This is a genomic window from Salipiger sp. PrR007, from assembly GCF_010499845.1.
In the GTDB taxonomy this organism is placed as follows: Bacteria; Pseudomonadota; Alphaproteobacteria; order Rhodobacterales; family Rhodobacteraceae; genus Salipiger; species Salipiger pacificus_A.
The window spans coordinates 55,238-153,500 of sequence record NZ_JAAGOZ010000010.1; the positions used below are offsets into that span (position 1 = coordinate 55,238).

Consider the following 98,263-nt stretch of genomic DNA (forward strand, 5'->3'; position numbering starts at 1 on the left):
ATGCCACCGGGGATGCCAACCTCTCGCTGGTCTCGGGCATCGCCATGCGCGAGGGCGACCATGAGGGCAGGCTGCAGGCTGTTTCCGCCCCGATCCGGATCTCCGGCCTCGACCCGGACGTGCCGTTCGACCGGGAGGCGATCAAGGCCGCGGTCCGACGTTACAACGAGACCGGCGCGCATCCGATCACCCGTAGCGATGGCGGGATCTATACCCGGATCCCCGGCACCGGCGACATGTGGTGGATGATCATCGATCTTGCCCTGCGCGACCTCAGCTCGGGCAGCTTCACCTGGGCGGAGCAGCGCGCGCGGGAGATGGCGCATGATTACGTGGCAATGCTGCGCGCATATGTCCCGGGCTTCGAGCGGTGTTTCCTTGCCCAGTCCGGTCCGCAGATCGGCATCCGCGAGAGCCGGCATCCCGCGATCCGCTACGAGATGACTGCCCACGATCTGGCCAGCGGTCGGCAGCGGCCCGACAGCGTGGCGCGGGCGGCCTGGCCGGCGGAGCTGCACGGCGAGGCCGGCAAGCCGGTCTACCATTCGGTAGGCGGGCCGGGATACGCTTCGATCCCGCTGGACAGCCTCAGGGTGCGCGGCCTCGATAACCTCTTCGTTGCCGGCCGCGTCATCGGGGCCGATCCCGTTGCCTATGGATCCGTGCGCGTGATGGGAACGGCGTTCGCCACCGGCGAAGCGGCTGGCATCGCCGCCGCTTTGGGTGCCGAGGACGGGGAAACCGTGGGTGCGGAAGTTCGCCGGCTCGGGGGGCTCACCTGAGCAGCGAGGCGCGGCGCTTCGGAGCCGCTGTGCAGCTTTAGACCCGCCGCCCGCTGCTTGCGGGCGGGGGACGCCTGGCCGAACGCTAGGGGCGGATGCCTCCACGGGCCAGCTAATTCGACAAAAGTGGAAATAGATGTTGACCGCTCTGGTGGTAGGGGCGCATCTATTTCCATGGACATCGAAACAGCCTCCCGCCAACTGGATGCCATTGGCAATCCGACGCGCCTTCGCATCTACCGCGCCCTGGTCCGTGCGGGCGAGACCGGCGCGCCGGTCGGACAGATCCAGGAAACCCTTGGCCTTCCGGCTTCGACGCTGTCGCATCACCTCAGGAAACTTCTGGAGGTCGGCCTGATCCGGCAGGCGCGGAGCGGCACCACACTGCAATGCCATGCCGAGTATCCCGCGATGAAGGCGCTGGTCGCCTTCCTGGTCGACGAGTGCTGCGCGGACGACGCCAGCCAAGCCGGATGATCGCCCCACGGACACGCGTGGTTTCGGCACTCGGCGTGGTTCAGATCCTTGCCTGGGGAAGCAGCTATTACCTGATGGCCCCGCTGGCCGGAGCCATCGCGGCAGAGACTGGCTGGGGGCAGGCGCTGCTCTCGGTAGGCGTGTCCGCCGGCTTGTTGATGTCCGGTCTCGCTGCGCCGGCTGTGGGGCGCTGGATCGGGCGCAGCGGTGGGCGGATGACCCTTTGCGTCGGAATGACGCTGATCGCGGCGGGGCTGATCCTGCTCAGCCTCTCGTATGCGCTCTGGGCCTACCTCCTCTCCTGGTGCATCCTCGGCCTCGGAATGGCGACCGGGCTCTACGATGCCGCCTTCTCGGTGCTCGGGGCCGCCTACGGGCGAAACGCACGCTCCGCGATCACCCAGCTGACGCTGTGGGGCGGATTTGCAAGCACGGTCTGCTGGCCGCTTTCGGCATGGCTTGTCGAGAGTGTCGGGTGGCGATCGACCTGTCTTGTCTACGCGGCGCTCCATCTCTTTGGCACGCTCCCGCTCTGCTGGGTGGCTCTGCCGAGGGCCCGCGGGCCGCATGAGACGTCGGCGCGCACGCCGGTCCTGCCGGGCCGAACCTTCGATGCCCGGTTCCTGTGCATCGTTGTTGCCGGTGTCACGCTGACACTCCTGGCGACGATCTGGTCCATCCACATGGTGACGCTCCTGACGGCCGAAGGCTACACGCTTGCCGCCGCCATCACGGTCGGCACGCTCATCGGACCGTCACAAGTCGGTGCCCGTGTCCTGGAAATGATCGGGGGAGGTCGACATCACCCGATCTGGACCATGCTCGCGGCAACCACGCTCGTGCTCGCCGGGTTCATCGGATTGTCGCTCGGCGTGCCCGCGGCTGCAGCCCTTGTCGCCTACGGCGCCGGAAACGGCCTCTGGTCGATCGCACGCGGGGCGCTTCCGCTCGTCCTCTACGGTCCGGAGAACTATGCAACTCTGATGGGCCGCCTCGCGCGCCCGATGCTGCTGGCCGCCGCCGCCGCCCCTACGCTGGGCGCGCTGCTCATCGACAGGTTTGGAGCCGAAACGACGTTGGCGCTTCTGTCGATCGCCGCCGCGCTGCCACTGGTCATGGCGTTGTTGCTCTATGCCGACGTGATGCGGTCGAGAGGGATCCCCGGATCGGGCTGACTGCGTTCGGTGGAGGCCGAAGGAGATCCGAGTTGTGCTGTGCAGAAAACATGCAAGGGACCAGCCAAAGTCGCCAATTTTCGGAGGCTATCGGAGGGGGATTGATTCGAAGTTGCTATGAATAAAATCTTCCACTACCTTCGATAAAAATTCCAAGCCACCTGTGTTATTCAGCCTTTCAGAATTTTAATTGGCTACTTGCGTGTGCGCAGTTCCAGTAGAGGTAATTGATGAATCTTTCTGTCGGTAGGGTTGTTTCCGTCACAGGCTCCAGCAGCGGTGCCACATTGGAGCTTACCGGCCTGGAGAGAGCCGAAAGAACGTTCATAAAGAACTTGGGTGAGACGCCCTTGGGAAAAGAGGGCGATATCCTCGCCTACCATATTCGTGGCGAGACACAATTCATTTACAACCTTACCGACGGAACCTACTCCAGGCCGACAACGCGATTTCTTGACGGCGCATCCGCGCTGGCGCTCATGGCGGCCTTCCTCTTGGTGGGCCTGATGGTCAAGATTGCCATGGCCCTGGCCATATGTTCTATGGCATCTCTCCTGTTTCATTTCCTGTGCGAACGTCCGAACCACAGGAAAGCGCTTATTCGCGCCCAAGGACTCGCAGACGAATATAGGGACCATGTCGTGAGGTCGCGGGAAGACCGCAGCTTTCTTCCTGCCGCCTGAGGCGCACCGGAACGATTGGGGTGCTGTACGGGTCGAACCACCTGTCTTGGCGGCCAGCAGCGGCACGGCCTAAGTGCGCGGATCGCGCGCACGGCTCCCGGCCTATTGCACGAGCTTTGCTCCCACGATCGACCCTGTATTGCTGATGTGCGCGCGCATCTCCGCGGCCGCAGCGGCGCCGTCTCCCGCTTTTAGGGCGGCGAGGATGGCGTGGTGCTCGGCGATCGAGGCCTCCATGCGCGAGACTTCGGTGTTCGGGATCGGGACGCGCTGGCTTTCGGTCAGCACGTCGTGGATCGACCGGTAGAACATCCGCAGCATGCCATTGGGGCAGGCATCCGCGATCCGCGAGTGAAAGGCGAGGTCGGCTTCGACATGCGCCAGAAGATCGCCGTTGCGCCAGGCTATCTCGAAGGTGCGTGCGGCGTCGGCAAGCGCGTCAAGCCGCGCCCCGGTCATCGCCGGTGCCGCGAGACGGCACATCTCGCATTCGATGAGGAGCCGGGTCTCGAAGACCTCGGTGATCGTGTAGCGCGCGTCGTGACGCCAGTTCTGTCCGGCCTTCGGGGCTTGCGTCCGCTCGCCGCTGACGAATGTCCCGCGGGCCGGCAGGGTGCGGATGAGGCCGAGCGTTTCGAGCGTGAGCAGCGCTTCGCGCAGGGAGGCGCGGGAGACCCCGAGCTGCTCCGACAGGATCCGCTGCGAGGGAAGCTTGGCATCGGGGGGAAACTCGCCACTGCGGATCATCTCCTGGATCCGGCGTGTCACGACCTCGGTGACCGGCAGCTTTCCGTAGTCCTCTTCCATCGCTCCGTCCTCAAATTGAGCAGCCCCTGGCGCCACGGCTCGCGTGGCACCGAATTTACTGATTGCACACTTGCAAATATCTTGCCAGCGTGATCCTACCGGTAGGACTGGTCAGACCAGTTGGTCCGAGGTGCGCTTCGGGCCCCATAACAGCAGGGAGAATAAAAATGCTCAGGAAACTCATCGTACCGACGTGGGTCGTCGCCGCAGGCATCGCCGGCGCCGCGCAGGCCCAGGAGGCGCTCGAAGTCGGCGCGAACATCGGCAATGTGCCATGGGAATTTCAGGACGATACCGGCGCCTTCGTCGGTTTCGAGGTGGACCTTGCAAGCGCCGTGGCCGCGCAGCTCGGCCGCGAGGTGGAGATCGTCAATATTCCCTTCAACGGGCTGTTCTCGGCGGTGCAGTCGGGCCGGATCGACATGGCGATGTCATCGATCACCATCACCAACGAGCGTCTACAGTCGGTGAGCTTCGCGCAGCCCTACTATGACAGCGACCAGTCGCTGACCGTGGGTGCCGAGGGGCCCGCCTCGCTGGACGAGATGAAGGACAAGGTTGTCGGGGTGGACACGGGCGCGACCGGCGACATGTGGGCGACCGAGCATGCCGCGGACTACGGCTTTGCCGATATCCGCCGCTACGAGGGTCTGCAGCCGGCGATGCTCGATCTGACCGCGGGCCGGATCGACGGCTACATCTCGGACATCCCGGCGCTTCAGTACTACGTGAAGGACAAGCCGGCGCTGAAGGTCGTGCAGCGCATCGCCACCGGCGAGAAGTACTCCTTCATGTTCGCCAAGGACGCGGAGCTTGCCACCGAGGTCGACGGGATCCTTACCGGTCTGAAAGAGGATGGCACGCTGGCGGAGCTTCACGAGAAGTGGTTCGGCGCAGCGCCAGAGGCCGGGACCTCGACGGTGACCGTGCTCGACATGCCGACCGCCGAGTAATTGCGCGCGACCCGGGCGCGGAAGCGTCCGGGTCCCTGCAGGGGACCCCGATGGACTTGTTCGAAACCTTCTTCAATCTCGAGGTGCTGGCCCGCAGCTTTCCGATGCTGCTCAAGGGGCTCTGGCTCACGCTCGAGCTCGGCGCAGCGAGTATTCTCGCGGGGCTCGTGCTCGGCCTCGCGCTCTGCATGATGCGGCTCTACGCGATGCGTCCGGTGCAAATTCTCACGCGCATCTACATCAATGTGTTCCGGTCGATCCCGCTGCTGGTGCTGCTGATCATCGTCTATTACGCGCTTCCCTTCGTGGGCGTGCGGCTCTCGCCCTTTGCCTCGGCGCTGACCGCGCTGACCCTGGTCTCGGGCGCCTATACCGCCGAGATCTTCCGCTCCGGCATCGAGGCGATCCCCAAGGGTCAGTTCGAAGCCGCCGCGGCGCTGGGGTTGGGGCACCGGCAGACGATGGTCGACGTGATCCTGCCGCAGTCGATCCGCATGGTCATCCCGCCGCTCACCAACAATTTGATCAACGTGGTCAAGGACACTGCGCTGGCCTCGGTCGTGGCGATGCCTGACCTGCTGAAGCAGGCGACCCAGGCGCAGGCGCTCGCGGCCAACCCCAGTCCGCTGATCGGCGCCGCGGCGATGTACCTCGCCTTCCTGCTGCCGCTGGCCCTGCTCGTCTCGCAGCTCGAACGGCGGCTCAACCGGGGGAGGGTATGATGCCGGGATATATCAGCATCCGGAACCTGCAGAAGTACTACGGCCCCTATCACGCGCTGCGCGGCATCGACCTCGAGATCGCGCGCGGCGAGGTCGTCTGCGTGGTCGGCCCCTCGGGGTCAGGGAAATCGACCCTGATCCGCTGCATCAACCGGCTCGAGGCGTTCTCCGCCGACAGCGCCATCGAGGTCGACGGCGTGCCGGTGCTGCCCGGCGCCAATCTCGCCAAGGTGCGCGCCGAGGTCGGCATGGTCTTCCAGAGCTTCAACCTCTTTCCACATCTCACCGTGCGGCAGAACATCATGCTTGCGCCGCGCCGCGTGCGCGGGACCAGCAAGGCCGCCGCGGCGGCGCAGGCCGATCAGCTGCTGGCCCGGGTGGGGCTGGCGTCGCAGGCCGAGAAATACCCCAGTGGCCTTTCGGGCGGCCAGCAGCAGCGCGTGGCCATCGCGCGGGCGCTGGCAATGGAACCGGAGGTGCTGCTTTTCGACGAGCCCACCTCGGCACTCGATCCCGAGATGGTCGGCGAGGTGCTCGACGTGATGCGCGACCTCGCGCAGACCGGCGTGACCATGGTGGTGGTGACCCACGAGATGGGGTTTGCCCGGCAGGTCGCGGACCGGGTGATTTTCATGGACGGCGGCGAGGTGATCGAAAGCGCGCCGCCCGCGGAGTTCTTCTCTGCCCCGCGCGAGACGCGCACCCGAAACTTCCTGCACGCCGTGCTGGACCACTGAACAAGACACACCGAGAAAGACACAGGGACAGGCGATGTCAGATTATCAAGATCAGCTCGACATGGGCTTCGTGCGCGGCCAGTTTCCCGCGCTGGCCAAGGAGTGGGCGTTTTTCGACAACGCCGGCGGCTCGCAGACGCTGCAGGGGGCCATGGACCGGATCGTCGAGTTCCTCACCCACCGCGACGTGCAGATCGGCGGCAGCTACGAGATCTCGCAGCTTGCCGCAGAGGCGCTGATGGACGGGCGCCGGGCGGCGCAGACCTTTGTGAATGCCGCGCGGCCCGAGGAGATCGTCTTCGGCCCCTCGACCACGGCGCTTGTCCAGACCCTCGCGGCGGCCATGCGCAGCCAGTTCGCGCCCGGCGACGAGATCATCGTCACCCATGCCGACCACGAGTCCAACATCGGCCCCTGGGAGCGCCTGCGCGAGCTCGGCGTGGTGATCAAGGTCTGGCCCTTCGATACCGCGTCCATGCGCCTGCGGCTTGAGGACCTCGCGCCGCTTATGGGACCGCGCACCAAGCTGGTCTGCGTGCATCACGTCTCGAACATCCTCGGCCAGATCAATCCCGTGGCCGAGATCGCCGAGTTCGTCCACGCGCGCGGTGCCAAGATCTGCGTCGACGGCGTCGCTTACGCACCGCATCGGTCGATCGACGTGACCGGCTGGGACGTCGACTACTACATCTTCAGCCTTTACAAGTGTTACGGGCCGCACACCGCGATCATGTACGGGAAATACGAGCTTCTGGCCGAGCTGGACGGGCTTTATCATTACTTTTACGGCAAGGATAAAGTCCCCGGGAAGCTCGAGCCGGGGAACCCGAACTACGAGTTGGCCTATTCCACGACCGCGGTGGTCGCCTACATCCAGGAGCTCGGCCGCCGCGCCGGGTCAAAGGCCGAGGGGCGGGCGCTCTTCGAGGCCGGGTTCGAGGCCATCGCCCGCCAGGAAGAGGTGCTGACCAACCGGCTGCTGGCCTGGCTGCGCGCGCGCAACGACTGCCGGGTGATCGGCGACGCGACGAACGAGGGGAACCTGCGGGTGCCGACCATCGCCTTCCGGGTCGAGGGGCTGCCGTCGGGGGCGGTGGCCCGTGCGATGGACGATCACAAGGTCGCCATTCGCTTCGGGGATTTCCATTCGCGCCGCCTCGCGGAGCTTCTGGGCGAGGCTCACGACGAGGGCGTCGTGCGGGTTTCCATGGTGCATTACAACACTCTGGCCGAGCTCGAGCGGATGCTCTCGGCGCTGCCGGGTATCCTCGGCGGGGACGTCGCGGCATGAGTGGCCAGCGTCCCGACCTGGTGATCCGCGGCGGCACGATCGTGACCGCCGCCGACCGCTTCCGCGCCGATCTTGCGGTGACGGAGGGCAAGATCACCCAGATCGCCGCCCGTATCGAGGGCGGCGCCGAGGAGATCGATGCCACGGGTCTGCTGCTGCTGCCGGGCGGCATCGACGCCCATGTCCACCTCGCGCAGGAGCAGGGCGACGGCACCGTGATGGCCGACGATTTCGCCTCGGGCACGCGCGCGGCGGTGGCCGGTGGGAACACCATGGTGCTGCCCTTCGCGCTGCAGCGCCGCGGGCAGTCGTTGCGGCAGGCGGTGGCGGACTACCACGCGCTGGCCGAGGGCCAGTGCTGGTGCGACGTGTCCTTCCACATGATCATCACCGACCCGACGCCGCAGGTGCTCGGGCAGGAGCTGCCCGCGCTGGTGCGCGAGGGCTATACCTCCTTCAAGGTCTTCATGACCTATGACGACATGGTGCTGAACGACGCCGAGCTGCTCGAGGTCTTCGACGTCGCGCGGCGCGAGGGGGCACTGGTGATGGTCCACGCCGAGGGCCACGACGCGATCAAGTACATGACCCGCAAGCTCGAGCAGAGCGGCCGGACCGCGCCCTATTTCCACGCCGAGGCCCATGCCCAGATTGCCGAGCGCGAGGCGACGCACCGTGCCATAAGCCACGCCGAACTGGTCGACGTGCCCGTGGTGATCGTGCATGTCTCGGGCCGCGACCCGATGGAGCAGATCCAATGGGCCAAGCGGCGCGGGCTGAACGTCTTCGCCGAAACCTGCCCGCAGTACATCGCCCTGACCAAGGACGACCTCAAGGGGCTGAACATGGACTTCGAGGGGGCGAAATACGTCTGCTCGCCGCCGCCCCGGGATCACGACAGCCAGGAGGCGATTTGGCAGGGGCTGCGGGATGGCACCTTCGATCTCTTCTCCTCGGACCACTGCCCGTTCTACTTCGAGGATGCCGAGGGCAGGGGTAAGGACACGCCGCGTGCGCGCACCTCGTTCAAATGGGTGCCGAACGGGATTCCGGGTGTCGAGACGCGCCTGCCGATCCTCTTCTCCGAAGGCGTCTCGAAGGGCCGCATCAGCCTCGAGCGCTTCGTCGCCCTGACCTCCAGCAACCCCGCCAAGCTTTACGGCATGTATCCCCAGAAGGGCGCGCTGGTGATCGGGGCGGATGCCGACATCACGCTGTGGGATCCCGAGCGCCGTGCGGTGGTGCGCCAGGAACAGATGCACCACGGTGCGGATTACACGCCGTACGAGGGAATGGAGATCACCGGATGGCCGGTGCGCACCCTCCTGCGCGGGCGCACCGTCTACGCGGCGTCGGAGGGGATCGTGCAGGACGCCCGAGGCCAGTACCTCGCGCGCGAAAAGTCCCCACGCCGTCTTTGAGAAAGCCAAGGCCCGGAAACAGGTCAAGCCTTGTTTCCGGTCCTGGCCGGATGCCCCAGCTCGGCCATCGACAGCACGGGCGGCCCTTCGGAAGGACCCGCCCGCGGGGCCTTTGGCACCGCGGCGCCCTGCTATTGCACGCGGGTCCAGCTCTGCCGTCGGCAGAAGCCCAGAACGCAGCCATAGACCTCGAGCCGATCGCCGGTCAGTTCCATCTTCGAAGCGTAGGTCTTGTCGCGGTCGGGCGCCCAGATGCGGCCAGCCTCGTACTTCCCCGCGCCCCTGGGCTGCATGTCCCAGACGATCTGCCGCCCGATCGAGGCCGAGGGGATCGCCGCACCGTCCGCGTCGAAGGCGCGGCTCAGCGTGCCGCAGAGCATGCTGCCGCAGGGCGCCATGGTCACGAGGCCAAAATGGCCGTCATCGCCGGGCTGAGTTTTCCATGTCCCGAGGACGGGATCGGCGGCAAGGGCAGGGGCCGCGGTCAGTGCCAGCAGGACGGCAAGGCGCGCGAGGCGGGTCATCATGGGCTTTCTCCTTGGACGTCGGATCGGGTGCGTTCAGCTTTCCGACACGAAGAGATCGGTCAGCAGCGGCTCGGCGGGATCGACCGCATAGCGCGAGAAATCCGTGGTCCCCGCCTCGCGCAGAATCTCCTCGTCGATGAAGAAATTGCCGGTACAGGTCTGTGCCGCTCGGGTCAGAATGGCATGGGCAGCATCGGCGACGATCTGCGGGGTCCGGCAGTTCTGCGGCTGGACCGCGCCGCCCAGCATGGCGAGCGCCGCGGTGTCGATCACCGTGCGGGGCCAGAGGGCGTTGGCGGCGATGCCGAGCGGGCGGAACTCCTCGGCCCAGCCAAGCACGCAAAGGCTCATCCCCATCTTCGAGATCGTGTAGGCGACGTGGGGCCCGTACCATTTCGGGTCGAGAGACGGTGGCGGCGAGAGCGTCAGCACATGCGGGTTCGACGCCCGCTTCAGCGCCGGCAGGCAGGCGCGGGTGACCGCGAAGGTGCCGCGCATGTTGACCTGCATCATCAGGTCGAAGCGCTTCATCTCGGTGTCGGGGGTGGGCGTCAGCGAGATCGCGCTGGCATTGTTGACCACGATGTCGATGCCGCCGAAATGCGCCTCGGCCCTGCCCACCGCCTCGGCGACCGCCGCATCGTCGCGGATGTCGAGCTGTAGCGGCAGCGCGCGCCCGCCTGCTGCCTCGACCTCGGCCGCGGCGTCCTCGATGGTGCCGGGCAGGCGGGGATGCGGGGTGACGGTCTTGGCCGCCAACACCACGTTGGCGCCATCCCGCGCGGCGCGCAGCGCGATGGCCTTCCCGATGCCGCGACTGCCGCCGCTGATAAAGAGTGTCTTTCCGTCAAGATCGGCCATGACGTCCAGTCCTTTCCTGTCCTGTGCCGCCTCCGGGGCTCACGCCCCGGCAGGCGATTGGTTCAGAAGGCCGCTTCGTCGAGCGCCATGAGCGTCTCGCCGCCCGCCATGATCTGCGACAGCAGCGTGCCGGTCTGCGGCAGCATCTTTTCCATGAAAAAGCGCGCCGTCACCTGCTTGGCGGCGTAGAAGCCGTCAGCGTCGCCGGTCTCGCGGGCCTTGGTCATGGCGGTTTCGGCCATGCGCGCCCAGAGATAGCCCAAGGCGGTCAGCCCAAAGAGCCGCAGGTAATCCGTCGCCGCGGCACCAGCCTCGTCGGGGTTTGCAAGCCCCCGCTGGGCGACGGTGGCCGAGGCCGTCTGCAGCCGACCGAAGGCCTTGGCGAGCGGGCCGATGTAGGGCGCCATCTCGGGCACGTCCGCCTGCGCCGCGATATACTCCGAGACCGGGTGGAAGAACCGCCGCAGGTAGCGCCCGCCATTGGCCCCCAGTTTGCGTCCGACGAGATCGAGCGCCTGGATGCCGTTCGTGCCCTCGTAGATCTGCGTGATGCGCGCGTCGCGGACGTATTGCTCCATGCCGTGCTCGCGGATGTAGCCGTGCCCGCCGAGCACCTGCATCCCGAGGTTGGCGTTCTCGAACCCGAGATCGGTGAAGAGCGCCTTCACGATCGGGGTCATCAGTGCCACGAAATCCTCGGAGGCCTTGCGCACCTCGGGCTCGGGGTGGCGGTCCTGCTTGTCGAGCTCCTTGCCCACCCAGACCGCCATGGCCCGGCAGCCCTCGGTCGCGGCGCGTTGCAGAAGCAGCATCCGCCGCACGTCGGGATGCACGATGATCGGATCGGCGGGCTTGTCGGGCGCCTTGGTGCCGGTCAGCGAGCGGCCCTGTAGACGCTCGCGCGCATAGGCGACCGAGCCCTGGTAGGCGGCCTCGGCGACGCCCAGCCCCTGACCGCCCACGGCGAGGCGCTCGTTGTTCATCATGGTGAACATCGCCTGCAGGCCCTTGTGCGGCGCGCCGACCAGCCAGCCCTGCGCATCGTCGAAGTTCATCACGCAGGTCGACGAGGCCTTGATCCCCATCTTGTGCTCGATGCTGGCGCATTGGACGCCGTTGCGCTCGCCCGGGGCGCCTGTCGCGGTGGGCAGGAACTTCGGCACGAGGAAGAGGCTGATCCCGCGCGACCCCTTGGGCGCATCCGGCAGCCGCGCCAGCACGAGGTGGATGATGTTCTCGGTCAGGTCATGTTCGCCGGCCGAGATGAAGATCTTGGTGCCAGTGATGCGGTAGCTGCCATCCTCCTGCGGCAGCGCCTTGCTGCGCAGAAGCCCCAGGTCTGTGCCGCAATGCGGCTCGGTCAGGCACATGGTGCCGGACCATGTGCCGTCGACGAGCTTGGGCAGATAGGCCTGCTTGAGCTCCTCCGAGCCATGGCTGTGCAGCGCGAGGTAGGCACCGTGCGACAGGCCGGGATACATGCCGAACGACAGGTTGGCCGAACAGATCATCTCGGTCACCAGCACGTCGGCAGCAGCCGGCAGGCCCTGCCCGCCGTATTCCGGATCGCAGGTGATGGCCGTCCAGCCGCCTTCGCGGAACTGGCGGTAGGCCTCGGGGAACCCGGCGGGGGTGCGGACGACGCCGTTCTCGAGCCGGCAGCCTTCCTCGTCGCCGGAGCGGTTGATCGGGTGCAGAACCTCGGCGCAGATCTTGCCGGCCTCTTCGAGGATCGGGTCGATCAGGTCGGGGGTGAATTCCTCGAAGCCCGGCAACTCCGCCAGGTCGTCGCAGCCGAGCAGTTCGTGGTAGACAAAGCGCATGTCGCGCAGGGGGGGCGTGTAATTGGCCATCGTCGCGATGTCCCTTTCTCTGCGGCTCAGGGCCGGGGTTCAGTTCCGGAGCGGCTTGCCGGTCATCAGCATGGACTCGATCCGCTCGAGCGTACCGGGCCGCCGGACCAGCGCGAAGAATTGCTCCCGCTCGAGTTTCAGCAGGTCGCTGTCGGTGAGGTTGTCGATCGGATCGGTCTCTCCGCCCGACAGCACCTCGGCGAGCGCGCTGGCAACGACCTCGTCATAGGGCGTCGCCTTGCCCAGCTTGCGGAACTGTTGCACCGCCATCTCCATGGCGACGTGGCCCGATGGGCCGGGCAGCGTGTAGTCCCGCGTCTCGGGCGGCACGTAGTCTTCGGCCATCGCCAGCGCCCGGGCCTTGGCATCGGCCAGCAGCCGCGCACGGTTCATGGTGATCCCGTCCTCGGGGCGCAGGAACAGCAGCTCCTTGGCCTCGGCGGCGGATTTCGCCACCGTCGCGGTGCTGAGGATCTCGAAGACCTTCGAGGGTGCCGGCATCGGCCCCTTGGGCAGACGCCCGAAGCGCTGCCAGCGGTGCAGCATCTCGGTGCAGCCGCCCCAGCCGGGGATCAGCCCCACGCCAACCTCGACAAGCCCGATGTAGCTTTCCGCGTGGGCCTGCACCGCGCCACAATGCAACAGCACCTCGCAACCGCCACCAAGCGCCATGCCCGAAGGCGCGCCGACGACCGGGAAGGGGGCGCTCCGCATGTCCTGAAACACCTGCTGGCCAAGGGCCACGAGCCCCTCGATCTGGGGCCAGGCGGCGATATTGGCGGCGAAGAGCGCGAGGCCCAGGTTGGCGCCGACCGAGAAGTTCGTGCCCTCATTGTGGATCACCAGCGCCTTGTACTCGGCCTGCACCAGCTTCAGTGTCTTCGCCAGAAGCGCGAGGATCTGGTCGTCCATCGCATTCATTTTCGACGTGAACTCGAAGCACAGAACACCGTCTCCGATTTCCCAGACCGCGGCAGAGCCATTTTTAAGAACCGGTTTTGTCCCGCGCTTGATGTCCGAGAGCAGCAGCACGCCATCGGGGCGGGTCACAGGATGGTAGTCGCCGTCGAGGCCCAGCTGCTCGAGCCGTCCGTCCTCGACGCGGTAGAAGCTGCGGCCGCGGGCAAGCTCAAGGATCGGCGGAACCGGCGTGCCCTCGGCCTCGAGCCGCGCGACGAGCCAATCGGGGCCGATCTTGTCCATCAAGGCGAAGGGGCCATCCTTCCACGCGTACCCCAGGCACATCGCCTCGTCGATGTCGGCGATGCTGTCGGCCACTTCGCCGGCCAGCTCGGCGGCGTAGCGCAGGGTTGCGCCCATCACTTCGGCGGCATAGCGTCCCTCGGCGCTGTCATGCGCCATGAGCGCGCGGGGGTTGCGACCGGCCTCCTCCATCGCCTCCGATCTGGCTTTCCTGGCGACAGAGTAGTGGCCGCTCGAAAGGTCGACCGCCTCTTTCAGTTTCTGGCCGCCCTCTCGGTTCAGGCGGTAGAAACCGCCCTTGCCCTTGCGGCCGGTGTACCCCTCGGTGATCATTTTCTGCACGATCGGCAGGGGCCGGTTGGCGGCGTGGAAGGCGTCGGTCTGCGGCAGTGCGGCGGCAAGGCTCGCGTTCACATGCGGCATAAGGTCGAGCCCGACCAGATCGAGCAACCCGAAGACGCCGGTCTTGGGAATGCCGAAGGGCTTGCCGATCAGCGCGTCGGCCTGTTCGACCGGGATGCCGCGCTCCGACGCCTCGACCACCGCTTTTTGCAACCAGTAGATGCCGAGCCGGTTGGCGATGAAACTCGGCGTGTCCTTGGCCCGGACCACGGTCTTGCCAAGCCGCCGGTCGGCAAATTCGGTGATGAGCTCGGCCGCATCCGCGCGGGTCGTCGGCCCGGTGACCAGCTCCATGAGCCGCATGTAGCGGGGTGGGTTGAAGAAATGGGTGACGAGGAAATCCTGCGCGAAGCTCTCCGGCAGCCCGCCCAGCAGCGTCGCGAGCGGGATCGTCGAGGTGTTGGACGAGACGATGCTGCCGGGCTTCCGGGCCGCGTCGATCTTGCGGTAGAGGTCCTGCTTGATGTCGAGCCGTTCGATCACCGCCTCGATGATCCAGTCGGCCTCGGCGAGGCGCGCGAGGTCATCCTCGAGGTTGCCCGTTTCGACCAGACGCGCCGCCTTGCGCCCCATGAAGGGGGCAGGGTCGGCCTTCAACATCCGGGCCACGGCCCCTTCGGCCAGCGCGTTGCGGTTGGCCGCGCCCTCGGGCACGATGTCGAGCAGTAAAACCTTGGTCCCGGAGTTGGCCACATGGGCCGCGATCGCGGCTCCCATGACGCCCGCACCGATGACGGCGACTTTTTCGATGTTGGCCATCATGCGGCCTCCAGCACGGTGGCGATGCCCTGACCGCCGCCGATGCACTGCGTGGCCAGAGCGTAACGGCCTCCCTCGCGCTTCAGCAGGCTGGCCGCCTTGCCGACGATGCGCGCGCCGGTGGCGCCGAGCGGATGGCCGAGCGCGATGGCCCCGCCGTCGAGGTTGACCCGTGCCGGATCGAGGTCGAGATCGCGGATGCAGGCGATGGACTGGCTGGCAAAGGCTTCGTTCAGCTCGATCACGTCGAGATCGCCCGCCGAAATCGCCGCGCGCTCCAGCGCGGCGCGGGTGGCGGCCACCGGGCCGATCCCCATGATGTCGGGCGCGCAGCCTTTCACCGCAACGGATTTCACGTAGGCCAGAACCTGCAGCCCGGCCTTTTCGGCATAGGCATCCGAGCAGATCAGCACCGCTGCGCAGCCATCTGTCAGCGGGGAGGAGGTGCCCGCGGTCACCACGCCCTGCGCATCGAAGGCGGGCTTCAGCTCGGCAAGGCGCTCGAGCGTCGTCTCGGGGCGCAGGCAGCCATCGGTGTCCACGACGCCGCCGCGCCCGGCAATCGGCACGATTTCATCGGCAAAGCGGCCCTGCTGCAGCGCCGCAGCGGCCTTTTCCTGCGAGCGGAGCGCGAACTCTTCCTGCTCGGCGCGGGTGATCTGCCAGCGCCGGGCGACGTTCTCTGCGGTCTCGCCCATGCCCATGTAGGCCTCGGGGTGGGCGCGGGCGAAGTCGGGGTGGGGCATCGGGTTGAAGCCCATCATCGGCACTCGGCTCATGTTCTCGACACCTGCGCAGACAAAGGCCTCTCCGGCGCCCATGGCGATCGAGCCGGCCGCCACGTGGACCGAGGTCATCGAGGAGCCGCAGAAGCGGTTGATCGTCGCGGCACCCACCGATTGCGGCAGCCCGCTCATCAGCCCGACCAGCCGGGCGAGGTTCAGACCCTGCTCGCCCTCGGGGAAGGCGCAGCCGAGCAGCAGATCTTCGATTGCCTCGGGATCGACCCCCGAGCGTTCGACCAGCGCCCGGACCACCTGGGCGGCCAGATCGTCGGGCCGGACCTTGGCCAACGCGCCCTTGTGGGCCAGGGTGAAAGGCGAGCGCATGTAGCCCGCGACAACGACACGTGTCATCGGTAACTCTCCGGAGTTGCATTGGGAATATGGTGGGTCGGACCCTTGCGGGGTCCGGTCGGGGTCAGCGCTTCCGGGCCATGGTCCCGGCGGCGGCCTGTTCGTGACGCTCCAGCGCGTCCAGCGACATCTGCTCGATCTCGCGCAGCTCGCCAAGCGTCACGCGCAGCGTCTCGAGCTGTTCGTCCAGCTCTTGGATGCGCTGACGGACCTTGCCGAGCAAGGCATCGATCTGCTCGCGCTGCGTCGGATCGGCGTCGTAGAGATCGAGGTATTCCCGGATGTCCTTGAGGGTGAAGCCCAGGCGTTTCCCGCGCAGGATCAGGATCAGCCGACCGCGATCCCGGGAGGTGTAGATCCGATTTGTGCCGACCCTTTGCGGCAGCAGCAGCCCCTGTTCCTCGTAGAAGCGGATGGTGCGCGGCGTCACGCCAAGCTCCTTCGATAGGTCCGAGATCGAGAAGAGCTTGTCCATACGAGTCCTGTCGAAACAGAGGGTTAACCGAATGCGCCGGACGCAATCCGCGTTGACTTGTACCATCATGGCCCGGGCGATGAACAGGCCCTTCCGGGCATGTGAGGACGCTTACGCAGGTCATGACGCCGCCGTGCCCCCGGATCGTGCTGTTTCGGCTTGCGCGCCCTCGCTGTCTTGAAGCGCCTTCTTCGAGAGCTTGCCGACCGGGGTCTTCGGCAGGCTTTCGCAGATCTGGATCTGTTTGGGCATCTCGATGGGCGAGAGATACTCCTTGAGAAAGCCCTGGAGCTCTTCCTCTGCCGCGTCGAGCGGCGTCTTCAGCACCACGAAGGCTTTGGGCGCGCTGCCGCGATAGGCGTCGGCGACGCCGATCACTGCGGCCTCAGCCACCGCGGGGTGCTGGTAGAGCGCTTCTTCGATGGCCCGCGGGTAGACATTGTAGCCGCTGCAGAGGATCACGTCCTTGATCCGGTCAACGATGAAGTAGAACCCCTCCTCGTCGACGTAGCCGACATCGCCGGTCCGCAGCGCGCCGTCGATGAAGCTCGCGCGGGTCTCCTCGGGGCGGTTCCAGTAGCCTTGCATGACCTGCGGGCCGCGGATGCAGAGCTCACCCTTTTCGTGCGGGGCGCAAATCCGGGTCGGGTCGGCGAGATCGCGGATCTCGACCTGCGTCTTTGCCAGCGGCCTTCCGATCGAGCCGTCGCGCGCGCTGCCATCGAAGGGATTGCAGCAGACCACCGGCGAGCTTTCGGACAGGCCATAGCCCTCGCTGAGGCGGCAGCCACTCAGGGCCTCGAACCCGCGGCGCACCTCGCCGGGCAGCGGGGCGCCGCCCGAGATGCAGCAGCGCAGCGAGGAGAGATCCGCCAGGCGCTTCTCGAGCGCGTGGTTGATCGCGGTGTAGAGCGTCGGCACGCCGGGAAAGAGTGTCGGCCGCTGGCGCTCGATCACCTTGATCGTGCCCTCGATGTCGAAGCGCGGCACCAGGATGATCTCGGCGGCGATGCGCACGGCGAGGTTCATGGCGACGGTCATGCCGAAGACGTGGAACAGCGGCAGGACCGCCAGCACCCGCTCCTCGCCGATCCCGGGATCGGGCAGCCGCTCGAGGATCTGCTCGGCATTGGCGACGATATTGGCGTGGGTCAGCATCGCTCCCTTGGAGAGCCCGGTTGTCCCGCCAGTGTATTGCAAGGCGGCGAGATCGGTTTCGGGGCTGATCGGAGCGGGGGTGATAGCACCGTCGTTCCGGGTCAGCTGCCGGAAAGAGATGTGCCGGGCATCGGTGGGAACGCGGGCGAGTTCGCGGCGCTTCAGAAGCGGGAAGAGCAGCCTCTTGAGCGGGGGCAGCATCTCGGCCATCGGACAGATGACCAGCCGCTCCAGCGCGCCGTGCCCGAGCTGCGCCGCGACCTTGGGATAGATCGCCGCCAAATCCGTGGTGACCATGAGCGAGATGCCCGAGTCCTCGATCTGGTGCCGCAGCTCGCGAGGGGCGTAGAGCGGGTTGAAATTCACCACCGTGCCACCTGCCTTGAGCACCGCGAAATAGCAGATCACGAAGGCGGGCATGTTCGGCAGGCAAAGGCCTACACGTACGCCCTTGTTGACCCCCTGACCTGCAAAGCCCGCGGCCGCGCGGTCGACGAGGGCGCCGAGCTCCCGATAGCTGTAGCGGCGTCCGAGGAAATGCATGGCCGGGCGGTCACCGTGAAGGCGCACGGCGGTGTCGAGAAGATCGGACATGGTGCCGGACGGGGCGATGGGGTCCGCCGCGGCAGCCGCGGGCGCGTCTGTGGCCGGTCGGGGGGGCATCAGAGTGTCGGGCGCGATGTCATTCGGGCTCATGAGCGGGGCTCCGGGTACAGGGCGGCTGGTCCGGCGCTTGGGAAACGCAGGCTGCGGGACATGTTCCGGGAGTCCGGACATGGCTTTTTTGGACTGGCTGGCGGTCTTGGGGCCCCGCGCACCGCTTGCGACAGGCACGCGCGGGGCCCCGAGGCGGCTCAGAACCGGTAGGTCAGGCTGGCACTCAGGATATCGGCGTGGCCTTCATAGCTGCCCTTGAGAGTCCCGGCACCCGTTGTCTCCTTGATGTCGGCGTCGTCGAAGAAGATGTGGGTGTAGCCGAAGTTGATCGTCCGATCCGGTGCGAACTCGTAGCTATAGCCCAGCGATGCCCAGTAGCGGTCGGAATCCGGGATCCGGGCGGTCCGATTGTCGTTGGGCACGGGGCTCTGGTCGTAGGCGACGCCAAAGTGGATCGTGTGGTTCTCGCGCGGCTTGTAGTCTGCTCCCAGGGCGACGAACCAGGAGTCGTGCCAGTTCTCGTCGGTCACATCGTCGGGCCGGCCGTCATCGAACTTCACACGCAGCTCTTCGAAGGTCGACCAGTTGGTCCAGGACAGGTCGCCCATCACTGCCCATTGCGGGCTCAGCTCGTGGTAGGCCCCGATCGACAGGACATCCGGCATGGTGACCTCTGCCTCGGCATCGGAGCTTCGCAGCTGCGGCACCGCGGCGATAAAGGGATCCGGTACACCGGTGATCTTGGCGGTGCCCTCGAGCGTGTATTTCGCCTTGGATCGATAGCTCACGCCCACGCGGGTCGTCGGCGCGATCTCGTAAAGCATGCCCAGCGTGAAACCATATCCATAGCCGTCGCCGGTCAGCTCCGACATTCCGTCGCCAAGGCCGAGCGGCGAGAGATTGAGGGCTTTCGACAGTGTCGCGTCGGCATGACCGATCTGGATGCCGGCCCCAAGCGACAGCTGGTCGGTGGCCTGCCAGGCGATGCTCGGCGTCAGGACAATGTTCTGGATCTCGCTCTCGATGGCAAAGTAGCGGCCTTTCCAGTCGTCGTCATACTCGGTGGCGAGGCCGAAGGGCACGGTCAGCGAGAGCCCCGCCTTGATCGTGGGGGTGAGGTCGATGAGGCCGTAGAATGCCGGCACCAGTGCGCTCTCGCCCGCGTCCCCGCCGTTGTTGCCAGAATAGCTGAGCCCGGTTGTTCCCGCATCTCCCGAGAAGCGAATCTGCGGGGCGATGTAGTTCAAGTCGAGCTGGGCCCGAGTGCCCGGGATACGCATCATCCCTGCGGGGTTGGTGTAGATCGTGGACGGGTCCGCCGCCTTGGCGGTCGCGCCGGAAAAGGCCGTGCCCACGCCTTCGGCGCTCATCTCACGTAACTGAAAGCCAGCAGCAGTCGCCGCGCCCGTCATTGGCAAGAGCGCAACTACTGCTCCTGCCGCCACAATAGCGGAATGCTTTACGCATCCAGACATTGATCGCTCCTCCCTAAAACGATCGGATTTCTGAAATCCGTAGTCTTTGGTAGCGAGGCGTAACCAATACGTCAATAGATTTACGTAATGGGCAATCAAGCTCTGCCGTCTGAGTCCGGGGCGCGTGTTATCCCCGGCCCGGCTATAGTCGCGCAGGGACGGTGTCATCGGGAGGAGGAGCCTCGCACGGCGCGACCATCCACCCGTCAAGAACACCGATGTCGAGTCGCGTGGGCGCGAGGGGAGGCTGGCGAAAAAAATTCTGTCGACCGCGGGAGCGGCAGTGGACGGACGACCTCGACCTCTAGTCGGCGGAGGCTCCGATTCAAATTGACCAGAATTAACGCTGCGTCGCGACGGGTCTGTGACCTTTACACCGACCCGGGGAAGGTGCGACATATCGTCCATTCGAATTCTGGCCGACATACTGGGAGGTGGGTCGGTCACGAGGTGCCGCTTTGGGAGGGGCGGTCATCTCCAGCGATCCGGTCGCCTCTGGAGGAAAAGGGCGGCCGGATCAGCGCTTTTCGCCCTTTCTCGAGTGTTTCGCCCTTGTCGAATGACTGGCCGTGCCGGGGAGGATCGGCATCACCCCTGGCTGCGGTATGCGTGCAACACAAAACAGGTCTGCAAAGCTGACCGTTGTGCTGCAAAGCAGCATTATGTAGGTATGTCCTCAAGACGCAGCGATGCGTCGGCGAGTTTCCCGGGGTTTTCTCCTCCTCCCTGAACCCCGGAAATTGGCGGCGACCCTTCTCCTCCTCCCTTGGGTCGCCGCCGCACTCCCCCTCAAGATTTCACAGACACCCACTCGGACTCTTGCGCCATGTGCCGCGGCTTTTCGAACGCGCGGGGCAGGTGGCAGTTTCTTGCCGCTTCCGGCCCGCCGATTGGCGGATGCTTGCAATGTGCACGCTGTGGCGCAGTCTGATCCTGAATGGTTTCGGGAGAGTATGGCCATTATGCAAAGACCACGTTTTCAAGCTGGTACCAGGGTTCTTGTGCAGCCGGAAAAGAGACGGCCGCAGGAAATCGGACTGGTCACGGATGGACCGATGATCGTTTCAGGTGACCCCTTCTTCAAGGTCGAGACCAGCGAGATTGCGGCGTGGTACTCGGTCGAACACATTCGCCCCTACCTGAGAGTCGTCGAATAGTCGCGGGCACGAAGCGGCGTGCTCGGACATCGCCGCGCGCGACGGCTCGCCTTGTCCGCCTCGCTCAGGGTTCGCGGCGCCAGTAGCGTTGCCGTCTCGCGGAACTCAAAGGGGAGATTGCAGCCTGGTATCCAGCGTGAACCGGGTCTGCTGAACGTCGTCAAACAGCCCCTCCGCCTGAGTCGCGTCGATCACCAGATTCCAGCTGAAGCGGGACACGACCGATGGAATCAGGAAGCACCCGTGCTGGGCCAAGAGGTCGTTTCCGAATGTTTGCTGGTTGCGGCTCAGCGGTGCAGGGCTGATCCAATTCGGGTTGGGGATGTCGTCAGGGTAGACGACATGGATCTTGGCCGGCGTGAGGATGCGCGCCGAGGTGAGGAAATGCGGCGCGATGTCCAGTGCCTCGAACCCCTTGTGCACCGCCACCTCGAGGCAGGCGGTCGCGGGGTCCAGCGAGGCATAGATCGCCCGGACGCCCGAGGTGTTCCACCGGCCCCCGACCCGGAAGGCGCCCTCGCCGGTGAACCATGTCTCATAATGCTTCTTCTGGTCGATGCGCCAAAATCTGAATTCTCCGGTCCCGAGGGGCGGCGGCAGGGGCGTCATGTATAGACCCCGTACTCCATCCGGGTCAGGTATTCTTCAACGACCTCGGCTCCGGCAGAGGTTGCGACTAGGTCGATCGGACAGCGGCGCTCGAGGCCGATCGCCGGCTTGTTCATCCAGTCCACCGCGGCCGCTTCCGAGCCAAGGACCTCGATCGCCTTGCCGAAGATCTCGGCGAAGCGCCAGGCGCGACTGCTCTGCTCTCGGCTGAGCAACTCGTCCGCTCCCTTGGCCTTCATACGCTGCAGGGTTCGCACGGAAATCCCGACCGCGTTGTACAGGGCCGGGCCCTGGTCAAGGAATCCGACCGACGAAACGAGATGCAGCAGCGCTCCGGCCGGGAGCCCCTTCATCAGGACCTCATGCGCGTCGAGCGCGCTGTTGACCTTCGCGTCCATGGTCTTCTCGCCCCCAAGAAGATGGACGGCGCGGCCGATGTCGCTATCAAAGTGAATGGCTTGCATGTCATGACCCTCCATCGCGCCATATGTCGCAATATATACGACAGATGGCGCAGAATTCAAGATGGTGGCGGGGCGGCGGGAATGCCTCGAAAATGTGGGACAAAGCCCTTTGCCGAGTTCTTGCTTTGTGCTAGGAGGGGTCTCCGCCAGAAAATTCGGCGGTCACCCGGACAACCAGCGCCTGCCAGTGGACGACACGTCTCGCCCTGCTGGGCTTGCCATGTCCGGGCCACAAAAAGGGAGAACAGTCACATGGGTATTTTCAGCCGCGAACAAACCACCGCCATTGAGCGACTGCTGCAGCAGGGCGTGTCCGATTTCGACATTGCCCAGAAAGTCTGCCCCGCCGGAGAGGATCCGGAGCTGCTGCTCGAGGCCGTTTCCATGCATCGCGATCGGCACGAGAAGGCCACCTCGGCCTGAAGCCGGCAAACATCCCTATTTCAGAGCCCGCCGGAGCGTTGCTCCGGCGGGCTCTTTGTTTCCGGGCGGAGCATGAAGGTGTCGGGCTCGCGCAGTGCCGGAATGGAGCCCCGGATGCCCGCCGCCTGCCCATGCTCTCCGCATCACCTCAGCACACCAAGCACCGCAGGCTGATGTGTCGGTGAGGACGGTTGCACGGTGATAGCGCCGTCGAGAGACGAAGCACGTGCAACGGCGTCTGGATTCCTTCCGCCACGCACGCGAAAACAGACAGCGGCCCCCTAGGGGGCCGCGCGATGCCGTTCTCATGGGCGGGGAGGATTAGGCAGGCAGGATCGCCTCGGCCTCGATCTCAACGCGGTAGGGTCCGATCAGCTGAGCGACCTGCAGCAGGGTGTTGGCCGGGGGGTGATCAGCGAAGAAGCGCCCGTGCGCGACGGAGACCGCCTCGCAGTCCTCGGCATCGACCAGGTAAACCCGGGTGCGCACCACGTGTTCGGGTCCGGCACCATGGGCACGCAGGGCGGCGACGATCTTGTCGAGGATATAGGTCGTCTGCGCCCCGGCGTTGCCGGGCGCGACATTGTGAGAGTCTCCATGGGTCGCCGTGGTGCCGGACACGAGGATACGGTTGCCCACTTTCACCGCGCGGCAATAGCCGGCAATCGGCTCCCATTTCGAGCCGGTGAAGACCCGGGCGCGATCGGCAAGTGCAGCATCCGCCACGGCGGGATGGACCGGGGGGAGTTCGCTCAGGTGATGCGACAGGTCTCCGGAGGCGGTGAGGAAGGGCGGCTTGCGGTACTCGTCGCCGCAGTCGCCGGGCACCATGGTCATGCGCGCGAAGACCGCGCCGAGCTTCGCGTGATCCTCGGCGTCCAGTGAAAACCCGAACACCTGCAGGTTGTCGGCGCGGTGCTCGGCTTCGGTGATGCGGGCGCCGATGATCGTCGCGGCGACCGAGGGGGTGTCGAGCACCCAGCGCGAGGCGACGTTCGACAGCGACACGCCGTGTTTCTGGCCGATCTCATGCGCCGCCGCGAGCAATTCCTGAAAGATCTCCCAGCCCCCGGCCACGTCGATGAACCGCTTGTATTTCATCCGCGACCAATCGGGGATGTCGCGCGGTTCGGGCTTGCCCAGCCATTTCTCGGAGATGAAGCCGCCGCAGAGCGTGCCATAGGCCAGCAGCTTGACCCCCCAGCGCTTGCAGAGCGCGGTCAGGGCGCCGGCGGCACGGCGGTCAACCAGGGAGAAGCTCACTTGGTTCGAGACGATTTCGATGCCCTCGGCCAGCGCCACCTCGAGATGGGCGGCGTCGAAGTTGGTCACCCCTATGGCACCGATCAACCCCTCGGCGCGCAGCGCCTCGATTTCGCGCAGGGCATCGAGCCAGCGCGGATCCTCGAAGCTCCACCAGTGGAATTGCAGCAGGTCGATGCGCTTGGTGCGCAGCCGGTCAAGGCGATCCTGAATCCCGGCGCGGACGATCTCCGGCGTCATTGGACCGGGCTCGGGGCACCACTTGGTGAAAGCGGTGACGTGCGCCATGCCGGGACGTGAGGTCAGCTCTCCGGTGATCACCTCGGCCGAGCCGTAGTGGTCGGCCATGTCAAAGCTGTCAAACCCCGCCGCGGCATAGGCCTGAAGCCGGTCAGCGGCCTTCACAGGATCGAGCGTGCTGCCGTCCTTTTCGAGGTCGGCGACCTGCCACAGGCCGCAAACGAGGCGTGCGATGTTCAGGCCCGGCGCGAGATCGACGCGCGGCAGGGCAGGGGAGGCGCCGGCGGAAAGGCGGGTGTCAGGCATTTGTCTCGGTTCCTTCGGAAATCTTGGGGGCAGTGCGGGTCTTGCGCCGCCGCAGGGTGCCAGCCTCGCCGAGCAGGCCGCGCGGACGCAGCAGCAGCACGGCGCAGAGCGCGGCGCCGATCATGACGATCTGCAACGAGGCGGCGCGCGCTTGCTGCTCGGTGGGGAAGAGCGCGCTGACGGCCGAGCCGGAGACGGCCCAGATCGCCCAGACGAGAACAGCACCGAGGATCGCGCCGCGCATGTTGCCCGAACCGCCGACGATCAGCATGGTCCAGACCTGGAAGGTCAGGATCGGCAGGTAGTTGTCGGGGGCGATGAAGCCGATGAAATGGCCCTGCGCCGCGCCGCCGAGGCCCATGACGAAACCGCCGATGGCGAAGGCCTGGAGCCGGTAGGTCACCGGGTTCTTTCCCAGGGCGCGCGCCGCCGTTTCATCCTCGCGCAGCGCCCGCAGGACGCGGCCCCAGGGGGAGCGGACGAGATGCTCGAGCGCGAGGTAGCACAGCAGCACTGTGACGATCATCACCAGAAGGTTGGCGAGCGCGAAAAGGTCGGCATCGCCCTGCAGCGAGCCGAAGGGGCGGGGGATGAAGCCGACGCCGAAGGGGCCGCCGGTGAGCCCCTCGAGGTTCAGCAGCGCCAGCTGAATGACCACCGCGGCGCCGAATGTGGCGATGGCGAGATAATCCGAGCGCAGCCGCAAGGTCAGCGCACCGATGCCGAGGCACAGCAGCCCCGCGGCCAGCCCACCGCCGAGCCAGCCGACGACCATCGGAAGCTCGAAACCGCCGATGCGGCCGTCGATCGGCGGGGTGGTCAGGATTGCCGAGACATAGGCGCCCACGGCGACAAAACCCGCGACGCCGACGTTGAAGAGGCCCGTCTGGCCCCATTGAAGGTTCAGCCCGAGGCAGATGACCGCATAGGTCAGCGCCATGGTCAGGAAGAAGGCCGCGTAGGAGAGCAGGTCGATCATGCGGTGACCTTTCCGAAGATGCCCTGCGGGCGCAGCAGCAGGACTGCGACGAGGATGACGAAGGACACGGCCGCGCGCCATTCCGCGCCGATGAGTTGGACAGTCAGCGCCTCGGTCAGCCCGACGATCAACCCCGCCAGCATGGCGCCCGGAACCGAGCCGATGCCTCCGAGGATCGCCGCGGCGAAGAGCGGCAGAAGCAGGTCATGTCCCATGGTTGGCCGGATTTGCACCACCACGCCGGACATGATCCCTGCCACAGCGGCGAGCGCCGCGCCGAGCATCCAGACCATGCGGATCACCGCGCGGGTGTCGATGCCGACCAGCGCCGAGAGCTGCGGATCCTCCGAGACCGCGCGCATCGAGCGGCCCGCGGCGGTGCGGGTCAGCAACAGGTGCACGAGCACCACGAGCACCACCCCAAGTGCCACGACCAGCAACTGGTCGGGGGTGGCGCGCAGGCCGGGCAGGATCTCGCGGCTGATCTGCAGGGCGTTCGAAAAGTACTTCGGACTCGAGGTATAGGCGAACTCCAGCAGGTTGCGCAGCGCCAGCGCCGCGCCGAAGGAGGTCATCACGAGAATGATTGTCACCGCGCCCGAGCGGCGCAGCCGCCCGAAGAGCAGCCAGTCGACCGCAAGCGCCAGCGCGGCGGTCAACATTATCGACCCGGCCATGGCAATGGGCACCGACCAGCCGAAGCTGAACGGCCCCAGCGGGGTGCCCAGCCCGGGCAGCAGCGCCCCGAGCGCCCCGCTGACCGTCAGCGCGAGGTAGGCGCCCCAGCTCAACAGCTCGCCGTGCGCGAAATTCGCAAAGCGCAGGATCGCGTAGGTCAGGGTCACGCCGATGGCGCCGAGGCCGATGATCGCCCCGTTGACAAGCCCATCCATGATCGGCTGCAGCATCATGCCTGTGCCTCCTTCTGGTGACCGCCGAGATAGAGGTCCGCCACGATCGGGTCGTTGGCGAGCGCATCCGATGGCGCATCATGTGCCACTCGGCCTTCGACCAGAACCACGCCGCGGCTGGCGATCTCGAGCCCCGCCCGCACGTTCTGTTCCACCAGCAGGATGGTCGTGCCCTTGCCGTTGATTTCTCGCAGCCGGTCGAAGACCTCCGAGACCATCAGCGGCGACAGGCCCGCAGAGGGCTCGTCGAGGATCAGAACCTCGGGATCGATGATCAGCGCGCGTGCCACGGCCAGCATCTGCCGCTGCCCGCCCGAGAGGCCGCCCGCGCGGGTGCCGGGGCGACGGGCGAGGTCGGAGAAGGTGTCCATCATCGCGGAGATCCTCTCTGCGCGCTCTTGCTTTGGCAGGATTTGCGCGGCGAGTTGCAGGTTCTCGCGGATTGTCATCCGGGCGAAGATGTTCTCGGTCTGCGGCACAAAGGCCAGCCCATGCCGCAGGCGCAGATGGGCGGGCAAGGCAGAGATTTCCTCGCCTTTCAGGGTGACCGATCCGCCATGAACGGGCACCAGTCCGGCCACGGTCTTCACCAGTGTCGACTTGCCCGCGCCGTTGGGACCGAGCAGCACGACGAATTCGCCGTCCGCCACCGTCAGATCGACGCCTTTCAGGATCGACAGATCGGGCTGGTAGCCGGCCGCGAGACCGCGGACTCGCAATAGCTCGCTCATGCGGCATCCCCCAGATAGGCGCGCACCACCTCGGGATCGCGGATCACCGCGCCCGGGGCGCCCTGCGCCAGCTCGCGGCCAAGCGCCATGACCACGACGCGGGAACAGAGCCGCGCCACCATGTCCATGTTGTGCTCGATCAGCAGGATCGACACGCCCTGCGCGTTGAGGTCCACGATCCGCGCCATGATCTGCTCGAGCAGCGAGGGGTTTACCCCGGCGGCGGGCTCGTCGAGCAGGATCACCCTGGGGTCGGCCATGAGGATCCGCGCCAATTCCAGCAGCTTGCGCTGGCCGCCGGAGAGCACGCTTGCGGGTTGATCGACCAGATGGGTGAGCAACAGGAAATCGATGATGTGGCGGGCCTTCTCCAGTGCCCGCGCTTCATCCCGGCGCGAGGCACCGATGCGGAAGGCGGCGCCGAAGACGCTTTCGCCGCTCTGCTTCTGCGCGCCGCAAAGGACGTTTTCGAGCACGCTCATCCGCGGGAAGGGGCGGGGGATTTGAAAAGTCCGGCCCAGCCCGCGGCCGAGGCGCTTCTCGGCGCCCTCGGCGGTCACGTCGCTGCCCATGAGTTCGATCCGCCCGGCAGAGGGGGGCAGCGAGCCTGCGAGCATGTTGAACATCGTGGTCTTGCCCGCGCCGTTCGGCCCGATCAGGCCCAGCAGTTCGCCTGGGGCCAGCGAGAGGGACATGTCGTCTACCGCCTGGATTCCCTGGAACCTGCGGCAAAGGCCATGCGCCGAGAGGACCGCGCCTCGGGTCGTATCCATTCCAATTTCCCTGTGGCCGCCGAGACCGGCGTTGCGCTCGGCAGAATTGTATCTTTGATCAAAGATTATTGACACGGATCTAGGATGCAAGCCAAAAACGTTTGAACGGAGTGGCGAGGACAGATGAGCGACACCGAAACGGACCACATGACGGTTCCCGGTCTGGGCCGCGTGGGGCGCGCGTCGCTGCAGCAGCGCGTCTACGAGGAGCTGACCAAATCGCTGATCCACGGGGCCTTTGCCGCGGGGCAGGTGCTCCGCATGCAGGCCGTGGCCGACACCCTGGGCGTGTCGATCATGCCGGTGCGCGAGGCGCTTGGTCGGCTGGGGACGGAAGGCGCGCTCGAGGTCATGCCGAACCGCTCGACCCGGGTTCCGCTGATCACCGAGGCGCGACTCGACGATCTCTCGCGCGCCCGCTGCCTCATCGAGGGCGAGTTGGTGCGCCTTGCCGCGGCGCAGATTGCGCCCGAAACGATCGAGCTGCTGCGGCAGCAGACGCAGGCTTGCGAGGACGCGTTTGTTCGGCTCGCTCCCGAGCATGCCACCGAGACTTCTGTGCTGAACCATGAGTTCCACTTCACGATCTATCGCGCTGCCGGCTCTGACGTGCTGCTGCCCATCGTGCGCAGCCTTTGGATGCAGTCGGGACCCTTCGTCCGGGCCTCGGCGATCATCTACGGGCGCAACCCGTCGCTGACCGCGGTGCATCATCACTGGGCGCTGATCGCCGCGCTCGAGGCCGGAGATGCGGAGGCTGCCGTCGCCGCGCTGCATGCCGACATTACCCAATCTTTCGACCTGATCCGCGCTGACATGAAGAAGGCCCAAGATGACTGACGACAGCTTCGAACTCTGGGACCTGAAGGTCGAAGTGGTCGCCCCCGAAGGCGGTGCGATCTATTGCAATGCCAAGCCCGGCGACTGGTTCGAGCTTCGCGGAGAGATGCTGTACCTGCCGCCGGGGCAGGGGTTCTCGGTCTACTCGCTGGCGTCTGTCTTGCCGCTGCTCGCGGCAAAGCAGCGCCAGACCCACCCCAACGACTGGATGAGCACCGACGCCGAAGTGGCCTGCCCGGACCCCAACTGCTCGACCCGGCTGCGCATCACCCGCATCGGCAAGCGGCAGTTCAGCCATGCCGAGACCACCGCCGTTCCGCTGCCCAAGGAGAGATGACATGACCCTGCCGCGCACCACACTGGCCCCCGGCTACGAGATTTCGCGCGTGATCCGCGGCGGCTGGCAGCTGGCCGGTGGCCATGGCCAGATCGACCGTGCCGAGGCGGTGGAGGATCTGATCGCCGCCGCAGAGGCCGGCATCACCACCTTCGACTGCGCCGACATCTACACCGGTGTCGAGGCAATCATCGGCGCCTTCCGTGCCGAATATGCCAATCGGCATGGAGCCGAGGCGCTGTCGCGGATTCGCGTTCATACCAAATGCGTGCCCGATCTCGACAAGCTTGGCCGGCTGACCCGGCCCATGCTGCGCGAAACCGTGGCCCGCTCGGCGATGCGGCTCGGCGTGCAGAGCCTCGATCTCGTGCAATTCCACTGGTGGGACTATGCGCAGGGCGACTGGCTGCAGGCGGCGCATTGGCTCAAGGAATTCCAGGATGAGGGGCTGATCCAGCTTCTCTCCGGCACCAATTTCGACACCGATCACGTGGCAGCCATGTTCGATGCGGGCATTCGGCTGGCGACGCTGCAGACGCAATATTCTCTGCTCGATCGCCGCCCCGAGAAGCGGATGGCGGGGCTGGCGGCCGAGAAGGGGATGCAGTTCCTCTGCTACGGCACCGTTGCGGGCGGCTTCCTGTCCGACCGCTGGCTTGGCGAGCCCGATCCCGAAGGCGAGATGGAGAACCGCTCGCTGACCAAATACCACCTGATCATCCAGGACTTCGGCGGCTGGGACCTCTTCCAGAGCCTCTTGGAAACTCTGCGCACCATCGCCGACGCCCATGGCTGCGACGTGGCGACCGTGGCCTCTGCCGCGGTGCTGACCCGGCCGCAGGTCGCCGGCGTCATCGTCGGCGCGCGCAACCGCAGCCATCTCGCGGCGAACCTGAGGGTCGGTGAGGTCACGCTGACCGCCGCCGACATGGCCGCAATCGACGCCGTACTGGCGCAGGCCCGGCAGCTCGAGGGCGATGTCTACACGCTCGAGCGCGACCGCCACGGCCGCCACGGCTCGATCATGAAATACAACCTCAACAAAGAAGAGGCCTGAGCCTCCGATCCCAGCCCGAAACGGGCGCCTTCCAACAGGAGCATCCTGAAATGAAACATCTTCTTCTTGCCTCCGCTGCGGCCGCCGCCCTGGCGTCCGGGGCCATGGCCCAAGATTGCGAGGTCGAGGTCGGCATGGTCATGGAACTGACCGGCCCGGCTGGCGTCTACGGTCAGGCCGGGGCAAAGGCCGTGGACATGGCCTTCCGCGACATCAACGAGGCCGGCGGCGTGCTGGGCTGCAAGATCACCTCGGACACCCGCGACAGCCAGAGCCAGGGCAACGTCGCCGTCGACCAGGCGACGCAGCTCGTCAACATCGGCAAGGTGCCGGTGCTGATCGGCGGAATCATCTCTTCGGTCTCGATCCCGATCCTGACCTCGGTCACCGGGCCTGCGGGCGTGGTGCAAGTCTCGCCGGCCTCCTCCTCGCCGACGCTGACGCAGCTCGGCCAGGACGGCAAGACCGGCGGCTACTTCTTCCGCACCATAACCTCGGATGCACTGCAGGGCACCGCGGCGGCGCAATACGCCATCGACCAAGGTCTGAACAAGCTCGCCATCATCCACGTGAACAACGATTTCGGCGTCAACATGATGCGGGAGTTCAAGAAGGCCTATGAGGCCCTCGGCGGCGAGATCACCTCGGTCACGCCCTACAACGAGAAGCAGGCGAACTACTCCTCGGAAGCGACCGCGGCACTCAAGGGCGACCCCGAAAGCCTCTACCTGATCTCTTACCCGGTGGATGGCGCGACCATCGCGCGGGCATGGATTTCCTCCGGCGGGCCGCAAAGTTTCCTGCTGAACGACGGCATGAACTCGACGGACTTCATCAGCGCGGTCGGGGCGCAATACCTCGACGGCGCCTACGGCACCTCGTCGGGGACCTCCGAGACCGCGTCGACCACCTATTTCTACGACAATTTTGCCGAGTTCTCCGGCGGCATCGCGCCCGACGCGCCGGCGGCGGACCGCTCCTATGATGCCGGCGCCATCGTCGCGCTGGCCATCGCGCAGGCGGGCGAGGCCTCGGCCGACGCGATCCGCGACGCGATCCCGCAGGTCACGGGCACCGAGGGCGAGCCGATCTACGCCGGTCCCGAGGAGTTCAAGAAGGCGCTCGAGCTGATCAAGGCCGGCGAGAAGATCCGGTATGAAGGCGTGATCGGCCCGGTGGTCTTTGACGAGTATGGCGATATCACCGGCCCGTTCCGCCTGTGGAAGATCACCGATGGCGAGGTGGTGACCTCCGGCACGATGTCGCCGGAAGAGGTTGCGCAGGTGAAGTCCGCGATCAGCGAGTAAGCTACCGTCGATAAAGAGAAACGCCCCGGTCTTGCCCGGGGCGTTTTTGCATGTGGCCCGGTGCGGGCCTTGGTTTGCGCGAGGGCCCCGGGCTGCCGCGGCCTTGGCCATCGTGCGGCCCGGCGCAGAGCAAGCGCGTGCCTGGGTGCCGGGCGAAAGCCGCGGCACATTGCGGGCGGATCAGTCCGCCAGCGGCGGAGTTCGTCGGCGCATGGCGATGCCGAAGGAGAAGAGCAGCATCAGCGCGGTGAAGCCGTAAATCACCAGCGCGATGGGGCTTTGCAGCAGGATGCCGAAGTCTCCCCCCGAAATCGACAGCGCCCGGCGCAGGTTGTTCTCCATATCGGCGCCAAGCAGCAGCCCGAGAACCACCGGCACCAACGAGATCTCGAACTTGCGCAGGGCGTAGCCGAGCAGGCCAAAGCCGATCATCACGAAGAGATCGAAGCTCGAATGGCTGATCGAATAGATCCCGATGAAGCTGACCATCACGACGATCGGCATCAGCAGCCACTGCGGCAGCGACAGCAGGCGGGTGAAGATGCCCACCATCGGCACGTTGAGCAGTAGCAGCACGAGGTTGGCGAGATAGAGCGCCGCGATCAGGCCCCAGACGAGGTCCGGCTGGCGCTCGAAGAGCAATGGGCCGGGCTGGATGTTGAGGGAGACGAGCAGCGCCAGCATCACCGCCGTTGTACCGGAGCCGGGCACGCCCAGCGTCAGCATCGGGATGAGAGCGCCGCCGGAGGCGGCATTGTTGCCTGCCTCCGGCGCGGCGATGCCCCGCGGGTCGCCGGTGCCGAAGGTCCCGTTCTTGTCGCTGATCTGCTTTTCGGTGCTGTAGGAGACGAAAGCCCCGAGGGAGGCACCGGCGCCGGGCAGAACGCCGCAGACAAAGCCGATCACCGAGCCGCGCAGCGCAGCGGGGAAGCCCTCGAAGACCTCGCGCAGCCGGGGCAGGGCGCGGCCGAGCTTGGCGGGCCCGGCACCAGAGGTGGCGTGGCTCTCGAAATACATGATGATCTCGCTGACCGCGAAAAGGCCGACGATGGCGACGATGGGATCGAAGCCATCATAGAGGTGGTACGACCCGAAGGTGTAGCGCGCCGTTCCGGTGGCCGGATCGAGCCCAACGCTGGCCAGCAGCAGACCCAGCACCGCCGCGAGCAGCGTCTTGAAGGGGTTCACCCCGGTCACCCCGCCGATGGTGGCAAAGGCCATGACGTAGAGCGCGAAGTAATCCGCCGGCCCGAAGTGGATCGCCGCCTTTGCCAGCAGTGGCGCGAAGAAGGTCAGCCCGAGCGTGGCAAAGGTTGCGCCGGTGAAGGACGCCACTGCGGAAATGCCAAGGGCCTTGGCCGCCTGCCCCTTTCGGGCCATGGGGTAGCCGTCGAGCGTGGTCATGATCGCGGGCTCGTCGCCGGGGATGTTGAGCATGATCGAGCTGATCCGACCGCCGTACATGCACCCATAGTAGATACAGGACAGCATGATCAGCGCCGAGCCGGGCTCGAGCTTCATGGCGAAAGCGACGGGGATCAGGATCGCCACGCCGTTCACCGGGCCAAGTCCGGGCAGGGCGCCGATCAGCGTGCCGGCGAAGCAGCCGAAAACCGCGAGCGCGAGGTTGAGCGGCGTCACGGCGACGGCAAAGCCGCCGATGAGGGAGGTCAAGATGTCCATGAGGTCTCGCTAGCCGAAGAATGCAGGCGCGAAGGGCAAGGGCAGTCCCAGCACCCTGTCGAAGATCACGAAGAGCGACACGCCCACCGCCGCGCCGGTCAGCGTCGCTTTGGCCGGACCGGCACCGAAGAGCAGCGCGAGGCAGGCGGTGCCGAGCGTCGTGGAGAGAGGGAAGCCGAGCGGCTCGAGCAGCAGCACGTAGCACGCCAGCACGGTCACGGTGGCGACCTGCCGGGCCAGCGCCGGGCGCGACTGGGCCTTGGGGTTCGGATCGGGGCGCAGCATCAGCCCGAGGCTGAGGATGGCCGCCAGTGCGGCGACCATCTGCGGAAACACGGCGGGGCCCAGGGGATCCCCGAAACCCGCCTCATATCCGCGCGCAACCCAGAAGGCCGAGACCGAAATCACGAAGACCACGGCCCCGACGATGCGGTCGATCATTGGATGACACCAATGCTGCGCGAGATCTCTTCCATTTGCTTGGCCTGGTCCGCGACATAGGCCTCGAACTCCTCGCCGCCGCGCCAGACGGTGATCAGGCCGTTGCCCTCGGCCGCTTCCTTCCACTCCTTCGTGTCGAAGAGCGACTTCAGCTCGTCGACCCAGGCCTGGTAGTCCTCGTCCGAGACATCGCCGCCCGTGTAGAAGCCGCGCCAGTTGTAGCCGGTCACGTCAAGGCCCTGGTCCTTTGCGGTGGGCGCGTCGGGGAAGGCCGGAATCGGCTCGTCCGACAGGGCCGCGAGGATCTTGATGTCGCCCGATTCCACGAAGCCGGCAATCTCGCCGAGGTCGGTCGACACGGCTCCGACCTGACCGCCGAGCATCTGCGTCACGGCGGGGCTGCCGCCATCGAACTGTACCCAGCGGATTGCCTTGTAATCCTCGCCGGACATGCCCGCGGCATCGGCCAGCATCAACAGGCGGATGTGGTCCCAGCCCCCGGCGCCCGAGGAACCCGCCACCGGCACCGAGGTCGGGTCGGCCTTGAGCGCGTCGAGCAGGTCGCCGATGGTCTCATACTCGGAGTCCGCCGGCACGGTGATCACGCCCACGTCTGTGCCCAGCATGCCCACCCAGCGCATCACGTCGATTCCACCCGGGTACTTGCCCTGCGCGATCTGCGTCACGCCCACCGTCGAGGTGGCGACCAGGAGGTCGCCCTCGGAAGCGCGCTTGCCTGCCACATTGGCGAAGGCGACTGCACCCACGCCGCCGGGCATGTTGGTGACCTGAACCGTGCTCTCCTCGAGGCCGAGGTCGGTCAGCAGCCGTCCCACGGTGCGGCAGGTGAAGTCCCAACCGCCCCCGGGATCGGCCGGCGCGATGCATTCCGCCGCATTGGCGGTGACCGCGCTGACGCCGGTCAAGCCGGTGGCGAGCACCGCTCCGGTGATGAATTTGCGCAAATAGGACATGGTTCCTCCCTTTCGTCCTCTGGCCCAAGGGGCCGTTTTCACCGGGGTCTCCCTCCCCCGGGGTTGCCTCAATGCGTGTCGCCGTCACCCCTCTTGTGATCGACGACACCGCGCGTGCCCAGAAACCGGCGCGCGCCTTCCACAGCCTCGAGGATCTGGTCGCGCACCGCGCGGGTGTGCAGCCGGACCTTGCGGGCCGCCGCGTCCTCGTCACCAGCGGCGACGAGATCGAGGATTTCGCTATGTTCCTGCCACGCGGTCTCGCGCTGCGCGGCGTCGCTGGCCAGCAGCCAGCGCAGGCGCAGGGCGCGGCCGACCGCGGCGCGCACCGCGTCGCGCAGGAAGGGGTTGCCCGAGAGCGCGGCCAGCTCGACGTGCACGTCGAGCCCCGACGCGAGCCAGTCCTCGACCCGGAAATCGGTGCGTCCACGATCGACGGTGGCGCGCAACGCGGCCAGGGCCTCGGGGCTGGCGCGGCGGCAGGCAAGGCGTACCGCCGTATCTTCCAGCTCTTCGCGAAATTCGAAGAGGTCGCGGATTTCTTGCAGGTCTATGGGAGCGATCATGTAGCCGCCGCGCGGGTCGCGGTCGACCAGCCCCTCGGCGGTCAGCGCTGCCAGAGCCGCGCGGATCGGCGTCCGCGACATGCCGTAGCGGTCCTGCAGCGCGCGTTCCGAAACCGCCTCGCCCGGCGCAAAGGCCATCGACAGGATATCCTTCCGGATGTCCTGCAACGCGCGCTCCGCCTGCGGCAATGCCGCGCTGTCCGCTGCTTTGTCCGTCTTCATGGTCTAGATTGACCCTCCCTGCGAGAGTGGTATACCACGCCGGTAGACCACATCAACAGCTTTTGGAGGAGGGCTCATGACCAAGGTCACGCTGGAGGGGTTCCCCGAAAGAGTTCGGATCGTGGATGTCGGCCCCCGCGACGGGCTGCAGGCCTGGCCGGCCCCGGTTCCGACAGACGTGAAGATCGAGATGATCAACGGGCTGATCGCGGCGGGCGTGCCGCAGCTCGAGGTCACCTCCTTTGTCGCGCCGCGCGCGGTGCCGAACATGGCCGATGCCGCCGAGGTCATGGCCGCGATCGACCGCAGCCACGGTGCCGAGCTGACCGCGCTGGTGCCCAATGCCCGCGGCGCCGCCCGCGCCATCGAGGCCGGGGTCGATGCGATGGTGGTGTTCCTCTCGGCCTCCGAGAGCCACAACCAGGCCAACGTAAACTGCTCCCGCGACGTGTCGCTGGCCGCCGCGGCCGAGATCGCCCGGATGGGGCAGGAGGCGGGCATCGCCGTCTACGGCGCCATTGCCACGGCCTTCGGCTGCCCCTTCGAGGGGGATGTCCCGGTCGCCGACATCGTGCATGTCGCCAAGGCTTATGCCGACAACGGTATCACCCGGATCTCGCTGGGCGATACCACCGGCATGGCAACGCCGCGTTTGGTGCAGGACCGTTGCCGGGCGCTGGCCGCCGAGGTGCCGCAGGCCGACGTTGCCTTGCATTTCCACAATACCCGGGGCGTTGGTCTTGCCTGCGCCTATGCCGGGCTGCGCGAGGGGATCACCCGCTATGAGGCGAGCGTCGCCGGGATCGGCGGCTGCCCCTTCGCCCCCGGCGCGACAGGCAATATCTGCACGGAGGATCTTGTCTACCTGCTGCACGAGAGCGGCGTGGAGACGGGCATCGACCTCGAGGCGCTGATCGATGTGGCGCGGCGCACCGAGGCGGCACTGGGCCAGAAACTTCCCGGACAGGTCATGAAGGCCGGCCCACGCCTGCGCCAGTACCGACGCGACGAGGTCCGCTCGTCGAGCGGGAGCCGCGCATGATGAGTGCCGATCTCAAGCCGCCGCTCGACGGGGTCCGGGTGATCGACCTGACCCGTGTGCTGTCGGGGCCGTTCTGTTCCATGTTGCTTGGTGACATGGGCGCCGAGGTGATCAAGATCGAGAGCCCGGCAGGCGATCCCGTGCGCGGTCAGGGGCACCACAAGGATGGGTTCTCGTGGTACTTCGCAGGGTTCAATCGCAACAAGAAATCGGTGGTGCTCGACCTCTATTCCGACGAGGGTCGCGCCGACCTTACGCGCTTGCTGGAAACCGCCGACGTGCTGGTCGAGAATTTCCGCCCCGGCGTGCTGGCCCGCATGGGGTTTCCGCCAGAGCGGCTCGAAGAGATCAACCCCCGGCTGGTGGTGGCCAGCGTCAACGGGTTCGGCTCGACCGGTCCATATACCGACCGCCCGGCCTTCGACTTCATCGCGCAGGCGATGAGCGGTTTCATGAGCGTCAACGGCCCCGAGGGCACGCCGCCTCTGCGCGCCGCCCAGCCGGTGACCGACCTCGTGGCCGGGCTCTACACCGCCTTCGGCATCGTCTCGGCGCTGCACGGGCGCAACCGCGATGGCGTCGGCCAAGCCGTCGAGACCTCGATGGTCAACGGCGTGTTGAGCATGATGGCCTATCTCGCCTCGGAGCATTTCGTCACCGGCGAGAACCCGCAGCGTACCGGCAACGACCATCCTCTGGTTGCGCCCTACGGGCTCTACAACGCCGCCGACGGTCAGATCGCCATTGCCGCCTCGAACGACCAGGTGCTGGGGCGACTGCTGGCCGAGATCGGCCTGCCGGACCTGCTGTCGGACCCGCGGTTTGACAGCAATGACAAGCGCTTTGCCCGCCGCAAGGAGTTGCACGGCATCCTCGACGCGGCGCTGGCGCATGACACCCGCGAGAGCTGGATCCTGCGTCTCAACAGGGCCGGAGTGCCGACAGGCAAGATTCAGACGCTGAAGGAGGTCTTCGCCGATCCGCAGATCCAGGCGCAGGAAATGGCGATCGATGTGCCGCATGGCGACGACCGGGGGACCGTGCGGATGCTCGGCTTCCCGGTAAAACTCAGCCGCACCCCTTGCGAAGCCCGGCTTCCGGCGCCGCGCCTTGGTGAGCATACCGAAGAGGTTCTGGCCGCACTTCAGGTCGACCGGGACTGAGAGAAACGTCGGCAAGGCGCATTTGGGCTCGGCATGCAACGTATGGTCGTCCTAGATTGGCCCGACGGAGCCATGGCGGAAAGGGCGCATGCATGATTGATTTTTACACGTGGTCCACGCCCAACGGGCGCAAGGTGTCGATCCTTCTCGAGGAGCTCGGTCTCGAGTACCGGGTGCATCCGGTCGACCTGCAATCGGGCGCGCAGAAGTCGCCCGAGTTCCTGGCGATCAATCCCAACGGCCGGATTCCTGCCATCGTCGATCAGGGGACCGGGCTCGCGCTGATGGAGTCGGGTGCGATCCTGTGGTACCTCGCCGAAAAGCACGGGGCGTTCCTTCCCGGGGCCTTGGATGCGCGCATGCAGGTGATGGGCTGGCTGATGTGGCAGATGGGCGGCTTCGGCCCGATGCTCGGACAGGCGCACCATTTCCTGCACTTCAATCCTGGCAAGTCAGCCTACGCCGAGGAGCGCTTCGGCGGCGAGGCACAGCGCCTCTACCGCGTGCTCGACAGTCAACTCGAAGGGCGCGCACATATCGTCGACGAATATTCCATCGCCGACATCGCCTGCTGGCCCTGGGTCGCGCGCTACGCGTGGCATGGCGTAAACTTGGCCGATTTCCCCAACGTGCGGGCGTGGTATCGACGCCTGCGCGCGCGCCCGGCTGTGCAGCGCGGCTACCAAGTCCCGGTGGACGTGGGCGAGATTCCGGCGGGGTGACCGCGCTCTCGGCCGCGCGTCTCGAAGGCGGGCGGTCGTGCCGGGGCCCGGGCACAGGGCAGGGCCCGAACCGGTCGCCCTGCGCTCCGCTTTTTCCTGAAGAGCGGCGGGCCGGGGCGCCTGGACTTGCGGCCCGCGTCCGCCGTCAGAGGACGCCGAGGTTTTCCCTGATGTAGATCTCGATCCGGATGCGCTCCTGTGAGGCCAGCGGCTCGCGCCCGTCGGTGCGTGCCTTGAGCACGCGGATGGCGCTGCGCACGAGGTGTCCGGGGTCCTGGGCGATCACCGCGTCGAGCGCGCCTTCGCGCAGCTTGTCCTCGCTGTAGCGCGTACGCTCATGCGCGATGATCACCTGGCACAGCGGGTCGGAAGATCTGCAGAGCGCCTCGAGCGGCTGGCGCGCCTCGGAGCTCATCAGGTAAGCGCCGACGATGTCCGGATGATTGGCATAGGAATTGGCGATCACCACCTGCGTGCGTTCAGGGTCGCCGTAGGTCTCGAGCGAGGGCAGGGCCGAGAGGTTCGGGAAGTCGTTGGTCAGAACCGTGTCGAAACCGAGCCGTCGCTCGACGCTGTCGAGCGAGTTCATCGTCTCGGACACCACGAGGATCTTGCCTTTCCGCTCGCCAAGAAACCGTCCCAGAAGCCGCCCGGCAGAGGCGCCCGCCGAGTTGTTGTCCACCCCGACGAAATCCACGGGCCGCAGGCCCGGCTGGCCGGTGATGAACTGAACCACCTCGACGCCACGCTCTTGGAGACGGGTGGTGGCATCCCGCACCTGAGGACTTTCGGGCGCCATGATTGCCACGCCGTCCACCAGCGCGGGCGAAACACGGGCAAGGGCCTTGGCGGTCACATGGGGGTCGTTCGACAGCACCCGGCGCATCGAGATCTCGAGCGCTTCGGAGAGGAAGGCGGCGCGCGATTCCTCGATGCGCTCGACCAGCGTGGAGAGGAAGTCATCCCCGGCCTCGGGTAGCAGGAACTGGAAACGATACCGCCGCCCGCGCGCGAGATTGGCGGCGGACTGGTTGCGGACAAAACCAATGCGTTCAATCGCTTCGTTGACGGTTTTCACCGTCTTCTCGCGCACGCCCGGTCGTCCGTTCAGCACGCGATCAACGGTCGCGAGGCTGACGCCTGCAGCTTTGGCGAGGTCTTTGGTGGTCGGGCGCATGGGGGACTCGGGCCTTGGATTTCTCCCGGAGTCTTCTTTGTTTTCAGGCGGAAAGCAACCTTCATGAGGTACGTGCCTCAGAAATGGTTTGATCTGAGGCACGTACCTCACTTACCCTTGGTAAAGATAAATGAGTCGGGAAGAGGAGCCCGGCCTTATCTCTGGGAGGATGCACCAATGACTATCCGATACACCGCTCCGGCGGTCGCGACTGCCTTGTTTGCCCTCGCGGGGGCGGCGCAGGCGGATGAGCTCACCCTGTGCTGGGCGGCCTGGGACCCGGCCAATGCGCTGGTCGAGCTGTCCAAGGACTTCGAAGCGACGTCCGGACACGAGATGTCCTTTGAATTCGTTCCGTGGCCCAACTTCGCCGACCGGATGCTCAACGAGCTGAACTCCGGCGGCCAGCTCTGCGATCTGATGATCGGCGACAGCCAGTGGATCGGCCTCGGGGCCGAGGCGGGCCACTACGTGAAGCTGAACGATTTCTTCGAGGCCAATGGCATCAGCATGGATGATTTCATCCCTGCCACGGTCACCGGCTACTCCGAATGGCCGAAGGGCACGCCGAATTACTGGGCCCTGCCGGCCTTTGGGGACGTCGTCGGATGGACCTACCGCAAGGATTGGTTCGAGCGGCCAGAGCTGCAAACGGAGTTCCGGGAAAAATACGGCCGCGAACTGACGGTGCCCGCCACGCTGGAAGAGCTGAAGGACATTGCCGAATTCTTCCAGGGTCGCGAGATCGACGGCACCACGGTCTATGGCGCGGCCATCTACACCGAGCGCGGCTCCGAGGGGATCACCATGGGCGTGACCAACGCGCTCTACAACTACGGCTTCAACTACGGCACGCCCGAGGAGCCCTACAAGCTCGAGGGGGTGGTGAACTCGCCCGAGGCTGCGAAGGGGCTGGAGTACTACAAGGCGCTCTACGACTGCTGCACCCCACCGGGCTCGTCGGATTGGTACATGTCCGAGAACATCGACGCCTACAAATCGGGGCAGGTGGCGCTGCAGATGAACTTCGCCTTCATCTGGCCGGGGGTCGAGGCCGACCCGAACGTCGGCGGTGGCAAGTCGGGCTACTTCCCCAACCCGCCCGGACCGGACGGGCATTTCGCGCAGCTCGGTGGGCAGGGGATCTCGGTTGTCTCCTACTCCGACAGCCAGGACGCGGCGCTGGAATACATCAAGTGGTTCGCCCAGCCCGAAATACAGTCGAAATGGTGGGGTCTTGGGGGCTACTCGGCGCTGAAGGCGGTGGTCGAGGATCCCGGATTCGCCACCAGCCAGCCTTATGCGCAGACCTTCCTCGACTCGATGGCGATCGTGAAGGATTTCTGGGCCGAGCCGTCCTATGCCTCGCTGCTGCTCTCGATGCAGGACCGGGTGCACAATTACGTGGTGGCCGGACAGGGCACCGCGCAGGAGGCGCTCGACAAGCTGGTCGAGGATTGGACCGAAGTCTTCGAAGACGAAGGCAAGATGTGACCAGCCGCCGGCCGCAACGTCCCCGGACAGGCGGTCCCGCACGCGGAGCCGGACGAGAGGATGGCTCCGCGCATCGCACCGAACGTTTCGAAGAGACCCGCCCCATGTCCCATTCCGTCATCGCGCGCGCCGCCGAGGCGACGCCGCCTGGTCTCGCGCGCCGGTTCCGCGGCCTGTCCGACCGGGCCATCGCCTGGATTTTCGTGGCTCCGACGGTCTTCCTGCTGCTTGCGGTGAACATCTTCCCGCTGATCTGGACGATCCGCCTGAGCTTCACCAACTTCCGCGCCAATCGGCCCAATGCCGAGGTCGAGTGGATCGGGCTGCGCAACTACCACCGCATCCTGACCGACGGCGACATCTGGAAGACCATGCAGGCGACGGCGCATTTCCTGTGCTGGACCATCGTGCTGCAGGTGCTGATCGGCTTCACGCTTGCCTGGCTGATCAATCGCAAGTTCAGGGGCAACGACCTGTGGACCACGATCATCGTGCTGCCGATGATGCTGTCGCCCGCCGTCGTGGGGAATTTCTGGACCTTCCTGTACCAGCCGCAGATCGGCCTGTTCAATTACGTGGTGGCCTTCTTCACCGGCGTGGACCCCACCAGCTTCTCGATGATCGGCAGCGTGTCCCTGGCGCCTTGGGCAATCATCATTGTCGACACCTGGATGTGGACGCCTTTCGTCATGCTGATCTGCCTCGCAGGGCTGCGCTCGATCCCGGACTCGATCTACGAGGCGGCGGAATGCGACCGCGCCTCGAAGTGGCGGCAATTCTGGACCATCACCCTGCCGATGACGCTGCCCTTCCTTATGTTGGCGGTGCTCTTCCGGGGGATCGAGAACTTCAAGATGTTCGACCTGGTGGTGCAGTTGACCGGTGGCGGACCCGGCAACACCACGACGCTGACTTCCATCGACCTCAAGCGCGAGGCCTTCGAGAAATGGCGCACGGGCTATGCCTCGGCCTATGCGATCATTCTCTTCGTGACGGTCTTCGGCCTCGCCTCGATCTACGTGAAGGCGCTGAACAAGGTGAAGGAAAGATGAGCGGCTACTCGATCACCGAACCCTCGCCGCGGCAGAAGTGGGTCGCGGGCGCGCTGGTGGCGCTCTATGCCATCGTCACCATCCTGCCGCTGGTCTGGATCATCGCGACAGGCTTCAAGTCCTCGGCCGATGCCATCGCGTACCCGCCGAAGGTGGTCTTCACCCCATCGCTCGAGGGCTACGTGAACCTCTTCACCACGCAGACCCGCCAGACCGCCGAGTACTTCGCGGCCAACCCGCCTGAGACCTGGTACGAGCGCATCGTGCAGTCCAAGGGGCTGACCATCGCGGGCCCCTCGCGCTTTGGCGAGCGTTTCATGAACTCGGTGATCATCGGTTTTGGCTCGACCTTTCTCAGCGTCTTCCTGGGCACGCTGGCTGCCTATGCCTTCTCGCGCTTCAAGGTGCCGCTGAAGGATGACCTGATGTTTTTCATCCTCGCGACCCGGATGATGCCGCCGATCGCCGTGGCAATCCCGATCTTCCTGATGTTCCGCTCGCTCGGCCTGTCGGACACCCATGCCGGGATGATCCTGCTCTACACGGCGGTGAACCTCTCGCTCTCTGTCTGGTTGCTCAAGGGCTTCATCGACGAGATCCCGCAGGAATACGAGGAAGCGGCCCTGATCGACGGCTACACGCGCTTCCAGGCCTTCTACAAGGTGGTGCTGCCGCAGGCCGCAACGGGCATCGCCTCGACCGCGATCTTCTGCCTGATCTTCGCCTGGAACGAATACGCCTTCGCGGTGCTGCTCACCTCGGGCACTGCCCAGACCGCGCCGCCCTTCATCCCCACGATCATCGGCAACGCCGGGCAAGACTGGCCCGCTGTGGCGGCGGGGGCCACGCTGTTCCTGCTGCCGGTCATGGTCTTCACCATCCTGCTGCGCAAGCACCTGTTGCGCGGGATCACCTTCGGAGCGGTGCGCAAATGAGCAAGGCCGCCACGATCCCCGAAAGCCCCGCCCCCGCCAAGCGCCGCATCTTCCGGCGCGGCCCCTGGGAGATGGCCGCCTCGATCCTGATCGCCCTCGGCGTGGTGATGCTGATGCAGCCTTTCGTTCTCTGGGCCTACTCGTGGTCCTTTCCCGTCACGCTGATTGGCACGGTGATGTTCATCGTCGTCAGCCATTTTCCCGACTGAAGCGGAGACCCCATGGCCCAGATACGCATCGACAGCCTGCGCAAGGACTTCGGAGCCTTCACCGCCGTGCAATCCTCGAGCTTCACCATCGAGGACGGCGAGTTCTTCATGCTGCTCGGCCCCTCGGGTTGCGGCAAGACCACCACGCTGCGGATGATGGCGGGGCTCGAGATGCCGAGCGCCGGGCAGATCTATATCGACGGCGAGGAGGTGGGCCGGAGGCCCGCCAGCCAGCGCGACATCGCATTCGTCTTCCAGATGTTCGCGCTCTACCCGCATATGAACGTGCGCAAGAATATCTCCTACCCTCTGATCAGCCAGGGCATGTCGCGCAGGGCGGCGCGGGCCAAGGTCGAAGAGGTATCGCGCATCCTCGGGATCACCGACATTCTCGAAAAGCCGGTGGGCGGGCTCTCGGGCGGTGACCGGCAGCGCGTGGCCTTGGGGCGGGCGATCGTGCGCGCGCCCAAGGCGTTCTTCATGGATGAGCCGCTGGGGGCGCTCGATGCGGAGTTCCGCGAACACATGGCCGAGGAGCTGCGCGCCCTGCACGATCGCATGGGCGCGACGACTGTCTATGTCACCCATGACCAGCTCGAGGCGATGCAGATGGGCGACAAGATCGTGGTGATGAACCACGGCGTTGTCGAACAATTCGGCGTGCCGCAGGAGATCTACGATTGGCCCGCGACCCTCTTCGTGGCGAAGTTCATTGGCTCGCCCCCGATGAATTTCCTGAGCTTCGAGGGCAGCGCTGCGCGGGGCTATGCCTCGGTCGCGCTCGGCTCCTTCGCGCAAGCCATACCGCAACTTCGCGAGGGCCATGCCGGGAAGCTGGTGCTGGGCGTGCGCCCCGAGCACGTGCGGCTGGACGACACATCGGACTACCGCGCCGTGGTGCGGGCGGTCGAATACCTCGGCACCACGCAAATCATCACGCTCGAGGCTGCGCATGGCGAAGTGAAGGCCCGTATCTCCAGCCGCGATCCGGTGCGGGTGGACCTGACCACGGGGCTCAGCTTCAACGACCGTACGCTGACACTGTTCGACGCCGGAACCGGCCGTGCGCTTCGCTCGGCCGCCAACGAGAAGGTGCTGCGCCATGGCTGAGATCACGCTCCGGAATCTGACCAAGCGTTTCGGCGATACCTTGGCGCTCGACGATGTGACGATGACTGTTCCGAACGGCGCCTTCGTGGTTCTGCTCGGGCCGACCGGCGCGGGGAAGACCACGACGCTGCGGCTCGTCTCGGGGTTGGACCGGCCCGACGCGGGCAGCATCGCCATCGGCGGCGTCGACGTCACCCGCATGACCCCGGCGCAGCGCAACGTGGCGATGGTCTTCCAGCAGTATTCGCTCTACCCGCATATGACGGTGCGCGAGAACCTCGCCTTCCCGCTGAAGTCCCCGCTGCTGCGCTACGACGACGCGCAAGTTGTCCGAAAGGTGGGCGAGGTGGCGCAAATGCTGCAGATCACCCACAAGCTGGACAACAAGGCCACCGCGCTTTCGGGCGGCGAGATGCAACGGGTCTCGATTGGCCGCGCGTTGGTGCGCCGTCCCGAGGTTTACCTGATGGACGAGCCGCTCAGCTCGCTCGACGCCAAGCTGCGCGCCGACCTCAGGGTCGAATTGAAGAACATACAAGCGCACTCCGGGGTGCCCTTCCTCTATGTGACCCACGACCAGATCGAGGCGATGACCATGGCCAGCCACGTCGGCGTTCTGGACCACGGCAGGCTCGTTCAGTTCGGCACCCCGCGCGAAATCTACGAGGATCCGGTCAGCATCTATGCCGCAAGCCGCCTTGGCCTGCCGCGCATCAACATCCTGCCCGCCGACCTTTTCGCCGGTGCCCCTTCGGATGCGCGCTACATCGGCCTGCGGCCCGAGCAGATCCGGCAGGGGGATGGCGCCGAGAGCCGGGTCGTCCGGGTCGAGCATCTTGGCGACCAGACCCGGCTGCATCTGACTGTTCGCAATCACGACCTGATCACCGTGACCGACGCCCATACCGGCCTGCGCGCGGGAGACATCGTGCAGATCACCCCCGACGCCCCGTTTTATTTCGACGCCTCCGGCGCGCGCGTCCATTGAGGAGAGCCCCATGACCCAGTTCATCAACTTGAAGGAAGACATCGTCGCCGAGGCGGTGGATGGCGTGGTCGCGGCCTCGGGAGGACGCCTGGCACGGCTGGACGGCTACCCGCATATCCGCGTGGTGCTGCGCGCGAGCTGGGACAAGTCCAAGGTCGCGCTGGTCTCGGGCGGTGGCTCGGGGCACGAACCTGCGCATGCTGGCTTCGTCGGCGAAGGGATGCTGACCGCCGCGATCTGCGGCGACGTCTTCGCCTCGCCCTCGGTCGACGCGGTGCTTGCCGGGATCCTCGCGGTCACCGGCCCGGCGGGCTGCCTGCTGATCGTCAAGAACTACACCGGTGATCGGCTGAACTTCGGTCTCGCCGCCGAGCGGGCGCGGGCCTTTGGCCTCAACGTCGCGATGGTGGTGGTGGATGATGACATCGCGCTTCCGCATCTGCCGCAGGCGCGGGGGGTGGCAGGCACCCTTCTCGTGCACAAGATCGCCGGGGCTCTGGCCGAAAACGGCGCCGATCTTGCCAGCGTGCGCGCGGCGGCGGAACGGGTCATCGCGGGCACGCGCACCATCGGCATGTCGCTCGATACCTGTACAGTGCCGGGCGCGCCAAAGGAGGCGCGCATCCAGCCCGGCAAGGCCGAACTCGGCCTCGGCATCCATGGCGAGGCCGGGGCGCAGCAGGTCGATTATATCCACGCGCGCGGAGCGATGGAGATGGTTGCCGAGCGTCTGGCCGACCATATGCAGCCGGGCAAGCCGCATGTGGCTCTGCTCAACAACCTCGGCGGGGCCTCGGTGCTCGAGATGCAGATCCTCGCCTACGAGCTGGGCAAGTCTGCCATCGGCGACAGGCTGCATCACATCATCGGTCCGGCCGCGATGATGACCTCGCTCGAAATGCGCGGTTTTTCGGTCTCGGTCTACCCGGCGGGCACCGAGGATCTGATGGCGCTGAAATCTCCGGTGCCGCTGCCGGCCTGGCCGGGTCTTTCGGCGCTCGGCCCGGTCGAGGTGATCGATCTGCCCGACGGGCTGCGCCCGATCCGACCGCTGCCGTCCGACCACCCTGAGACTCGACGCTTCCTGCAACGCTGCTGCGAGGTGTTCATTGGCGCCGAGGCCGATCTCAACGCGCTCGACGCGAGGGCGGGCGACGGCGACACAGGCTCCACGCTGGCCGGGGCGGCGCGGGCGCTGCTAGGCGCAATGGATCGCCTGCCGCTGGCGGACCACACGCAACTCTACCGGGCCATCGGGCTGGAACTGAGCCAGACGATGGGAGGCTCGTCGGGCGTGTTGCTGGCGATCTTCTTCGCGGCCGCCGGGGACGCCGCCTCGAGCGGGCAATCGCTTCGCGAGGCGTTGAACGCGGGGCTCGACCGAATGCAGGAAATCGGCGGTGCGCGTCCCGGCGACCGCACGATGATCGATGCGCTGAAACCTGCGCTGGACCATCTGGCGGGCGGGCTTGACGAGGCTGCGCGCGCCGCTCGGGAGGGGGCGAACCGAACCGCCGAGATGGACACCGCCAAGGCCGGCCGTGCGGCCTACATCAACGCCGACCAGCTAAAGGGACAGGTCGATCCGGGAGCCGAAGCCGTGGCGCGCCTGTTCGAGAGCCTGTCGGGGTAGAAGGCACGCGGCAGACGGTGGCCAGAGCCCGGCCCGACGGGTAGGGACCGCAGATCTCCGCGACCCCTTTCGTGTTGTCGCGAGACGCCGGCGATCACCCTGCCTTGCGGGACCGGTGCAGCGGGCCTCCAGCCCGGCCCGGACGCGCGGTCATACGGCTTCTTGTTGTCAATCCAAGCCTGGCAGAGGCGATGACCGACAGCATGGCGGCGATCCTCCGGGCTAGGGGACTGTCCAGAAGATGGCAACATGTCAGGCGATCTAGGGGCGCGAGAGCTCCCGCCTTGGCAGGCTCGACTCGCGGACGTGGGCCAGAAAGGCCTGTGCCGCGGGCGACAGCGACTGGCCTGACCGGCGAACGAGGCCGATGCGGCGCCGGGCTCCGAAGCCGATGATCTCCCGCTGCACGAGCGCATCGGTACGCAACACCGGCAGCGTGAGCGTCGGCAGCGCGGTGATCCCCAATCCCTCGGCCACGAGTGCGCCCGCCGTGGCGAGATGCGCCACCTCGAAACGCGGCGCCAGCGTATGGCCGATGCGCAGGCAGGCGCCGTCAATCAACTCGCGCACGCTGGTGCCCTGTGCCATCGCGATGAAGGGCATTTCGACGAGTTCTTCCCAAGTGTAGTCCCGTTCGATGTGCAAGGGTCCTTCCGGCGCGCTGATCGCCACGAAACGATCGTCCATCAGCGGCTGAAAGGTGAGGCGGCTGCGCGCCGAGAGCGTACCGGCGGTGAAGCCGATCTCCGCGATCCCGGCCTCGACCGCCTCGATCACGCTGCCCGAAAGCGCGTCGACAATGCGCAGGTCGATGTCGGGATGGGTGGCCGAGAAGCTGCGCAGCAACCCCGGAAGCAGGCCCGCGGTCACCGAAGGCAGTCCGGCGATGGTCAGTCGGCCATTTCGCGCCGACATATGCGCCTCGAATTCCGCCATACCGTCCTCGGCGGTGTTGATCATCCGTTCGGCCACGCGCCCGAAGGCCAGTCCCGAGGCGGTGGGCGCGACGTTGCGCGTGTCGCGGTCGAAGAGCCGCGCGCCGAGCCGCGCCTCGAGCCCGGTGATCTGCCGCGACAGCGCCGAGGGCGAGAGCGCCAGCACCTCGGCGGCCGCGCGAAACGAGCCGCAGCGCAGCAGGACAAGCACCGCGTTGAAATCGGCAAAAGACGGATTGCTGCGTTCCATGCACGAATTATGCCAAAATTCGCACTTCAGGCAACAAACAACTTCGGTCATGGTGCATTCCACGATCCCGAAGCCGGGGTCCAAGGGAGGACACCATGAAAACAACGCTCTACGCCCTCATGGGCGCAACCCTGCTTGCCGGTCCGGCGCTGGCGCAGGACAAGGATCTGCTCATCGGATCGACCTCGGCCTCGTCGAGCCACTACGGGTATTTCGTCGCCGTCGGCCAGCTGATCAACGAGAAGGCCGAGGGGCTGAAGGCCTCTGTGGTCGAGACCGGCGCGACAATGGACAATATCCGCCGCATGGCGCGCGGGCAGGTCGACCTAGGCCTCGTGACCACCAACACCGCACAGCACGCGGTGTCGGGGACCAATGACTTCGAGGGCAATGCGCAGGACCTGCGCCTTCTGTGGGTCTACACCAACGCACCGCAGAATGTGATCCTGCGCAAAGACGCAGGCGTCGACAGCCTGGAGGGCCTCTCGGGCGTGCGCTTCAACCCCGGAATCAAGGGCTCTAGCACCGAGTCGACCACCGAGGCGGTCTTTGCCACGCTCGGTCTCAATGCCGACTACGTGCGCGGCTCGACCACCGACATCGTCGGCGCGATCAAGGACAACCGGGTGGCGGGTTACGTGAAATCGGGGTCGGGCCTGAAGCTCGACGGCTCGACCATGGACATCGCCACCTCGACCGACATCACCGTGGTCGGCCTCTCGGACGCCCAGGCAGACACCCTGCGCGAGAAAATGCCCGACATCTCGGTGATCGACATCCCCGAAGGCGCCGCCGACGGCATCCCCGCCTATACCACCTGGAGCTTCGGCGTCGGCGTCGCGGCAACCGCGTCGATGGACGACGAGACCGCCTACAAGATCGTCTCGGCGATCATGGCCGATGATAGCGCGCAGGCCAATGCCATGGCAAGCCTGAAGGGCGCGGATCTTGCGCAGATGACGCTCGACTACGGCACCGTCCCGCTGCATCCGGGCGCGGCGCGCTGGTTCGAGGAGCAGGGACTCGAGATTCCCGCAAAGCTGCAGCCGGGGAGCTGACATGACACTGGAGCGCGTCCAGAAGGGGCTGGCGATCCTCGTCGGGGCCTTCGTCTTCTACACCGCCGCCACCGGCCCATTCGAAGGGCTGATCCAGCGGGCGATCTTCCTCGCCCTCGTGGCCTCCCTCGGCTTCGCGCTCTACCCGCTGGGCGCCGGGAAATCCTGGCGCCCGCTCGGGCTCGCCATCGACCTCGTGCTCTGCGCGGTGACGGTGGGATCCTGCGGCTACGTGGTCTGGAACTACGATGAAATCATGACCTCGCTGCCCTGGGCGACGACGCTCGACATGGCGCTGACCGTCGGTCTGGTGCTGTCGGTGCTCGAGCTCGGGCGGCGTACAGTCGGGCTGATCTTCCCCGTGTTGGTGCTGATCGGCATCGGCTACGCGCTGTTCGGCAACCTGCTGCCCGGCGCGCTGAGCCACCGCGGCTTCGACGCGGCCTTCGTGACCGAGACCATCTTTCTCGGCGATCTCGGCATCTGGGGGATGCTGACCGGCGTCGCTGCAACGGTGATCGCGGCCTTCGTGCTTTTCGGGGCGCTGCTGCTGCATTCGGGCGGCGGGCAGGCCTTCATGGACCTGGCGATGCGTCTCGGCGGTCGCCAACCGGGCGGCGCGGCGAAGATCGCCACCATCGCCTCGGGGCTTTTCGGAATGATCTCGGGCTCTGCCGTGGCCAATGTCGCCACCACCGGCAATTTCACTATCCCGATGATGATCCGGCTCGGCTACCCGCGCCCCTTCGCGGCGGCGGTCGAAGCTGTGGCCTCGACCGGCGGGCAGATCGCGCCGCCGATCATGGGTGCCGCCGCCTTCGTCATGGCCGAGATCCTCGGCGTGCCCTACACCACCATCATCGTCGGCGCGATCCTTCCCGCCATGCTCTTTTACGTGTCGGTCTTCGTCACCGTGCATTTCGTCGCGCAGCAGCGCGGGCTTGCCGTTGTGCCCGAGGACGAGATGCCCGACTGGAAAACCATCACCGCGCCGCGCCGGGTGCTGCCGATCCTCGCCGCGCTTGGCGGTCTTGGCATCGGCATATGGCTCGGCCGGTCGATCGCCACCGCCGCCTTCTACGGGGTCGTCGGCCTGCTGATCGCCTTCGTCGCCACCCAGGCCGGACGGCTGAACCCGCGCGAAATGGCCGGGCGGGTGATCGACGGGCTGGAGGACGCGGGCAAGGGCATGGTGATCATCGGCGTGCTGCTCGCCGGGGCGCAGGTGCTGGTCTCGATGATCAACATGACCGGCATCGGCGTGACGCTGTCTTCGCTGATCGTCACCATGGCCGGCGACTCGGTCGTGCTGGTGGCGATCATCGTCGGGCTGGTCTGCCTGATCATGGGCATGGGCCTGCCGACCACCGCCGCCTATGTGCTGGTGGCCGCGGTGCTCGCCCCGGCGATGACCGCCGTGGGGGTCGATCCGCTCGCGGCGCATCTCTTCGTCTTCTACTTCGCCACGATCTCGGTGATCACCCCGCCCGTCTGCGTCGCGGTCTTCGTCGGCTCGGGCATCGCAGGTACCAACTGGCTGCCCGCCGCGGGCGAGGCGGTGCGGCTTGGCGCGGTGACCTACCTCGTGCCCTTCCTGCTGCTGCTCTATCCCGGCATGACCATGTCGGGCGGCATCGTCGGAATCATCGAAGCTGTGGCTGCGGGCATGGCGCTGGTGCTGGCGGTTCCGGCGCTGCTGAGCGGCGCGCCCCTCACCGGAAAGCGCGGTTTCGACATTCTATTGCTGCTGGTCATCATCGCGCTGGCGATCTGGCCGATGCTGGCCACGCCATTCGTTGCCCTGGCGATCTTCTTCGGGGCCCGTGCGGTGGGCCGCGCACAGGGGAGGGCCGTAGCATGAGTGTGGTGCGCATCGGTACCGGCGCGGGCTTCCAGGGAGACCGCATCGCCCCGGCCGTCGATCTGGCCGAGCGTGGAGAGCTGGATTTCCTGATCTTCGAATGCCTTGCGGAGCGCACCATTGCGCTGGCCCAGCAGGCGCGGCTTGCCGATCCCTCGGCCGGGTACGACCCTCTGCTCGAGCGCCGCATGCGCGCCGTGCTGCCCGCCTGTGCCCGCAATGGCACGCGGATCGTCACCAATATGGGCGCGGCCAACCCCCGCGCCGCTGCCGAGCGCACCCGCGCCGTGGTGCGCGAGCTTGGCCTGCCCTTGACCGTGGCAGCCGTCACCGGGGACGATGTCCTGGGCCTCGTCGGCGACAGCCTGCTGACCGAAACCGGCGCGCCGGCGCGGGCCCTCGAAGACCGGCTGATCTCAGCCAACGCCTATATCGGCGTCGCAGGCATCGTCGAGGCGCTCGACGCCGGAGCCGACATCGTGATCTGCGGGCGCGCCTCGGACCCGGCGCTCTTCCTCGCCCCGCTGGTACACCGCTTCGGATGGGCGATGGACGACTGGGCGCGGCTCGGACGTGGCACGCTGATCGGCCACCTGTTGGAATGCTCGGCGCAGATCACCGGCGGCTATTTTGCCGATCCCGGGGTGAAAGAGGTGCCCGATCTCGCGGAGGTGGGCTTCCCGCTGGCAGAGGTATCGGAGGATGGTACCGCGGTGATCACCAAGCTGCCGGGCACCGGCGGCCTGGTCACCCGTGCCACCTGCACCGAGCAGCTGCTCTACGAGATCCATGATCCGGCACGCTACATCCAGCCGGATGTGGTCGCGGATTTTTCGCAGGTCGAGCTCGAAGAAGTCGGCCCCGACCGAGTGCTGGTCACCGGTGGCTCGGGGCATCCTGCGAGCGGGCAGCTCAAGGTTTCGGTGGGCTACCGCGACGGTTGGCGCGGCGAGGGGCAGATCTCCTATGCGGGGGCCAATTGCGTGGCACGCGGACGGCTGGCAGCCGAGGTGGTGCATCGGCGCCTGGCGGATTTGGGAGGGCGCATCCTCGAGGAGAGGTCAGAGCTCATTGGACTGGACGCGGTTGCGCCCGCGGCGGCGCGCGGCGCAGCGGATCCTTCCGAGGTCCGGCTCCGGATCGCTGCACGCTGCGCCGACGAGGAGGCCGCGGAACGGATCGGCGAGGAGGTCGAGAGCCTTTATCTCTGCGGCCCGGCCGGTGGCGGAGGTGTCAGCCGTTCCAGCCGCGAGATCATTGCCGTCGCCTCGACGCTCATTCCCGCCGCATCGGTCTCGGTGCGCGTCGAACTCACCGAGGGGATCGAGGCCTGAGCGCCTCGGATCCCGGTATCCGAAGGAGGACGCCATGAAACTGCACGAGATTGCGCATGCCCGTACGGGCGACAAGGGCGACACTTCGAACATCTCGGTGATTGCCTACAGGGTCGAAGACTGGCCGCTGATCGATCGCGAGCTGACGCCCGAGCGGGTGGCGCGGCACCTCGGCGGTGTGATGGCGGCGGACGTGACACGCTACGCGTTGCCTCAACTGTGCGCATTGAACTTCGTGATCCGCGGTGCGCTCACCGGTGGCGTCACCCGCTCGCTCGCGCTCGATGCCCACGGCAAGTGCCTGGCTTCGGTTCTCCTGGAGATTCGGCTTTGAGCATTCCGAGGTCTGGCTAGTCCTGCGCGTGCGCTGCGCCCGCGCCCACGGCGGCCGCCGCAGCAAGAAGGTTTGGGGTCAGGACATTGTCTTCCGTCCCGTATGTCGCCAGATGCGCGGAGATGCTCTCTTGACGACCGGCCGCCACGACGGGTGGCGACCAGTCCGGTCTGGTACGGCAAGCCTGCTCCGATCAATTGTCGGCGCAGAAGCCGGGATCGTCCGCGTTGCAGACGTCGAGGCCCGTGAAGAGCGGATCGTCCACCGTCTCGCCATTGATCAGCTGGATCATGACGTCCGGCGCCCGTAGTCCCATTTCGAAGGGGCGTTGTCCGACCTGGGCGTGGCTGCGCCCATCGCGGAAGGCCTTGGTCTGCGGCGGCAGGGTGTCGCCGGCGATGATGACCAACTCCTTGCTCTGCAGCTTGCCCATCACCTGGTCGGTCACCTGCGCGTATGCCTGCGGCGCGAATTGCGCCCATCCGCCGATGAGGATGAAGGCGTCGAGATCCGGGTTCGCGGTGAAGACGTCCGACATCTGCTGGTTCGCGAGGTCGGCCTGATCATTTGTGAAAACCGGGCATCCCTCGATTTCGGTCCAGCCATTCTGGCCGGTGAGCCGGTCTACGCCTTTCTCACCCGCGGCGGTGTCACGGAATCCCTGCGCCCGGGCGTTGATGTTGTCCGCCGCGACGTTGCCGAGCTGCAAGCAGACGGTGCCGCCTTCGGTCTTCAGCTTGGCCGCCTCTTCCGCCATCTTGACGCCCATCAGGTAGTTGTCGGTTCCGAGGTAGGTTGCACGCAGATCTCGGTCTTCGGCAATGAAATCGGCGTCGATGGTCATCACCGGCACCTCCGGAGCGATCGCGCGGACCCTGTTGGCCATGGCCGGTGCATTTGAGGGCGAGATGGCGATGGCCGCGACCCCGCTGGTCAGAAGGTCATCGACGATCTGTACCTCGCCGGCCTCGTCGGTCGAAGAGGCCGGACCGGTGTAGAGGCACTCGTACTCGCTGTCCGCGTGCTCCTTCATCCACTGCTGGCAGCCGAGGTTGATCTGCTCGAAGAAGGGGTTGTCGAGCCCCTTCACCACGATGGCCAGTGTCTTGCTGTCCTGCGCCATGACGGCGCTGGTGGAGAGTGCCACAAGGGCCGTCGTCGCCAGAATTGCGATGTCACGTTTCAATTTCAGTCCTCCCTGGGGTTGCGCGTTTCCTCTCGCCAGGTCCCGGGTTCAGCCCGGGTACCAGATGCGACGAGGCTCGTCGGAGCTTCGCTCGAAGCTCCATGCTCGCTCGATCAGGACCTCAAGATCAGTAAGGGGGTGCCAGACCAGTTCCGCCCATGCCTGTGCGTTGCTGAACCAGTTGCTGCGAAATGAGATGGCGATGTCGACAGGCTCCAGTCCGCGGGTCTGCGTCAGCAATGCGGCGGCGCGGCCATAGTCCATGGGCTGGTTCATCGAGATATTGAAGAGCCTGCGTGTTGCGGACGGAGTGTCGAGCGCGGCGAGCCTTGCAGAGACCAGATCGTCGACACGCAAGAAATCCCTGCGCAGCGGCCCGCCGTACCGACCAAGTATCAAAGGAACCCGCATCTCCTCCTCCATGCAAATAATAAAATTAATAATATTTGCAGCTAATAATTGGTCAAGTATGATTATTCCAATCGCAGCCCGGATCCGCCGACTGCTTCGGCGCGGGCTGCGGACGCCGGAAGGGGACAGATTCCATAGGAGCCAGGGAGGAGACCAAAGGGTGTCACGTCTGCAATTGAATGGAATATCGAAGCATTTCGGGGCCATCAGGGCGCTCGAAAATGTCTCGCTCGAGATAGGCCCGGGCGAGGTCCTGGGGCTCATGGGCGACAACGGTGCAGGGAAATCGACGCTGGTTAAGATCATCGCCGGCAATTTCCGCCCATCCTCGGGAGAGATGCGAGTCGACGGCCAGGCGGTCGCCTTCCACCAGCCGGTCGAAGCGCAGCGCGCCGGGGTCGAGGTGGTCTACCAGGATCTTGCGCTCTGCGATCACATGACCGCCGCGTCGAACGTCTTTCTGGGGCGCGAGCCGACACGGAGGCTCGGCCCGATCCGCGTGATTGACTACCCGCGGATGCATGCCCGGGCCGGCGAACTCTTCCAGCAGCTGAAGTCGGAGACCCGGCCGCGCGACGTGGTGCGCCGGATGTCAGGAGGGCAGCGGCAGGCGGTGGCCATCGCCCGCACGCTGCTGTCGAAGGCCAAGCTGGTCTTGCTCGACGAGCCAACGGCGGCAATCTCCGTGCGGCAGGTGGCCGAGGTGCTCGACCTGATCCGGCACCTGCGGGACGAGGGGATCAGCGTTCTCCTGATCAGCCACCGCATGCCCGATGTCTTCGCGGTCGCCGACAACATCGCCGTCCTGCGCCGTGGCGCTCTGGTCGCGAGCAAACCGGTCGGCTCGAGCTCGCCTGAAGAGGTCACCGGTCTCATCACCGGCGCGATCGACAAAGCCTGAGAAAGGAAGCCCATGTCCTCATCAATCGAAGATGTCATCGATCTGGCCCAGCATCGAAGTGCCGTGGCCCGTGTTGCCAACATGCAGGTGTTCTGGGTCTTTCTCGCAGCGGTGATCGCCTGCGTCGCGCTCAGTTTGGCCACGGATTCCTTTGCCACCTCGCGCAACCTGTTCAACGTCTCGCGCAACTTCGCCTTCGTCGCGATCATCGCCATCGGCATGACTGCGGTGATCGCCTCGGGCGGGATCGACCTCTCGGTAGGTTCGACGGTCGTCCTTACGGCGATGGTCATCAGCGTCCTGATGGCGGCGGGCCACGCCTTTTGGCTTTCGGCGCTGGCCGCCCTTGGCGTGGCGCTGCTGGTCGGATTCATCAACGGGGTGTTGATCGCCTACGCCGGCATGCCCCCCTTTGTGGTCACGCTCGGCATGCTCTCGGCCGCGCGCTCGGCCGCGATGGTCCTGTCCGACAACAAGATGATCTGGGAGTTCGGACCCGACCACGACCTCCTGCTCTGGATCGGCGGCGGGGCGACGTTCGGGCTGCCTCATCCGCTTTTTGCGCTGATCGCTCTGACGCTGGTGATGACCTTCGTGTTCCGCTGGACCCGCTGGGGGCAGCATTTGTTCGCCATCGGCTCGAACGAGCAGGCGGCAACGCTTACCGGCATCCCGGTGTCGCGGCTCAAGGTCTCGGTCTACATGTTCTCGGCATTCACCGCCGGGTTGACGGGTATTCTGATGGCCGGATGGCTGGGCAGCGTGACGACGAACCTTGGCAATGCGATGGAGTTGACGGTGATCGCAGCGGCGGTGATCGGCGGCGCCAATCTCAACGGCGGAGAGGGCACGGCGCTTGGCGCGGTTGTCGGTGCCCTGCTGATCGAGGTCATCCGGAACTCGCTGATCCTGCTGGGAGTTTCGACGTTCTGGCAAGGCATGTTCATAGGGACGTTTATCGTGATCGCCGTGGCATTCGACCGCATCCGCCACATGCAGCGATGAGCTAGACCTTGCTCGGGGTGCCGGTATACAGACGCCCGGGGGCCAACAGGAGGGCGGCATTTGCGACCGACGATGATGGATGTGGCGGCGCGGGCGGGGGTCTCGCAGGCGACGGTATCGCTGGTCCTGAACGGCAGCGCAGGAGCGCGGCTCAGCCAAGCCACCCGCGAGCGGGTCCGCATGGCCGCGGAAGAGTTGGGCTACCACCTCGCGGCGCGCGGCCAGCCGAAAATGCCGGTCGAGTCGAAGATGATCGGCTTCGTTGTGGACGAGCTCACCTCCGATCCCTGGATGTCCCTGGCGTTCGATGGCGCGCGGGAGAAGGCGCTCGAACAGGGCATCGCGGTGACCTTGGCGGTGCTGCGCGGCGAAGAGGCCCTCGAAGACCAGATCCTCGAGCAGATGGCGCATCAGCAGGTCTTGGGTTTTTTATACGGCACCATCCTGACGCGGCAGATCAGCCCGCCCAAGGTCTTCTTCAACACGCCGACTGTGCTGGTCAATTGCTATGATCCGAAGCGCAAACTGCCCTCTGTCTTGCCGGGCGACCTCGTCGGCGGGCGGACAGCGACCCAGCGGTTGATCGAGGCAGGCTGCCGGCAGATCGCGTTTATCAATGGCGAGGAGGGTATCGACGCGTCCCGCGACCGGCTCCGCGGCTACCGGCAGGCATTGTCGAGCAACGATCTTCCCTTCGATCCCAGGCTCGTCGTTCCGGGCAACTGGGAGCCCTCGGCTGGATACGATGGGACGATGGCGCTGTTCGCGTCGGACACGCCTCCCGACGGGATTTTCTGTGCCAACGACATGATGGCCCTCGGCTGCTATGACGCGCTTCGCGAGTTGGGATTGCGGGTTCCTGAAGACGTCGCCGTAGTGGGCTTCGACGACCGAGAGATCGCCCAGTTCATGCGGCCGCCGCTGACCACATTGGTCCTGCCCCACGCGGAAATGGGGGCGATCGCGGCAGAGATGCTTCTGGACATGGCTGGGGGGATGCCCAACAGGCATGACCAGATCAAGGTGGAATGCCCGCTGATCGAGCGGAACTCTGTTCAATCCTCGGCAGGCGGTTCACGAGAAACCGGCCGCTGACCTCTGAGCCGTGCATGGTCTGCGCCGATCGCCTCGTCGTGCAGCGTGGCCGTTGATCTGCCCCCACCGATCGGCCCAAGTTGATCGCTGACCCATCATCGTCCTGCGATCTCCCGGTATGGAGATCTCTGCGGCCGGGCGTCTGAATCGAGGCGCGCTGATAGGCCAAGCCATGCGGACATGCCCTGCTCATGAAGCAGCAAGGTGGATTGGCTCTTTTTTTATACCCGATCTTCGGATATATATGACCAGTGTTCGCCGGAAAAGGCCATCCAGATGACCAACAAGCTGCTCGTCGTCGATCCGATCGCTCAGTTCGATGTTCTGAAAGGTCTGGCGAGCGAGGTACGTATCTCGATCCTGAAACTTCTGGCGAAGACCGGCCCAATGAACGTCAATCAGGTCGCGGCCGAACTCTCTCTCCCGCAGTCCACGATTTCTTCGAACATGCAGATTCTCGAGAGCGTGGGCCTTGTCGCCACCGACATCCAGAAGGCCCGCAAGGGCAACCAGAAGGTCTGTCAGCCAGTCTATACCGAGATCCTCGTGGCTCTTGGCGACCAGAGACCGGAGGTGCGCGACGACGAGATCGAAGTATCCATGCCGCTCGGTCTCTATTCGCAAGTCGAAGTGACCGCTCCCTGCGGGCTGTGCTCTGCCGAGGGGGTGATCGGCCTGCTCGACGTGCCCGATACCTTTCTCGATCCCGAACGCATGAGGGCAGGGCTCCTCTGGTTCACCAGGGGCTTTGTTGAGTATCAGTTTCCCAACAATGCCAAACTGTTGAACAAGCCGGTTCAGTCACTCGAGTTCTCCATGGAGCTGAGCTCCGAAGTGCCTGGCACCTCCGCCGACTGGCCCTCCGACATCTCGCTGAGTGTGAACGGGACTCATGTCGCCACCTGGACGTCACCCGGCGATTTCGGCGACAAGCGGGGGGTTTTCACACCCGCCTGGTGGAAACTGGCGGGGTCTCAATACGGCAAGCTGAAGACGTGGCGTATCAACGGCGAAGGCACCTACGTAGACGGCTTGCGGGTTTCGGATGTGACGTTGACGGATCTGGAGGTCGACAGGCACCGTTCGATCCGGGTCCGCATCGGCGTGCGAGATGATGCCGAGCATCCCGGAGGGTTGAACATCTTCGGGCGCGGTTTCGGAAACTATGATCAGGACATCACCATGCGCCTGCGGTGAGCCCCGAGAAAACACTTGACTGAGCCGCCGTCCCTCGCAACCATATCGGCATACACGGTACAAACCGGAAGATAGGGTACATTAGGGAGGGATCGCATGAGGGCTCGTGTCACCGCGCATGCGCGCTACACCATCGCGGATATCGACAAACGGCTTTACGGCTCTTTCCTCGAGCATCTGGGTCGGGCCGTGTATACCGGCATATATGAACCCGATCACCCCAGCGCCGATGCCAGCGGGATGCGGCAGGACGTGATCGACCTCGTCCGCGAACTCGACACGCCGATTTGCCGCTATCCGGGGGGCAACTTTGTCTCTGCCTACAACTGGGAGGATGGTATCGGCCCGAAGGAGGATCGGCCGACCCGGCTCGATCTCGCGTGGAAGACGCTCGAGAACAACCATGTGGGCATTCACGAATATGCCGACTGGGCCGAGAAGTCCAACATCGAGATGATGCTTGCCGTCAATCTTGGCTCGCGCGGCCTCGACGAGGCCCGGAGCTTCGTCGAATACGTGAACCACCCCGGCGGCAGCTACTGGTCTGACCTGCGTCGCAAGAACGGGCGGGCAGAGCCTTGGGCGGTGAAAACCTGGTGTCTGGGGAACGAGATGGACGGGCCCTGGCAGGTCGGCCACAAGACGGCCCGCCAATACGGCCAACTTGCCAATGAAACGGCCAAAGCGCTACGGGCCTTCGACAGCGATCTCGAACTGGTGGTTTGCGGATCTTCCCACTCCGACATGCCGACCTACCCGCAATGGGAGGCCACGGTGCTCGAGGAGACCTACGACAATATCGACCACATTTCGCTGCACATGTATTTCGAGAACTACGAGAAGAACACGGCGAACTTCCTAGCTTTGCCGGAAAAGCTGGATCGCTATATCGGCACGGTGAGCGGCGTGATCGACTTCGTGAAGGGCAAGAAGCGGTCGAAGAAGGATGTGACGATCTCGTTCGATGAATGGAACGTCTGGTATCACACCCGAAAGCAGGATCAGCTCTACCTGCAAGGCAAGGATTGGAAGTACTGGCCGCCGATCCTGGAGGATGTGTACAATTTCGAGGATGTGCTTCAAGTGGGCTGCATCCTGAACACCTTCATCCGCCGTTCTGATCGGGTGCGCATCGCCTGCATCGCACAGCTCGTGAACGTGATCGCTCCCATCATGACCAGCCCGGGCGGTCCGGCCTGGCGTCAGACGATCTACTATCCGTTAAAGCTCGCCTCGCACCACGGTCGCGGCACCGCGCTGCAATTGGATGTCGATTGTCCGACCTATGACGCGGATATGGCAGCAGGGGTCAGCTACCTTGATATTGCCGGCGTGCACGACGCCGATGTGGGCAGCGTGACCTTCTTCGCCGTCAACCGGAACGGGAGCGAGCCGATGGAGGTAGAGGTGTCGCTCGAGAGGTTCGGCACACCGAAGACCGCAAGCCATACCCTGATCCACCACGACGATCTGGAGGCGCGGAACACGATGGAGGCGCCCGACACGGTGGTGCCGCAAGAGGGTAGCGGTGCCAAGATAGATAGAAACACTCTCAGCCTGGCCCTGCCGCCCTACAGCTATTCTGTGATCCGGGTCACGCTGTGACGACTGTATCGGAATATCGGGTATATACCGCCAAAATCGTTGATAGGAACCGGCAGTAGTGTAGAGTCAATCTGCGGCCGGGGTCCGGTCTTTCTTTGGGAGGAGAAAAATGAAACAAGTGTTGAGTATGGTCCTCGGGGCCACGCTTGCGACTTCTGCCCAGGCGCAGGAGACCGTCGTCTGGTGGGATTTCCTGAGTGGCGGCGACGGCGTGCGGTTGAAGTCGATGATCGAGGACTTCAACACGGCACACGAGGGCGAGATCGCCATCGATGCGACCACGCTCGAATGGGGCGTGCCCTTCTACACGAAAGTTCAGACATCGGTCGCCGTGGGCGAAGCCCCCGACATCATGGCCTACCACGCCAGCCGCATCCCGCTCGCCGTAAGCCAGGGTTTGCTGCAGCCGATCACTGATGCGGACTGGGAGAAGATGGGACTGAGCCAGGAGGATTTCGCAGAGTCCACCTGGAACGCGGTGACGGTCGACGGCAAGCAATACGCCGTGCCGCTCGATACGCATCCCATCGTGCTCTACTACAACCGAGACCTTCTCAAGCAAGCCGGCCGCCTCAACGAGGATGGCACGCCCATGGGGCTCGACAGTCGCGAGGGCTTCGAGGAAACCCTTGCCGCGCTCAAGGATGCGGGCGTCGAGTATCCGCTGGCCTCGGTGACAGCCGACGGCAACTTCATGTACCGCACCATATACTCGCTCATGGGCCAGCAAGACGGCGAACTTCTGACCGACGGCGAGTTCCTGGCGGGTGATAACGCTGAGAAACTGCAGAATGCACTGTCCGTGCTGCAGGATTGGACCAACAAAAAGTGGCAGTCGACCTATACCGACTATCCCGCGACGGTTGCGCTTTTCACCTCGGGCGAAGCGGGGATGATGATCAACGGCGTTTGGGAAGTCCCGACGATGAAGGATCTGAGCGACGAAGGCAGGCTCTTCGACTGGGGCGCGGTCGAACTGCCGGTGATCTTCGCCCATCCCTCAACCTACGCCGATAGCCATGCCTTTGCGATCCCGGCCAACAACGGCGTGGATGATGGCACCGCCAAGCGCGACGCGGTGCTGGAAGTCATGTCCTGGATGTCGAAGAATTCGCTGTTCTGGGCCACCGCGGGCCACATTCCGGCCAATTCGAACGTGACGGCATCCGAGGAATATTCCCAGATGGAGCCGAATGCGACCTACTCCTCGCTGACCAAGAACATGATATTCGACCCTCAGAGCACATTCGCGGGCGTCGCTGGTCCGATGTTCGACGTGATGTCCACCTACTTTGTTCCGACGCTGAACGGAGAGATGGATCCGGCCGAGGCGGTCGAGGAAATCCAGTACGAACTCAACGACATGTAATGATTCCGGGAGGGGCGCGCGTGCCCCTCCTTTCGTCTGACCAAAGGTTCGAATTGGAGGACCCGGCGTGATCCGCAACGCGAGAAAAGACACGCTGATCGCCTATGTCCTGATCGCACCCTTCGTGGCGATCTACGGGCTGATCTTCGTCTACCCGACGATCGACATGTTCATCCTGTCCTTTCAGGATGCGCCGCTGATCAGCTTCGGGCCGCAGACCGCGGAATGGACCGGTCTCGACAACTATACCCGTCTGCCAGATGACCGGCGCTTCGACACGGCCTTTTGGAACACGGCCTATTTCGTGCTGCTCAGCGTGGTTCCGGGGACGCTCGTGGCGCTTGCCATCGCCTTGGGCATCACGCGGCTCTCGGGGCGTCTTCAAGCACTCGTGCTGGCCTTGTTCTTCCTGCCCTACATCCTGCCGGTTTCTGTGGTCTACCGGATCTGGGACTGGACGCTGAACTTCCAATTCGGCATCGCCATGCATCTGTTCGATGCCTTGGGCATCGATCGCGTGCCGATCTTCAAGACCTCGACCTGGTTCATGCCGGCCGTGGCCTTCGTGACGATCTGGTGGACCTGCGGCTTCTCCATCTTGCTGTTTCTCGCGGGTCTGAGGGCGATCCCGACCGAAATCTACGAGGCGGCGGAACTGGATAATGCCGGACGCTGGACCGTTTTCCGGAAACTGACGTGGCCGCTGTTGTGGCCCGTCACGGCGCTGGTCCTGACGATCCAGCTGATCCTTCAGCTCAAGATCTTCGACCAAGTGTACCTGTTTTCCATAGGCGGGCGACCGAACGACAATCTGGTGATGGTTTACTACATCTACCAGCGTGCGTTCCAGAGCGACGACGGCGGGCGCGCTGCAGCCATCGCGGTGGTGCTCTTCCTGGTCGTCATCGTGGTTTCCGTGCTGAACTTCCAGCTTCTGCGCCTCGCGGAGCGCAAGACATGACCCCGACCACGACGCGACGCTACAACATCGCCGGAGCGATCATCACGATCCTGACGGTGATCGCCGCGATCATCTGGGCCTTCCCGATTTACTGGGGCATCGTCTCGTCCTTCAAGCTCGAGGACGAGGTCGTGCGCCCCTATATCGAACTCTGGCCCGAGAACCCAACTTTACGGCATTACTGGTTCGCCTTGACCGAGACGCAGATTGGCAGCTGGTACATGAATTCGGTGGCCACGGCCCTCGGGGTGACGGTGCTGACCGTCTCCACCTCGCTCTTGGTGGGCTATGCCATCAGTCAGCTCCGGTTTCCCGGTCGGAGCCTGCTGTGGTGGCTGATCCTGGCCAGCTTCATGGTCCCCACGCAGGTTCTTATCATCAACCATTTCGTGCTGATCGCGAATATGGGCCTGTTGAACACCTGGGCGGGGATCATCCTGCCGCAACTCATCCACCCGGTGATCATCATCGTCTACAAGCAGTTCTTCGACCAAGTCCCGAAAGAATTTCGCGAGGCGGCCGTGATGGACAACGCCTCTGAGTTCCGGATCCTGACCAAGGTCTACATTCCGATGAACTGGGGCGTGACCACGGCGCTTTCCATCGTCACCTTCATCTGGGCCTGGAACGCCTTCCTGTGGCCGTTTCTGGCGGTCACGCGGACCGAGATGATGACCATCACGGTCGGCATCACCCAAGTTAGTGACGCCTTCGGCGTCTATTACGCGCGGCAGCTGGCCTCGGCCGTGCTCGCCGGTTTCCCTGTCGCGCTCGCTTACCTGCTCTTCCAGCGGCGGGTAACGCAGGCCATCACGCTCAGTGCGGGGATCAAGGGGTAAGATATGGCAGATATCGCACTGCAGAACGTCTCGAAGAGCTTCGGCGCCGTCGAGGTCATCAAGGACATCAGTCTCGAGGTGAAGCAGGGAGAATTCATGGCCTTTCTCGGGCCGTCTGGTTCGGGAAAGTCCACCCTCCTGCGCATGATCGCTGGTCTCGAGTCCATCGACCGCGGCGAGCTCCTGATCGGCGGTCGAGAGTGCCAGGCTCTCGCCCCGGGCCAACGAAACGTGGCGATGGTCTTCCAGAACTACGCCCTTTATCCCCACATGACCGTGCGCGACAACATGGCCTTTGGCCTGCGCAATATCGGGATGAAGGAGAACGACATCGCCGCCCGGGTCGCGGATGCCGGGCGTATCCTCGAGATGGAGTCGCTTCTCGACCGCCGCCCGAGCCAGCTGTCGGGCGGGCAGCGCCAGCGGGTGGCCATCGGCAGGGCGATCGTCAAGGAGCCCGCGGCGTTTCTCTTCGACGAACCGCTGTCAAATCTCGACGCTGCGCTCCGGGTGCGCACGCGGGTCGAGCTCGCGCAGCTGCACCAGCGCATCGCGGCCACGATGATCTATGTCACCCACGACCAGACCGAGGCCATGACGCTCGCTGACCGGATTGTCATCCTCAACAATTGCCGGATCGAGCAGATCGGCACACCGATGGAGGTCTACACTTATCCTGCCTCGCGCTTTGTCGCCGGTTTTGTCGGAAGTCCGGGCATGAACTTCATGAAAGCGGACGTGGCGATTTCCGGCAGAGAGGCGCTTGCCGTCCTCGGCGACGGATCGCGCGTGACGATGAACATTTCGATCCCGGATGGCGGCGCCTACGAGCTGGGGATCCGCCCCGAAGCGGTGCACGTCACAACAGGCGAGGGCGATACGAAGGGTGAGGCCACTGTGGTGGAGCACCTAGGGGACAGGACGCTGGTTCATACCCGGCTCAGCGACGGCACCTCGGTCATCGCGCTCGACGGCGGACGCTCGCAGGTCGCGCCAGGGGACAACGTGGCGCTGCGATTCGACACCAGCCAGTTGCATCTTTTCGATTCCGCCGGTCGCGCCCATCACGCAGATTGACGGGCACCCGCTTCTATGCGGCATCACGGAATGAGCGCTGCCACGTTCTGCAAAGTGGCGGTGAAAGTATGGCGCCATGGAAGTGTCCGAGACCAAGCGGCTGAAAACGCCCGTGACCGAGACTGCGGAGCTGAAGAAGGTGCTGCCGGAGCAGGTGCAGGCGACGTCCCAAGGCGTCAACCTCTCGCCGTTCGTCAAGAGGCCCGAGTGATCGCAGTCGCGACCATGAAGCGGCTCGGTTAGGGTCAGTGTGAGCAAGCTCTCGAACAGGGCTACCCGAGATAAACTTTGCTCGCAGGGTACCCAACCCGGGGCTTGGATCGTGTTGCAAGGAAAAAGCCCAGGGTCAGTGGTCCAACCCTGCCGACAAACATGACGGCGATGATCACCGCGCGACCGAAGCCGTCCAGCTCTCCGGTGGTCCCCCGTGACAATCCGACCGTACCGAAGGCCGAGGTGACCTCGAATGCAAGATCGATGAAGTCCCCATCGTGGGACAGGGTCACGAGGAAGATCGCGACCAGAACCGTCAGCAGGCTTACCATGGTCAGCGCCAGAACCTTCATGATCTCTTCGGCACCGATACTCCGCCCGAAGACGTGCAGCTGCTGACTACGCCGGAAGAAGGCGACGGTCGCAAGCAGAAGGACGATAAAGGTTGTCACCTTGATGCCTCCGGCCGTCGAGGTGCTGCCTCCACCGATCACCATGAGGGACATGAACATCATGGAGGTGCTGTCATGGATGCCGCCGATGTCGACGGTGTTGAAGCCAGCGGTGCGGGTCGTCACCCCTTGGAACCAGCTTGCCCACAGCCTGTCACCGGTACTGGCAAGCCCTCCGAGCGTCGCAGGGTTGGTCCATTCCAGTGCAGCGAAGGTCAGCACCGACCAAACGATCAGAGCCAGAGTGCCGACCAACATGAGCTTTGTGTGCAGCGAGAACGCTTGCCAGCGGCGCTTGCCGTAGGCCTCGGTCACCACGATGAACCCCAGCCCGCCGAAGATGAACAGCGCCGGGATCGTGAGGTTCACGACAGGGTTGCCCACATAGCGCGACAAACTGTCGGGAAAGAGCGCAAAGCCCGCGTTGTTGAACGCCGAGACGGTATGGAAAAGCGCCTGCCACAGCCCCTCGCCCCAGCCGAATTCCGGCACGAAGACGCCGGACAGCAGCGCGACGCCCAAGAGTTCGCAGGCCAGCACGGTCTTGAGGATCCCACGAACGAGGACCAGCAGGTCGCTGATCGAAGTCTGGTTGAGATCCTCGCGCAGGAAGATGCGCTGCGAGATCGTCACCGGAAGACCCAGCATCGACAGCAACAGCACGGCAAAGGTCATCAACCCCAGCCCACCCAGCTGGATCAGCACCATGATGACCCCCTGACCGAAGAGGGTGAACTGGCTGCCGGTGTCCGAGACCACGAGACCAGTCACCGTCACGGCCGAGGCGGCGGTGAAGATCGCGTCCGACCAGGTTATCGGCATCGCCGTCGCTGCGGGCACCATCAGCAGAGCGCCACCCAGGACGATCAGCACCGCATAGAGACCGGCGAGGATCGCGGGCGGGGGGAGCTGCATGCGCCATACCCCCTTGGACCATACGGGCCGCATCGGCGCTCAGAGCCCGTCCGCGAAGCGGCGCAGGTTTTCCCTGCGTCCGAGGAGCAGCAGCTTGTCGTCCGCCTTGAGTTCGGTCGCCCCGGCCCGGCAGTCCACATAGTCGCTGCCGCGCATGAGCCCCAAGGTCCGAAGCTCGAACTTCTCGGGCAGGCCGATCTTGTCGATGGGCGTACCGTCGAGACTTTGGGGTACGCGGAAGTCCACCACGTGGAAGCCGTTGCCGAGGCTCACGTAGTCGCGGACCAGCGGGTTGTGCAGCATCTGGGCGATATGGCGACCGATCTCCTGCTCGGGCAGGATCACCCGGTCGGCACCAAGCTTGGACAGGATCCGATGATGCGTACGGTTCATCGCCTTCACCCAGACCGTGGGCACGCCAAGCATCTTGACGTTCATGGTGCAAAGGATGTTGGCGTCGAGCTCTTCGCCGATGGCGACGACGGCAACATCGTAGCTGCCCACTCCGACCTCGCGCAGAGCCTGGTCGTCGCGACCGTCGGCGATCACCGCTTCGGCAATCGTGTCGGCGACGCGTGAGACGTTGCGTTCCTGCAGGTCGATCCCAAGCACGTGGTTGCCGAACCGGGCCAGCTCAGACGCGACGGTTGTGCCGAAGGTTCCAAGGCCGATGACGGCGAAACTGCGAGACTTCGGTTTGGGCATGATGGCCTCCTTGCAGAAATCAGGAGGTAGAGCCGGGCATCAGAACTGTCAATTGGCAGGCCAGCCGCGAGCCAGCCTTTAAAATCAGTATCATCGACAAGGGGACCGCGGGTCGCGGACCGGACCTGCCGCTGATGGAACAGCGCGTCGCTGCCGCGCTGCTTCCTCGAGACGCTCATTCATGGCATCGTGAAGCATCGCCAGGCAGGCCAAGGTCCGCATTGGGCGGGCCACGTCATGGAAGGGTACCCGCCAATCGTGCCTTTGCCATGTGAGGTCCCTGTCCATGGCGAACCCTCAGGTTCGCTTGAGCAAATAGCAGCAAATAGCCGCCCCGCCCGAGCTGGCCCGGTCGGAGACAAACACTCTGGTACTTTTTTGCCGGCGTGCTGAGGAAAGCCTGAACAGGAAGCCCCCCGACGAGGCGTTGGAGGGCGAGCTTAATCACTCTTCAGTCTGGCTAACCCGGATGAGGCCCGTTAAATCGTACCCCATTTCACGCGCCTTGCCTTTGAGCATGTCAATTGTCTGATCATCCACCAGCTTCTTGCGCGTAAGAAACCATAGATAACGGCCACTCGGCTCACCGACAATCGACCAAGAGTAGTCGTCCGAGTGATCCAGGATCCAATAGTCACCTTTGAATGGCCAGAAGAAGGTCACTTCGAGTTTCGCGGGGTCCCCTGCGATCGAAGCGGTTCCTTTAGTAGTCGATGTCTTTCCGTTTCTTTGGCATCGATTTGTAACCCCGATCAACCCGTCATCTCGCAGTTCGTATTTCGCGGTGACGTTCATGCAGTCACGTTCAAAGGAATGGTCGAAGCGCGCCTGTTCGTGCCAAACGCCGAGGTACCTGCTCAGCTCGACCGATTGCTTCGGCTCCGGCACGTGCGAGTTGGCGACTTCTGGGCGCTGGATCGCAGCACATCCGGCGAGGAGCAGTGCAACGACGGCTGCGGTTAGCATCTGTTTCTTCATTCAAACTAGCTTTCCTTCAACGCCGCTCTGCAACGTTCGTCAATTGGGTCATATTCCGACTGTGCGTTTCTTGCCGAACGTATCTGGGCCGCATGGTGCTATCAAAGCGCAAGGCGGCGCACGGCCTGCGCGCGCCGCCACGAAACTGTTCTACAAGCTACGAGGCGATCAATCCTCCCACTTGGGAAGGTTCTTCAATTCCTCCTCGGTCATGGAGGTGGTGAAATCACCGTTATCGAAGGTGAGGTCGTCGAGCGAGACAACAATATCGTCGTCGCCAATATTCAGAAAGCCTCCGGCTTCGACGACAGCTGCGACGGGCTCGCCGGAATCGTTGACCAAGATCTCCTCAATTTCACCGATCTTTTTGCCATCTGCCCCCATGATGTCGGCGTCGTCGATGCTGTGAAGCGAGGACACGTCCATCGTTTGTGCCGATGCTGCGCCGGCCATGAGGATGAGCGAAAGAGCGGGCAAAGTGATGTGGCGCATGATGCCTCCGATTTATTGCGGTTCACACCGACAATGTTCGTCGATCCTTGAGGTTCCATTCCAAAAGCTGGAAGGCGCCCCAGGGGCCGGAGCATCTGCTGTGACAAGAAGGCCACCCGAAGGTAGGGAGAAGCGAAATCGCTGGACGTCCGAGACAGCACAGCACTGAACCTCACCGAGGAGCTTTAACGAAAAGCGCCGGCCGCGTGCGCGACACCGCCGAGACCGAAGCTGAAAGTGGGGCGCAAGCCGAATACACCATCTGAGTCTAGGCACGCTGGCTGGGGCTACGAGAGAACGGTGACGCCTTGTCGCGTTTGGGGAGCGATCCGAGGTGCCACCGAAGCGACTGTTCGAGGTTCAGACCGGGATGCGCGTGGTGTGCTTCACGCGGCGTAGCACGAACATGGTCGAGGCAGTGGCAACGCAATCCAGTTCGTGGATGCGGGTCATCAGGATATTCTCGAGATCGGGGATATCCTTCACCACGATATGCAGCAGGTAATCCCAGTCGCCCGAGATCGAGTAGACCTCGACGATCGCGGGCTCAAGGTCCATCGCCCTTTGGAAGGCTGAGCGCGCGTCGGCGTCCTGCGCCTTCATCCGCACCTGGCAGAAGGCGTCCATGCCCCGCCCGACCTTGGCCGGATCGACCAGGCGCACCGGCGTACTGACCACGCCGGCCTCTTCCAGTTCACGCAGGCGCCGCCAGCAGGTGGCGCTGGAGCTGTTGGTCTGTCGCGCGAGCTCGCTCATGCTGATCGAGGCGTCGGATTGCAGGATGGCAAGCATTCGGGCTTCGAGCGGCGATATCTTTGTCATGGCGTTCGCAATTATGGGGATTCTGAAACAAGCGTTTCAAGAAGTACGTGAACTTGATCCTATTAGAGATGGGGTTTCACCGGCAAGGCCTATTCTATGCGCGGAGGACGCGGCCCGGCCGCGACGAGCTTTGGGAGGAGCCGATGACCGATCAGACACCCATTCTGCGCGACTACGAACTGTCGGACCGCTACACCCGCACCGAGGGCCGAGTCTTTCTGACCGGCACGCAGGCGATCCTGCGCATCGCACTCGACCAGGCTCGTCGCGACAAGGCCGCAGGCCTCGACACGCGCGGCTTCATCTCGGGCTACCGCGGCTCGCCGGTCGGCGGGATCGACCTCGAGGTGGCGCGGAACCGCGCACTGGTGGATGCCGAGGGGATCGGCTTCGTGCCCGCCGTCAACGAGGAACTCGCAGCCACTCAGATCATTGGCACGCAGCAGGTCGAAACGGATCCGGACCGCACATGTGCCGGGGTCTTCGGCCTGTGGTACGGCAAGGGACCCGGGGTCGACCGGGCCGCAGATGCGCTCAAGCACGGCAACGCCTACGGGTCCTCGCCGCATGGCGGGGTGCTGGTGGTGGCGGGGGACGACCATGGCTGCGTCTCGTCCTCGATGCCGCACCAGTCCGACGTCGCCTTCATGAATTTCTTCATGCCGACGATCAATCCGGCCAACGTGGCCGAGTTCCTGAGCTTCGCCGAATGGGGTTACGCGCTGTCGCGCTTCTCGGGCATGTGGGTGGGGTTCAAGGCAATCTCGGAGACCGTCGAGTCGGGCATGTCCTTCGAGCTGCCAAAGCCCCGCTCTTTTGTGGCGCCCGACTACGAGCCGCCCAAGAGCGGATTGCACTACCGATGGCCGGACCTTCCCGGCCCGCAGATCGAGGAGCGGATGGAAGCCAAGAAGGCAGCGGTCCTTGCCTTTGCGCGCGCCAATCCGATCGATCGCAGCGAATGGGGGCATGAGGCGCATTTCGGCATCGTCACCACCGGCAAGTCGCATCTCGACGTGCTTGAGGCGCTGCGGCTGCTGGGCATCGACGCGGCGCGCGCCGCCGAGATCGGCCTCGACATCTACAAGGTCGGCATGGTCTGGCCTCTGGAGCACCTCGGCGCCTTGGCCTTTGCAAAGGACAAGCGCGAGTTGCTGGTCATCGAAGAGAAACGGGGCATCATCGAAAGCCAGCTCAAGGAGTATTTCTACGACTTCCCGGGACAGAAGCCGAAGCGGATGGTCGGCAAGCGCGACGAGGCGGGCAACCGTCTCATCCCCTGGACGCACGAACTCGGCGCGGTCATGCTCGCCCGGCACATCGCGGCGCGGCTGGAGCGCAACTTTCCCGACCTTGACCTTGTGAGCAAGGCCGCGCACGCGGTACCCGCGCCCGCGCCAATCCTCGTAGAGGGGGCCGCCCGCACGCCCTACTTCTGCTCGGGATGCCCGCACAACACCTCGACCAAGGTGCCCGAGGGCAGTCAGGCGCTGGCCGGGATCGGCTGCCACTTCATGGCCAGCTGGATGAACCGCAACACGACCTCGCTGATCCAGATGGGCGGCGAAGGGGTGAACTGGGTCTCCCGCTCTAGGTTCAACGGCAACAAGCACGTCTTCCAAAACCTCGGCGACGGCACCTATTACCATTCCGGCTCTCTGGCTGTCCGGCAGGCGATCGCCGCAGGGACCAACATCACCTACAAGATCCTCTACAACGACGCCGTGGCGATGACCGGCGGGCAGCACGTCGATGGCCCGCTCAGCGTCGCGTCCATCGCGCAGTCGATGGTGTCTGAAGGCGCGAGGAAGGTGGTCGTGGTCTCGGACGACCCCGAGGCGCTGCGCCGCGAGGGACTGCCGGCGGGCGTGCCGATCGAGCACCGCCGCGATCTTGACCGGGTGCAGCGCGAGTTGCGCGACATCCCCGGTACCACCGTGCTCATCTACCAGCAGACCTGCGCCACCGAGAAGCGCCGGCTGCGCAAGCGCGGCAAGATGGAGGATCCGAAGAAATTCGCGGTGATCAACCCGCTGGTCTGCGAGGGCTGTGGCGATTGCTCGGTGGAATCCAACTGCCTGAGCGTCGAGCCATTGGAGACCGAGTTCGGCCGCAAGCGGAAGATCAATCTCAACACCTGCAACAAGGATTTCACCTGTCTCAACGGCTTCTGCCCGAGCTTCGTGACCGTCGAGGGGGCGACGCTGAAAAAAACCGATGCGGCCGGGAAGGAAGCACTCGCCCCGCTGCAGGCGGCCCTGCCGGAGCCTGACCTGCCCTCTCTCTCCCAGCCTTGGGACATTCTCGTCACCGGGGTCGGCGGCACAGGGGTGGTCACCGTCGGCCAGCTCATCGCAATGGCGGCGAACCTTGAGCAAAAGGGGGCCTCGGTGCTCGACTTCATGGGGTTCGCCCAGAAGTTCGGCCCGGTGCTGAGCTACCTGCGCGTGGCGGCCTCCGAAGCGGTGCTGAACCAGGTGAAGATCGAGCCGAGCTCGGCCCATGCGCTGATTGGCTGCGATCTGGTGGTCAGCTCCTCGCCAAAGGCCTCTGCCACCTATCGCAAGGGCGAGACGCGGGCGGTGATCAATACCGCCATCATGCCCACCGGCGATCTGGTGCAGAACCGCGACGCCGATCTCAACGCGGGCGCGCGGCTGGAGGCGATCCGCGCCACCGTCGATGCGGCGTCGCTGCAGAGCTTCGACGCCAACACGCTGGCCGAAGCGCTGCTCGGCGACAGCGTCTTTGCCAACGTGATGATCCTTGGCGCGGCCTGGCAGGCCGGGCTGGTGCCGCTGGGACTCGAGGCCTTGATGCGGGCGATCGAACTCAACGGCGTGAAGCCGGCGCAGAACAAGGACGCCTTCACCTGGGGGCGGGTGCTGGTGCATGACCGTGGGGCGGTCGAGCGCGTCGCCCAACTGCCCGCCAGCCCGGTTCTGACGCTGGACGAGATGATCGCGCGGCGGGCCGAGTTCCTGACGGGCTACCAGAATGCCGCCTGGGCGCAGGAGTACCTGCGCGAGATCGGCAAGGTCCGCAAGGCCGAGACCGCCGCCACCGGCGCAGTCGGGGCACTGACCGAGGCAGCGGCCAAGGGACTCTTCAAGCTCATGTCCTACAAGGACGAATATGAAGTGGCGCGGCTGCATACGCAGACCGGCTTCCAAGACGACCTTGCCGCGCGTTTCGACGGGCCGTTTAAGCTGGTCCACCACATGGCACCGCCGGTTCTCGCCGGGGGACGGGATGCGCGCGGGCGGCCCCTCAAGCGCGCTTTCGGCCCCTGGATACGCCCCGCGATGCGCCTTCTCGCGAAGATGAAACCGCTGCGCGGCACCGCGCTCGATCCCTTCGGCTACAGTGTCGAGCGAAAGATGGAGCGCGCTCTGATCGCCGAGTACCGCGCCTTGTTGGACCGCCTGACCGCCGGGCTGACCTTCAAGAACCGCGATGATCGCGCCGCAAAGGCGGCGCTGGTGATGGACATTCGCGGCTTCGGCCCGGTGAAACGGGCCGCGGCGATGGGGGTCAGGGCGCAAATGGCCGAGATCTCCGCTAATAACGGCACGCAAAGTGACAGAAGCGCTGCAATCATGTGACATATCGCGGAGGCTGGCGTAGACTGGGGTCGTGCGCCGCATCGGGCGCCGCCGCAGGAGGGCGTTTAATGAACAAGGCCGTGATATCAGAGGTGCGCGATCTGACCGCTGATCCGCTGGCGCTTGCCGAACTGGCGGCCACAGATGCCCCGCGCGCCCCGGCTTTCATCGTTACGATCTACGGCGACGTGGTCGAGCCGCGTGGCGGCATGCTCTGGATGGGCACGCTGATCGAGTGTTGCGCGCGCCACGGGTTGAACGAAAGCCTCGTCCGCACCGCGGTCTCTCGCCTCGTGGGGGCCGGGCGGCTCGAGGGTGTGCGGATCGGGCGGCGCAGCTTTTACCGCTTGTCAGAACCCGCGCGGGCCGAGTTCCGCGAGGCGGCCCGTCTGCTGTTTGCACCGCCGCCCGAGCCCGAAGACTGGCTGCTGTGCCTGTCGGACGCGCTGCGCGACGTCGATCTGCCGCTGCCCTGGGCCCGGCTTGCACCCACCGTCGCGCTGGCGCCCAATCGCGAGGACATTGCGCCGGTGGCGGGTGTCCTGCTGCGCGCGAAGCAACTTGAGGGGCATGGCGATCTTGGCCAGCTCGCTTCGGAACGCTGGGGCCTGCCCGGGGTTGCCGAGGCCTATGCCAGCTTCCTCGCCCGCCATGGTGCGTTGCGCGATCTGCTGTCCGCAACTGTCCCGCTTTCGCCGGAGGACGCGCTCGCCCTGCGTTTGCGACTGGTGCATGACTACCGCCATGCGGCACTCAGCGACCCGCGTCTGCCACGTGCGGCCTATCCTCACGACTGGCCCGCCGACGAAGCCCGCAGGCTTTTTGTTGCGGCCTATGTCGGATTGTCGAAGCACGCGGAAAGCCATGTAAGCGCGAGGTTTCTCAGCCCCGAGGGACATCTTGCGCCCTGCAATGAGGAAACCGAACGCCGGCTGTTCCAGCTGCGGCGCGAAGCAGCTGCGTGATCCGCGGGGCAGGGGGTCTGTCGATACATCACGCAGAAACTCAATTGACGCTTAACATGTGCCGTATGTCGTGCTAGTTGTTTGACCGATCGGTCGATCATTGATGGTCGACCTCGATTCTCGAGGGAGGAGGATACGGATGTCCGAGGCATTCATCTGCGACGCGATACGCACACCCGTCGGCCGCTATGGCGGGGCGCTTTCGGCTGTCCGCGCCGACGATCTGGCGGCCGTACCGCTGGCCGCCCTGATGGCGCGCAATGCCTCGGTCGACTGGGCCAGCGTCGATGACATTATTCTCGGCTGCGCCAACCAGGCTGGCGAAGACAACCGCAACGTCGCGCGCATGGCCGGGCTGCTGGCGGGCCTGCCGATCGAGGTGCCGGGCACCACGGTCAATCGCCTCTGCGGCTCTGGCATGGATGCGATCGGCCTCGCCGCGCGCACCATCAGCGCCGGCGATGGCGACCTTCTGCTGGCGGGCGGCGTCGAGAGCATGAGCCGTGCGCCCTTCGTGGTGGGCAAGGCGAGCTCGGCTTTCTCGCGGAATGCCGAGATGTACGACACCACCATCGGTTGGCGCTTCAAGAACCCCAAGCTCGACAAGGCGTTCGGCACACATTCGATGCCCGAGACCGCCGACAACGTGGCCGAAGACTACGGTGTCAGCCGTGCTGACCAGGACGCCTTTGCCGTGCGCTCTCAAGATCGTTGGGAAGCGGCTCAGAAGGCCGGCGTCTTCGCCGAGGAGATCGTTCCGGTGACGATCCCGCAGCGCAAGGGCGATCCGCTGGTGGTGGACACCGACGAGCATCCGCGCCCCGGCACGACGGTCGACAAGCTGGCCAAGCTGCGTGGCGTGAATGGCCCGGACCTCAGCGTCACCGCCGGCAATGCCTCGGGCGTGAACGACGGCGCGGCGGGGGTGATCGTCGCCTCCGAGGCGGCGGCGGCCAAGAATGGCCTGACGCCGCAGGCGCGCATCCTCGCCATGGCGGCGGCAGGCGTCGCGCCCCGCGTGATGGGCATCGGTCCGGTCCCCGCGACCCGCAAGGTGCTCGCCCGCGCCGGCCTGACGCTCGACCAGATGGATGTCATCGAGCTCAATGAGGCCTTTGCGGCGCAGGGGCTCGCGGTGCTGCGCGAGCTTGGCCTGCCGGATGACGCCCCCCATGTGAATGCCAACGGCGGCGCCATCGCCATGGGCCACCCGCTCGGCATGTCCGGTGCGCGGCTGGTCCTGACCGCCACCCGGCAGCTCCACCGCACCGGCGGCCGCTACGCCCTTTGCACCATGTGCGTGGGCGTGGGGCAGGGGATCGCGATGATCCTCGAACGTATCTGACCCTCAGGAGGAGGCACGACCATGTATGCACAGATGGTGAAATCGGAAGGCATGAAGTCGCTCGAGGAGATGACTCCCGAGGAGCGCGCCTTTCAGGAGCGGGTCGACCGCGGCGAGAAGATCGAACCCAAGGAGTGGATGCCCGAGGGCTACCGCAAGACGCTGATCCGCCAGATCGGTCAGCATGCGCACTCGGAAATCGTCGGTCAGCTGCCCGAGGGAAACTGGATCACCCGTGCGCCGACGCTCGAGCGCAAGGCGATCCTGCTGGCCAAGGTGCAGGATGAGGCCGGGCACGGGCTCTACCTCTATTCCGCCGCCGAGACGCTGGGCGTGTCGCGCGACGAGCTCTTCGAAAAGCTGCACTCGGGCGCGATGAAATACAGCTCGATCTTCAACTATCCCACGCTGACCTGGGCCGACATGGGCGCGGTGGGCTGGCTGGTCGACGGCGCGGCGATCATGAACCAGGTGCCGCTGCAGCGCACCTCCTACGGCCCCTACAGCCGCGCGATGATCCGCATCTGCAAGGAAGAGAGCTTCCACCAGCGGCAGGGCTACGCGATCATGATGAAGATGGCGCAGGGCACGCCCGAGCAGAAGGAAATGGCGCAGGATGCGCTCAACCGCTTCTGGTACCCCTCGCTGATGATGTTCGGCCCGTCCGACAAGGACTCGGTGCACTCCGCGCAGTCGATGGCGTGGAAGATCAAGATGAACACCAACGACGAGCTGCGCCAGAAATTCGTCGACGAGACGGTGCCGCAGGCCGAGTACCTTGGCCTCACCGTCCCCGACGAGACCCTCAAGTGGAACGAGGAGCGCGGTCATTACGATTTCGCCGAGCCCGACTGGAACGAGTTCTTCGAGGTGATCAAGGGCAACGGCCCCTGCAACGAGGAGCGTCTCGGCGCCCGCCGCGAGGCCTGGGACAAGGGCGCGTGGTTCCGCGACGGGCTGACCGCCTATGCCGAGAAGGCCGCCGCGCGCCGCGCGGCATCGAACGTGGCCGCCGAGTAAGCGCTCGCATTGAGGAGGATGTGACATGACCAAGAAAGAATGGCCGCTCTGGGAGATCTTCATCCGGGGCCAGCACGGGCTGAACCACCGCCACGTCGGCAGCCTGCACGCACCGGACGCCGAGATGGCGATCAAGAACGCCCGCGACGTCTACACCCGCCGCAAGGAAGGCGTGTCGATCTGGGTGGTGCCCTCGGCGGCGATCACCGCTTCGGCGCCCTCCGAGAAGGGCCCGCTCTTCGATCCGGCGGAGAGCAAGGTCTACCGCCACCCGACCTTCTTCGACATCCCCGACGAAGTGGGGCACATGTGATGCCTTCGCTTCCCGATGCCGCAACGCCGGATGTGGCCCGGCTCGCCGAGCGTGCCGCTGCCGCGCAGACGCATGATCCGCACGTCGACGATGTGGCGCTGAAGCCCGCCTTCTTCGACTGGCTCTGCCGGATGGGGGACAATTCGCTCATCCTCGGCCACCGCATCTCTGAATGGTGTGGCCACGGCCCGGTGCTGGAAGAGGACATCGCGCTGGCCAACACCGCGCTCGACCTCATCGGCCACACCCAGATGTGGCTCGGCCTTGCTGCCGAGGTCGAAGGGGCGGGGCGCAGCGCCGATGACCTGGCCTTCCTGCGCGACGCGATGAAATTCCGCAACCTGAAGCTGGTCGAGCTGCCGAACGGCGACATGGCGGTGACGCTGATGCGCGAGTTCCTCTTCGATGCCTTCCACTACGAACTGCTGACCGCCCTGACCAAGTCGTCGAGCCCGCGCGTAGCCGAGATCGCCGCCAAGGCACTCAAGGAGGTGTCCTACCACCTCGAGCGGTCGTCGGATCTCGTGGTCAGGCTGGGCGACGGCACCGAGGAAAGCCACGCCCGGATGCAGGCGGCGCTGAACAAGCTCTGGCCCTACACCGGCGAGATGTTCGCCGCCGACGCGGTGGACGAGGCGGTGGCCGAGGCCGGCATCGCGCCCGCCCTTGCGGACCTGCTGCCGCTCTGGCAGCGGACTGTCGGCGAGGTGCTGGACGAGGCAACGCTGGTGCAGCCCGAGCAGCGCTTCGACGCGCAGACCGGCGGCAAGCAGGGGCGGCACACAGAGCACCTCGGTTACATCCTTGCCGAAATGCAGTTCCTGCAGCGCGCCTACCCGGGCGCAAGCTGGTAAGCCGATGAGCGCGGTTCTGCCATCCACCCAGCAGGTCTGGGACTGGCTGGGCGAGGTCCCCGACCCCGAGATCCCGGTGGTCTCGGTCACCGAGCTGGGCATCGTGCGCGAGGTCCGCTGGGACGGGGACACGCTGGTTGTGGCGGTGACGCCGACCTATTCCGGCTGTCCGGCGACCGGGGTGATCGACCTGATGATCGAGATCCAGCTGCGCGAGAAAGGCATCACCGACCTGCGGCTGGAACGCCGCCTGTCGCCGCCCTGGACCACGGACTGGGTGACCGAGGCGGCGCGCGACAAGCTGCGCGCCTACGGCATCGCCCCGCCGGTCGACGGCACCGCCTCGGACGGTCTGATGGCGGGCCGTGCGGCGCGGCTGTCGGGGCGGTCGAACCTGGTGATCGCCTGCCCGCGCTGCGGCTCGTCCCACACCGAACGGGTCAGCCAGTACGGCTCGACCCCCTGCAAGGCCAGCTACCGCTGCCGCGACTGCCTCGAGCCCTTCGACTACTTCAAGTGCCACTGAGCCATTCCGGTGCCCCGGCGGGGCACCCCCGACGCATTTCCCTGTCCAGACAGGAGGAGGTCTGACATGCCCCGTTTCCATCCCCTCGAAGTGACCGATGTCCGCCGCGAGACCCGCGATGCGGTGGTGGTCACCCTCAAGCCGCGCGCCGAGGACGCCGAGAGTTTCGGCTTCACCCAGGGCCAGTACCTGACCTTCCGCCGCGAGTTCGACGGCGAGGAGTTGCGGCGGTCTTATTCGATCTGCGCCGGTCTCGACGAGGGCTGTCTCAAGGTCGGCATCAAGCGCGTCGACGGCGGCGCCTTCTCGACCTGGGCCAACGAAAACCTGAAACCCGGCGACACGCTCGACGCGATGGTGCCGCAGGGGCGGTTCTTCACCGTGCTCGATCCGTCGAGCGCCAAGAGCTACCTCGGCTTTGCCGGGGGCTCGGGCATCACCCCGGTGCTGTCGATCATCAAGACCGTTCTGTCGCGCGAACCCAACGCCACCTTCACGCTGGTCTACGCCAACCGCCAGGTCGGCTCGATCATGTTCCGCGAAGAGCTGGAGGATCTCAAGAACACCTATCTCGGGCGTTTCTCGGTGATCCACATCCTCGAGAGCGAGGGGCAGGAGATAGACCTCTTCACCGGGCGCATCGACGCCGAGAAGATGGAGATGCTTTTCCGGCTCTGGATCGACGCCGAGGGCGTGGACACCGCCTTCATCTGCGGCCCCGAGCCGATGATGCTGACGATCGCCGAGAGCCTGCGCCAGGCCGGGCTGACCGACGCGCAGATCAAGTTCGAGCTTTTCGCATCTTCGCAGCCGGGCCGCGCCAAGACGCGGGCTGTCTCGCAGCAGGCCGCCGCCGCGGGGAACACCTGTGAGGTTTCGGTCACGCTCGATGGCGCGACCCGCACCTTCCAGATGCCGAAGGACGGCACTGCCGTGCTGGACGCCGCCATCGAGAACAACATGGACGCGCCCTATTCGTGCAAGGCGGGCGTCTGTTCGACCTGCCGCGCCAAGGTGCTCGAGGGAGAGGTCGAGATGGAGATCAACCACGCGCTCGAGGACTACGAGGTGCGCGCCGGCTACGTGCTGTCGTGCCAGTGCATTCCGCTCTCCGACAAGGTGGTGCTCAGCTATGACGAATGACACCGATACCATGCCCATCGCCGAGTATCTCGCGCAGGGCGGCAAGCTGACCTCTCCCGAGAACGTGCCGCCGCGCTACCGCGGTGAGCTCTTGCGGCTGATGTCCTCCTTCGTCGACAGTGAATTGGCGGGGTCTGCGGGCTTTGCCGGGGCGATCAACTGGGCGCCGGGGATCAAGGCGCGCATCGCCGCCAGCCGGATCACGCTGGAGAAGGCCGACCATGCCGAGCGCGTGCTCGAGCTGATGGAGGGCTTCGGCACCGACAAGGCGCTCTACGAGCGGGCCCACGACTGGGCCGCGCGCGAGAGCCGTGACAGCACGCTCGAGGCGAAGCGCCACGGCGGCGACATGCGGCTCTCGGTCTTCCACTACCCGCTGACCGGCTGGACCGACGCGGTGGTGATGAACGTGCTCATGGGCCTTGCGACGCAGCACGCCGTGGGCGAGCTGGCGCGCAGTTCGTACCAGCCGCTGGCCGAGGTGCTGCGCGACATCCTCCCGCGCGAGAAGCGGCACATGGAGCTGGGCCTCGAGGGGCTCGAGCGGATCGGGGCGACGGATGGGGCCAGAGCCTCTGTCGCCTACTGGATGCCGCGCGTTGCGGAGACCTTCGGCCCGGCAACATCGGAGCGCTTCGAGAAGCAAAAGGCCATGGGCCTGCGCCACACCGACAACGAGACGCTGCGTGCTGCGTGGCGCGCCGAGGCGGAAAGCGTGCTTTCCGGTCTTGGCCTGAACTGAACAGGAAGGACGAGCAAATGCTGGATACGGGACGCACCGCGCGCCGCCTCGAGAGCTATATGCAGGGTGCCTGGCGCGCCGGCGACGGGGAGGGCAAGCCACTCGCCAATGCCGGGACCGGCTCTGTCCATGCCTATATCGGCTCGGAGGGGCTCGATTTTGCCGGGGCCCTGGCCTGGGGCCGCGAGGTTGGCGGCAAGGCGCTGCGCCAGTACACCATCCACGAGCGGGCGCTGATGCTGAAGGCCATCGGCCTCAAGCTGATGGAAATGAAGGACGAGTTCTACGCCGAGAGCCTCGCCACCGGCGCCACGGCTCGCGATGCCTGGCCGGACATCGATGGTGGTATCGGTACCATGCTCACTTTCGCCTCGAAGGCACGGCGCGAGCTTCCCAATGCAAAGGTCGTTCCCGAGGGCGCCGTCGAGGGTCTGTCGCGCGACGGCAGCTTCGTCGGCCAGCACATCCTCGTGCCGATGCACGGCGTGGCGATCCACATCAACGCCTTCAACTTCCCGGTCTGGGGGATGCTGGAAAAGATCGCCCCCGCGCTGATCGCTGGCATGCCGTGTCTCGTGAAGCCTGCCTCGGCCACGGCCTATCTCACCGAGCTGGTGGTGCGGCGGATCCTTGAGATGGGCATCCTGCCGGACGGCGCGCTGCAGATTGTCTGCGGCGGCGTCGGCGACCTGCTGGACCACGTGACCGGGCAGGATATCGTCACCTTCACCGGCTCGGCCACCACCGGGCGCAAACTGAAGTCGCACCCTGCGATCGTCGAGAACTCGGTGCGCTTCACCATGGAGGCCGACAGCCTCAACGCCGCGATCCTCGGCCCCGACGCCGTGCCGGGCACGCCGGAGTTCGATCTTTTCGTCAAGGAGGTGCACCGCGAGATGACCGCCAAGGCGGGGCAGAAATGCACCGCGATCCGCCGCGTCCTGGTGCCCAAGGCGCAGGAGCGGGCGGTGATCGAGGCGCTTTCGCAGCGGTTGGCGCAGACCCCGGCGGGTCTGCCGGACGATGCCAATGCCCGCATGGGAGCACTGGCCTCGCTCGGGGATCGCGACGGCGTGCGCGAGAAGATCGCCGAGATCGCTCGCGAGGCGGAGATCGTCTTCGGCGATCCGGAAAAGGTCGAACTGGTCTCGGGGGATGCCGAGAAAGGCGCGTTCATGAACCCGGTTCTGCTGCGCTGCGCTGACCCGATGACGGCCACGGCTCCGCACGATATCGAGGCCTTTGGCCCGGTAGCGACGGTGATGGGCTACGAAGATCTCGATGAGGCGGTCGTTCTGGCGATGAAGGGCAAGGGCTCGCTGGTCTCGTCGGTCTTCACCAATGATGCTGATGTGGCGTCGGAATTGGTGCTGGGCGTCGCGCCCTTCCACGGGCGGGTGATGCTTGGCAACCGCGACAGCGCCAAGAGCTCGACCGGCCACGGCGCACCGCTGGCGCCGCTGGTGCACGGCGGGCCGGGTCGCGCGGGTGGCGGCGAGGAGATGGGCGGCATGCGCGGGGTGAAGCATTTCATGATGCGCACCGCCGTGCAGGGCACGCCGAGGCTGCTGTCTGCTGTGACTGGCGAATGGGTCGCGGGCGCACCGGCCGAGCAGGGAACACACCCGTTCCGCAAGTCGCTGGCCGAGCTGAACATCGGCGACCAGCTCGTCACGGAACGACGGGTGATCACCGAGGAGGACGTGGAGCATTTCGCGCAGTTCACCGGGGACACCTTCTACGCGCACATGGACAGCGACGCGGCGAAAGCCAACCCGTTCTTCGACGACCGCGTGGCGCATGGCTACCTCATCGCGTCGTTCGCGGCGGGGCTCTTCGTGCAGCCCGATCCGGGCCCGGTGCTGGCCAACTACGGCGTCGACAACCTGCGCTTCCTGACACCCGTGTATTTCGGCGACAGCCTGCAGGTGCAGCTGACGTGCAAGCAGATCAACCCCCGCGAGGGGACGGTTTACGGCGAGGTGCGCTGGGATTGCCGCGTCACCAACCAGCGCGACGAGGTGGTGGCTGAATATGATGTGCTGACCATGGTGGCCAAGAGCTGGCCGCTGCCGCAGGAGGGCTGAACATGGCGATCTGGTCCTGGGACGGGGTGGTGCCGGTGGTGGCCCCCTCGGCCTTTGTCCATCCCGAGGCAGTGCTCATCGGGGACGTGATCGTGGGGGCCGGCTGCTATATCGGCCCCGGCGCGGTGCTGCGCGGCGACTTCGGGCGGATCACGCTGCACCCCGGCTCGAATGTGCAGGAAACCTGCGTCGCCCATGCCTTTCCCGGCAAGGATGTCGTGGTCGAGGAGCGCGGCCACGTCGGTCACGGCGCGGTGCTGCACGGCTGCCACATCGGGCGCAATGCGCTGATCGGGATGAATGCCGTGGTGATGGACGAGGCGCGGATCGGCGAGAACACAATCCTCGGCGCCATGGCCTTCGTGCGGGCGGGGAGCGAGATCCCGGCCAACGTCATGGCGGTGGGCTCACCCGCCAAGGTGCTGCGCGCGCTGACCGAGCAGGAAATCGACTGGAAGTCGCGCGGCACCGACGTCTACCGCCAGCTCGCGGTGGATGCCAAGACCAAGCTCGCCCCGGCGCAGCCGCTGGCGGAGATGGAAGAGGGGCGCCGCCGCGTGACGGCGCCCGAGTATGATCCGCTGATGGTCGAGCGCGCGGCGCTCAGCGAACGCCCTTGACCCCTTCGAGGATCAGGGTCGTCGCCACGCGGGCATAATCCTCGCGGCTGATCTTGCCGCCGTCGCGGAACCACATGTAGACCCAGTTCATCATGCCGAAGAGCGACATGGTGACGGGCATCAGCAGCGGCCTCTCAGGCGTGTCGAGCTGCGGGTGGATCTCAGTCAGCACGGCGGAGAAGTGCTTGACGATGCGCCGCTCGATCTTGGTGATCGCGGCTTTCTGCTCGTCCGACAGCGCGGGACCGGCGTTGAGCTGGACCTTATGCTGGTCGTCGGCGCCCTTGTAGGCGTCGAGCACGGTCATCACCAGCTGCTCGAGCCGCGCGCGCGGGGGCAGGGCGGGATCGTCCGCCTCGACCAGCGCGGCGTCGAGCTCATCGAGATGGGTCTCGATGATCGCGAAGATCAGCGCGTCCTTCGACGGGTAGTAGTGGTAGAGCAGCGACTTCGACACCCCGGCTTCGGATGCGATCTGGGACATGGAGGCTTTTTCCATCCCCTGCGTCGCAAAGACGTTGGCGGCGGTGAGAAGTAGCTGGTGCTGCTTCTCCTCGAAGTCGCTGGCGCGCGTTCTTGCCATATGCGCGAATGCTCCTCTTGGTCCGGCGGGGGATTGGCGGCGCGCCAGTCCTTAGCCGCCGGACGGGGTATTTTCTAGCCTGCCCGTAGGTTACTTCGGGCGGTTGTCGACGACGCGCTTGGCTTTGCCTTCGGATCGGGCAACGCCCTCGGGGTCATGCACCTCGATCTTGGTCGAGACACCAACCACCGATTTGATGTGATGCGACAGCTCCTTCGCCGAGGCGGCTCGGGCATCGGCATCGCAGCGGGCCGGGGTGCATTCGACGTGCACGGTCATAACGTCCATGCGGTCCTTGCGGCCAAGCTCGATCTGGAAGTGCGGGGCGAGGCCCTCGCATTTCAGGATCTGCTCTTCGATCTGGGTCGGGAAGACATTGACGCCGCGCAGGATGATCATGTCGTCGCTGCGGCCGGTGATCTTCTCGATCCGGCGCATCGAGCGCGCGGTGCCGGGCAGGATGCGTGTGAGGTCGCGGGTGCGGTAGCGCACCATCGGCAGGCCTTCCTTGGTGAGCGTGGTGAACACCAGCTCGCCCATCTCGCCGTCGGGCAGCACATCGCCCGTCGTGGGATCGATGATCTCGGGGTAGAAGTGGTCTTCCCAGACGTGCAGCCCATCCTTGGTCTCGACGCATTCGTTGGCGACGCCGGGGCCCATGATCTCGGACAGGCCGTAGATGTCGACCGCGTGCATGTCGAAGGCCTGCTCGATCTCCTCGCGCATGGCGTTGGTCCAGGGCTCCGCGCCGAAGATGCCGACCTTGAGCGAGCTCTGCCGCGGGTCGAGGCCCTGGCGGCGGAACTCGTCGAGGATCGAGAGCATGTAGGAAGGCGTGACCATGATGATCTGGGGTTGGAAGTCCTGCATCAGGGTGACCTGGCGCTCGGTCATGCCGCCGGAGATCGGCACCACGGTGCAGCCGAGCCGCTCGGCCCCGTAGTGGGCCCCGAGCCCGCCGGTGAAGAGACCGTAGCCATAGGCGACGTGGCAGATATCGCCCTTGCGGCCGCCCGAGGCCCGGATCGAGCGCGCCATGCAGTCTGCCCAGATGTCGATATCCTTCTGTGTGTAGCCGACGACGGTGGGCTTGCCGGTGGTGCCCGACGAGCCGTGGATGCGCACCAGCTGCTCACGCGGGACGGCGAACATGCCGAATGGGTAGGTGTCGCGCAGATCCTGCTTCATGGTGAAGGGGAATTTGGCGAGATCGGCGAGGGTCTTGAAGTCGTCCGGATGCGCGCCGTGCTCGTCGAAGCGTTTGCGATAGAAGGGGGAATTCTCGTAGGCGTGGCGCAGCGACCAGGCCATGCGCTTTTGCTGAAGCGCGGAAATTTCGTCACGGCTGGCGATCTCGATCGGGTCGAGGATCTCCTTCATCGGGGTCATGTCTGTCATGGTCTCTCCTCCCTTCATGGGTCAGCCCTCCGCCCGCGCTTCGGGCAGCAGGGGCCGGTTGAGCGTCCGCGAATGGCCGCGGAATTCTGCGATGACGGTCCCGTCCTCCCGGGTGATCGTCACGTCATAGATGCCCGAGCGGCCCTTGCGCGAGATCTCGCGGGCGGTGGCCGTGAGCCGATCCCCGAGCGCGCCCGGGGTGATGTAGGTGACCGAGCAATGCTGCGCGACGGTCATCTCGTTGTAGGTGTTGCAGGCGAAGGCAAAGGCGCTGTCGGCCAGCGTGAAGAGATAACCGCCGTGGGCGTTGCCGTGGCCGTTGGTCATCTGCTCGCTCAGCTCCATCTCGAGCGTCGCATGGCCGGGCGCGATGTGGGCCAGCGTCATGCCGAGGCGCTGCGAGGCGCTGTCGGCGTTCCACATTTCCTTGGCGCAGGCCTCTGCGAGATCCTGAGGGGTCATGCTCTGAATGTCCTTCATGGCTCACTTCCCCCGGAAGCTGGCAGGACGTTTCTCGAGAAAGGCCGTGACGCCCTCGGCGTAGTCGTCGGACCGGCCTGCCTCTCGCTGACAGTCTCGCTCGCGATCGAGATGCGTGTCGAGATCGTTTGTCGCGGCCTCATGGATGAGGCGCTTGGTAAGGCCCAGCCCCAGCGTCGGCCCGGCGGCCAGTTTTGCCGCCAGCGCCTCGGCCTCGGGGATCAGGGCCTCGTCGTCGAGCGCCTTCCAGATCAGCCCCCAATCGGCGGCGGTCTCGGCCATCAGCGGCTCGGCGGTCATGGTCAGCGCCTTGGCGCGCGGCTCGCCGAGAATGCGGGGCAGCGACCAGCTGCCGCCCGCGTCGGGGATTAGCCCGATCTTGGAAAAGGCCTGAATGAACTTCGCCGATTTCGCTGCAAGCACGATGTCGCACGCAAAGGCGATATTGGCCCCGGCGCCCGCCGCCACGCCGTTCACCGCGCAGATCACCGGCTTTTCCAGCGCCCGGATGAGCCGGAGGGTGGGGTTGTAGAAGGCCTCGATGGTCTGGCCGAGGTCCGGCTTGGGGCCGCCCTTGCGCGGGTCGCGGTCGCCGAGGTCCTGCCCGGCGCAGAAGCCGCGCCCTGCACCGGTGAGCAGCACGGCGCGAATCGCGTCGTCATCATGCGCCCGCTGGATTTGAGCGCGCAGGGCAAGGTGCATCTCCTCGTTGAAGGAGTTGAGCTTTTCCGGGCGGTTGAGCGTCAGCTTCAGAACGCCGGACTCCAGCTCCGCCAGCACGGTTTGCGATGTGGTCATGTGATCCTCCCAGCCCCCCTCCACGGGGCCTGTGAGATTTACTGTTGCATAAACCGACCGGACGGTCAATGATACTGGTCAAGCTTTGGGAGGAGCCATGACAGACCTGTTCACCCGCCATAAACCGCTGCTGGAAAGTGCCCTGAAGGCGCTGGAAACGCGCGAATTCTGGACCCCGTTCCCCGAGGTCCCGAGCGGGAAGATCTACGGCGAAACCGCGAAGGCAAAGGGCGAATCGTCCTATGCTCGCCTGCTGGGCGCCGCCTTCCATCTGCCCGGCCATCCCGAGGACGGGCGCGTCGGGTCCGAGGTTTCTCCCTGGGGCCCCGAGCTTGGCATCCGCTATCCCGCCGCCGCGCCCGAGGCGCTGCTCGCCGCCGCCGAGGCTGCCGCGCCCGCGTTCGCCGAGGCCACGGTCGAGGCGCGGGTCGGGGCTCTGCTCGAGGCCTTGGTGCGGCTCAACAAGATGAGCTTCCTGCTCGGCCACGCCACCATGCACACCACCGGCCAGGCCTTTGCCATGGCTTTCCAGGCGGGCGGGCCGCACGCGCAGGATCGCGGGCTCGAGGCGCTGGCAATGGCCTATTCCGAGCTGACCCGCAGCGCCCGCGACGCGGTCTGGGAAAAGCCGCAGGGCAAGCATGCGCCGCTGGTGATCGAGAAGCACTGGTCGCTGGTGCCGCGCGGCATCGCGCTCACCGTGGGCTGCAACACCTTTCCGACCTGGAACGGCTACCCGGGAATTTTTGCCAGCCTCGCCACCGGCAACCCGGTGATCGTCAAGCCGCACCCGCGTGCCATCCTGCCACTGGCGCTGACCGTGCGCGTGCTGCGCGAGGTCTTCGCCGAGATCGGGCTGCCGCAGGACGCCGTGCTGCTGGCCGCCGACGCGCCGGAGGCCCAGATCACCAAGGATCTGGCGGCGCACGAGAAAGTGGCGCTGATCGACTACACCGGGTCCACCGCCTTTGCCGACTGGATCCGCGCGCACAGCCAAGCGATGCTGTTCACCGAGGAGGCCGGGGTCAACTCGGTCACCATCACCGGCACGGATGATTTCTCCGGGATGTGCGCCAACCTCGCCTTCTCGCTGTCGCTCTATTCGGGACAGATGTGCACCTCGCCGCAGAACCTTTATGTTCCGCGCGGCGGGATCGAGACCGATCAGGGCCTCAAGAGCTTTGACGAGGTCGCCGCGGGGATCAAGCAGGCGATCGACGCGCTGCTCTCCGATCCGGCGCGCGCCGCCGGGATCTGCGGCACCATCGTCAATCCCAACACGTTGCAGCGCATCGAGACCGCCCGCGGCGCAGGCCGGGTCATCCGCGACAGCGCCGAAACCGGCCATGGCCGCAGCGCCACACCACTCATGGTCGCGGTCGAAGGCGCCGAGGGTCCGCAGAACGACGAGTGCTTCGGCCCGGTCTCGTTCCTCGTGCCCTGCGATGGCGCCGAGGATGCCATCGCCCGCGCCGCAGGGATCGCCCGCAGCAAGGGCGCGATCACCGCGGCGCTCTACGCGACAGATGAGGCGCTTATCAGACGGGCGGCGAAGGCCTTTGCACGGGCCGGCGTGAACCTTTCGGTGAATCTCACCGGCAATATCTACGTGAACCAGTCGGCGGCCTTCTCCGACTTTCACGTCACCGGGGCGAACCCGGCGGGCAATGCCAGCCTGACCGACGCCGCCTTCGTCGCGCCCCGCTTCCGGCGCGTGATGATCCGCTGGCCCAAGGCGGCCTGAGCGCCTGACCGGAGCCCGGCACCCGACTTTCGACGGACACCAATCTGGGAGGAGTTACCATGATGTCCAAGACCACCACCGCGCTTGCCACCTTCGCCGCTCTCGGCGTCCTCGCCGGCGCCGCGCAGGCCGAGATCCGTCTCGGCGTCAGCGTCTCGGCCACCGGCCCCGCGGCCTTCCTCGGCGACCCCGAGGCCAAGACCATCGAGATGCTGGTCGAGCAGCTGAACGAGGAAGGGGGGATTAATGGGGAGGAGATCGCCCTCACGCTCTACGACGACGGCGGCGATCCCAACAAGGCGCGCACCTTCGCGACCCGCCTCGTCGAGGATGACGAGGTCGTCGCGATCATCGGCGGGTCGACCACCGGCACCACCATGTCGATCCTGTCGGTGGCCGAGGACGAAGGCATTCCCTTCATCTCGCTGGCCGGCGCGATCTCGATCATCGACCCGGTGCGCGAGTATGTCTTCAAGACCCCGCACACCGACCGCATGGCCTGCGAGAAGATCTTCACCGACATGCAGGCGCAGGGCATCACCAAGATCGGCATGATCTCGGGCACCGACGGCTTCGGCGCGTCGATGCAGGCGCAGTGCAAGGAGGTCGCGGGCGAGCACGGCATCGAAATCCTCGCCGACGAAACCTACGGCCCGCAGGACGCCGACATGACTCCGCAGCTCACTCGCATCCGCAATACGGGCGGCGTGCAGGCGGTGCTGAACCCGGGCTTCGGCCAGGGCCCGGCGATTGTCACCCGCAACGTCGCGCAACTCGGCTTCGAGATCCCGCTCTACCAGAGCCACGGGGTTGCCTCTGACGCCTTCATCGAGCTTGCCGGGGCCGAGGCCGCCGAGGGGCTGCGCCTGCCGGGGACCGCGCTGCTGATCGCCGACAAGCTGGCCGAAGATGACGCGCAATACGAGGTGGTGACCACCTACACCGAGGCCTACAAGGCCAGGTACGACCAGGAGGTCTCGACCTTCGGCGGCTATGCGCATGATGCCTTTGCGCTGATCGTCGATGCCATCACCCGCGCCGGTGACAGCGAGGATCCGCAGGCGATCCGCGATGCGCTTGAGGCGACCGACGGCCTCGTTGGCACCACCGGCACCTACAGCTTCTCGCCCGAGGATCACCTCGGCCTCGATCTCAGCGCCTTCCGGATGCTGGAGATCATGGACGGCGACTGGCTGCCCGTCGAGTAACCCGCTTCGGCTCCGGGCCTCGCGCCCGGAGCCGCACCCCAATCCGCCAAAGCCTTGGGAGCCCCGATGGACGCCCTGCTGCAATTCCTGTTCTCCGGTCTGACCGTGGGCGCCGTCTACGCGCTCGTGGCGCTGGGATTCACCATCATCTACAACGCCTCCGACGTGGTGAACTTCGCCCAGGGCGAATTCGTCATGCTGGGCGGGATGATCACCGTCTTCGCCTTCGAGGCAGGGCTGCCGCTGCCGCTGGCGGCGCTGCTCGCGATCCTCGTGACCTCGGCCATCGGCGTGGCGCTCAACAAGCTGGCCATCGAGCCGGCGCGCGGCGCGCCCGTGGTCTCGCTCATCATCATCACCATCGGCGCGTCCATCGTGATCCGCGGCGCGACGCAGCTGGTCTTCGACAAGCAGCTGCACCGCTTCCCGTCCTTCTCTGGCGATGATCCGATCCACGTTCTGGGCGCGACGATCCTGCCGCAGAGCCTGTGGGTGATCGGCGGCGCGCTGGCGGTCTTCGTGGGTCTCTGGATCTTCTTCACCCGCACGCTGACCGGCAAGGCGGTGCTCGCCACCGCAAACAACCGCGTCGCGGCGCAGCTCGTCGGGATCAACACCGGCTGGGTGATGACGCTCTCGTTCGGGCTTTCGGCGGCCATCGGTGCCTTCGCGGGCGTGCTGGTCACCCCGATCACGCTGGTCGGCTACGACGTGGGCGTCGCGCTGGCGCTCAAGGGCTTTGCCGCCGCCATGCTGGGCGGGATGGGCAACCCCAAGGGCGCGCTGGTGGGCGGGCTGCTGCTCGGCTGTTTCGAGGCGCTGACTGCGGGCTATCTCAGTTCGCAGTACAAGGAGGCGGTGGCCTTCATCGTCATCCTCGGTGTGCTCTTCGTGATGCCGCAGGGCCTCTTCGGCAGCAAATCGACGGAGCGCGTGTGATGACCGGACGCAACAAATGGATTTCACTCGGCGTGCTGGCGCTGCTCATCGCGCTGCTGCCGCTGTTCTTCCCCTCGGGCTACTACTACCGCGTCGGTGCGCTGATCTTCGTAAACGCGCTGTCGGTGGTCGGGCTGGTGATCCTGATCGGCTATGCAGGGCAGATCAGCCTCGGGCACGCGGGCTTCGCCGGGATCGGCGCCTATGCCTGTGCACTGGCGCCCGAGCACCTCGGGCTGCATCCGGCGCTGGCACTGGTGCTGGGCGCGGTGGTCTCGGGCGTGATGGCGGCGCTGATCGGCAAGCCGATCCTGCGGCTCAAGGGCTACTACCTTGCGGTGGCGACGCTGGGCTTCGGTATCCTCGTGTCGATGGTGCTGACCAACGAGCGGGCGCTGACCGGGGGGCCGGACGGCATGAATGTCGCCGATCTGGGTCTGCGCGACCTGCTGCGCGACATGGGCTGGCGGCTTTCGGGCGGCGAGTTCTGGTACATGGTCTGCGGCGTGGTACTGCTTGTCGGGGCGTGGCTGGCGCTGAACCTCTTCGACAGCCCCTCGGGCCGCGCCATGCGGGCGCTGCACGGCTCGGAAGTGGCGGCCGCGACCGTCGGCGTCGACGTGCCGCGCCAGAAACTGCGCGCCTTCGTGATCTCGGCGGTCTACGCCTCGGTCGCGGGCTCGCTGCTGGCCCTGCAGAACGGCTACATCACGCCGGACGTGGCGGGCTTCATGCACTCGGTCGAGATGGTCACCATGGCGGTGCTCGGCGGCGTCGGCTCGGTGCTGGGCGCCACCTTCGGCGCGGCGATCCTGACACTGCTGCCGCAGGTGCTGACGGTATTTGCCGAATACGAGCAGCTGGTACTGGGCCTTGTCATGGTGCTGGTGATGATCTTCCTGCCGCAGGGGCTTCTGCCCTCGATCGCGCGGCGCCTGAAGGGGAGGGACGAATGAGCCTTCTGGACGTACAGGGCCTCGGCATCAGCTTCGGCGGGCTGAAGGCGGTCAACGACGTGAGCTTCAAGGTCGCGCCCGGCGAGATCGTCTCGGTCATCGGGCCGAACGGGGCGGGCAAGACGACGCTTTTCAACATGATCTCGGGCGTCTACCAGCCCGGGCGCGGCTCGGTCTCGCTGAACGGGATCGAGGTGACCGGGGTGGTCCCCAACCGGCTGGCCGAGATGGGCCTGTCGCGCACTTTCCAGAACCTGCAGATCTTCCAGGAGATGACGGTGCTCGACAACGTGCTGGCGGGGTACCACCTTTCAGAGCGCGGCTCGGTCTGGGCCGACCTGCTCTCGCTGCCCGGCATGAAGCGGCGTGCGGCCCAGGCGCGGGCAGGGGCGCGCAAGCTGCTGGAGCGGGTACGGCTCGACAAGGCCGCCGAGCAGATCGCCGGAAACCTCAGCTACGGCGCTTTGAAGCGGCTGGAGATCGCCCGCGCGCTGGCGCTGAACCCGAAGATCCTGCTGCTGGATGAACCGGCGGCAGGCTGCAACGCCGTCGAGACCGAGGAGATCGACCACCTCATCGCCGAGCTCGCGGCCTCGGGCATCGCCATTCTGCTGGTCGAGCACGACATGAAGCTGGTGATGCGGATCTCGAACCACATCGTGGTGCTGGACCACGGCGAGAAGATCGCCGAGGGCGACCCGGCCACCGTGTCGCGTGACCCGGCGGTGATCGCCGCCTATCTCGGCACCGAAGAGGAGGAGCCTGCCCATGCTGACGGTTGAGGGGCTGCGCTCGCGCTACGGGCGCATCGAGGTGTTGCACGGGCTCGACCTCGAGGTCAGCTCGGGCGAGATCGTGACCGTGGTGGGCGCCAACGGCGCCGGCAAGACCACGCTGCTGAAGTGCCTCTCGGGCACCCAGCCGGTGAGCGACGGCTCCATCGTCTTCCGCGGCGAGAGTTTCGCCTCGGTGCCCGCCCACAAGCGACTGAAGCGGGGGCTGGCGCAGTCGCCCGAGGGCCGGCAGATCTTCACCAATCTCACGGTCGAGGAGAACCTGCGCCTCGGCGCCTTCCTCTTCACCGACGAGCGGGTGGACCGCGACATGGCCGACGCCTTTGCCATGTTCCCGATCCTCAAGGAAAAGCGCAACCTCGCGGCGGGCGGGCTCTCGGGCGGGCAGCAGCAGATGCTGGCCATCGCCCGCGCACTGATGGGCCGGCCGCATTGCCTGCTGCTCGACGAGCCCTCGATGGGTCTGGCGCCGCTTCTGGTGGCGCAGATTTTCGAGGTGGTGAAATCTCTCAAGGAGCGCGACGTGACGGTGCTGCTGGTCGAGCAGAACGCCTATGGCGCGCTCAAGATCGCCGACCGCGGCTACGTGATGGAAACCGGGCGGATCACCATGACCGGTGCCGCGCCCGATCTCATCGCCGACCCGCGCATCCGTGAAGCCTATCTGGGACTCTGAACCATGACACTCCTGACTGTCCGCCGCGACGGCGAGATCGCCGTCGTCACCCTCGACAACCCGCCGGTGAACGCGATCTCCGAGGCCGTGCGCAAGGGGCTCTACGAGATGGTGGGCCACCTCGACGCCGACCCCGAGGTGAAGGCCGTGGTGCTGATCTGCGCCGGGCGGACCTTCCTCGCCGGGGCGGACGTGCGCGAGTTCGGCAAGCCGCCGGTCGAGCCGCATCTGCCCGACGTGGTGGACAGGATCGAGGCGGCGGAAAAGCCCTGGGTCGCGGCGATCCACGGCGCGGCGCTCGGCGGTGGGTTCGAGATCGCCATGGGCTGCCGGTTCCGTGTCGCCGTCGAAAGCGCCAAGGTGGGGCTGCCCGAAGTCACGCTCGGCGTCATACCCGGCGCTTCGGGCACGGTGCGTACACCTCGCCTAGCCGGCGTCGAGGCGGCGGTGGGTCTGGTGACGGGCGGGCGTCCGATGTCCGCCGGCAGGGCGCTGAAGGCGGGGCTCATCGACGCGGTGGTGAGCGATCTGGAAAGCGACGCGGTGGCCTTCGCCCGCAAGGCGTTGGGGGCGGACCTGCCGGTGCCGGCGTCAAAACGCCCGCTGGACCAGATGCCGGAAGAATTCTGGCAGGCGGCCCTCAAGTCCGCCTCCAAGGCCGGGCATCAAGCGCCGCTGCGCGCGCTGGACAGCCTACGCTTCGCCACCGAGAACGGCTTCGCCGAGGCCATGGCGCATGAGCGCGAGACCTTCCTGGACCTGCGCGGCTCGGAAGAGGCGGCGGCGCTGCGGCATGTCTTCTTCGCCGAGCGCGCCGCGCCGAAACCCGCCGCGCTCAAGGGCGTCGAGCCGCGCCCGTTCAGGACGGTCGGCGTCATTGGCGGCGGCACCATGGGCGCTGGCATCGCCGGGGCATGCCGCGAGGCGGGGATGGAGATCATCCTCATTGAGCGCGATGCCGAGGCAGTGGCGCGGGGTCTCGACAACGTGGGCAAGATTTTCGACGGCGCGGTCAAGCGCGGCAAGCTCACCGAAGAGGGCCGGGCCGAGCGGATGGCCGGCGTTCGCGGCAGCACCGACTATGCCGAGTTGGCGCAGGTCGATCTGGTGATCGAGGCGGTGTTCGAGGAGATCGGCGTAAAGCGCGCCGTCTTCGCCGAACTCGGCCGCGTCTGCCGGAGCGATGCGGTGCTGGCGACCAACACCTCGTACCTCGATCCGCGTGCCATCGCCGAGGGGCTGCCGAACCCCGAGCGCTTCATCGGGCTGCATTTTTTCAGCCCGGCCCACATCATGAAGCTGCTCGAGATCGTGCCGACGCCGGACACCGCGCCCGACGTGGTGGCCACCGGCTTCGCGCTCGGGCGGGCGCTGAACAAGGTGCCGGTGCGGGCGGGCATCTGCGAGGGCTTCATCGGCAATCGTGTTCTCAAGCGCTACCGTGCCGAGGCCGAGGCGCTGGTCATCCAGGGTGTGCCGATCGCCGAGATCGACGCGGCGATGCGGGACTACGGCTTCCGCATGGGGCCTTTCGAGGCGCAGGATCTGGGCGGTCTGGACATCGCCTTCCTGCAGCGTGAGGGCGCACGGGCGGCGGGGCAGGAGGTGCCCGAGACGCTGGGCGACATACTCGTGCGGGCCGGGCGCAAGGGCCAGAAGACGGCAGGCGGCTGGTACGACTACGCCGAGGGTGACCGGACACCGCAGCCCTCCGCCGCGGTGACGGAGCTGCTCTCCGGGTGGACCGTTGGATCGCTCGATCTCCCGCGTACCGAGATCGCCGAGCGGCTCGTCGGCGCAATGGCGGCGGAAGGCCAGGCGATCCTGCAAGAGGGCATCGCGCAGACCCCGCAGGACATCGACCTGGTCGAGGTACACGGCTACGGCTTTCCGCGCTGGAAGGGCGGGCCGATGTTCGCGACAGGTGCATCTTAGAGTATGCCCGGCGGTGGCGCGTCCTTGGCGCTCGCCGGCTTGACCGCATTGGGATTTCCGGGACTGCCTGCGCCGAAGCAGGACTCGGGCTGCGCCTCTTTTGTCTGTCGAAAGAAAGGGCCAGATCCGGGGAATAAGGAAGTCTGTCTAAAGTGAAACTTTTTCACTTATCGTGAAAATATGTTTATACCGCAGGCATGACAAAGATCACAGCAAAAGACGTCGCGACGGAAGCCGGCGTTTCCGTATCCGCCGTGTCGCGGGCATATCGGGGCAATGCCCCGATATCCGAGGACAAGCGCAAGGCAATCTTCGCGGTCGCCGCGCGACTGGGCTACGTCAGCAAGGTCGACCAGGTGCGCGCGACACAGGCGACCGACACGATCGCCATGGTGGTGAGCGAGATGCAAAATCCGTTCTACCCGATTGCCGTGGACGAGATGACGCGGCTCTTGCCCGAACGCGGGCTGAAAGCGATCGTGCATGTGGTCCCCTCGGCCGAGGATGTAGACACCGCCATTCGGCAGGTTCTCGACTTTCGGACCGAGGGCGTCATTCTGGCCAATTCGACCCTGACGTCTGGGCTCGCGCGGGCCTGCCGGCAAAATGGCATTCCAGCGGTGCTGCTGAATCGCGTCCAAACGGACAGTCGGATGATGGCGGTCTGCTGCGACAATTACGGCGGCGCGCAGCAGGTCGCGGAGCGTTTCCTGACGGGGGGCCGTCAGCGCATCGCCTTCATGGGAGGGCGGCGGGACACATCCACGCATCTCGAACGAATGCGCGGTTTCCGCGACCGACTGGAGGATGCAGGTCGCGTCTTCGCGCAGCAGTTGGACGGGGGGTTCGACTACCGTCGCGCCTATGCTGCGGCGCAGGAAATGCTGGCACGGCGACCGCTGCCAGATGCCGTCTTCTGTGCAAATGACATCATGGCCATCGCGGTGCTCGACGCTGCACGGATCGCCGGCGCTTCGGTCCCCGACGACCTGGCGGTGGTGGGGTTCGACGATATCCCGATGGCCGCATGGGAATCCTACCGTCTGACCACGGTGCGTCAACCGCTGCGCAGGATGCTCGACCAGGCCGTGGACATCATTCTCGCCTCAGATGGGTCCGAAGAGATTGGCGACATCCGAATCCTGCCCGGCGAGTTGCAGGTGCGCGAAAGCGGATAGTGAAATAATTTCATATTTTATGGCAAGAGTTGCATAGCGTTCCAGTTCTGTGGCTACTCCTTTCCCAGCACCCGTTCGTGGGTGACTCAGAATTCTTTGGGAGGAGAATCCATGAAATTCCGTTGCCTGGCGGCGACGGCGATCCTTTCGCTGTCCGCCCTCACCACCACGGCGCCTGCCTGGGCCGAAACTCGTCTTGCCTTCGGGGCAACCAATTCGCAAAGCGCGCATTACGCCTATTTCGCCTCGTTGTCGCAGATCGTGAACGCCAGCTTCCCTGACACCTATCAGGCCTCGGTGGTCGAGACAGGTGCGACGGTCGACAACCTCAAGCGGATGGCCCGCTCGCAGCTCGACATCGGCTTGATCACCACCTCGACGCTCTACCAGGCCTACAACGGTGTGAAGTCCTTTGAGGGGCGGCCGGTCGAGTCGAAACTTCTCTGGGCCTATTCTCTGGCGCCGCAGAATGTCGTGGTCCGCCGCGATTTCGGCATCACCGAGCTTGCCGGGCTCGACGGGCAGAAGTTCGGCCCGGGCATGCGCGGTTCCTCGACCGAGGCGACCTCGCAGGAGGTGTTCGACCTCTTGGGGATCACCCCGGATTGGGTCCGCGGCACCAATGGCGAACAGGCCAATGCCATCAAGGATGACCGTTCGGAGGGCTTCGTGAAAAGCGCGGTGGGCACCAGCTTCGACGCGCTCACAACCGATATCGCTGCCTTCACCCCGCTGCAGGTCCTGGGGATCGACGACGCACAAGAAGCCCAGATCCGCGAGTCGCTGCCGGAACTCTCGATCGTCGAGATGCCGGGCGGCAAGATGGAAAACTCCGGGCCCTACACGGCCTGGGGGTTCATGATCGGCGTCTCCGCTCGGCCCGACATGGACGAGCAAACCGCCTATGACATCACCAAGGCGGTGATGGAGAACATGGACGAGCAGGCCGCGGCCTTCCCGGCGGTCAAGGGGCTGAATCTGCCGGAGCTGACGCTCCAATACGCGACCAGCCCGCTGCACCCCGGCGCGATCCGCTACTACGAGGAAATCGGCCTGACCGTGCCCGAGCGCCTGAAGTAAGGGCTCGCCCGAGGCAACCATGTGTCCTGTGACCGGTGCAGCTCGAGGCTGCCCGGTCCCCCCCCTCATTCCGCGAAGGTGCCGCGATGACCGTTCCCTCCGACGCTCCCCCGTTCCCGACCAGGCTGCGACAGACGGCGATTGCCGTGCTTGCCGTTCTTCTCGGTGCGTTCGTCTTCTACACATCGTTCAACGGACCGTTTGAGTCTCTGGTCCAGAGGGCGCTCTTCGTCATGACGATCAGTGCGCTGGCCGTGCTGATGCATCCGCTCTTTGAGGGCAGCCGCTGGCGCCCGCTCGGAATGTTCATCGACGCCGCGATCGTCGCCGTGGTCACCGTCTCGGGGTGCTACATCATCGGCAACTACCAGGACATCATGACCGATCTTCCCTGGGCCACCAGCTGGGACAAGCTGATGGGGTTCGGCACCTTGCTCTGCGTCCTGGAACTGGCGCGGCGCACCTCCAACTGGGTGTTTCCGCTGATCGTGCTCATCTCGGTCGGGTATGCGTTCTTCGGTTATCTCATCCCCGGGCAGTTCGGGCACCGCGGTTTCGATACCGGCTATCTGACCGAGATCATCTTCCTGTCGGACCGCGGCCTGTGGGGCATGCTGGTCAACGTGGCGTCGACGACCCTGGCAGCCTTCGTGCTCTTCGGGGCGATCCTGCTTCACACCGGCGCGGGCGAGACCTTCTTCGACCTCTCCGCACGCCTCGGCGGCTCGCGGCCGGGCGGTGCGGCGAAAATCGCGACCTTTGCTTCGGGCTTCTTCGGCGCGATCAACGGATCGACCGTGGCCAATGTCGCGACCACCGGCAACTTCACCATCCCCCTGATGAAGCGCCTGAAATACCCGCCTGCCTATGCGGGTGCGGTCGAGGCGATCGCATCCACGGGCGGCCAGCTTGCGCCGCCGATCATGGGAACCGCCGCCTTCGTCATGGCCGAGCTCGTCGGGCTGAACTACTGGTCGATCGCCCTTGCGGGCGTGGTGCCGGCGCTGCTCTTCTACCTCGGCATCTACAGCACCGTGCACGTCATCGCGCTGCGCCAGGGGTTCCGGCCGGTCACCGACGACACGCTTCCGGACTGGCGCGGTGCCATGAGCTTCGCGCGGCTCGCGCCGATCGTCGCCGGGCTGCTCGGCCTGTCCTTCGGGGTGATCAACGGAAACTCGGTCGAGCTGACCGCCTGTTACGGGATGATTGCCATGCTGATCGCAGTGCTCGTGGCACGCATCAGCAAGGGCGAGGATCCGCGTGCCGTACTCGGCATCATCCTTCGCGCCTTGGAAGCTGGCGGCAAGGGCGTGGTCATCGTGGGCATCCTTCTGGTCGGCGCGCAGGTCTTTGTGGCGATGATCAACCTCACCGGATTCGGCGTCGCGGTGACCGCGGCGGTGCTGAGCGTCGGGCAGGGGCAGCTCTGGCTGATTGCCGGCCTGATGGCGGTGGTCTGCTTGATCGCGGGCATGGGGCTTCCGACCTCCGCCGCCTACGTGATGGTCGCCGCGGTGTTTGCGCCGGCGCTGATCCAGCAGGGGATCGACCCGCTGGTCGTGCACATGTTCGTCCTCTACTACGCGGCGCTGTCGGTGATCACCCCGCCGGTCTGCCTTGGCGTCTTCGTCGCCGCCACAATCGCGCAGGCGCCCTGGATGAAGGTCGCCGGCCAGACGCTGCGGCTCGGCGCCACCGCCTATGCCTTGCCGATGCTGTTCATCGCCTATCCCGGCATGCTGGGCGGCGGCGGGGCCGAAGGCATTGCCCGCGCCGTGATCTCGGGTGCCGTCTTCGTCCTGTCGACGGCGCATCTTCTGGGCGGGGCCCGGCTTCCCTGGGGTGCAGTGTCACGTCTGCTCTGGGTGCTGCCGGCGATCCTCGCGCTGATGTCGCCCTGGTGGGCCACGCTGGGTGGCGCACTGCTCTTTGGCGCGCTGGTCCTGAGCTCGCGCAAGATCACCCTGTCGCATGAGACCGGCGAACCGCAGCCCGCGTGACCATGGCAAAAGGAGTTCAGACGATGACGACCAATGCAGACTTCAGGGCACGCCTCACCGGGCGCGAGCCGCTTGTGGGTGCTTTCATCAAGACGCCGCATCCGATCATCATCGAGGTCATGGCGCGTGCGGGCTTCGACTTCCTCGTGGTCGACGCCGAACATGCGCCCTTTGATCGGGGCAGCACCGACACGATGGTGATGGCCGGCCGGGCTCTCGGATGTCCGATCGTCGTGCGCGTGCCAGTGGCGACACCCGATTGGGTGCTCAGCGTGCTCGACGCCGGGGCGGCGGGTGTGATGGTGCCGCATGTGGAAACCGTCCAGCAGGCGGAGGCGCTGGCGAAGTCGGTGGCCTACGGTCCGGGTGGGCGCGGTTTTGCCGGCACCACCCGCGCCGCGGAATATGCCGGGCGGCCGTTGGCCGAGCATCTCGGAAAGGCCCGGAACGAACTCGCCCTGATCTGCCAGATCGAGGATCCGGACGGCGTGGTCAATCACGCCGGCATTGCCGCGGTCGAGGGGGTGGATGCCCTGTTCATCGGTCGTGCGGACCTGGCGGTTTCGCACGGGCTCGACAATTTCTTTGCCCCGGAGGTCGCCGAGATGACCCGAAGGATCCTCGCGGTCGAGGGTGCCGCCACGGGGCTCTACTGCGCCCCCAGCGAAGATCTGGAGGGCCACCGAAACGCAGGCGGCTCGTTCTTTGTCGTGGGCTCCGAGCACACCCTCATCCAGGGCGGCGGCGCCGCGCTGACCAAGGCGTTCCGTCAGAGCTTCGAGCCCTGACCTTGCCGGCTCTTTTTCTCCCCAATCCATCCGACAGGAGCAATCCGCAATGACCATCGAATACCTCAAGCGCGGAAAATCCGATGATGACCGCCGGCAGGACGACGCCAAGACCCGGGCGATCGT

The 98,263-nt window shown here is 65.6% G+C and carries 92 protein-coding genes (1 of these 92 only partly in view); 59 read left to right on the forward strand and 33 right to left on the reverse strand.

Annotation, left to right across the window (positions count from 1 at the left end; translation table 11 throughout):
- The 4 genes from G0Q01_RS02790 to G0Q01_RS02805 form a co-directional block, all read left to right on the forward strand.
- Positions 1 to 782: the 3' portion of an FAD-dependent oxidoreductase gene (locus G0Q01_RS02790; RefSeq protein WP_164213008.1), read on the forward strand. Its footprint begins 475 nt before the window's first position; the window shows 782 of its 1,257 coding nt (coding positions 476–1,257); the start codon falls outside the window, past its left edge; the stop codon is at positions 780 to 782.
- A gap of 174 nt (positions 783 to 956) precedes the next feature.
- The gene (locus G0Q01_RS02795; RefSeq protein WP_164190063.1) at positions 957 to 1,259 is read left to right on the forward strand and encodes a helix-turn-helix transcriptional regulator; all 303 of its coding nucleotides are present in this window, start codon (positions 957 to 959) and stop codon (positions 1,257 to 1,259) included.
- Between the two features lie 17 nt (positions 1,260 to 1,276).
- A complete protein-coding gene (locus G0Q01_RS02800) occupies positions 1,277 to 2,434 on the forward strand; it encodes an MFS transporter (protein ID WP_370526676.1) in 1,158 nt (385 codons plus the stop codon).
- A 230-nt stretch (positions 2,435 to 2,664) separates the two neighbouring features.
- A complete protein-coding gene (locus G0Q01_RS02805) occupies positions 2,665 to 3,117 on the forward strand; it encodes a hypothetical protein (RefSeq protein ID WP_164190067.1) in 453 nt (150 codons plus the stop codon).
- 102 nt (positions 3,118 to 3,219) lie between these two features.
- Here the strand turns inward: G0Q01_RS02805 and G0Q01_RS02810 are convergent, their stop codons facing one another.
- Positions 3,220 to 3,924: a FadR/GntR family transcriptional regulator gene (locus tag G0Q01_RS02810; RefSeq protein WP_164190070.1), complete on the reverse strand. Its 705-nt coding sequence runs from the start codon at positions 3,922 to 3,924 to the stop codon at positions 3,220 to 3,222.
- Between the two features lie 167 nt (positions 3,925 to 4,091).
- Here G0Q01_RS02810 and G0Q01_RS02815 point away from each other — a divergent pair, with 167 nt between their 5' ends.
- From G0Q01_RS02815 to hydA, 5 genes are read left to right on the forward strand one after another with little or no spacing between them, the layout of a single operon-like run.
- Positions 4,092 to 4,877: a transporter substrate-binding domain-containing protein gene (locus G0Q01_RS02815; RefSeq protein WP_164213009.1), complete on the forward strand. Its 786-nt coding sequence runs from the start codon at positions 4,092 to 4,094 to the stop codon at positions 4,875 to 4,877.
- Positions 4,878 to 4,927: 50 nt separating this feature from the next.
- Positions 4,928 to 5,599 carry an amino acid ABC transporter permease gene (locus G0Q01_RS02820; RefSeq protein ID WP_164190074.1) on the forward strand — a complete coding sequence of 224 codons (672 nt, stop codon included), beginning with the start codon at positions 4,928 to 4,930 and terminating at the stop codon, positions 5,597 to 5,599.
- Positions 5,599 to 6,336 carry an amino acid ABC transporter ATP-binding protein gene (locus G0Q01_RS02825; protein WP_164190076.1) on the forward strand — a complete coding sequence of 246 codons (738 nt, stop codon included), beginning with the start codon at positions 5,599 to 5,601 and terminating at the stop codon, positions 6,334 to 6,336. Before G0Q01_RS02820 ends, G0Q01_RS02825 begins: the two co-directional genes overlap by 1 nt.
- A gap of 34 nt (positions 6,337 to 6,370) precedes the next feature.
- The gene (locus G0Q01_RS02830; protein ID WP_235939511.1) at positions 6,371 to 7,627 is read left to right on the forward strand and encodes a cysteine desulfurase-like protein; all 1,257 of its coding nucleotides are present in this window, start codon (positions 6,371 to 6,373) and stop codon (positions 7,625 to 7,627) included.
- Positions 7,624 to 9,048, forward strand: coding sequence for a dihydropyrimidinase (gene hydA, locus G0Q01_RS02835; RefSeq protein ID WP_164190078.1), 1,425 nt, complete (start codon positions 7,624 to 7,626; stop codon positions 9,046 to 9,048). The genes G0Q01_RS02830 and hydA overlap by 4 nt, the downstream gene beginning before the upstream one ends.
- A gap of 131 nt (positions 9,049 to 9,179) precedes the next feature.
- On the opposite strand, the gene G0Q01_RS02840 is transcribed toward hydA, so the two are convergent.
- The 10 genes from G0Q01_RS02840 to G0Q01_RS02885 all read right to left on the reverse strand — a co-directional run bounded on the left by G0Q01_RS02840 (position 9,180) and on the right by G0Q01_RS02885 (position 21,784).
- Positions 9,180 to 9,575, reverse strand: coding sequence for a DUF2147 domain-containing protein (locus tag G0Q01_RS02840; RefSeq protein ID WP_370457162.1), 396 nt, complete (start codon positions 9,573 to 9,575; stop codon positions 9,180 to 9,182).
- A gap of 33 nt (positions 9,576 to 9,608) precedes the next feature.
- Complete coding sequence (locus tag G0Q01_RS02845; RefSeq protein WP_164190080.1) at positions 9,609 to 10,436, reverse strand: NAD(P)-dependent oxidoreductase; 828 nt, start codon at positions 10,434 to 10,436, stop codon at positions 9,609 to 9,611.
- 62 nt (positions 10,437 to 10,498) lie between these two features.
- The gene (locus G0Q01_RS02850) at positions 10,499 to 12,289 is read right to left on the reverse strand and encodes an acyl-CoA dehydrogenase C-terminal domain-containing protein (protein WP_164190082.1); all 1,791 of its coding nucleotides are present in this window, start codon (positions 12,287 to 12,289) and stop codon (positions 10,499 to 10,501) included.
- A gap of 39 nt (positions 12,290 to 12,328) precedes the next feature.
- Positions 12,329 to 14,653 (reverse strand): 3-hydroxyacyl-CoA dehydrogenase/enoyl-CoA hydratase family protein, encoded by a 2,325-nt coding sequence (locus tag G0Q01_RS02855; protein WP_164190084.1) that lies wholly within the window; start codon positions 14,651 to 14,653, stop codon positions 12,329 to 12,331.
- Complete coding sequence (locus G0Q01_RS02860) at positions 14,653 to 15,789, reverse strand: thiolase family protein (RefSeq protein ID WP_164190086.1); 1,137 nt, start codon at positions 15,787 to 15,789, stop codon at positions 14,653 to 14,655. The genes G0Q01_RS02855 and G0Q01_RS02860 overlap by 1 nt, the downstream gene beginning before the upstream one ends.
- 64 nt (positions 15,790 to 15,853) lie before the next feature.
- Positions 15,854 to 16,264 (reverse strand): MerR family DNA-binding transcriptional regulator, encoded by a 411-nt coding sequence (locus G0Q01_RS02865; protein WP_108970747.1) that lies wholly within the window; start codon positions 16,262 to 16,264, stop codon positions 15,854 to 15,856.
- 120 nt (positions 16,265 to 16,384) lie between these two features.
- Complete coding sequence (locus tag G0Q01_RS02870) at positions 16,385 to 18,118, reverse strand: long-chain fatty acid--CoA ligase (protein WP_235939514.1); 1,734 nt, start codon at positions 18,116 to 18,118, stop codon at positions 16,385 to 16,387.
- 158 nt (positions 18,119 to 18,276) lie between these two features.
- Positions 18,277 to 19,980: an OmpP1/FadL family transporter gene (locus G0Q01_RS02875; protein WP_370457165.1), complete on the reverse strand. Its 1,704-nt coding sequence runs from the start codon at positions 19,978 to 19,980 to the stop codon at positions 18,277 to 18,279.
- Between the two features lie 836 nt (positions 19,981 to 20,816).
- Entirely contained in the window at positions 20,817 to 21,320 is a 504-nt protein-coding gene (locus tag G0Q01_RS02880) for an RES family NAD+ phosphorylase (RefSeq protein WP_164190090.1), read from the reverse strand.
- On the reverse strand, positions 21,317 to 21,784 hold the full coding sequence (locus tag G0Q01_RS02885) for an antitoxin Xre/MbcA/ParS toxin-binding domain-containing protein (protein ID WP_108970744.1): 468 nt from the start codon (positions 21,782 to 21,784) through the stop codon (positions 21,317 to 21,319). Before G0Q01_RS02885 ends, G0Q01_RS02880 begins: the two co-directional genes overlap by 4 nt.
- A 252-nt stretch (positions 21,785 to 22,036) precedes the next feature.
- On the opposite strand from G0Q01_RS02885, the gene G0Q01_RS26540 reads away from it, so the two are divergent.
- The gene (locus G0Q01_RS26540) at positions 22,037 to 22,207 is read left to right on the forward strand and encodes a hypothetical protein (protein ID WP_193989112.1); all 171 of its coding nucleotides are present in this window, start codon (positions 22,037 to 22,039) and stop codon (positions 22,205 to 22,207) included.
- 321 nt (positions 22,208 to 22,528) lie between these two features.
- Here the strand turns inward: G0Q01_RS26540 and G0Q01_RS02890 are convergent, their stop codons facing one another.
- From G0Q01_RS02890 to G0Q01_RS02910, 5 genes are read right to left on the reverse strand one after another with little or no spacing between them, the layout of a single operon-like run.
- Complete coding sequence (locus G0Q01_RS02890) at positions 22,529 to 24,016, reverse strand: aldo/keto reductase (RefSeq protein WP_164190093.1); 1,488 nt, start codon at positions 24,014 to 24,016, stop codon at positions 22,529 to 22,531.
- Positions 24,009 to 24,995 (reverse strand): branched-chain amino acid ABC transporter permease, encoded by a 987-nt coding sequence (locus tag G0Q01_RS02895; protein WP_108970742.1) that lies wholly within the window; start codon positions 24,993 to 24,995, stop codon positions 24,009 to 24,011. Before G0Q01_RS02895 ends, G0Q01_RS02890 begins: the two co-directional genes overlap by 8 nt.
- A complete protein-coding gene (locus tag G0Q01_RS02900; RefSeq protein ID WP_164190095.1) occupies positions 24,992 to 25,906 on the reverse strand; it encodes a branched-chain amino acid ABC transporter permease in 915 nt (304 codons plus the stop codon). The genes G0Q01_RS02895 and G0Q01_RS02900 overlap by 4 nt, the downstream gene beginning before the upstream one ends.
- Positions 25,903 to 26,637, reverse strand: coding sequence for an ABC transporter ATP-binding protein (locus tag G0Q01_RS02905; protein ID WP_164190097.1), 735 nt, complete (start codon positions 26,635 to 26,637; stop codon positions 25,903 to 25,905). The genes G0Q01_RS02900 and G0Q01_RS02905 overlap by 4 nt, the downstream gene beginning before the upstream one ends.
- A complete protein-coding gene (locus tag G0Q01_RS02910) occupies positions 26,634 to 27,410 on the reverse strand; it encodes an ABC transporter ATP-binding protein (protein ID WP_164190099.1) in 777 nt (258 codons plus the stop codon). The genes G0Q01_RS02905 and G0Q01_RS02910 overlap by 4 nt, the downstream gene beginning before the upstream one ends.
- Before the next feature lie 123 nt (positions 27,411 to 27,533).
- On the opposite strand from G0Q01_RS02910, the gene G0Q01_RS02915 reads away from it, so the two are divergent.
- The 4 genes from G0Q01_RS02915 to G0Q01_RS02930 are packed head-to-tail and all read left to right on the forward strand — an operon-like array spanning position 27,534 to position 30,951.
- Positions 27,534 to 28,250: a GntR family transcriptional regulator gene (locus G0Q01_RS02915; RefSeq protein ID WP_164190101.1), complete on the forward strand. Its 717-nt coding sequence runs from the start codon at positions 27,534 to 27,536 to the stop codon at positions 28,248 to 28,250.
- A complete protein-coding gene (locus G0Q01_RS02920; protein ID WP_108970737.1) occupies positions 28,243 to 28,587 on the forward strand; it encodes a TIGR04076 family protein in 345 nt (114 codons plus the stop codon). The genes G0Q01_RS02915 and G0Q01_RS02920 overlap by 8 nt, the downstream gene beginning before the upstream one ends.
- 1 nt (position 28,588) lies before the next feature.
- Entirely contained in the window at positions 28,589 to 29,644 is a 1,056-nt protein-coding gene (locus G0Q01_RS02925; protein ID WP_203594876.1) for an aldo/keto reductase, read from the forward strand.
- Between the two features lie 50 nt (positions 29,645 to 29,694).
- The gene (locus G0Q01_RS02930; RefSeq protein WP_164190103.1) at positions 29,695 to 30,951 is read left to right on the forward strand and encodes an ABC transporter substrate-binding protein; all 1,257 of its coding nucleotides are present in this window, start codon (positions 29,695 to 29,697) and stop codon (positions 30,949 to 30,951) included.
- Positions 30,952 to 31,131: 180 nt separating this feature from the next.
- On the opposite strand, the gene G0Q01_RS02935 is transcribed toward G0Q01_RS02930, so the two are convergent.
- The 4 genes from G0Q01_RS02935 to G0Q01_RS02950 form a co-directional block, all read right to left on the reverse strand.
- Positions 31,132 to 32,634, reverse strand: a complete 1,503-nt coding sequence (locus tag G0Q01_RS02935; RefSeq protein ID WP_164190105.1) for a tripartite tricarboxylate transporter permease — start codon at positions 32,632 to 32,634, stop codon at positions 31,132 to 31,134.
- 9 nt (positions 32,635 to 32,643) lie between these two features.
- Complete coding sequence (locus G0Q01_RS02940) at positions 32,644 to 33,075, reverse strand: tripartite tricarboxylate transporter TctB family protein (protein ID WP_164190107.1); 432 nt, start codon at positions 33,073 to 33,075, stop codon at positions 32,644 to 32,646.
- A complete protein-coding gene (locus G0Q01_RS02945; RefSeq protein ID WP_108970733.1) occupies positions 33,072 to 34,049 on the reverse strand; it encodes a tripartite tricarboxylate transporter substrate binding protein in 978 nt (325 codons plus the stop codon). The genes G0Q01_RS02940 and G0Q01_RS02945 overlap by 4 nt, the downstream gene beginning before the upstream one ends.
- 68 nt (positions 34,050 to 34,117) lie before the next feature.
- Positions 34,118 to 34,837, reverse strand: a complete 720-nt coding sequence (locus G0Q01_RS02950) for a GntR family transcriptional regulator (RefSeq protein WP_164190109.1) — start codon at positions 34,835 to 34,837, stop codon at positions 34,118 to 34,120.
- A gap of 76 nt (positions 34,838 to 34,913) precedes the next feature.
- Here G0Q01_RS02950 and G0Q01_RS02955 point away from each other — a divergent pair, with 76 nt between their 5' ends.
- From G0Q01_RS02955 to G0Q01_RS02965, 3 genes are all read left to right on the forward strand, one after another.
- Positions 34,914 to 35,879 carry a hydroxymethylglutaryl-CoA lyase gene (locus G0Q01_RS02955; RefSeq protein WP_164190111.1) on the forward strand — a complete coding sequence of 322 codons (966 nt, stop codon included), beginning with the start codon at positions 34,914 to 34,916 and terminating at the stop codon, positions 35,877 to 35,879.
- The gene (locus tag G0Q01_RS02960) at positions 35,876 to 37,042 is read left to right on the forward strand and encodes a CaiB/BaiF CoA-transferase family protein (protein WP_235939519.1); all 1,167 of its coding nucleotides are present in this window, start codon (positions 35,876 to 35,878) and stop codon (positions 37,040 to 37,042) included. Before G0Q01_RS02955 ends, G0Q01_RS02960 begins: the two co-directional genes overlap by 4 nt.
- A 92-nt stretch (positions 37,043 to 37,134) precedes the next feature.
- The gene (locus tag G0Q01_RS02965; RefSeq protein ID WP_164190114.1) at positions 37,135 to 37,764 is read left to right on the forward strand and encodes a glutathione S-transferase family protein; all 630 of its coding nucleotides are present in this window, start codon (positions 37,135 to 37,137) and stop codon (positions 37,762 to 37,764) included.
- A gap of 145 nt (positions 37,765 to 37,909) precedes the next feature.
- On the opposite strand, the gene G0Q01_RS02970 is transcribed toward G0Q01_RS02965, so the two are convergent.
- Positions 37,910 to 38,941, reverse strand: coding sequence for a LacI family DNA-binding transcriptional regulator (locus G0Q01_RS02970; protein ID WP_164190116.1), 1,032 nt, complete (start codon positions 38,939 to 38,941; stop codon positions 37,910 to 37,912).
- Positions 38,942 to 39,118: 177 nt separating this feature from the next.
- Here G0Q01_RS02970 and G0Q01_RS02975 point away from each other — a divergent pair, with 177 nt between their 5' ends.
- From G0Q01_RS02975 to G0Q01_RS03005, 7 genes are all read left to right on the forward strand, one after another.
- Positions 39,119 to 40,435, forward strand: a complete 1,317-nt coding sequence (locus G0Q01_RS02975) for an ABC transporter substrate-binding protein (RefSeq protein ID WP_164190118.1) — start codon at positions 39,119 to 39,121, stop codon at positions 40,433 to 40,435.
- Positions 40,436 to 40,539: 104 nt separating this feature from the next.
- Entirely contained in the window at positions 40,540 to 41,487 is a 948-nt protein-coding gene (locus G0Q01_RS02980; protein ID WP_108970727.1) for a carbohydrate ABC transporter permease, read from the forward strand.
- A complete protein-coding gene (locus tag G0Q01_RS02985) occupies positions 41,484 to 42,422 on the forward strand; it encodes a carbohydrate ABC transporter permease (RefSeq protein ID WP_164190120.1) in 939 nt (312 codons plus the stop codon). Before G0Q01_RS02980 ends, G0Q01_RS02985 begins: the two co-directional genes overlap by 4 nt.
- Positions 42,419 to 42,631 carry a hypothetical protein gene (locus G0Q01_RS02990; RefSeq protein WP_164190122.1) on the forward strand — a complete coding sequence of 71 codons (213 nt, stop codon included), beginning with the start codon at positions 42,419 to 42,421 and terminating at the stop codon, positions 42,629 to 42,631. The genes G0Q01_RS02985 and G0Q01_RS02990 overlap by 4 nt, the downstream gene beginning before the upstream one ends.
- Before the next feature lie 12 nt (positions 42,632 to 42,643).
- Complete coding sequence (locus G0Q01_RS02995) at positions 42,644 to 43,741, forward strand: ABC transporter ATP-binding protein (RefSeq protein ID WP_164190124.1); 1,098 nt, start codon at positions 42,644 to 42,646, stop codon at positions 43,739 to 43,741.
- Positions 43,734 to 44,729 carry an ABC transporter ATP-binding protein gene (locus G0Q01_RS03000; RefSeq protein ID WP_164190126.1) on the forward strand — a complete coding sequence of 332 codons (996 nt, stop codon included), beginning with the start codon at positions 43,734 to 43,736 and terminating at the stop codon, positions 44,727 to 44,729. Before G0Q01_RS02995 ends, G0Q01_RS03000 begins: the two co-directional genes overlap by 8 nt.
- A 10-nt stretch (positions 44,730 to 44,739) precedes the next feature.
- Positions 44,740 to 46,362 carry a dihydroxyacetone kinase subunit DhaK gene (locus G0Q01_RS03005; RefSeq protein ID WP_164190128.1) on the forward strand — a complete coding sequence of 541 codons (1,623 nt, stop codon included), beginning with the start codon at positions 44,740 to 44,742 and terminating at the stop codon, positions 46,360 to 46,362.
- A 261-nt stretch (positions 46,363 to 46,623) separates the two neighbouring features.
- Here G0Q01_RS03005 and G0Q01_RS03010 read toward each other — a convergent pair whose 3' ends face one another.
- The gene (locus G0Q01_RS03010) at positions 46,624 to 47,547 is read right to left on the reverse strand and encodes a LysR family transcriptional regulator (protein ID WP_164190130.1); all 924 of its coding nucleotides are present in this window, start codon (positions 47,545 to 47,547) and stop codon (positions 46,624 to 46,626) included.
- Positions 47,548 to 47,642: 95 nt separating this feature from the next.
- Between G0Q01_RS03010 and G0Q01_RS03015 the strand changes: the two genes are divergently transcribed.
- From G0Q01_RS03015 to G0Q01_RS03030, 4 genes are read left to right on the forward strand one after another with little or no spacing between them, the layout of a single operon-like run.
- A complete protein-coding gene (locus G0Q01_RS03015) occupies positions 47,643 to 48,605 on the forward strand; it encodes a TAXI family TRAP transporter solute-binding subunit (RefSeq protein WP_164190132.1) in 963 nt (320 codons plus the stop codon).
- A gap of 1 nt (position 48,606) precedes the next feature.
- Positions 48,607 to 50,466, forward strand: a complete 1,860-nt coding sequence (locus tag G0Q01_RS03020; RefSeq protein ID WP_164190134.1) for a TRAP transporter fused permease subunit — start codon at positions 48,607 to 48,609, stop codon at positions 50,464 to 50,466.
- Positions 50,463 to 51,800 carry an acyclic terpene utilization AtuA family protein gene (locus G0Q01_RS03025; RefSeq protein ID WP_164190136.1) on the forward strand — a complete coding sequence of 446 codons (1,338 nt, stop codon included), beginning with the start codon at positions 50,463 to 50,465 and terminating at the stop codon, positions 51,798 to 51,800. Before G0Q01_RS03020 ends, G0Q01_RS03025 begins: the two co-directional genes overlap by 4 nt.
- A 34-nt stretch (positions 51,801 to 51,834) precedes the next feature.
- Positions 51,835 to 52,134, forward strand: coding sequence for a hypothetical protein (locus tag G0Q01_RS03030; RefSeq protein ID WP_164190138.1), 300 nt, complete (start codon positions 51,835 to 51,837; stop codon positions 52,132 to 52,134).
- A gap of 193 nt (positions 52,135 to 52,327) precedes the next feature.
- Here the strand turns inward: G0Q01_RS03030 and G0Q01_RS03035 are convergent, their stop codons facing one another.
- Positions 52,328 to 53,320, reverse strand: a complete 993-nt coding sequence (locus G0Q01_RS03035; protein WP_235939523.1) for a substrate-binding domain-containing protein — start codon at positions 53,318 to 53,320, stop codon at positions 52,328 to 52,330.
- Positions 53,321 to 53,368: 48 nt separating this feature from the next.
- Positions 53,369 to 53,731 carry an NAD(P)-dependent oxidoreductase gene (locus G0Q01_RS03040; RefSeq protein WP_164189967.1) on the reverse strand — a complete coding sequence of 121 codons (363 nt, stop codon included), beginning with the start codon at positions 53,729 to 53,731 and terminating at the stop codon, positions 53,369 to 53,371.
- Positions 53,732 to 53,891: 160 nt separating this feature from the next.
- On the opposite strand from G0Q01_RS03040, the gene G0Q01_RS03045 reads away from it, so the two are divergent.
- The 9 genes from G0Q01_RS03045 (at position 53,892) to G0Q01_RS03085 (ending at position 63,780) form a co-directional block, all read left to right on the forward strand.
- Positions 53,892 to 54,632 (forward strand): ATP-binding cassette domain-containing protein, encoded by a 741-nt coding sequence (locus tag G0Q01_RS03045; RefSeq protein WP_108970715.1) that lies wholly within the window; start codon positions 53,892 to 53,894, stop codon positions 54,630 to 54,632.
- 12 nt (positions 54,633 to 54,644) lie between these two features.
- Entirely contained in the window at positions 54,645 to 55,637 is a 993-nt protein-coding gene (locus tag G0Q01_RS03050) for an ABC transporter permease (RefSeq protein ID WP_164190140.1), read from the forward strand.
- A 60-nt stretch (positions 55,638 to 55,697) separates the two neighbouring features.
- The gene (locus G0Q01_RS03055; protein ID WP_235939532.1) at positions 55,698 to 56,732 is read left to right on the forward strand and encodes a LacI family DNA-binding transcriptional regulator; all 1,035 of its coding nucleotides are present in this window, start codon (positions 55,698 to 55,700) and stop codon (positions 56,730 to 56,732) included.
- Between the two features lie 276 nt (positions 56,733 to 57,008).
- A complete protein-coding gene (locus G0Q01_RS03060) occupies positions 57,009 to 57,929 on the forward strand; it encodes a transcriptional regulator (RefSeq protein ID WP_108970712.1) in 921 nt (306 codons plus the stop codon).
- Between the two features lie 96 nt (positions 57,930 to 58,025).
- On the forward strand, positions 58,026 to 59,534 hold the full coding sequence (locus G0Q01_RS03065) for an alpha-N-arabinofuranosidase (RefSeq protein ID WP_164190144.1): 1,509 nt from the start codon (positions 58,026 to 58,028) through the stop codon (positions 59,532 to 59,534).
- 109 nt (positions 59,535 to 59,643) lie between these two features.
- Complete coding sequence (locus tag G0Q01_RS03070; RefSeq protein WP_164190147.1) at positions 59,644 to 60,903, forward strand: extracellular solute-binding protein; 1,260 nt, start codon at positions 59,644 to 59,646, stop codon at positions 60,901 to 60,903.
- 67 nt (positions 60,904 to 60,970) lie between these two features.
- Positions 60,971 to 61,864 carry a carbohydrate ABC transporter permease gene (locus tag G0Q01_RS03075; RefSeq protein ID WP_108970709.1) on the forward strand — a complete coding sequence of 298 codons (894 nt, stop codon included), beginning with the start codon at positions 60,971 to 60,973 and terminating at the stop codon, positions 61,862 to 61,864.
- Positions 61,861 to 62,703, forward strand: coding sequence for a carbohydrate ABC transporter permease (locus tag G0Q01_RS03080; RefSeq protein WP_108970708.1), 843 nt, complete (start codon positions 61,861 to 61,863; stop codon positions 62,701 to 62,703). Before G0Q01_RS03075 ends, G0Q01_RS03080 begins: the two co-directional genes overlap by 4 nt.
- A gap of 3 nt (positions 62,704 to 62,706) precedes the next feature.
- Positions 62,707 to 63,780, forward strand: coding sequence for an ABC transporter ATP-binding protein (locus G0Q01_RS03085; protein WP_164190149.1), 1,074 nt, complete (start codon positions 62,707 to 62,709; stop codon positions 63,778 to 63,780).
- 272 nt (positions 63,781 to 64,052) lie between these two features.
- Here the strand turns inward: G0Q01_RS03085 and G0Q01_RS03090 are convergent, their stop codons facing one another.
- From G0Q01_RS03090 to G0Q01_RS03110, 5 genes are all read right to left on the reverse strand, one after another.
- Positions 64,053 to 65,360 carry a TrkH family potassium uptake protein gene (locus G0Q01_RS03090; protein WP_164190151.1) on the reverse strand — a complete coding sequence of 436 codons (1,308 nt, stop codon included), beginning with the start codon at positions 65,358 to 65,360 and terminating at the stop codon, positions 64,053 to 64,055.
- Between the two features lie 39 nt (positions 65,361 to 65,399).
- Entirely contained in the window at positions 65,400 to 66,065 is a 666-nt protein-coding gene (locus tag G0Q01_RS03095; protein WP_164190153.1) for a TrkA family potassium uptake protein, read from the reverse strand.
- A gap of 444 nt (positions 66,066 to 66,509) precedes the next feature.
- Positions 66,510 to 67,043, reverse strand: coding sequence for a lipocalin family protein (locus tag G0Q01_RS03100; RefSeq protein ID WP_203594878.1), 534 nt, complete (start codon positions 67,041 to 67,043; stop codon positions 66,510 to 66,512).
- Positions 67,044 to 67,211: 168 nt separating this feature from the next.
- Complete coding sequence (locus G0Q01_RS03105; protein WP_164190155.1) at positions 67,212 to 67,535, reverse strand: PRC-barrel domain-containing protein; 324 nt, start codon at positions 67,533 to 67,535, stop codon at positions 67,212 to 67,214.
- 360 nt (positions 67,536 to 67,895) lie between these two features.
- Positions 67,896 to 68,357, reverse strand: coding sequence for an Lrp/AsnC family transcriptional regulator (locus G0Q01_RS03110; RefSeq protein ID WP_164190157.1), 462 nt, complete (start codon positions 68,355 to 68,357; stop codon positions 67,896 to 67,898).
- Positions 68,358 to 68,500: 143 nt separating this feature from the next.
- On the opposite strand from G0Q01_RS03110, the gene G0Q01_RS03115 reads away from it, so the two are divergent.
- The 11 genes from G0Q01_RS03115 to G0Q01_RS03165 all read left to right on the forward strand — a co-directional run bounded on the left by G0Q01_RS03115 (position 68,501) and on the right by G0Q01_RS03165 (position 81,577).
- A complete protein-coding gene (locus G0Q01_RS03115) occupies positions 68,501 to 71,962 on the forward strand; it encodes an indolepyruvate ferredoxin oxidoreductase family protein (protein WP_164190159.1) in 3,462 nt (1,153 codons plus the stop codon).
- A gap of 68 nt (positions 71,963 to 72,030) precedes the next feature.
- On the forward strand, positions 72,031 to 72,927 hold the full coding sequence (locus G0Q01_RS03120) for a PaaX family transcriptional regulator C-terminal domain-containing protein (RefSeq protein ID WP_164190161.1): 897 nt from the start codon (positions 72,031 to 72,033) through the stop codon (positions 72,925 to 72,927).
- A 139-nt stretch (positions 72,928 to 73,066) separates the two neighbouring features.
- Positions 73,067 to 74,272 carry a 3-oxoadipyl-CoA thiolase gene (gene pcaF / locus G0Q01_RS03125; protein ID WP_164190164.1) on the forward strand — a complete coding sequence of 402 codons (1,206 nt, stop codon included), beginning with the start codon at positions 73,067 to 73,069 and terminating at the stop codon, positions 74,270 to 74,272.
- 21 nt (positions 74,273 to 74,293) lie between these two features.
- Positions 74,294 to 75,292 carry a 1,2-phenylacetyl-CoA epoxidase subunit PaaA gene (gene paaA, locus G0Q01_RS03130; protein ID WP_164190166.1) on the forward strand — a complete coding sequence of 333 codons (999 nt, stop codon included), beginning with the start codon at positions 74,294 to 74,296 and terminating at the stop codon, positions 75,290 to 75,292.
- 25 nt (positions 75,293 to 75,317) lie between these two features.
- Positions 75,318 to 75,605 carry a 1,2-phenylacetyl-CoA epoxidase subunit PaaB gene (paaB, locus tag G0Q01_RS03135; RefSeq protein ID WP_092428283.1) on the forward strand — a complete coding sequence of 96 codons (288 nt, stop codon included), beginning with the start codon at positions 75,318 to 75,320 and terminating at the stop codon, positions 75,603 to 75,605.
- A complete protein-coding gene (paaC, locus tag G0Q01_RS03140; RefSeq protein WP_164190168.1) occupies positions 75,605 to 76,459 on the forward strand; it encodes a 1,2-phenylacetyl-CoA epoxidase subunit PaaC in 855 nt (284 codons plus the stop codon). The genes paaB and paaC overlap by 1 nt, the downstream gene beginning before the upstream one ends.
- Positions 76,460 to 76,463: 4 nt before the next feature.
- On the forward strand, positions 76,464 to 76,985 hold the full coding sequence (paaD, locus tag G0Q01_RS03145; RefSeq protein ID WP_164190177.1) for a 1,2-phenylacetyl-CoA epoxidase subunit PaaD: 522 nt from the start codon (positions 76,464 to 76,466) through the stop codon (positions 76,983 to 76,985).
- Between the two features lie 66 nt (positions 76,986 to 77,051).
- The gene (gene paaE, locus G0Q01_RS03150; protein ID WP_164190186.1) at positions 77,052 to 78,128 is read left to right on the forward strand and encodes a 1,2-phenylacetyl-CoA epoxidase subunit PaaE; all 1,077 of its coding nucleotides are present in this window, start codon (positions 77,052 to 77,054) and stop codon (positions 78,126 to 78,128) included.
- Positions 78,118 to 78,870, forward strand: a complete 753-nt coding sequence (locus tag G0Q01_RS03155) for a Phenylacetic acid catabolic protein (protein ID WP_164190188.1) — start codon at positions 78,118 to 78,120, stop codon at positions 78,868 to 78,870. The genes paaE and G0Q01_RS03155 overlap by 11 nt, the downstream gene beginning before the upstream one ends.
- A gap of 17 nt (positions 78,871 to 78,887) precedes the next feature.
- Positions 78,888 to 80,957, forward strand: coding sequence for a phenylacetic acid degradation bifunctional protein PaaZ (gene paaZ, locus G0Q01_RS03160; RefSeq protein ID WP_164190197.1), 2,070 nt, complete (start codon positions 78,888 to 78,890; stop codon positions 80,955 to 80,957).
- Positions 80,958 to 80,959: 2 nt separating this feature from the next.
- Positions 80,960 to 81,577, forward strand: coding sequence for a transferase hexapeptide repeat family protein (locus G0Q01_RS03165; protein WP_164190199.1), 618 nt, complete (start codon positions 80,960 to 80,962; stop codon positions 81,575 to 81,577).
- Here G0Q01_RS03165 and G0Q01_RS03170 read toward each other — a convergent pair.
- From G0Q01_RS03170 to paaG, 4 genes are all read right to left on the reverse strand, one after another.
- On the reverse strand, positions 81,561 to 82,160 hold the full coding sequence (locus tag G0Q01_RS03170; RefSeq protein ID WP_108970691.1) for a TetR/AcrR family transcriptional regulator: 600 nt from the start codon (positions 82,158 to 82,160) through the stop codon (positions 81,561 to 81,563). The genes G0Q01_RS03165 and G0Q01_RS03170 overlap by 17 nt on opposite strands.
- Positions 82,161 to 82,250: 90 nt before the next feature.
- The gene (paaK, locus tag G0Q01_RS03175) at positions 82,251 to 83,558 is read right to left on the reverse strand and encodes a phenylacetate--CoA ligase PaaK (protein WP_164190209.1); all 1,308 of its coding nucleotides are present in this window, start codon (positions 83,556 to 83,558) and stop codon (positions 82,251 to 82,253) included.
- A 21-nt stretch (positions 83,559 to 83,579) separates the two neighbouring features.
- A complete protein-coding gene (gene paaI, locus G0Q01_RS03180) occupies positions 83,580 to 84,020 on the reverse strand; it encodes a hydroxyphenylacetyl-CoA thioesterase PaaI (RefSeq protein ID WP_108970784.1) in 441 nt (146 codons plus the stop codon).
- A gap of 21 nt (positions 84,021 to 84,041) precedes the next feature.
- Positions 84,042 to 84,836, reverse strand: coding sequence for a 2-(1,2-epoxy-1,2-dihydrophenyl)acetyl-CoA isomerase PaaG (gene paaG / locus G0Q01_RS03185; protein WP_164190218.1), 795 nt, complete (start codon positions 84,834 to 84,836; stop codon positions 84,042 to 84,044).
- A gap of 97 nt (positions 84,837 to 84,933) precedes the next feature.
- On the opposite strand from paaG, the gene paaN reads away from it, so the two are divergent.
- The 11 genes from paaN to G0Q01_RS03240 all read left to right on the forward strand — a co-directional run bounded on the left by paaN (position 84,934) and on the right by G0Q01_RS03240 (position 98,137).
- Entirely contained in the window at positions 84,934 to 86,580 is a 1,647-nt protein-coding gene (gene paaN, locus G0Q01_RS03190) for a phenylacetic acid degradation protein PaaN (protein ID WP_164190227.1), read from the forward strand.
- Between the two features lie 59 nt (positions 86,581 to 86,639).
- Entirely contained in the window at positions 86,640 to 87,788 is a 1,149-nt protein-coding gene (locus tag G0Q01_RS03195) for an ABC transporter substrate-binding protein (RefSeq protein WP_164190229.1), read from the forward strand.
- Between the two features lie 66 nt (positions 87,789 to 87,854).
- Positions 87,855 to 88,727 (forward strand): branched-chain amino acid ABC transporter permease, encoded by an 873-nt coding sequence (locus tag G0Q01_RS03200; RefSeq protein ID WP_008887693.1) that lies wholly within the window; start codon positions 87,855 to 87,857, stop codon positions 88,725 to 88,727.
- The gene (locus tag G0Q01_RS03205; RefSeq protein WP_164190231.1) at positions 88,727 to 89,683 is read left to right on the forward strand and encodes a branched-chain amino acid ABC transporter permease; all 957 of its coding nucleotides are present in this window, start codon (positions 88,727 to 88,729) and stop codon (positions 89,681 to 89,683) included. The genes G0Q01_RS03200 and G0Q01_RS03205 overlap by 1 nt, the downstream gene beginning before the upstream one ends.
- Entirely contained in the window at positions 89,680 to 90,465 is a 786-nt protein-coding gene (locus G0Q01_RS03210; RefSeq protein ID WP_164190233.1) for an ABC transporter ATP-binding protein, read from the forward strand. The genes G0Q01_RS03205 and G0Q01_RS03210 overlap by 4 nt, the downstream gene beginning before the upstream one ends.
- On the forward strand, positions 90,452 to 91,153 hold the full coding sequence (locus G0Q01_RS03215) for an ABC transporter ATP-binding protein (protein ID WP_108970683.1): 702 nt from the start codon (positions 90,452 to 90,454) through the stop codon (positions 91,151 to 91,153). Before G0Q01_RS03210 ends, G0Q01_RS03215 begins: the two co-directional genes overlap by 14 nt.
- A 3-nt stretch (positions 91,154 to 91,156) precedes the next feature.
- Positions 91,157 to 93,088: a 3-hydroxyacyl-CoA dehydrogenase NAD-binding domain-containing protein gene (locus tag G0Q01_RS03220; protein WP_164190235.1), complete on the forward strand. Its 1,932-nt coding sequence runs from the start codon at positions 91,157 to 91,159 to the stop codon at positions 93,086 to 93,088.
- Between the two features lie 197 nt (positions 93,089 to 93,285).
- Complete coding sequence (locus tag G0Q01_RS03225; RefSeq protein WP_164190238.1) at positions 93,286 to 94,266, forward strand: LacI family DNA-binding transcriptional regulator; 981 nt, start codon at positions 93,286 to 93,288, stop codon at positions 94,264 to 94,266.
- A gap of 111 nt (positions 94,267 to 94,377) precedes the next feature.
- Positions 94,378 to 95,346, forward strand: coding sequence for a TAXI family TRAP transporter solute-binding subunit (locus G0Q01_RS03230; protein WP_164213010.1), 969 nt, complete (start codon positions 94,378 to 94,380; stop codon positions 95,344 to 95,346).
- Positions 95,347 to 95,492: 146 nt separating this feature from the next.
- Positions 95,493 to 97,349, forward strand: coding sequence for a TRAP transporter permease (locus G0Q01_RS03235; RefSeq protein WP_370457164.1), 1,857 nt, complete (start codon positions 95,493 to 95,495; stop codon positions 97,347 to 97,349).
- Between the two features lie 23 nt (positions 97,350 to 97,372).
- Entirely contained in the window at positions 97,373 to 98,137 is a 765-nt protein-coding gene (locus G0Q01_RS03240) for an HpcH/HpaI aldolase/citrate lyase family protein (RefSeq protein ID WP_164190245.1), read from the forward strand.
- Positions 98,138 to 98,263: the final 126 nt, after the last annotated feature.

Bases quoted from the DNA above. Each gene is read 5' to 3' on its own strand.
- G0Q01_RS02945 (WP_108970733.1), bottom strand. From the start codon at position 34,049: ATGTCCTATTTGCGCAAATTCATCACCGGAGCGGTGCTCGCCACCGGC.
- G0Q01_RS03070 (WP_164190147.1), top strand. From the start codon at position 59,644: ATGAAACAAGTGTTGAGTATGGTCCTCGGGGCCACGCTTGCGACTTCT.
- G0Q01_RS02950 (WP_164190109.1), bottom strand. From the start codon at position 34,837: ATGAAGACGGACAAAGCAGCGGACAGCGCGGCATTGCCGCAGGCGGAG.
- G0Q01_RS02990 (WP_164190122.1), top strand. From the start codon at position 42,419: ATGAGCAAGGCCGCCACGATCCCCGAAAGCCCCGCCCCCGCCAAGCGC.
- G0Q01_RS03060 (WP_108970712.1), top strand. From the start codon at position 57,009: ATGACCAACAAGCTGCTCGTCGTCGATCCGATCGCTCAGTTCGATGTT.
- G0Q01_RS02875 (WP_370457165.1), bottom strand. From the start codon at position 19,980: ATGTCGGCCAGAATTCGAATGGACGATATGTCGCACCTTCCCCGGGTC.
- G0Q01_RS03030 (WP_164190138.1), top strand. From the start codon at position 51,835: ATGAAACTGCACGAGATTGCGCATGCCCGTACGGGCGACAAGGGCGAC.
- G0Q01_RS03230 (WP_164213010.1), top strand. From the start codon at position 94,378: ATGAAATTCCGTTGCCTGGCGGCGACGGCGATCCTTTCGCTGTCCGCC.
- G0Q01_RS03050 (WP_164190140.1), top strand. From the start codon at position 54,645: ATGTCCTCATCAATCGAAGATGTCATCGATCTGGCCCAGCATCGAAGT.
- G0Q01_RS03100 (WP_203594878.1), bottom strand. From the start codon at position 67,043: ATGAAGAAACAGATGCTAACCGCAGCCGTCGTTGCACTGCTCCTCGCC.
- G0Q01_RS02870 (WP_235939514.1), bottom strand. From the start codon at position 18,118: ATGAGCCCGAATGACATCGCGCCCGACACTCTGATGCCCCCCCGACCG.
- G0Q01_RS03005 (WP_164190128.1), top strand. From the start codon at position 44,740: ATGACCCAGTTCATCAACTTGAAGGAAGACATCGTCGCCGAGGCGGTG.
- paaD (WP_164190177.1), top strand. From the start codon at position 76,464: ATGAGCGCGGTTCTGCCATCCACCCAGCAGGTCTGGGACTGGCTGGGC.
- G0Q01_RS26540 (WP_193989112.1), top strand. From the start codon at position 22,037: ATGGGTATTTTCAGCCGCGAACAAACCACCGCCATTGAGCGACTGCTG.
- G0Q01_RS03210 (WP_164190233.1), top strand. From the start codon at position 89,680: ATGAGCCTTCTGGACGTACAGGGCCTCGGCATCAGCTTCGGCGGGCTG.
- G0Q01_RS03095 (WP_164190153.1), bottom strand. From the start codon at position 66,065: ATGCCCAAACCGAAGTCTCGCAGTTTCGCCGTCATCGGCCTTGGAACC.
- G0Q01_RS03065 (WP_164190144.1), top strand. From the start codon at position 58,026: ATGAGGGCTCGTGTCACCGCGCATGCGCGCTACACCATCGCGGATATC.
- G0Q01_RS03085 (WP_164190149.1), top strand. From the start codon at position 62,707: ATGGCAGATATCGCACTGCAGAACGTCTCGAAGAGCTTCGGCGCCGTC.
- G0Q01_RS02910 (WP_164190099.1), bottom strand. From the start codon at position 27,410: ATGGATACGACCCGAGGCGCGGTCCTCTCGGCGCATGGCCTTTGCCGC.
- G0Q01_RS03205 (WP_164190231.1), top strand. From the start codon at position 88,727: ATGACCGGACGCAACAAATGGATTTCACTCGGCGTGCTGGCGCTGCTC.
- G0Q01_RS03195 (WP_164190229.1), top strand. From the start codon at position 86,640: ATGATGTCCAAGACCACCACCGCGCTTGCCACCTTCGCCGCTCTCGGC.
- G0Q01_RS02860 (WP_164190086.1), bottom strand. From the start codon at position 15,789: ATGACACGTGTCGTTGTCGCGGGCTACATGCGCTCGCCTTTCACCCTG.
- G0Q01_RS02925 (WP_203594876.1), top strand. From the start codon at position 28,589: ATGACCCTGCCGCGCACCACACTGGCCCCCGGCTACGAGATTTCGCGC.
- G0Q01_RS02960 (WP_235939519.1), top strand. From the start codon at position 35,876: ATGATGAGTGCCGATCTCAAGCCGCCGCTCGACGGGGTCCGGGTGATC.
- G0Q01_RS02845 (WP_164190080.1), bottom strand. From the start codon at position 10,436: ATGGCCGATCTTGACGGAAAGACACTCTTTATCAGCGGCGGCAGTCGC.
- G0Q01_RS02980 (WP_108970727.1), top strand. From the start codon at position 40,540: ATGTCCCATTCCGTCATCGCGCGCGCCGCCGAGGCGACGCCGCCTGGT.
- G0Q01_RS02815 (WP_164213009.1), top strand. From the start codon at position 4,092: ATGCTCAGGAAACTCATCGTACCGACGTGGGTCGTCGCCGCAGGCATC.
- G0Q01_RS03040 (WP_164189967.1), bottom strand. From the start codon at position 53,731: ATGCGGGTTCCTTTGATACTTGGTCGGTACGGCGGGCCGCTGCGCAGG.
- paaG (WP_164190218.1), bottom strand. From the start codon at position 84,836: ATGACCACATCGCAAACCGTGCTGGCGGAGCTGGAGTCCGGCGTTCTG.
- G0Q01_RS03165 (WP_164190199.1), top strand. From the start codon at position 80,960: ATGGCGATCTGGTCCTGGGACGGGGTGGTGCCGGTGGTGGCCCCCTCG.
- G0Q01_RS02795 (WP_164190063.1), top strand. From the start codon at position 957: ATGGACATCGAAACAGCCTCCCGCCAACTGGATGCCATTGGCAATCCG.
- G0Q01_RS03010 (WP_164190130.1), bottom strand. From the start codon at position 47,547: ATGGAACGCAGCAATCCGTCTTTTGCCGATTTCAACGCGGTGCTTGTC.
- G0Q01_RS02915 (WP_164190101.1), top strand. From the start codon at position 27,534: ATGAGCGACACCGAAACGGACCACATGACGGTTCCCGGTCTGGGCCGC.
- G0Q01_RS02965 (WP_164190114.1), top strand. From the start codon at position 37,135: ATGATTGATTTTTACACGTGGTCCACGCCCAACGGGCGCAAGGTGTCG.
- G0Q01_RS03105 (WP_164190155.1), bottom strand. From the start codon at position 67,535: ATGCGCCACATCACTTTGCCCGCTCTTTCGCTCATCCTCATGGCCGGC.
- G0Q01_RS03225 (WP_164190238.1), top strand. From the start codon at position 93,286: ATGACAAAGATCACAGCAAAAGACGTCGCGACGGAAGCCGGCGTTTCC.
- G0Q01_RS02830 (WP_235939511.1), top strand. From the start codon at position 6,371: ATGTCAGATTATCAAGATCAGCTCGACATGGGCTTCGTGCGCGGCCAG.
- G0Q01_RS02880 (WP_164190090.1), bottom strand. From the start codon at position 21,320: ATGACGCCCCTGCCGCCGCCCCTCGGGACCGGAGAATTCAGATTTTGG.
- G0Q01_RS02825 (WP_164190076.1), top strand. From the start codon at position 5,599: ATGCCGGGATATATCAGCATCCGGAACCTGCAGAAGTACTACGGCCCC.
- paaK (WP_164190209.1), bottom strand. From the start codon at position 83,558: ATGACAGACATGACCCCGATGAAGGAGATCCTCGACCCGATCGAGATC.
- paaZ (WP_164190197.1), top strand. From the start codon at position 78,888: ATGCTGGATACGGGACGCACCGCGCGCCGCCTCGAGAGCTATATGCAG.
- G0Q01_RS03215 (WP_108970683.1), top strand. From the start codon at position 90,452: ATGCTGACGGTTGAGGGGCTGCGCTCGCGCTACGGGCGCATCGAGGTG.
- G0Q01_RS02995 (WP_164190124.1), top strand. From the start codon at position 42,644: ATGGCCCAGATACGCATCGACAGCCTGCGCAAGGACTTCGGAGCCTTC.
- G0Q01_RS02855 (WP_164190084.1), bottom strand. From the start codon at position 14,653: ATGGCCAACATCGAAAAAGTCGCCGTCATCGGTGCGGGCGTCATGGGA.
- G0Q01_RS03110 (WP_164190157.1), bottom strand. From the start codon at position 68,357: ATGACAAAGATATCGCCGCTCGAAGCCCGAATGCTTGCCATCCTGCAA.
- G0Q01_RS02810 (WP_164190070.1), bottom strand. From the start codon at position 3,924: ATGGAAGAGGACTACGGAAAGCTGCCGGTCACCGAGGTCGTGACACGC.
- G0Q01_RS03015 (WP_164190132.1), top strand. From the start codon at position 47,643: ATGAAAACAACGCTCTACGCCCTCATGGGCGCAACCCTGCTTGCCGGT.
- paaC (WP_164190168.1), top strand. From the start codon at position 75,605: ATGCCTTCGCTTCCCGATGCCGCAACGCCGGATGTGGCCCGGCTCGCC.
- G0Q01_RS02850 (WP_164190082.1), bottom strand. From the start codon at position 12,289: ATGGCCAATTACACGCCCCCCCTGCGCGACATGCGCTTTGTCTACCAC.
- paaE (WP_164190186.1), top strand. From the start codon at position 77,052: ATGCCCCGTTTCCATCCCCTCGAAGTGACCGATGTCCGCCGCGAGACC.
- G0Q01_RS02840 (WP_370457162.1), bottom strand. From the start codon at position 9,575: ATGATGACCCGCCTCGCGCGCCTTGCCGTCCTGCTGGCACTGACCGCG.
- paaI (WP_108970784.1), bottom strand. From the start codon at position 84,020: ATGACCCCTCAGGATCTCGCAGAGGCCTGCGCCAAGGAAATGTGGAAC.
- paaA (WP_164190166.1), top strand. From the start codon at position 74,294: ATGTATGCACAGATGGTGAAATCGGAAGGCATGAAGTCGCTCGAGGAG.
- G0Q01_RS03020 (WP_164190134.1), top strand. From the start codon at position 48,607: ATGACACTGGAGCGCGTCCAGAAGGGGCTGGCGATCCTCGTCGGGGCC.
- pcaF (WP_164190164.1), top strand. From the start codon at position 73,067: ATGTCCGAGGCATTCATCTGCGACGCGATACGCACACCCGTCGGCCGC.
- G0Q01_RS03025 (WP_164190136.1), top strand. From the start codon at position 50,463: ATGAGTGTGGTGCGCATCGGTACCGGCGCGGGCTTCCAGGGAGACCGC.
- G0Q01_RS02900 (WP_164190095.1), bottom strand. From the start codon at position 25,906: ATGATGCTGCAGCCGATCATGGATGGGCTTGTCAACGGGGCGATCATC.
- G0Q01_RS03000 (WP_164190126.1), top strand. From the start codon at position 43,734: ATGGCTGAGATCACGCTCCGGAATCTGACCAAGCGTTTCGGCGATACC.
- G0Q01_RS02890 (WP_164190093.1), bottom strand. From the start codon at position 24,016: ATGCCTGACACCCGCCTTTCCGCCGGCGCCTCCCCTGCCCTGCCGCGC.
- G0Q01_RS03155 (WP_164190188.1), top strand. From the start codon at position 78,118: ATGACGAATGACACCGATACCATGCCCATCGCCGAGTATCTCGCGCAG.
- G0Q01_RS02955 (WP_164190111.1), top strand. From the start codon at position 34,914: ATGACCAAGGTCACGCTGGAGGGGTTCCCCGAAAGAGTTCGGATCGTG.
- G0Q01_RS02940 (WP_164190107.1), bottom strand. From the start codon at position 33,075: ATGATCGACCGCATCGTCGGGGCCGTGGTCTTCGTGATTTCGGTCTCG.
- G0Q01_RS02930 (WP_164190103.1), top strand. From the start codon at position 29,695: ATGAAACATCTTCTTCTTGCCTCCGCTGCGGCCGCCGCCCTGGCGTCC.
- G0Q01_RS02920 (WP_108970737.1), top strand. From the start codon at position 28,243: ATGACTGACGACAGCTTCGAACTCTGGGACCTGAAGGTCGAAGTGGTC.
- G0Q01_RS03080 (WP_108970708.1), top strand. From the start codon at position 61,861: ATGACCCCGACCACGACGCGACGCTACAACATCGCCGGAGCGATCATC.
- G0Q01_RS03200 (WP_008887693.1), top strand. From the start codon at position 87,855: ATGGACGCCCTGCTGCAATTCCTGTTCTCCGGTCTGACCGTGGGCGCC.
- G0Q01_RS02985 (WP_164190120.1), top strand. From the start codon at position 41,484: ATGAGCGGCTACTCGATCACCGAACCCTCGCCGCGGCAGAAGTGGGTC.
- G0Q01_RS03170 (WP_108970691.1), bottom strand. From the start codon at position 82,160: ATGGCAAGAACGCGCGCCAGCGACTTCGAGGAGAAGCAGCACCAGCTA.
- G0Q01_RS02895 (WP_108970742.1), bottom strand. From the start codon at position 24,995: ATGATCGACCTGCTCTCCTACGCGGCCTTCTTCCTGACCATGGCGCTG.
- G0Q01_RS03220 (WP_164190235.1), top strand. From the start codon at position 91,157: ATGACACTCCTGACTGTCCGCCGCGACGGCGAGATCGCCGTCGTCACC.
- hydA (WP_164190078.1), top strand. From the start codon at position 7,624: ATGAGTGGCCAGCGTCCCGACCTGGTGATCCGCGGCGGCACGATCGTG.
- paaB (WP_092428283.1), top strand. From the start codon at position 75,318: ATGACCAAGAAAGAATGGCCGCTCTGGGAGATCTTCATCCGGGGCCAG.
- G0Q01_RS02935 (WP_164190105.1), bottom strand. From the start codon at position 32,634: ATGGACATCTTGACCTCCCTCATCGGCGGCTTTGCCGTCGCCGTGACG.
- G0Q01_RS02905 (WP_164190097.1), bottom strand. From the start codon at position 26,637: ATGAGCGAGCTATTGCGAGTCCGCGGTCTCGCGGCCGGCTACCAGCCC.
- G0Q01_RS02865 (WP_108970747.1), bottom strand. From the start codon at position 16,264: ATGGACAAGCTCTTCTCGATCTCGGACCTATCGAAGGAGCTTGGCGTG.
- G0Q01_RS03090 (WP_164190151.1), bottom strand. From the start codon at position 65,360: ATGCAGCTCCCCCCGCCCGCGATCCTCGCCGGTCTCTATGCGGTGCTG.
- G0Q01_RS02820 (WP_164190074.1), top strand. From the start codon at position 4,928: ATGGACTTGTTCGAAACCTTCTTCAATCTCGAGGTGCTGGCCCGCAGC.
- G0Q01_RS02885 (WP_108970744.1), bottom strand. From the start codon at position 21,784: ATGCAAGCCATTCACTTTGATAGCGACATCGGCCGCGCCGTCCATCTT.
- G0Q01_RS02970 (WP_164190116.1), bottom strand. From the start codon at position 38,941: ATGCGCCCGACCACCAAAGACCTCGCCAAAGCTGCAGGCGTCAGCCTC.
- G0Q01_RS02975 (WP_164190118.1), top strand. From the start codon at position 39,119: ATGACTATCCGATACACCGCTCCGGCGGTCGCGACTGCCTTGTTTGCC.
- G0Q01_RS03240 (WP_164190245.1), top strand. From the start codon at position 97,373: ATGACGACCAATGCAGACTTCAGGGCACGCCTCACCGGGCGCGAGCCG.
- paaN (WP_164190227.1), top strand. From the start codon at position 84,934: ATGACAGACCTGTTCACCCGCCATAAACCGCTGCTGGAAAGTGCCCTG.
- G0Q01_RS03115 (WP_164190159.1), top strand. From the start codon at position 68,501: ATGACCGATCAGACACCCATTCTGCGCGACTACGAACTGTCGGACCGC.
- G0Q01_RS02805 (WP_164190067.1), top strand. From the start codon at position 2,665: ATGAATCTTTCTGTCGGTAGGGTTGTTTCCGTCACAGGCTCCAGCAGC.
- G0Q01_RS03120 (WP_164190161.1), top strand. From the start codon at position 72,031: ATGAACAAGGCCGTGATATCAGAGGTGCGCGATCTGACCGCTGATCCG.